Annotated in this window: 96 protein-coding genes, 12 pseudogenes and 1 riboswitch; of the genes and pseudogenes, 42 read left to right on the forward strand and 66 right to left on the reverse strand. The window is 69.7% G+C overall.

Annotation, left to right across the window (positions count from 1 at the left end):
• Positions 1-1,373, forward strand: a 1,373-nt coding sequence (locus tag ACGFSA_RS21240; protein WP_393306380.1) for a transposase, incomplete at its 5' end; no start/stop codon positions are given.
• 120 nt (positions 1,374-1,493) lie between these two features.
• Here ACGFSA_RS21240 and ACGFSA_RS21245 read toward each other — a convergent pair.
• A complete protein-coding gene (locus ACGFSA_RS21245) occupies positions 1,494-1,979 on the reverse strand; it encodes a transposase family protein (protein WP_393306382.1) in 486 nt (161 codons plus the stop codon).
• Between the two features lie 891 nt (positions 1,980-2,870).
• Here ACGFSA_RS21245 and dhaK point away from each other — a divergent pair.
• The 4 genes from dhaK to ACGFSA_RS21265 all read left to right on the forward strand — a co-directional run bounded on the left by dhaK (position 2,871) and on the right by ACGFSA_RS21265 (position 5,577).
• Entirely contained in the window at positions 2,871-3,863 is a 993-nt protein-coding gene (dhaK, locus tag ACGFSA_RS21250; protein ID WP_393306385.1) for a dihydroxyacetone kinase subunit DhaK, read from the forward strand.
• 48 nt (positions 3,864-3,911) lie between these two features.
• Positions 3,912-4,526, forward strand: a complete 615-nt coding sequence (gene dhaL / locus ACGFSA_RS21255) for a dihydroxyacetone kinase subunit DhaL (RefSeq protein WP_393306387.1) — start codon at positions 3,912-3,914, stop codon at positions 4,524-4,526.
• Positions 4,523-4,933, forward strand: a complete 411-nt coding sequence (locus tag ACGFSA_RS21260; protein ID WP_393306389.1) for a PTS-dependent dihydroxyacetone kinase phosphotransferase subunit DhaM — start codon at positions 4,523-4,525, stop codon at positions 4,931-4,933. Before dhaL ends, ACGFSA_RS21260 begins: the two co-directional genes overlap by 4 nt.
• A gap of 146 nt (positions 4,934-5,079) precedes the next feature.
• Positions 5,080-5,577, forward strand: coding sequence for an NUDIX domain-containing protein (locus ACGFSA_RS21265; RefSeq protein ID WP_393306391.1), 498 nt, complete (start codon positions 5,080-5,082; stop codon positions 5,575-5,577).
• Between the two features lie 263 nt (positions 5,578-5,840).
• Here the strand turns inward: ACGFSA_RS21265 and ACGFSA_RS21270 are convergent, their stop codons facing one another.
• Together ACGFSA_RS21270 and ACGFSA_RS21275 are read right to left on the reverse strand one after the other, a co-directional pair.
• Positions 5,841-6,782 (reverse strand): M56 family metallopeptidase, encoded by a 942-nt coding sequence (locus tag ACGFSA_RS21270; RefSeq protein WP_393306393.1) that lies wholly within the window; start codon positions 6,780-6,782, stop codon positions 5,841-5,843.
• On the reverse strand, positions 6,779-7,168 hold the full coding sequence (locus tag ACGFSA_RS21275; RefSeq protein WP_393306564.1) for a BlaI/MecI/CopY family transcriptional regulator: 390 nt from the start codon (positions 7,166-7,168) through the stop codon (positions 6,779-6,781). The genes ACGFSA_RS21270 and ACGFSA_RS21275 overlap by 4 nt, the downstream gene beginning before the upstream one ends.
• Before the next feature lie 239 nt (positions 7,169-7,407).
• Here ACGFSA_RS21275 and ACGFSA_RS21280 point away from each other — a divergent pair, with 239 nt between their 5' ends.
• From ACGFSA_RS21280 to ACGFSA_RS21295, 4 genes are all read left to right on the forward strand, one after another.
• Positions 7,408-8,052 (forward strand): DedA family protein, encoded by a 645-nt coding sequence (locus ACGFSA_RS21280; RefSeq protein WP_393306566.1) that lies wholly within the window; start codon positions 7,408-7,410, stop codon positions 8,050-8,052.
• Entirely contained in the window at positions 8,052-8,654 is a 603-nt protein-coding gene (locus tag ACGFSA_RS21285; RefSeq protein ID WP_393306395.1) for a phosphatase PAP2 family protein, read from the forward strand. The genes ACGFSA_RS21280 and ACGFSA_RS21285 overlap by 1 nt, the downstream gene beginning before the upstream one ends.
• Positions 8,651-9,343: a phosphatase PAP2 family protein gene (locus ACGFSA_RS21290; RefSeq protein WP_393306397.1), complete on the forward strand. Its 693-nt coding sequence runs from the start codon at positions 8,651-8,653 to the stop codon at positions 9,341-9,343. Before ACGFSA_RS21285 ends, ACGFSA_RS21290 begins: the two co-directional genes overlap by 4 nt.
• A gap of 107 nt (positions 9,344-9,450) precedes the next feature.
• Positions 9,451-10,488, forward strand: coding sequence for a bile acid:sodium symporter family protein (locus tag ACGFSA_RS21295; RefSeq protein WP_393306399.1), 1,038 nt, complete (start codon positions 9,451-9,453; stop codon positions 10,486-10,488).
• A 33-nt stretch (positions 10,489-10,521) separates the two neighbouring features.
• On the opposite strand, the gene ACGFSA_RS21300 is transcribed toward ACGFSA_RS21295, so the two are convergent.
• From ACGFSA_RS21300 to ACGFSA_RS21345, 10 genes and pseudogenes are all read right to left on the reverse strand, one after another.
• On the reverse strand, positions 10,522-11,136 hold the full coding sequence (locus ACGFSA_RS21300; RefSeq protein WP_393306401.1) for a DUF664 domain-containing protein: 615 nt from the start codon (positions 11,134-11,136) through the stop codon (positions 10,522-10,524).
• On the reverse strand, positions 11,133-11,336 hold the full coding sequence (locus tag ACGFSA_RS21305; RefSeq protein WP_393306568.1) for a VOC family protein: 204 nt from the start codon (positions 11,334-11,336) through the stop codon (positions 11,133-11,135). Before ACGFSA_RS21305 ends, ACGFSA_RS21300 begins: the two co-directional genes overlap by 4 nt.
• 183 nt (positions 11,337-11,519) lie before the next feature.
• The gene (locus ACGFSA_RS21310; protein WP_393306403.1) at positions 11,520-11,861 is read right to left on the reverse strand and encodes a DUF6191 domain-containing protein; all 342 of its coding nucleotides are present in this window, start codon (positions 11,859-11,861) and stop codon (positions 11,520-11,522) included.
• 109 nt (positions 11,862-11,970) lie between these two features.
• A pseudogene (locus ACGFSA_RS21315) lies at positions 11,971-12,129 on the reverse strand (NAD(P)-dependent alcohol dehydrogenase); the annotation flags it as partial.
• A gap of 55 nt (positions 12,130-12,184) precedes the next feature.
• On the reverse strand, positions 12,185-12,958 hold the full coding sequence (locus ACGFSA_RS21320) for an SDR family NAD(P)-dependent oxidoreductase (protein WP_393306405.1): 774 nt from the start codon (positions 12,956-12,958) through the stop codon (positions 12,185-12,187).
• Entirely contained in the window at positions 12,955-13,626 is a 672-nt protein-coding gene (locus ACGFSA_RS21325; RefSeq protein ID WP_393306410.1) for a TetR family transcriptional regulator, read from the reverse strand. Before ACGFSA_RS21325 ends, ACGFSA_RS21320 begins: the two co-directional genes overlap by 4 nt.
• Before the next feature lie 80 nt (positions 13,627-13,706).
• On the reverse strand, positions 13,707-14,927 hold the full coding sequence (locus ACGFSA_RS21330) for a PP2C family protein-serine/threonine phosphatase (RefSeq protein WP_393306412.1): 1,221 nt from the start codon (positions 14,925-14,927) through the stop codon (positions 13,707-13,709).
• A gap of 224 nt (positions 14,928-15,151) precedes the next feature.
• Positions 15,152-15,916, reverse strand: a complete 765-nt coding sequence (locus tag ACGFSA_RS21335) for a GNAT family N-acetyltransferase (protein ID WP_393306414.1) — start codon at positions 15,914-15,916, stop codon at positions 15,152-15,154.
• Positions 15,916-16,347: pseudogene (locus ACGFSA_RS21340) on the reverse strand (alcohol dehydrogenase catalytic domain-containing protein); the annotation flags it as partial. The gene ACGFSA_RS21335 and the pseudogene ACGFSA_RS21340, both read right to left, overlap by 1 nt.
• Positions 16,348-16,518: 171 nt before the next feature.
• Positions 16,519-16,644: a hypothetical protein gene (locus ACGFSA_RS21345; protein WP_393306416.1), complete on the reverse strand. Its 126-nt coding sequence runs from the start codon at positions 16,642-16,644 to the stop codon at positions 16,519-16,521.
• A gap of 93 nt (positions 16,645-16,737) precedes the next feature.
• On the opposite strand from ACGFSA_RS21345, the pseudogene ACGFSA_RS21350 reads away from it, so the two are divergent.
• Positions 16,738-16,932 (forward strand): annotated as a pseudogene (locus ACGFSA_RS21350) (MerR family transcriptional regulator); the annotation flags it as partial.
• A 315-nt stretch (positions 16,933-17,247) separates the two neighbouring features.
• On the opposite strand, the gene ACGFSA_RS21355 reads toward ACGFSA_RS21350, so the two are convergent.
• Positions 17,248-17,895, reverse strand: a complete 648-nt coding sequence (locus tag ACGFSA_RS21355; RefSeq protein WP_393306418.1) for a class I SAM-dependent methyltransferase — start codon at positions 17,893-17,895, stop codon at positions 17,248-17,250.
• 532 nt (positions 17,896-18,427) lie between these two features.
• Here ACGFSA_RS21355 and ACGFSA_RS21360 point away from each other — a divergent pair.
• Positions 18,428-18,903 (forward strand): annotated as a pseudogene (locus tag ACGFSA_RS21360) (sigma-70 family RNA polymerase sigma factor); the annotation flags it as partial.
• Between the two features lie 194 nt (positions 18,904-19,097).
• Here the strand turns inward: ACGFSA_RS21360 and ACGFSA_RS21365 are convergent.
• Both ACGFSA_RS21365 and ACGFSA_RS21370 read right to left on the reverse strand, forming a co-directional pair.
• Entirely contained in the window at positions 19,098-20,006 is a 909-nt protein-coding gene (locus ACGFSA_RS21365) for an NAD(P)-dependent oxidoreductase (RefSeq protein WP_393306420.1), read from the reverse strand.
• A 41-nt stretch (positions 20,007-20,047) separates the two neighbouring features.
• Positions 20,048-20,773, reverse strand: a complete 726-nt coding sequence (locus tag ACGFSA_RS21370; RefSeq protein ID WP_393306422.1) for an adenosylcobinamide amidohydrolase — start codon at positions 20,771-20,773, stop codon at positions 20,048-20,050.
• Positions 20,774-21,263: 490 nt separating this feature from the next.
• Here ACGFSA_RS21370 and ACGFSA_RS21375 point away from each other — a divergent pair.
• A pseudogene (locus tag ACGFSA_RS21375) lies at positions 21,264-21,581 on the forward strand (PRC-barrel domain-containing protein); the annotation flags it as partial.
• A gap of 114 nt (positions 21,582-21,695) precedes the next feature.
• Here ACGFSA_RS21375 and ACGFSA_RS21380 read toward each other — a convergent pair.
• From ACGFSA_RS21380 to ACGFSA_RS21410, 7 genes and pseudogenes are all read right to left on the reverse strand, one after another.
• Positions 21,696-22,490: an ABC transporter ATP-binding protein gene (locus tag ACGFSA_RS21380; RefSeq protein ID WP_393306424.1), complete on the reverse strand. Its 795-nt coding sequence runs from the start codon at positions 22,488-22,490 to the stop codon at positions 21,696-21,698.
• Positions 22,487-23,581 carry a FecCD family ABC transporter permease gene (locus ACGFSA_RS21385; protein ID WP_393306426.1) on the reverse strand — a complete coding sequence of 365 codons (1,095 nt, stop codon included), beginning with the start codon at positions 23,579-23,581 and terminating at the stop codon, positions 22,487-22,489. Before ACGFSA_RS21385 ends, ACGFSA_RS21380 begins: the two co-directional genes overlap by 4 nt.
• Positions 23,578-24,618, reverse strand: a complete 1,041-nt coding sequence (locus tag ACGFSA_RS21390; protein WP_393306428.1) for an ABC transporter substrate-binding protein — start codon at positions 24,616-24,618, stop codon at positions 23,578-23,580. The genes ACGFSA_RS21385 and ACGFSA_RS21390 overlap by 4 nt, the downstream gene beginning before the upstream one ends.
• A 62-nt stretch (positions 24,619-24,680) precedes the next feature.
• A riboswitch (cobalamin riboswitch) is annotated at positions 24,681-24,869 on the reverse strand.
• Between the two features lie 82 nt (positions 24,870-24,951).
• Positions 24,952-26,175 carry a beta-ketoacyl-[acyl-carrier-protein] synthase family protein gene (locus tag ACGFSA_RS21395; RefSeq protein WP_393306430.1) on the reverse strand — a complete coding sequence of 408 codons (1,224 nt, stop codon included), beginning with the start codon at positions 26,173-26,175 and terminating at the stop codon, positions 24,952-24,954.
• A complete protein-coding gene (locus ACGFSA_RS21400) occupies positions 26,172-26,432 on the reverse strand; it encodes an acyl carrier protein (protein WP_393306432.1) in 261 nt (86 codons plus the stop codon). The genes ACGFSA_RS21395 and ACGFSA_RS21400 overlap by 4 nt, the downstream gene beginning before the upstream one ends.
• 115 nt (positions 26,433-26,547) lie before the next feature.
• Positions 26,548-28,583 (reverse strand): annotated as a pseudogene (locus tag ACGFSA_RS21405) (acyl-CoA dehydrogenase).
• Positions 28,584-28,658: 75 nt separating this feature from the next.
• Complete coding sequence (locus ACGFSA_RS21410; protein ID WP_393306434.1) at positions 28,659-29,888, reverse strand: beta-ketoacyl-[acyl-carrier-protein] synthase family protein; 1,230 nt, start codon at positions 29,886-29,888, stop codon at positions 28,659-28,661.
• 367 nt (positions 29,889-30,255) lie between these two features.
• Here ACGFSA_RS21410 and ACGFSA_RS21415 point away from each other — a divergent pair, with 367 nt between their 5' ends.
• On the forward strand, positions 30,256-31,557 hold the full coding sequence (locus ACGFSA_RS21415; protein ID WP_393306436.1) for a hypothetical protein: 1,302 nt from the start codon (positions 30,256-30,258) through the stop codon (positions 31,555-31,557).
• 68 nt (positions 31,558-31,625) lie between these two features.
• On the opposite strand, the gene ACGFSA_RS21420 is transcribed toward ACGFSA_RS21415, so the two are convergent.
• The gene (locus tag ACGFSA_RS21420; protein ID WP_393306438.1) at positions 31,626-32,588 is read right to left on the reverse strand and encodes a carbohydrate kinase; all 963 of its coding nucleotides are present in this window, start codon (positions 32,586-32,588) and stop codon (positions 31,626-31,628) included.
• A gap of 61 nt (positions 32,589-32,649) precedes the next feature.
• On the reverse strand, positions 32,650-33,288 hold the full coding sequence (locus ACGFSA_RS21425; RefSeq protein WP_393306440.1) for a hypothetical protein: 639 nt from the start codon (positions 33,286-33,288) through the stop codon (positions 32,650-32,652).
• Between the two features lie 366 nt (positions 33,289-33,654).
• On the opposite strand from ACGFSA_RS21425, the gene ACGFSA_RS21430 reads away from it, so the two are divergent.
• On the forward strand, positions 33,655-33,813 hold the full coding sequence (locus ACGFSA_RS21430) for a hypothetical protein (RefSeq protein ID WP_393306442.1): 159 nt from the start codon (positions 33,655-33,657) through the stop codon (positions 33,811-33,813).
• Positions 33,814-33,942: 129 nt separating this feature from the next.
• Here the strand turns inward: ACGFSA_RS21430 and ACGFSA_RS21435 are convergent, their stop codons facing one another.
• The 11 genes and pseudogenes from ACGFSA_RS21435 to ACGFSA_RS21485 form a co-directional block, all read right to left on the reverse strand.
• Positions 33,943-35,316, reverse strand: a complete 1,374-nt coding sequence (locus ACGFSA_RS21435) for a tryptophanase (protein WP_393306444.1) — start codon at positions 35,314-35,316, stop codon at positions 33,943-33,945.
• Positions 35,317-35,376: 60 nt separating this feature from the next.
• The gene (locus tag ACGFSA_RS21440; protein ID WP_393306447.1) at positions 35,377-36,576 is read right to left on the reverse strand and encodes a tryptophan dimethylallyltransferase family protein; all 1,200 of its coding nucleotides are present in this window, start codon (positions 36,574-36,576) and stop codon (positions 35,377-35,379) included.
• 316 nt (positions 36,577-36,892) lie between these two features.
• The gene (locus ACGFSA_RS21445; RefSeq protein ID WP_393306449.1) at positions 36,893-38,230 is read right to left on the reverse strand and encodes a cytochrome P450; all 1,338 of its coding nucleotides are present in this window, start codon (positions 38,228-38,230) and stop codon (positions 36,893-36,895) included.
• Entirely contained in the window at positions 38,227-38,832 is a 606-nt protein-coding gene (locus tag ACGFSA_RS21450; protein WP_393306451.1) for an ATP/GTP-binding protein, read from the reverse strand. The genes ACGFSA_RS21445 and ACGFSA_RS21450 overlap by 4 nt, the downstream gene beginning before the upstream one ends.
• Entirely contained in the window at positions 38,807-39,190 is a 384-nt protein-coding gene (locus ACGFSA_RS21455) for a DUF742 domain-containing protein (protein ID WP_393306453.1), read from the reverse strand. Before ACGFSA_RS21455 ends, ACGFSA_RS21450 begins: the two co-directional genes overlap by 26 nt.
• Positions 39,183-39,587: a roadblock/LC7 domain-containing protein gene (locus ACGFSA_RS21460; protein ID WP_393306455.1), complete on the reverse strand. Its 405-nt coding sequence runs from the start codon at positions 39,585-39,587 to the stop codon at positions 39,183-39,185. Before ACGFSA_RS21460 ends, ACGFSA_RS21455 begins: the two co-directional genes overlap by 8 nt.
• Positions 39,584-40,783 (reverse strand): ATP-binding protein, encoded by a 1,200-nt coding sequence (locus ACGFSA_RS21465; RefSeq protein ID WP_393306457.1) that lies wholly within the window; start codon positions 40,781-40,783, stop codon positions 39,584-39,586. The genes ACGFSA_RS21460 and ACGFSA_RS21465 overlap by 4 nt, the downstream gene beginning before the upstream one ends.
• Before the next feature lie 168 nt (positions 40,784-40,951).
• A pseudogene (locus ACGFSA_RS21470) lies at positions 40,952-41,227 on the reverse strand (hypothetical protein); the annotation flags it as partial.
• Between the two features lie 72 nt (positions 41,228-41,299).
• Positions 41,300-42,181 carry a hypothetical protein gene (locus tag ACGFSA_RS21475; protein ID WP_393306459.1) on the reverse strand — a complete coding sequence of 294 codons (882 nt, stop codon included), beginning with the start codon at positions 42,179-42,181 and terminating at the stop codon, positions 41,300-41,302.
• Between the two features lie 77 nt (positions 42,182-42,258).
• Complete coding sequence (locus ACGFSA_RS21480) at positions 42,259-43,143, reverse strand: ABC transporter substrate-binding protein (protein ID WP_393306461.1); 885 nt, start codon at positions 43,141-43,143, stop codon at positions 42,259-42,261.
• A 432-nt stretch (positions 43,144-43,575) separates the two neighbouring features.
• A complete protein-coding gene (locus tag ACGFSA_RS21485) occupies positions 43,576-44,472 on the reverse strand; it encodes a LysR family transcriptional regulator (protein ID WP_393306463.1) in 897 nt (298 codons plus the stop codon).
• A gap of 80 nt (positions 44,473-44,552) precedes the next feature.
• Between ACGFSA_RS21485 and ACGFSA_RS21490 the strand changes: the two genes are divergently transcribed.
• Positions 44,553-45,785, forward strand: a complete 1,233-nt coding sequence (locus ACGFSA_RS21490; RefSeq protein ID WP_393306466.1) for an MFS transporter — start codon at positions 44,553-44,555, stop codon at positions 45,783-45,785.
• Between the two features lie 2 nt (positions 45,786-45,787).
• On the opposite strand, the gene ACGFSA_RS21495 is transcribed toward ACGFSA_RS21490, so the two are convergent.
• On the reverse strand, positions 45,788-46,105 hold the full coding sequence (locus ACGFSA_RS21495) for a cupin (protein WP_366695324.1): 318 nt from the start codon (positions 46,103-46,105) through the stop codon (positions 45,788-45,790).
• Between the two features lie 440 nt (positions 46,106-46,545).
• Positions 46,546-47,271 carry a S8 family serine peptidase gene (locus tag ACGFSA_RS21500; RefSeq protein WP_393306469.1) on the reverse strand — a complete coding sequence of 242 codons (726 nt, stop codon included), beginning with the start codon at positions 47,269-47,271 and terminating at the stop codon, positions 46,546-46,548.
• 367 nt (positions 47,272-47,638) lie between these two features.
• Between ACGFSA_RS21500 and ACGFSA_RS21505 the strand changes: the two genes are divergently transcribed.
• The 4 genes from ACGFSA_RS21505 (at position 47,639) to ACGFSA_RS21520 (ending at position 53,719) form a co-directional block, all read left to right on the forward strand.
• The gene (locus tag ACGFSA_RS21505) at positions 47,639-48,373 is read left to right on the forward strand and encodes a 4'-phosphopantetheinyl transferase family protein (RefSeq protein ID WP_393306471.1); all 735 of its coding nucleotides are present in this window, start codon (positions 47,639-47,641) and stop codon (positions 48,371-48,373) included.
• Between the two features lie 47 nt (positions 48,374-48,420).
• Positions 48,421-50,061 (forward strand): phosphoglucomutase (alpha-D-glucose-1,6-bisphosphate-dependent), encoded by a 1,641-nt coding sequence (gene pgm, locus ACGFSA_RS21510; protein WP_393306474.1) that lies wholly within the window; start codon positions 48,421-48,423, stop codon positions 50,059-50,061.
• Between the two features lie 598 nt (positions 50,062-50,659).
• Positions 50,660-53,014, forward strand: coding sequence for an FHA domain-containing protein (locus ACGFSA_RS21515; RefSeq protein ID WP_393306476.1), 2,355 nt, complete (start codon positions 50,660-50,662; stop codon positions 53,012-53,014).
• A 15-nt stretch (positions 53,015-53,029) separates the two neighbouring features.
• Positions 53,030-53,719 carry a hypothetical protein gene (locus tag ACGFSA_RS21520; protein WP_393306479.1) on the forward strand — a complete coding sequence of 230 codons (690 nt, stop codon included), beginning with the start codon at positions 53,030-53,032 and terminating at the stop codon, positions 53,717-53,719.
• A 165-nt stretch (positions 53,720-53,884) separates the two neighbouring features.
• Here the strand turns inward: ACGFSA_RS21520 and ACGFSA_RS21525 are convergent, their stop codons facing one another.
• Positions 53,885-55,165, reverse strand: a complete 1,281-nt coding sequence (locus tag ACGFSA_RS21525; protein WP_393306482.1) for a streptophobe family protein — start codon at positions 55,163-55,165, stop codon at positions 53,885-53,887.
• A gap of 333 nt (positions 55,166-55,498) precedes the next feature.
• Positions 55,499-56,311, reverse strand: coding sequence for a lamin tail domain-containing protein (locus ACGFSA_RS21530; protein ID WP_393306484.1), 813 nt, complete (start codon positions 56,309-56,311; stop codon positions 55,499-55,501).
• A 474-nt stretch (positions 56,312-56,785) separates the two neighbouring features.
• Between ACGFSA_RS21530 and ACGFSA_RS21535 the strand changes: the two are divergent.
• Both ACGFSA_RS21535 and ACGFSA_RS21540 read left to right on the forward strand, forming a co-directional pair.
• Positions 56,786-57,160: pseudogene (locus tag ACGFSA_RS21535) on the forward strand (DNA alkylation response protein); the annotation flags it as partial.
• A gap of 18 nt (positions 57,161-57,178) precedes the next feature.
• Positions 57,179-58,333 carry an acyl-CoA dehydrogenase family protein gene (locus tag ACGFSA_RS21540; protein WP_393306570.1) on the forward strand — a complete coding sequence of 385 codons (1,155 nt, stop codon included), beginning with the start codon at positions 57,179-57,181 and terminating at the stop codon, positions 58,331-58,333.
• A 253-nt stretch (positions 58,334-58,586) separates the two neighbouring features.
• Here ACGFSA_RS21540 and ACGFSA_RS21545 read toward each other — a convergent pair whose 3' ends face one another.
• The 4 genes from ACGFSA_RS21545 to ACGFSA_RS21560 all read right to left on the reverse strand — a co-directional run bounded on the left by ACGFSA_RS21545 (position 58,587) and on the right by ACGFSA_RS21560 (position 61,523).
• Complete coding sequence (locus ACGFSA_RS21545) at positions 58,587-59,315, reverse strand: SRPBCC family protein (RefSeq protein WP_393306486.1); 729 nt, start codon at positions 59,313-59,315, stop codon at positions 58,587-58,589.
• Between the two features lie 10 nt (positions 59,316-59,325).
• Positions 59,326-60,438 (reverse strand): XdhC family protein, encoded by a 1,113-nt coding sequence (locus tag ACGFSA_RS21550; RefSeq protein WP_393306488.1) that lies wholly within the window; start codon positions 60,436-60,438, stop codon positions 59,326-59,328.
• Positions 60,431-60,865, reverse strand: a complete 435-nt coding sequence (locus ACGFSA_RS21555; protein WP_393306490.1) for a hypothetical protein — start codon at positions 60,863-60,865, stop codon at positions 60,431-60,433. Before ACGFSA_RS21555 ends, ACGFSA_RS21550 begins: the two co-directional genes overlap by 8 nt.
• A 358-nt stretch (positions 60,866-61,223) precedes the next feature.
• Positions 61,224-61,523 (reverse strand): DUF1876 domain-containing protein, encoded by a 300-nt coding sequence (locus tag ACGFSA_RS21560; protein WP_393306492.1) that lies wholly within the window; start codon positions 61,521-61,523, stop codon positions 61,224-61,226.
• 267 nt (positions 61,524-61,790) lie between these two features.
• On the opposite strand from ACGFSA_RS21560, the gene ACGFSA_RS21565 reads away from it, so the two are divergent.
• A complete protein-coding gene (locus ACGFSA_RS21565; protein WP_393306494.1) occupies positions 61,791-62,732 on the forward strand; it encodes a PP2C family protein-serine/threonine phosphatase in 942 nt (313 codons plus the stop codon).
• On the forward strand, positions 62,719-63,714 hold the full coding sequence (locus tag ACGFSA_RS21570; RefSeq protein ID WP_393306572.1) for an MASE1 domain-containing protein: 996 nt from the start codon (positions 62,719-62,721) through the stop codon (positions 63,712-63,714). Before ACGFSA_RS21565 ends, ACGFSA_RS21570 begins: the two co-directional genes overlap by 14 nt.
• Here the strand turns inward: ACGFSA_RS21570 and ACGFSA_RS21575 are convergent.
• A complete protein-coding gene (locus ACGFSA_RS21575; RefSeq protein WP_393306496.1) occupies positions 63,687-64,133 on the reverse strand; it encodes an FAD-binding protein in 447 nt (148 codons plus the stop codon). The genes ACGFSA_RS21570 and ACGFSA_RS21575 overlap by 28 nt on opposite strands.
• A 236-nt stretch (positions 64,134-64,369) precedes the next feature.
• Here ACGFSA_RS21575 and ACGFSA_RS21580 point away from each other — a divergent pair, with 236 nt between their 5' ends.
• Positions 64,370-65,920 (forward strand): sugar transferase, encoded by a 1,551-nt coding sequence (locus ACGFSA_RS21580; RefSeq protein ID WP_393306574.1) that lies wholly within the window; start codon positions 64,370-64,372, stop codon positions 65,918-65,920.
• A gap of 109 nt (positions 65,921-66,029) precedes the next feature.
• Here the strand turns inward: ACGFSA_RS21580 and ACGFSA_RS21585 are convergent, their stop codons facing one another.
• A complete protein-coding gene (locus ACGFSA_RS21585) occupies positions 66,030-67,013 on the reverse strand; it encodes a GDP-L-fucose synthase family protein (RefSeq protein ID WP_393306498.1) in 984 nt (327 codons plus the stop codon).
• A 113-nt stretch (positions 67,014-67,126) separates the two neighbouring features.
• Here ACGFSA_RS21585 and gmd point away from each other — a divergent pair, with 113 nt between their 5' ends.
• The 3 genes and pseudogenes from gmd (at position 67,127) to ACGFSA_RS21600 (ending at position 69,566) form a co-directional block, all read left to right on the forward strand.
• Positions 67,127-68,140 carry a GDP-mannose 4,6-dehydratase gene (gene gmd, locus ACGFSA_RS21590; RefSeq protein WP_393306500.1) on the forward strand — a complete coding sequence of 338 codons (1,014 nt, stop codon included), beginning with the start codon at positions 67,127-67,129 and terminating at the stop codon, positions 68,138-68,140.
• Positions 68,141-68,261: 121 nt separating this feature from the next.
• Positions 68,262-68,555, forward strand: a pseudogene (locus ACGFSA_RS21595) (LamG domain-containing protein); the annotation flags it as partial.
• Between the two features lie 561 nt (positions 68,556-69,116).
• Positions 69,117-69,566: an adenylyltransferase/cytidyltransferase family protein gene (locus tag ACGFSA_RS21600; protein ID WP_266989053.1), complete on the forward strand. Its 450-nt coding sequence runs from the start codon at positions 69,117-69,119 to the stop codon at positions 69,564-69,566.
• Here ACGFSA_RS21600 and ACGFSA_RS21605 read toward each other — a convergent pair.
• Positions 69,532-70,074 (reverse strand): annotated as a pseudogene (locus tag ACGFSA_RS21605) (CDP-alcohol phosphatidyltransferase). The gene ACGFSA_RS21600 and the pseudogene ACGFSA_RS21605 sit on opposite strands and share 35 nt — an antisense overlap.
• Before the next feature lie 131 nt (positions 70,075-70,205).
• A complete protein-coding gene (locus ACGFSA_RS21610; RefSeq protein WP_393306503.1) occupies positions 70,206-70,901 on the reverse strand; it encodes a ribonuclease H in 696 nt (231 codons plus the stop codon).
• 148 nt (positions 70,902-71,049) lie between these two features.
• Between ACGFSA_RS21610 and ACGFSA_RS21615 the strand changes: the two genes are divergently transcribed.
• Positions 71,050-71,241 (forward strand): DUF6381 family protein, encoded by a 192-nt coding sequence (locus ACGFSA_RS21615; protein ID WP_358862302.1) that lies wholly within the window; start codon positions 71,050-71,052, stop codon positions 71,239-71,241.
• Between the two features lie 88 nt (positions 71,242-71,329).
• Here the strand turns inward: ACGFSA_RS21615 and ACGFSA_RS21620 are convergent, their stop codons facing one another.
• A complete protein-coding gene (locus tag ACGFSA_RS21620; RefSeq protein WP_393306505.1) occupies positions 71,330-71,533 on the reverse strand; it encodes a hypothetical protein in 204 nt (67 codons plus the stop codon).
• A 124-nt stretch (positions 71,534-71,657) separates the two neighbouring features.
• Between ACGFSA_RS21620 and ACGFSA_RS21625 the strand changes: the two genes are divergently transcribed.
• Positions 71,658-71,900 (forward strand): hypothetical protein, encoded by a 243-nt coding sequence (locus ACGFSA_RS21625; protein ID WP_393306507.1) that lies wholly within the window; start codon positions 71,658-71,660, stop codon positions 71,898-71,900.
• A 361-nt stretch (positions 71,901-72,261) separates the two neighbouring features.
• Here ACGFSA_RS21625 and ACGFSA_RS21630 read toward each other — a convergent pair whose 3' ends face one another.
• The 6 genes from ACGFSA_RS21630 to ACGFSA_RS21655 form a co-directional block, all read right to left on the reverse strand.
• The gene (locus ACGFSA_RS21630) at positions 72,262-72,501 is read right to left on the reverse strand and encodes a DUF6296 family protein (protein ID WP_393306509.1); all 240 of its coding nucleotides are present in this window, start codon (positions 72,499-72,501) and stop codon (positions 72,262-72,264) included.
• Positions 72,502-72,890: 389 nt separating this feature from the next.
• Positions 72,891-73,400, reverse strand: a complete 510-nt coding sequence (locus ACGFSA_RS21635) for a DUF664 domain-containing protein (protein WP_393306511.1) — start codon at positions 73,398-73,400, stop codon at positions 72,891-72,893.
• An 84-nt stretch (positions 73,401-73,484) separates the two neighbouring features.
• Complete coding sequence (locus tag ACGFSA_RS21640) at positions 73,485-73,949, reverse strand: hypothetical protein (RefSeq protein ID WP_393306513.1); 465 nt, start codon at positions 73,947-73,949, stop codon at positions 73,485-73,487.
• A gap of 353 nt (positions 73,950-74,302) precedes the next feature.
• Positions 74,303-75,340: an ABC transporter substrate-binding protein gene (locus tag ACGFSA_RS21645; protein WP_393306515.1), complete on the reverse strand. Its 1,038-nt coding sequence runs from the start codon at positions 75,338-75,340 to the stop codon at positions 74,303-74,305.
• A gap of 45 nt (positions 75,341-75,385) precedes the next feature.
• Entirely contained in the window at positions 75,386-76,249 is an 864-nt protein-coding gene (locus ACGFSA_RS21650) for an ABC transporter permease (protein ID WP_393306517.1), read from the reverse strand.
• Positions 76,239-77,054: an ABC transporter ATP-binding protein gene (locus ACGFSA_RS21655; RefSeq protein WP_037693453.1), complete on the reverse strand. Its 816-nt coding sequence runs from the start codon at positions 77,052-77,054 to the stop codon at positions 76,239-76,241. Before ACGFSA_RS21655 ends, ACGFSA_RS21650 begins: the two co-directional genes overlap by 11 nt.
• A gap of 218 nt (positions 77,055-77,272) precedes the next feature.
• Between ACGFSA_RS21655 and ACGFSA_RS21660 the strand changes: the two genes are divergently transcribed.
• Positions 77,273-78,871 (forward strand): ATP-binding protein, encoded by a 1,599-nt coding sequence (locus ACGFSA_RS21660; protein ID WP_393306520.1) that lies wholly within the window; start codon positions 77,273-77,275, stop codon positions 78,869-78,871.
• Positions 78,868-79,566, forward strand: coding sequence for a response regulator (locus ACGFSA_RS21665; RefSeq protein WP_393306522.1), 699 nt, complete (start codon positions 78,868-78,870; stop codon positions 79,564-79,566). Before ACGFSA_RS21660 ends, ACGFSA_RS21665 begins: the two co-directional genes overlap by 4 nt.
• A gap of 129 nt (positions 79,567-79,695) precedes the next feature.
• On the opposite strand, the gene ACGFSA_RS21670 is transcribed toward ACGFSA_RS21665, so the two are convergent.
• The 6 genes from ACGFSA_RS21670 to ACGFSA_RS21695 are packed head-to-tail and all read right to left on the reverse strand — an operon-like array spanning position 79,696 to position 85,345.
• Positions 79,696-80,460, reverse strand: coding sequence for an ABC transporter ATP-binding protein (locus ACGFSA_RS21670; protein WP_393306524.1), 765 nt, complete (start codon positions 80,458-80,460; stop codon positions 79,696-79,698).
• Positions 80,460-81,257 (reverse strand): ATP-binding cassette domain-containing protein, encoded by a 798-nt coding sequence (locus tag ACGFSA_RS21675; RefSeq protein WP_393306526.1) that lies wholly within the window; start codon positions 81,255-81,257, stop codon positions 80,460-80,462. The genes ACGFSA_RS21670 and ACGFSA_RS21675 overlap by 1 nt, the downstream gene beginning before the upstream one ends.
• On the reverse strand, positions 81,254-82,081 hold the full coding sequence (locus ACGFSA_RS21680; protein ID WP_393306528.1) for an ABC transporter permease: 828 nt from the start codon (positions 82,079-82,081) through the stop codon (positions 81,254-81,256). Before ACGFSA_RS21680 ends, ACGFSA_RS21675 begins: the two co-directional genes overlap by 4 nt.
• Positions 82,078-83,043 carry an ABC transporter permease gene (locus ACGFSA_RS21685; RefSeq protein WP_393306530.1) on the reverse strand — a complete coding sequence of 322 codons (966 nt, stop codon included), beginning with the start codon at positions 83,041-83,043 and terminating at the stop codon, positions 82,078-82,080. Before ACGFSA_RS21685 ends, ACGFSA_RS21680 begins: the two co-directional genes overlap by 4 nt.
• Positions 83,043-84,560 carry an ABC transporter substrate-binding protein gene (locus ACGFSA_RS21690; RefSeq protein WP_393306532.1) on the reverse strand — a complete coding sequence of 506 codons (1,518 nt, stop codon included), beginning with the start codon at positions 84,558-84,560 and terminating at the stop codon, positions 83,043-83,045. Before ACGFSA_RS21690 ends, ACGFSA_RS21685 begins: the two co-directional genes overlap by 1 nt.
• 47 nt (positions 84,561-84,607) lie before the next feature.
• Positions 84,608-85,345, reverse strand: a complete 738-nt coding sequence (locus ACGFSA_RS21695) for a DUF1684 domain-containing protein (RefSeq protein ID WP_393306534.1) — start codon at positions 85,343-85,345, stop codon at positions 84,608-84,610.
• Between the two features lie 729 nt (positions 85,346-86,074).
• Here ACGFSA_RS21695 and ACGFSA_RS21700 point away from each other — a divergent pair.
• Positions 86,075-86,374, forward strand: coding sequence for a hypothetical protein (locus tag ACGFSA_RS21700; RefSeq protein WP_393306536.1), 300 nt, complete (start codon positions 86,075-86,077; stop codon positions 86,372-86,374).
• A 213-nt stretch (positions 86,375-86,587) separates the two neighbouring features.
• Positions 86,588-87,022, forward strand: coding sequence for a CBS domain-containing protein (locus tag ACGFSA_RS21705; protein ID WP_393306538.1), 435 nt, complete (start codon positions 86,588-86,590; stop codon positions 87,020-87,022).
• 26 nt (positions 87,023-87,048) lie between these two features.
• Here ACGFSA_RS21705 and ACGFSA_RS21710 read toward each other — a convergent pair whose 3' ends face one another.
• Both ACGFSA_RS21710 and ACGFSA_RS21715 read right to left on the reverse strand, forming a co-directional pair.
• Positions 87,049-87,534, reverse strand: a complete 486-nt coding sequence (locus ACGFSA_RS21710; RefSeq protein ID WP_393306540.1) for a hypothetical protein — start codon at positions 87,532-87,534, stop codon at positions 87,049-87,051.
• 209 nt (positions 87,535-87,743) lie between these two features.
• Complete coding sequence (locus ACGFSA_RS21715; protein WP_393306542.1) at positions 87,744-88,205, reverse strand: RNA polymerase sigma factor; 462 nt, start codon at positions 88,203-88,205, stop codon at positions 87,744-87,746.
• Positions 88,206-88,416: 211 nt separating this feature from the next.
• On the opposite strand from ACGFSA_RS21715, the gene ACGFSA_RS21720 reads away from it, so the two are divergent.
• The 3 genes and pseudogenes from ACGFSA_RS21720 to ACGFSA_RS21730 all read left to right on the forward strand — a co-directional run.
• Entirely contained in the window at positions 88,417-88,860 is a 444-nt protein-coding gene (locus tag ACGFSA_RS21720; RefSeq protein WP_393306544.1) for a hypothetical protein, read from the forward strand.
• Positions 88,861-89,244: 384 nt separating this feature from the next.
• Complete coding sequence (locus ACGFSA_RS21725; protein WP_393306546.1) at positions 89,245-89,577, forward strand: hypothetical protein; 333 nt, start codon at positions 89,245-89,247, stop codon at positions 89,575-89,577.
• Between the two features lie 94 nt (positions 89,578-89,671).
• Positions 89,672-89,851 (forward strand): annotated as a pseudogene (locus ACGFSA_RS21730) (arginine-ornithine antiporter); the annotation flags it as partial.
• Between the two features lie 125 nt (positions 89,852-89,976).
• Here the strand turns inward: ACGFSA_RS21730 and ACGFSA_RS21735 are convergent.
• Both ACGFSA_RS21735 and ACGFSA_RS21740 read right to left on the reverse strand, forming a co-directional pair.
• Entirely contained in the window at positions 89,977-90,222 is a 246-nt protein-coding gene (locus ACGFSA_RS21735) for a hypothetical protein (RefSeq protein ID WP_393306548.1), read from the reverse strand.
• Positions 90,206-90,457, reverse strand: coding sequence for a DUF6400 family protein (locus ACGFSA_RS21740; RefSeq protein ID WP_393306550.1), 252 nt, complete (start codon positions 90,455-90,457; stop codon positions 90,206-90,208). Before ACGFSA_RS21740 ends, ACGFSA_RS21735 begins: the two co-directional genes overlap by 17 nt.
• A gap of 549 nt (positions 90,458-91,006) precedes the next feature.
• Between ACGFSA_RS21740 and ACGFSA_RS21745 the strand changes: the two genes are divergently transcribed.
• Together ACGFSA_RS21745 and ACGFSA_RS21750 are read left to right on the forward strand one after the other, a co-directional pair.
• Complete coding sequence (locus ACGFSA_RS21745) at positions 91,007-91,402, forward strand: molybdopterin-binding protein (protein ID WP_393306552.1); 396 nt, start codon at positions 91,007-91,009, stop codon at positions 91,400-91,402.
• Between the two features lie 147 nt (positions 91,403-91,549).
• Positions 91,550-91,810, forward strand: a pseudogene (locus ACGFSA_RS21750) (hypothetical protein); the annotation flags it as partial.
• On the opposite strand, the gene ACGFSA_RS21755 reads toward ACGFSA_RS21750, so the two are convergent.
• Positions 91,767-92,237 carry a molybdopterin-dependent oxidoreductase gene (locus ACGFSA_RS21755; protein ID WP_393306554.1) on the reverse strand — a complete coding sequence of 157 codons (471 nt, stop codon included), beginning with the start codon at positions 92,235-92,237 and terminating at the stop codon, positions 91,767-91,769. The pseudogene ACGFSA_RS21750 and the gene ACGFSA_RS21755 overlap by 44 nt on opposite strands.
• Positions 92,238-92,808: 571 nt before the next feature.
• Here ACGFSA_RS21755 and modA point away from each other — a divergent pair.
• The 4 genes from modA to ACGFSA_RS21775 all read left to right on the forward strand — a co-directional run bounded on the left by modA (position 92,809) and on the right by ACGFSA_RS21775 (position 96,552).
• On the forward strand, positions 92,809-93,633 hold the full coding sequence (modA, locus tag ACGFSA_RS21760; RefSeq protein ID WP_393306556.1) for a molybdate ABC transporter substrate-binding protein: 825 nt from the start codon (positions 92,809-92,811) through the stop codon (positions 93,631-93,633).
• Positions 93,630-94,508, forward strand: a complete 879-nt coding sequence (gene modB / locus ACGFSA_RS21765; RefSeq protein WP_393306558.1) for a molybdate ABC transporter permease subunit — start codon at positions 93,630-93,632, stop codon at positions 94,506-94,508. Before modA ends, modB begins: the two co-directional genes overlap by 4 nt.
• 109 nt (positions 94,509-94,617) lie before the next feature.
• Positions 94,618-95,709 carry an ABC transporter ATP-binding protein gene (locus tag ACGFSA_RS21770; protein ID WP_393306560.1) on the forward strand — a complete coding sequence of 364 codons (1,092 nt, stop codon included), beginning with the start codon at positions 94,618-94,620 and terminating at the stop codon, positions 95,707-95,709.
• Between the two features lie 423 nt (positions 95,710-96,132).
• Positions 96,133-96,552 (forward strand): molybdopterin-binding protein, encoded by a 420-nt coding sequence (locus ACGFSA_RS21775; RefSeq protein ID WP_393306562.1) that lies wholly within the window; start codon positions 96,133-96,135, stop codon positions 96,550-96,552.
• Positions 96,553-96,763 lie beyond the last annotated feature (211 nt).

Raw genomic sequence — 96,763 nt, forward strand, 5'->3', positions numbered from 1 at the left:
TGACCGCCGGCCTGTCGGGGATGCCTGTCGTCTGCCCGAGCACGAAAGCGCTACGTGACCTGCGCCGCAGACTCGGCAGCGCGCCGGTGCGGGCGTTGTTCGAGGTACTGGCCGGACCGTTGGCCCGGCCGACTACGCCCGGCGTGCGGTTCGGCCCGTATCGGACGGTGTCGTTCGACGGCTGCAGCTCGATCAAGGTGCCGGACAGCGAGCGCAACCGGGGCTGGCTGGGACGGTGTCCGCACGGCGGCTATCCCCAGGTCGAGCTGATGACGCTGGTCGAGACCGGCACCCGGGCCGTGATCGCAGCCGTCTTCGGCCCCACCCGGGAGGGCGAAACCTCCTATGCCACCCGGCTGTTGCACCATCTGGGCCCCGACATGCTGGTGCTGTGGGACCGTGGCTTCGACGGCAACGACTTCCTCGCCGCCGTGCACGCCACCGGCGCACGAGTCCTGGGCCGCATCAACCAGCGCCGCCGCCCACCGGTCCTCAAGCCACTCGCCGACTCCTCCTACCTCTCGGTCATCGGCGGCGTCGCGGTGCGCGTCATCGAAGCCCGGGTGAACGTCACCTGCACGGACGGCAGCACCTTCGAGGGCTCCTACCGTCTGGCCACCACGCTCCTGGACGCCCGCCACCACCCGGCCGACCGCCTCGTGCGTCTCTATCACGAGCGGTGGGAGCACGAGAGCGCCTACTACGTCTTGCGCCATACCATCCTGCACGGACGTGTCCTGCGCTCGCACGACCCGGTCGGCGTCGAGCAGGAGATGTGGGCCCTGCTCACCCTCTACCAGCTCCTGCGCCGCACCATGGTCGAGGCCGCGGAGTCCCAGCCCGGCACGGATCCCGACCGCTGCAGCTTCACCATCGCCCTCCAAACCGCTCGCGACCTGCTGGTCTGCGCGGAAGGAATCTTCGAGCAGGGCATCGGGGCAATCGGCCGCCGCGTCCTGTCTGCGCTGTTGCCCGCCCGGCGGTCCCGCGTCAGCACCCGCAAGGTGAAGTCGCCCATCTCGCGCTACGCGGAACGGAAACTGGACGGCCGTCCTGACAGCAGCCGGGTCGTGACGTCGACGACGATCACTCTCCTGCCGCCGCCGACCCCGCAGCCCGAACTCCCCACAACGACCGTCCCCCAGTACGCCGGTCCCGGAAGGACCAGCAGCCGCCCGGCCCGCGTCCTGGCCATCCTGCAGGCAGAGCCCGAACGGCTGTGGCGCGCAAGGGAGATCGCCGAGCTGCTCGGTGACGTCACTCTCGTCGCCACCTACCGACAACTCGCCCGCTGGACCGAGAAAGGAATGATCAAGAGAGTCCGCACAGGCCGCTACACAGCTGTCGCCCAGGACAACAGATCCCTTGCGTGACCTGCGGAAACGCTAACTACCCGGCCTTGGGGGAACTTCACAGCGACCTACCACACTCACGTAGTCAGCAGATCGCCTGACCAGCGGCACAGAGCTCCTGACAACCCATCAGTACGGGCGTCAAATGAGCGTCACGAGCGTCATTTCCCCAGCGGCGCGGCAGAATCTGGAAGCCTTCGGCGTCGTCGCTGCGCTTGACAGCTGGGTGACGATCTGGCCGGTGCCCGTGAGGGCGGCGAGCAGGTGTGCGGCCGGCCTGTCGCCGCGGCGCGAGCCCCAGGCCCTCTTGCCTTCGATGGCCACGGTGTCGGCGCCATGCGGGTCGCATCCCAGCAGGTCGGCCAGGCCGCCGGGGCACACCGACGTGGTCACGCGGCGGACGGTGGCGGAACTCGGCGCGATCCTGACCGCGAACGCAGTGGCGCACCGGGCGCCGAGTCTGGCCAGGGTGTGCTGCGGGGCCTCGGCGGCCCACTGGCCGATCGTCGCGTACGAGCGCGCACGGGCCAGTACCGCACAGGCGGCGATCTGCAGCACGCTCACGAACGGGTGACGCACCCCGCGCCGACGGCGCGGGTCAGGCAGCCTGACCAGCCGCTCGGCCACCGACAGCCCCGACACCCCTCGAGAACAGGAAACTTCACGAGACAGGGCATGGCAGACTGGCGGCACATCGAAGCTCCGTAGGACGCAAGCGACTTGGGAAGGTCACTTGCTCCAACGGCACTTCGTTGCGTTGGACACGCAGCCCACGGCCAGGACTCCGACCAGCGCACTCACAAGATCACGTGACTTTGCAACAGCCCTGTCCGTGAGGTGGCTGCTGCTGCGGTAGGTGAAGTGCCTCAACACCGGGATGTCATCGCCGCAGATCATTTCTGCCAGGTCCCGGACGGTACGCCGGCTGAGCTCCAACTTGGCCTCCTGGGTACTCCGCACCGATTCACTCGCTGTAGCGGGCGGCGCTGACAAACCGTGCCGAGATATCGTCCTCCATTCGCCCCACCTTCGAGTCAAGACGTTCCCTGCGCCGGTCGGCCAATATCTGCCCTGGTCGGCCGCCCGGAGACCGCACCTGATGGCGTAGCCGGGCACCATGCCCGGAGCGCGTCTGGGTCTCCTCCACCACAGTCCGGCAGCGGTGAGCAACCGTCAGCCTGGCGACGGGTACGCCGCCCCCTATGGGTCCGTGGTTGCAACTCGCATGGGCAGCCGCCCTGACCTCGATCACCCCTACCGTCGCCCCAGGGCGACGGTAGGGTGACCTTCGCTGCCGCAAGGTCGATACTGCCGTCAACAGGATGTGCAGTCGTCCCACAACCGATCACCGCAGGACTTGACGGGCCATCACCGAAGTCGGCATCAGGTCAGCATCAGCACCGCCAGGACCCGCCCCGGACCGTCACGGACCGCCAAGATCGACAACTGGCCCTACGTGCTCTGACCTCGGCAAACGCAGGTACAGGGCTCGCCTGCTAATCTCTTCAGGAGGTACCCATGAGGATGCTGATCAACGTCCCCGAGACCGTCGTCGCGGACGCCCTGCGCGGCATCGCCGCCGCCCATCCCGAGCTGACTGTGGATGTGGACAACCGTGTCGTCGTACGGCGTGACGCGCCCGTCGCCGGAAAGGTGGGGCTCGTCTCCGGGGGCGGGTCCGGGCATGAGCCGTTGCATGCCGGGTTCGTCGGGCCCGGAATGCTGTCCGCCGCCTGTCCCGGGGAAGTGTTCACGTCGCCGGTTCCGGACCAGATGGTGCGCGCCGCCGCCGCCGTCGACAGTGGCGCGGGGGTGCTGTTCGTTGTCAAGAACTACACCGGCGATGTGCTGAACTTCGAAATGGCCGCCGAGCTCGCCGAGGACGAGGGCGTGCAGATCGCGAAGGTGCTCGTCAACGACGACGTGGCCGTGACGGACAGTCTGTTCACGGCGGGACGGCGGGGCACGGGGGCGACGCTGTTCGTCGAGAAGATCGCCGGGGCGGCGGCCGAGGAGGGTGCGCCGCTGGAGCGGGTGGAGGCCATCGGCCGGCAGGTGAACGAGGCGTCACGGAGTTTCGGGGTGGCGCTGAGCTCCGTCACCACCCCGGCCAAGGGCTCTCCCACTTTCGATCTGCCGCCGGGCGAGCTCGAACTGGGCATCGGCATCCACGGCGAGCCGGGGCGGGAACGGCGTCCGATGATGACGTCGGGGGAGATCGCGGACTTCGCAGTGGACGCGATTCTGGAGGATCTGCGGCCGGACAATCCGGTGCTCTTGCTGGTCAACGGGATGGGGGCGACGCCGCTGCTGGAGCTGTACGGGTTCAATGCCGAGGTGCAGCGGGTGCTGTCCGAGCGGCATGTCGTCGTGGCTCGTACGCTCGTGGGGAACTATGTGACCTCGCTCGACATGGCGGGCTGTTCGGTGACGCTCTGCCAGGTGGACGAGGAGTTGCTGCGGCTCTGGGACGCGCCGGTCGAGACGCCCGCGCTCCGCTGGGGCCGTTGAGGAGCGGCCGTACGCCCATGACGTTGTTCCAGGGACAAGGAGATCCATGTGCTCGACGTTGACTTCTTCCGCCGGTGGATGACCACAACCGCAGCCGCTGTGGACCGTGAGGCAGATCGCCTCACCGAACTCGACTCGGCGATCGGGGACGCCGATCACGGCAGCAATATGCAGCGCGGATTCGCCGCGGTGACCGCGGTACTGGAGAAGGATGACCCGCAGACGCCGGGGGCCGTACTGACGCTTGCGGGGCGGCAGTTGATCTCGACGGTCGGCGGGGCGTCGGGGCCGTTGTACGGGACGCTGCTGCGACGTACGGGCAAGGCGCTGGGCTATGCGCCCGTCGTGACGAATGAGCAATTGGCCGAGGCGTTCGCCGCAGGTGTCGCCGCCGTGGGACTGCTGGGCGGTGCGCAGGCCGGGGACAAGACCATGCTCGACGCGCTGCTGCCGGGCGTGGAAGCGCTCGGTACGTCGTACGCCGCTGCCCGGGACGCGGCCGAGGCGGGTGCGACCGCGACCGTGCCGATGCAGGCGCGCAAGGGCCGGGCCAGCTATCTGGGTGAGCGCAGCATCGGGCATCAGGATCCGGGTGCGACGTCGTCCGCGCTGCTGATCGCCGCGCTGGCGGAGTCGTACGAGCGCGGTGGAGGCAGCTCGTGAGCGAAGAGAAGCAGGTAGGAATCGTGCTTGTGTCGCACAGCGGGCCGGTGGCCGAGGCAGTGGCCGAGCTGGCCAAGGGGCTGGCAGCCGGTGGTGCGACAGCGCCCGTGGCCGCGGCCGGCGGCACGCCGTCGGGTGCGCTCGGAACCAGTGCGGAGCTCATCGCCGAGGCGGCCCGGAAGGTCGACGGCGGCGTGGGCATCGCGGTGCTGGTCGACCTGGGCAGTGCGGTGCTCACGGTCAAAGCGATGCTGGCCGAGGGAGACGAACTGCCGGACGGGGCGCGGCTGGTGGATGCGCCGTTCGTGGAGGGCGCGGTCGCCGCACTCGTCACGGCGTCGGCAGGCGGCGATCTTGCCGCGGTGGAGGCCGCGGCGACGGAGGCTTACGGCTACCGCAAGCTGTGAATGGCGACGGTTGCGCGGGCAGTAAGCGCTGTCGACGGACAGCATGACCGCGCGTACCGCCACGTATCAGGGGGCCTCGGGAACCTCAGGGGAAACAGGGTGCGGCGAGTCGATGACACCCGCGGCCATGGGGAAGACTTGACGGCATGTCATCTCGGAAGCGCAGTGCGGGTCTTCTCCTGTTCCGGTCGGCGGACGGGGGCGCTGGGTTCGAGGTGTTCCTCGGGCACATGGGTGGCCCCTTCTGGGCGGGCCGCGAGGCTGCCTCGTGGTCCGTCCCCAAGGGTGAGTACGGGCCCGGAGAGGAACCCGAGGCCGCTGCCCGCCGTGAGTTCGAGGAGGAGTTCGGCCATCCGGCGCCGGACGGGGAGTGGGTGCCGCTCGGTGAGTCCCGCCAGGCCGGCGGCAAGACGGTGGTGGTGTGGGCTCTGGAGGGTGATGCCGATCCGGCCCGGGCCGAGCCGGAGACGTTCACCATGGAGTGGCCTCGGGGGTCGGGCGTGCAGCGGGAGTTCCCGGAGATCGACCGGTTCGCCTGGTGCACACCGGAGGAGGCGGCGGAGCGTCTCGTCGCGGGCCAACGGGTCTTCGTCGACCGGCTGCGGGACCATGTGCGGGGTGGGCAGGCGCCGGACGTGCCCTGAGCCGCTACGCGCGGGCCGCCCGGTTGATCTCCGGGCTGTGCAGGATGTGTTCGCCGGAGCCCTGCCGGCCGACGACGGCGTTCATGGATCTGAGGACTGTTGCCGTCGTACGCATGGATCAGCCCTCTGTCTCGGCGAAGGTACGGGAACGCGCCCACGCGAGGGTCACCGAGCGGTTCCCAGGCGTCAAGGCTGTTGCAATGGTCAACTTCTGAGGCGGATGAGGAACCGTGCGCCACGCACGCCGCAGGCGCCTCGCGCGGTCAGTGCTGCGGGACCTCGCCCTGTGCGACCTCGATGCTGCTGTGCAGATCGTTCGTCGCTTCGAGCGCGGCGGACCCGGACAGGATCAGGCAGGCCAGCAGCGCGGCCGCCGCGGCGCGGCCGACGCCTGGCCGGTGGGTGACCCGGCCGAGCAGCGCCGCGACCCGGCGCGGAACCGGTCCCGCCGCCGCCGCGAGCGCCACACGGGGGCGCGCCCGCACCCCTTCCGCCGCCCGCGCGGCGAGCGCCGCGCGGCCGATCGCGCGCGCGGCGACCCGCCGGTCGCCGACAGCGACGGCCGCCGCCTCGTCGGCGCAGCGCTCCAGGGCGTAGCCCATGGGCGCGCGCAGCGAGCGCAGAGCGGGATGGCAGAGGGCGGCGAGCTCGGTAGCAGCGAGGTAGAGGTGGTGGCGGCCCGCGAGATGGGCACGCTCGTGCGCGAGCAGGGCGTCCCGTTCGGCGGGGTTCAGGGCGCGCAGCATGCCGGTGGTGACGACGATCCGGCCGGGGCTGCCCGGGAGTGCGGGCAGCGCATAGGCGTCGGGGCGGCTGTCGCGCAGGACGGCCAGTTCACCGCTTGAGCATTCGGCCGACTGCCTGGCGCGCTGCAGCTCCACCCAGTGGCGGCGGGCGGTACGGACCACCGCGGCGGTGCAGCCGGCCAGCAGGGCCAAGGCGGCAAGGGCGAGCGGGACGGCCACGGCGGCGGGCGCGTCGGCGAGCGGCTTGACGAGTTCACCGACCGCGGCGACCGCGGACAGCTGGGTCGCGCCGGGCACCACCAGCAGCACCAGGGCGAGCGTGCTGCACAGGGCGAGACCCACGGCCGTCGAGGCGAGCAGCCGAACGGCACGCAGGGGCGCCAGGGCGTCCGCCAGACGGCGGGCGGCGGGAACCGCGACGAACGGCATGAGCAGTGGAACCCATACGGCGTACATCATGGGGCGTCTCCGTCGAGCAGCTCCCGGAGCAGCTGCTCGTCCTCGTCGGTGAGCTGCGAGACGAATCGGGCCAGCACGGTGCTGCGGTCCTCTTCCTTCTGCAGTTCGCTGTGCATCCGGCGGGCGGTGAGGCCGGGCGCATCCTCGGTGGGGGTGTAGGCGAAGCCGCGCCCGGCGCGGGTACGGGCGACCGTGCCCTTCTCGTACAGCCGGGTCAGGATCGTGGTGACGGTGGTGCGGGCGAGGGGCGCGCCGAGGGCGCCCTGCACCTGACCAGGGGTGAGCGGGGTGTCAGCCGTCCACAGAGCCGCGAGAACGGTGGATTCCAGCTCGCCGGCCGGTCGCCGTTCCGGCGCCGAGGAGGGCCCCGGTACCTGCCCGGGCACCGAAGCGGAAGCCTGGGCCGACTCGCTGCCTGGACCGGAGGTCGGCTTGCCGTCCGCGCGAGGGTTCGGATCCTCGCTGGATATCCCCTGCACGTGGGACATGGGAACCCTCCTCCTGCTCCGAGCGTCTACAGTGACGTAGACCGTCTACAGCACTGTAGTCAGTCGGGCGTCCCGTCGGTGCGCCCAGTCACCATTATGGGAGGCCTTCCGCCGTGTCCGTATCCTCACTGGCAGCGATGCCGCAGGCGGTGAACCTGTTGGACGCAGGATCACTGCTCGCCACGTTCGGCGCGCTCGGCATCGCGGTCGTGCTGTTCGCGGAGACGGGGCTGCTCGTCGGATTCTTCCTCCCCGGCGACTCCCTGCTCTTCACGGCGGGGCTGCTGAGCGTGCCCGGTAACCACGGCGCGGTCCACCTCTCCTTGTCACAGGTGCTCATCGCTGCAGTGGTCGGCGCACTCCTCGGCGCCCAGACCGGGTACTGGATCGGGCGCCGCGGCGGCCGCGCCCTGCTGGCCCGGAGCCGGGCCAAGCAGCTGCATGCGGGAGCCGCCCGCGCCGAGGAACTTCTCGAAAAGTACGGACACGCGCGCGCGATCGTGCTGGCGCGCTTCGTCCCTGTGGTGCGCACGGTACTCAACCCGCTGGCCGGGGCGCTCAACGTACCGGCCCGGCTCTTCACGATCTGGCAGATCGTCGGCGGACTGGTGTGGACCGTCGCACTGGTGCTCGCCGGCTACGGGCTGGGGTCGTCGGTACCCAATGTCGACCGCTATCTGCTGCCGATCGTCGCCGTCGTGGTCGTTGTTTCCCTGATCCCGCTCGCCACCGAGCTGATGCGCTCGCGCGGCCGCCGCACCGCTGAAGGAGACCACAGCTGATGCTGCTCGCCTCTGCCGCCACCTCCCTCGACGGTGGCCTCTACACCTGGATCACCGAGCTCGCCCAGCGCTCCCCCGCCGCTCTGGACTCCACGATCCGGCTCTGGTCCGACTTCGGTCTCGCGCTCTTCGCCCTGCTGATGCTCGCGGCCTGGTGGCGGGCCCGCTCCGACACCCCGGCCCGCCTGGCGATGGCACTCTGTGCGCCCCTGGTCGTGGTGGCCGCCTATGTGGCAAACGACCTGCTGAAGATGGCCGTCCATGAACAACGGCCCTGCCAGACCCTGCATGCGGTCACGGTGGAAGCGTGCCCTCCGCTCGGCGACTGGTCCTTCCCCAGTAATCACGCCGCCATCGCCGCAGCCGCGGCGGTCGCGATCCTGCTGACCGACCGCCGGCTCGGCGCCATCGCCGTCCCCGCGGCGCTGCTGATGGCCGCGTCCCGGGTCTGGATCGGTGTGCACTATCCGCACGACGTGCTCATCGGGCTGGTCACCGGCGCGCTCGTGGCCTGGCCGCTGACCGTCGCCGCCCGGCGCTGCGCCCCGATCGTGGTGCGGCTGCGCGAGACCAGGCTGCGCCCATTGGTGGCGGCGCGGTGATCAAGGCCGCGGAGGCCGGGCGCCGGTCCGTCGCGGGCCCGATCGACCCCTGTATCCGTACGGCGCTCGGGGCCGTACTGGTCGGGTTCGTCGGTCTCCTCGGCCTGACGGTGGTGGTCCTCACGGCCCGGCACGGGGCCGTACTGCCCGTCGATCGGAGTGCGCACGCATGGTCCCTGCACCATCGGCCCTCCGCCTTGGTCACGGCGGCCAGGGTGGTCACCGCGACGGGTACGGGCGTGTTCCCGTACGCCGCCGCGGTGGCCGCCGGACTGATCGCGGGCCGGAACCTGCGGCACCGTCTGGGGTACGCGGCGGGCGCCCTGGCCTTCCTGCTGCTGGGGCAGGCACTGCGCTACGGGCTGATGGAAGCGATCAGCCGGCCCCGCCCGCCGGTGGGCGACTGGGCGACGCACGCCTCCGGGTTCGCCTTCCCGTCCGGGCACGCGACGTCCGCGCTCATGGCGGGACTCCTCGTGGCGGCGATCGGCCACCGGGCGTATGGGAGCAGGGCCGGCCGCTTCGCCGCCGTCCTGATCTGCTGCTGGGCCGCGGCCGTCGGGCTGAGCCGGGTTCTGCTCGGGGTGCACTGGGTGACTGATGTGGTGGCCGGATGGCTGTTCGCCGCGTTCTGGCTGGGGCTCGGGGCCGCGCTGATACGGACGGCACTGCCCGCACACCGCAGGTGACCTTCCGGTCCCGGCCCCCTCTGCAGAGGTCCAGTGCGATGCCCCGTCCGCCGGTCGTGCCCCTCGTCCGAACCAACCACGTCACGCGTCCACCCGCTGTCACGCGTGTGCTCGCGCTCCTTCAGCATCGGCTGACCTGGGCGATAGTGGCCGCCTACGCCGCCGCGGCCCTGTTACCGCAGGCCGGCCTCGCCATGCGGCAGCTGGATCTCGGCGCGGTGTCCGCACCCGGCGGGGCCCGTACGCCGCTCACGCTGCCGTCGCTCCTCCTCGCCTGGCTGCTCTTCACCGCGGCACTACGGGTGCCCGCCCGGGACCTGCCGCGACTCCTGCGCCGACCGCTGCCGCTGCTGGTCGGAACCTTCGCCAACACGCTGATCCCGCTCGCACTGCTGCCGTGCATGGCGGTGGCGCTCGGGCGGCTCCCCGACACGGACGGCTGCAGCGGGCTCCTCACGGGACTGGCCCTGGTGGGCGCCATGCCGGTTGCGGGCGGCGCCACGGTCTGGGGAAGCCGGGCGGGCGGCAACCAGTCGCTGATCGTCGGTATCGTCCTGACCTCCACGCTCCTGAGCCCGTTCACCATCCCGCTGACACTCTCGGCCGCCTCGATGGTGACGGTCGGCCACTACGCGCAGGACCTGTCGAGGCTGGCCGCGGTGAACGGCGGGGCGTTCGCGGTGATCAGCGTGATCGCGCCGTGTGTCGCCGGGCTCCTCGTCCAGCAGGTGCTGCCCGCCGGGGCGCTCGCCCGTCATCTGCCGTGGATCGGGCTGCTCGGGCTGGTCGACGCACTGCTGCTCACCTACAGCAATGCGTCGGGCGCACTGGGCGGGTTCCTGCTGAACCCACGGCCCGCGCTGCTGGTGGCGTCGGTGGTCGTGGCGGCTGTGCTGTGTGCGGCGTCGTTCGCGATCGGCTGGTGCCTTGCCCGTACGGTACGGGCCGACCCGGCCGACACCGTGGTGATCACGCTCACCTGCGGGATGAACAACAGCAGCGCCGGTGCGGTGCTGGCGGCGACGAACCTGTCCGGCAGCCCTCACGTGCTGCTGCCGGTCCTCGCGTACAGCCTGCTCCAGAAATGCGGTGCCGGTCTGGCCGACTCGATGCTGCGCCGCAGGGCCGCCACGTCCGAAGCGTAAGGGCTGTCCCGTCATCCCGTGCGCCCGTCAGGATTACGGGACAACCCTTGGAGGCTGTCCCGTAGGTTTCCCTACGCCTCTCGGGTCTCGTGAGGTCCCGAGCGGCGAGGGGTGGCCGACTTTTGTGTCAAGCCCTTCCACCTTTGTCAGGACCATCCAACGTCGTCCGTCGATGAGCTCTCGTGCCGCGTCGAGGTGGCCGGCATGGCAGGCGGTCTCGGTGATGGCGTGGAGCAGGACGTCTCGAAGGGTGTGCAGGTGCGGTTCGCCGAAGAGGTGGTGGGGCCACCAGGCCAACGGGGCGTCCGCCGTCGCGGCTGTGACAACGGCGTCTGCGAGTTCTGTCTCCGTGCGGTACTGATGGAGGATGTCGGCGGCCGGAGTGTCGGACGCCACCTGCCAGGCGTCCTCCATATCGTTCAGAGTGTCGATGACGTTCTCGTCGCCGACGAAGACGGCTCGGAACCAGAACCGCTCAACATCGAGTGCCAGGTGCTGGACAAGTCCCAGGCAGCTCCACCCGGACGGCAGCACGGGCTTGTTCAGCGCATCGGCGTCAAGCCCGTCGAGGATCCCCAGCACATGGCGGCGCTGTCCGTTCAGGAAGGCCAGGAGTGTCCGGATCTCCGTATCCGGCGCCGCGGTCACTGGGCGATCTCCCATATGTGACCGCCGGGGTCACGAAAGCTCGCAGTGCGTATTCCCCACGGTGGGTCCATCGGGCCGTTCAGCAGTGTCACGCCGCGGGCGGACAACTCCTTGCACATCGCGTCCACGTCGTCCACGGACAGGGTGAGCTGCAGACGGGATCCGGTGTCGGGGTGGGCGACGCGTGCCGGTGCGATCAGCTCGTGTGCCGCTTTGTGGCATCGCCGGCGTAGGGCCCGGACCGGCTGGGCAACCCACTAGTTGAACGTCGAGATCGCCAACCGAGGTGCCAGGTGGTCCACTCCACGTCGGATCATCCGCTGAGATCACCCGCGCCCGTCCCCAATCGCCGCCCCAACGGTCACACCCTCACGGGACAGCCTTCAGAGCGTTCCGGGGCCCCGCGAGGGGGTGGCCGCTGCGAGACGGATGACGGCGCGGCCCCCGTCGAGGTCGACGGTGGAGCGGTTCGGCGGGGCTCCGTCCTCCTCGTCGTCACGGAGTAGCAGGGCGCTCTGGCGCTCCTTGAGTTCGCTCTGCTTGCCCGGCGAGAAGGTCGCGTGCAGCTGCTCGAATCCGGTCGCCGACACCTGGCCCTGGCGCGCGCCGTTGCGCCACGGCAGCACCCCCGCCCGCCCGGCGCGCAGCATCAGCTGGTCGACGAACGCGACCAGAGTCAGCCCGATCACCAGTCCGGGCAGCGTCATCAGTGCGACGAATTCCATCGGGCCAGTATCGCCGAAGCACCTGGCGTACGCATCGCTCCGGAGCACGCGAGTGCGGGCCGTCGCCCATCGGCGACAGCCCGCGCTCCCTCCTGTACCGCTGGAGGGGTCAGCCGTTGGGGAGGTTGACCGCGCGGCCGTTGATCCTCCCGTCGTGCAGCCTCTCGTACACCAGCGGCGCCTCGTCCAGCGTGTACGTCTCGACGTGGACCTCGACCGATCCGGCGCGGGCCAGGCCGAGGACCTCGGCGAGCTCGGAGCGCGATCCCCGCTACGGGGAGGTCACCGTCGTCCCTTCCGGTTCTCGGTCCCCTGTCCGCCACTCAGGACGCGGAGTAGCCGCCGTCCACCAGGTGGTAGCTGCCGTGGATGAAGGAGGCGCGGTCGGAGAGCAGGAAGGCGGCGAGTTCGGCGACCTCCTCCGCGGTGCCGAGGCGTCCGGCCGGGTGCAGCGAGATGAGGTGGTCGCGGGCCGGGCCTTCGGTGTTGCGCAGCAGGGGCGTGTCGATGAAGCTGGGGCCGACGGCGTTGATCCGGACGTTCTGTGCGGCGTGTTCGAGGGCCGCCGTCTTGGTGAGACCGACGGCGCCGTGCTTGGCGGCGACATAGGCGGGGGATCCGGCGAAGCCGTTGGTGCCGAGGATCGACGACATGTTGACGACGGCGCCGCCGCCCGCGGCGACGATGGCGGGGAGTTCGTACCGCAGAGAGTAGAACACTCCGCTGAGGTTGGTGGCGACGACCCGGTTCCAGTCCTCGACGGCGTACTCGCCGGTCGGGGCGCTCGGGCCGCCGATGCCCGCGTTGGTGACGGCGAGGTGCAGGGCCCCGAACGCGTCGACGGCGAATTGCACGCCCGCTTCCACGGAGGCGGGGTCGGTCACGTCCATGGCGACGGCGGCTGCCTTCGCGCCGGCGCTTTCGAGCTCCGCGACGGCCTTGCGGGCGTTCTCCTCGTCGTAGTCGGCGACGACGACGGCCGCGCCGCCCGCCGCCAGACGGTGGGCCAGCGCCAGTCCGATTCCGGAGGCGCCGCCGGTGATGAGGGCGGTCCGGCCGGCGAACTCCTGGTCGGCGGGGGCGGGAGCGGGGCTCATGATGGTTCGTTTCCTTCCGTCGTGCTGTGCGGCGCCGGCCCGGCGGGAAGCTGCGCGAGCAGTTCTCCGCAGAGGGCGTCGAAGGCCTGCCCGACCAGTCGGGGCAGGGCGTCCGGTTGTCCGCCGCGAACCCAGGCGGCCTGGGCTGCGAGGAGTGCACCTGCGCCTGCGGCGACCGTGACGGCGGGACGGATGTCCAGCCGTGGGTCGACGCCGAGCCGCTCCGCGACAATGGCGACCGAGTCCTCTTGGGCATCCACCCGGATGTGGTGGAACGCCGCGTAGAGGGTCGGCTCCTCCTCGGCGACGACCAGCAGGTCGAAGATCCGGGGGCGTCGGTGCCAGGCCTGTGCCTCGTGGTCTTCGAGCCAGTCGAGGACGGCGCGGCGGTAAGCGGTCAGCGGGGGCTCGTCGGCGGGGCGGGCGCGCAGGGCGTCATTGATCCGGTCGCCGTCGCCCCGGAGCGGGTCCAGGACTGCGGCTTCCTTGCTCGTGAAGTACCGGCTGAAGGTGCGCCGGTCGACGTCCGCGTGTTCCGCGATCTCCTCGACCGTCACGTTCCTCAGACCCCGGTCGAGTACGAGTTCGAACGCGGCCTGCGCCAGTGAGTCCCTGGTGCGACGGGCCTTGCGGCTCCGCCTCTCCGGGGTCTTCCGTTCCGGATTCATAGCTGTACCGCACACCTACAAATGTCCCGGCGCGACATACGTCTCGCCGGGACATTTGGGGATCGGGTCTCGCCTCTCAGTCACCACTCGCCGAAGGTCTGCGCGGCCCTCCGGGCGCCCCGACCGGGCATCGCCCGTGGCTGTCGGCGACGGTTGCCGGCCGATGCCTTGCACAGGGCGAGCATCGCGATGTCATCGCGCCGTACGCCGCCGGAGAAGGCGTCCAGGTCCGCATGCACCGCGTCCAGCAGTTCACGCGGTTCACACCCGGCCCAACGGCCGAGCCGGGCGTCCAGCGGGTAGAAGGCGCCGGAGGCATCGCGGGCCTCGGTCACTCCGTCGGTGAATGCCAGAAGCGTCGCACTGGCCGGGAAGTCGAACCGCTCCGCGCCGCGTGCCTCGCTGCTGAGCTCCGCCATGCCCAGCGCTACGGAGGTGAGGCGGAGCGGGACAGCGGCTGCCGCGCCGTCGTGCAGCAGGTGGGGCGGCAGATGACCGCAATTGACGGCCTCCACCCGATCCTCTCCCTCGAAGCCGAGGACCAGGGCCGTGACAAAGCGTTCGATCTCGCCGGTCTGGGCGGAGAAGGCGTTGTGGCGGGCGACCGCGTCCTCCAGAGCGTCCACCACTCCGGCCAGGGTGGGCTCGCGGATGGCCGCTTCCCGGAACGCGCCGAGCGCGGCGAACCCCGCACCGATCGCGGCGATCCCCTTGCCCTGCACATCGCCGATGATCACCCTGGTTCCGTACGGTGATTCGACGACCTCGTAGATGTCGCCGCCGACCAGTCGGTCCTCCTCGATCGGCGCATAGACCCCGTGGGCGACGACCTGGTCGGTCAGGATGGGCAGTGGGCGCAGGATCTGCCGCTGAAGTGCGACGGCCGCGGAGCGCAGCCGGGCGATCTCGATGGCATGGCGGATCCGCAGCGAACAGGCGCCGACTCCCAGGACACAGGCCAGGACCGTGAAGCCGATGCCGACGAAGAGGTCCCAGAACGTTCCTCCGGACACCAGCCGGGAGGTGACGACGACCGCCATGATCCAGGCGGCGGTGTACACCGTCTGCCGCATGGTGCCGAAGACCGAGACGAGGGCGGGCACGACGACGAGCAGCGGCACGACCTGCAGATCCTCACCGGTACGCACGTCGAGGGTCAGGATCACGGCGGTCAGCAGAAACAGCCCGCCGAACAGCACGCCGTCCCCGACCCGGGGGGCGAAGACCGCAGCCTCCCCCGCATCGGCGCCCGGCACCGCCGCCCTCCGCTCGGCCGCCGCGCGCTCGTGCCCGATCGTCACGGCACTGCCTCCTCGTGTCGGTGCCGGCCCGTTCCCGGCATTCCCATCCAGTGCACCCGGGATCGGAAGGCCGGGACACGGGGCTAACGGCCTCAGGGGCCGGGCCGAAAATCCTCGGTCGGCGCCTGCCGGTGGTGTCCGGTCCGGAAGTCCCGGGCCGAAGGTCCCGTGACACCGGCCGCAGGACCTCCGTCACCCGGCAGGGAGGAGAGACGGCTCACACGTCAGTACAAGGCTGCCACCTGCGCGCCACCGGTATCACCGGTGCGCCCGGACTCCGGCAGCTGCCGCGGTACGACGGCAGAGAGGAACGACGTCCGGCGGCGGAGCCGCAAGCCCAGGGACTCGTAGAGCCTGATCGCGTTCGTGTTGGTCGCGGAGGCATGCAGGAACGGGATGTCGCCCCGCTCCCTGATCTCGTGCGCGACGGCGAGCACGAGCCGGCCGGCGAATCCCTGGCCTCGTGCGGACTCGTCGGTGCAGACACCGCTGATCTCGCTGTAGCCGGTCGGATGCAGGCGCTCCCCGGCCATCGCGACGAGTGCCCCTTCGCGCCGGATGCCGAGGTAGGTGCCGAGCTCGACGGTGCGCGGCAGGAACGGTCCGGGGCGGGTGCGTTCGACCAGGGCGAGCATCTCCGGCACATCTGCCGGCCCCAGGCGGACGGACTCCGGATCCGGGGCAGCTGCCAGTCCGGCGTCGACCAACTGGACGCCCTCTGCGTGAAAGGTGATCTCCCAGTCGCCGGGCGGCGGTTCGCGCAGGGCGGTGAGGGTGAGGGATGCGCCGGGCCCGGCGAGGGCGGCGGCGTCGGCCCAGTCGTCGGCGTCCGGGATGTCCGGAAGCGCGAACCAGGGCGCCACATCGGTGGGGTAGCGCAGGACGCGGCCCCGGCGTTCGGCGAAGCGGGCGTGCGGTCCGGCCAGCGAGGCGCGGGCCGGGTTGTCCAGCGGGTGCCCGGACCGAGTGGTGGGGTGCGGGGCGCTCATGCGCCGGCCACCTCGATCACGATCTTGCCGCGGGTGTGTCCGCTCTCCACTGCGCGCAGCGCCGCGGCCGCCTCGGTGAACGGCAAGCTGTCGGGCTTGTGCGCGGTTACCGCGACGGGCAGCAGTGCGCACTCGGCGTACCCACCCCTCAGCGGGTTGCCGAAGACGGCGTCTCCGACTTCGAACCCCTCGACACCGGGGCCGACCCGCTCGACGGTCCCGGCCACCTCGCTGCCGAACACGGCGGGGAAATCCGGCGCCGTGCTGCCGGGCCGGGTGTACCCGTTGCGGAGCTTCCAGTCGACGGGGTTCACTCCGGCCGCCCGGACCGCGACCAGGAGCTCCCCGGGCCCGGGGGTCGGTGCCTCCTGCTCGACGAAGGCTTCCACCTCAGGTCCGCCGTTGCGGGTGAATACGTACGCCTTGGGCATGAGCTCCCTCGCTCCGGTTCATGGCATCGGCTGTCGGCACCGCCACCGTGGGCTACAGCAGCGAAAAGTCCATTCGGCATGCACGTATTCCCGGGGTGCCGGGGTGTTCACAGGGCCGCACTGAACCGCCGACGTCCCGCAGACACGGAGCTGAGGGGCGGCCCCGGCGGGTCACTCAGACGTGGGGGCCTGGGCCTCCCCGGCGCGGCGTACGAAGCAGTCCGGCGCGTGCGAGACGGCCCTGCCCCACTCGTTCTCCCAGAACAGCCACAGCGGCTGCGAGGCCGGCACGGTCACAGCGGGCGGATGGTCGCAGCACGGGTGAGGTTGTGGTTCCCACCACGCGGCACGCGTGAGCAGGTTTCCTTCCCGGGCCGGGACACTGCTGCGCGCCGACCGGGGGCGTACCTGGAGGATCACGTGCGCCGTGCGATGTCGGTGTGGACGAGGGTCGGGCCGGAGGCCGAGCAGCGGGCGGTGCGAAGCCTCAGTGACGACCTCGACTCCGGCCGGTGGGCCGAGCGCAACAGCGACCTCGCCGACCTCGACGCGGCAGATCTCGGCCTCCGCCTGCTCATAGCTTGAACCGCGTCGCAGCGTCAGCGTCATGACGGCTCCTGGACAGCCCGCCGGTCGTGTGCGGCGCTGAGCGGGCATGGCGCTGTCGATCGCAAGGCGGCCGGAAGTCCTTGGATGGGGTCTCCCCTGCTCGAACGAAGCTGAGAGCTTGAGGAAGGAGCTACCAGGGCTTGTGGCCAACGCGGCGAGCCAGCGTGCTGGGCGGCGCGACGGGGCAAAGATTGCCGGGAGGGGCACTAGAAGAAATCCGACCGAGTCCCACCGTTAGCTGTACAGAACCCAAGTTGGATGCTGTCGTGCGTTCGGCCAGACAGCCCCTACCTAAGCTTTGCGGGCGAGCAGTTGAATCTCCTGGAACTGCCGTCGGTCGGTGGGCTGAGGCTCGCGAACCATCCGGGCTACCTCGGCCAACCCGGACTTACGCAGCATCGCGGCGAGGTGATCAGGCGACCACCGATAGGCCGGCGCGACTGTGTGATCGAAGACCTGCGTCGGGTGAGACGGATCATCGCTGGCCGAAAAGCCGACCAGAAGATGGCCGCCAGGTGCCAGCACCCGGTGGAACTCCGACAAGATGACGGGGAGTTCTTGCGGCGGAGTGTGGATGATGGACCAACGTGAGAGTACGCCGCCCAGCACGCCGTCAGCGATGTTCAACGAGGCCATCGAGCCCACGTCGAACCGCAGACCCGGATAGGCTTGTCGAGCCAACTTGATCATCGCAGGAGAGGCGTCAACGCCAAACGCCGCCAGCCCCAACTCGTCCAGATATGCGGTGATATAGCCAGGACCACACCCCAGGTCCGCGACCTGACCATCCCCACTCACACTTACAACCTCGGCGAAGGCACTCAAGATCGCGCGGTCCAGCGGCCTGTCACGCAGTGTGTCGCGGAACTGCTGGGCATAGGCGGGGGCAGCAGCGTCGTAGGCTTCGCGGGTGGCACTGAGGGCATCGTGTTCGACCATGCTCGCGACAGTAGTTCCTGGCGCTGAGGCGAGCCGCTAGAATCACGATCTTCCGTCCCGCCGGTTCGCCCAGGCTATCGCTGGTTCAACGCCTTCCCGGCGGACAACTGCATGACCGCGGGCACGGTCTCCTCCTTGCCACAGATAACGGAGCCGCGTCGCGCACGGCCCGCGAGCGTCGCCGCAGGTCGTGATCAGCGATGTTCACAATGACGGCTATTCATGAGGGGTGACTGCACGACGCAGGACTCCCCCGCCGCCGTCACCCACACCGCCGTGGGACACCCGCGCGACCGGCCCGCCCCGCTGCCTGGTCCGGAATCGATTTCGACTCAACAGCACATCGGCACGGACCGGTCACGCCACATTCGGCCGACTCGTGTGGCAGTCTGATAGTGACCGTCCCACCGGGCTCCCCCGTACCGGTGGGGCGGTTCTGTCCTCTCCCGCTCCTCTCACCTGCACGGTTGTGACGCCGGATCACGAATATTCCCGGCCATTCACGCCGATTGGCCGGATCGACTCGCTCTGAGCGGTCCATGTGCCGTGCCGGATGCAGGAGTTGCGGGTAGACATCGCCAAGGCCAAGGAGTCACTGGCCGCGGAGTTCGACCGCGACCCCACCGTGCCGGAGCTCGCCGAGCAGCTCGGGATCGGCGAGGACGAGGTCACCGAAGGCGTCGACGGCGCCAACGGGTACACCGCAGGATCGCTGGACATGCCGTCCGATCCGGTGGTCGCGGGACGGCCCAACCCGCCGGGGCGCACGCTCGTCGACGCCCTCGGCTCCCCGGACCCCGGCATGGAGCCGGTCGAGAATCTGCACACCCTCGCCCCGCTGCTGGGTCACCTCGACGCGCGCGAGCGTCGCATCATCGACATACGCTTCGGTCAGGAGATGACGCAGTCGCAGATAGGCGCGGAGCTCAGCATCTCCCAGATGCAGGTGTCGCGGCTGCTCAGCCGGATCCTGCAAAGTTCCGCAGCGGCATGTTCGTCGAGGAGTGAGCGACGACGAGTGAGCGACGACGAGTGAGGGGCGAGGATCTGCCGTTGCCCTGCCTGCCCGCCGATGTGGGGCACTACGAGGACACATTCCGCAAGGTCGACGGGGTCTGGGCTGATCGCCCCGCGCACCATGGGCCGGCGGCCGCCGGGGCCACGGAGCGCGGAGCCAGGGCGCCCGTCTCGACCGGGGACGGTCAGTCGTCGTCCTTCTCCGCGGGGCGGCCCGCGTAGTAGGTGGCGATCATGTCCTCACCGCCGTGTCCCGCCTCCTCCGCACGCGTGAACCGGTTCGCCGACGCGGCGACGAGATCCAGCGTCACCCCGGCCTGTTCGGCGGCCGCAAGGATGAGGCGGGTGTCCTTGAGCGCGGTGGACAGGGTGAAGCTCGGGGTGAGGTCGCCGGAGAGGACCGCGGCGGACTTGCCCTGGAGATACGCGGAATCCAGCGGGCCGCCCTTCATCACGTCGAGGAACGACTGCGGGTCGATTCCCAGCCCCTCCGCGAGGTTCAGGCACTCGGCGATGCTGCTCACCATGTTGATCACCCAGGTGTTGACCACGAGCTTCAGCCGCGAGGCGGCGCCCGGTGTTTCACCGACCCAGACCGTGCGCTGTCCGATCGCGTTCAGCACAGGGTTCACCGACGGGCGGACGGCGGACGGACCAGATACGAAGACCGTCAACGCACCCTGTTCCGCGGGCTGCTTGGTACCCGCAACCGGGGAGTCGAGATAGACGAGCCCCAAGTCCGCCGCCCTCTGGGCGAGTTCGGTGGTGGCGTCGATCCCGACGGTGGAGCTCTGCAGCAGGACCTGGCCGCGTTGCACTCCGGACGCCGCGGCGGTGAGCGCGGCGGCCACGGAGGGTCCGTCGTTCAGCATCGTCAGGATGACGTCGGCGCCGCGTACGGCTTCCTCCGCCGTTTCGGTGACCGTGGCGCCTTCGGCGGCGAGGGGGGCAGCCTTGGCCTGCGTACGGTTCCAGGCGCGGACGTCGAGTCCGGCGCGGAGCAGGCTCCGGGCCATCCCGGATCCCATGATCCCGGTGCCGAGGACGGCCACGGTCGGCCACTCGGGGATGGAGTTGGCAGGGGTGGACGTCATGAGAGCAAGGGTCCCTTCGTCGGCGCGTGGGCGGTTCGAGGTCAAGGGTGCCGCAGTGCGCCCTCCCGTACGGCGGTGTGCACGGCTCGGGCGAGTCGTGATCCCCACGTCGAGCGCGGGCCCGCGAACGGTTCCCCGGCCGCGCCGGGTGCAGGCTCCGGTGAGGCGATGCACACCGCGTCGGTGGGGGTGCCGGAGCAGTCGAGGCCGGCGTCCAGGAGCGCCTGGACCTTCGCCTCGGTGGCGGTCCCGACGGCATTGACCAGAGCGGCGTCGGACAGGGCCACGGGGACGGTCACGACGATATTCACCGTGCCCGGCGGCAGCGGCCCGGCGTGTCCCGCGGCAGGGTCGGCGGCCCAGCCCCGTACACCCAGACCGCTGGTGGCGGTGGCGGTCACGCCCTCGTCGTCGGCGACGGTGTACGCGGTGACATCGGCCGCGGTCATCAGTCCGGCACCGGGACCGGTGAGCGCTTCGGCGGCGGCGATCTCGGCGAGGTGCCGGTCGGGGTCGAGGCGCGGATAGCCGCCGGGCACCTGGGCGTTGAGGATCCACTCGCGCATCCCGATGCCGCCGCCGAGTACGGCACTGCTGCACACCCGCCAGCCGGGTCCGAGCCGCCAGACGAGGTGGTGCAGGGCGAGACCGTCCTCCTGCCGGGTCAGCAGCTCGCCCCGTTGTCCGGGTGGGCGGACGCGTACGGAACGGATGGTGCACCCCCGATGGCACGGCAGGACGACGGTCGGAAACGGTCTGTCGATCATATGCGGCAGGGGCGGCACCGCTCCGTGCGGATGAGACTCAGCGGGATGCGGCCGATGAGCACCGCCACGAGCGCGCCGACCACGGACGTGTTGAAAGAGTTGACGCGCCGCCGACCTCCTGGCCGGCCGAGTGACGTCGAAGCAGTCGACGTCCGGGCAAAACGGGCGCGTTCGCTCATGCTTGCAGAGGCGGCGGCGTGCCCGTGGCACGGAGACCGGTGCGGCCGGCGCGCCATTCGGCCGGACCACCCGGGGTGCCCGTCCGCAATCCCACGTACGCCTCCTCACCGTCACGACCTCACTCGAATGGCCCAACGCCGGGCTGTTCCCCCACCCCCGGCATCGCACGTCGCCGCCCCGGATGCGAGGGGCCATCGTTCCGGGCCGGGAAGTTGCATCGCCCATCCGGGTGAGGCGCGATGGAAGCCGGACGTGCCTGCCTTGGTGGAGCTGCCCACATGACGCGCGCCCGGGCGAGGAGGAACCGGTCATGGCAGCCGCTGACGGTTTCACGGATGCCAAGGAACTCGACGGCCTGACGGTGTACGACCCCAGAGGCGAGAAGGTCGGCACCGTGGGGCGGGTGTATCTCGACGACGCCACCGGCAGACCGGACTGGATCACGGTGAAGACCGGCCTGTTCGGCATGAAGGAGAATTTCGTGCCCCTGGACGGCGCTCGCCGAGTGGGCTCCGATCTGCACATTCCCCATCCGAAGGACCGAGTGAAAGGCGCCCCGAGGGTGGACGCGGATGCGCATCTCTCCGTCTCCGAGGAGGAGGAGCTCTACCGTCACTACGGCCTCACCGGGTGAGTTCCACGGCAGGTCCCGGCGAGCGGGCAGGCACGGCTCCCGGGAGCGGACAGGCCAGGGGCGGGCCCGCACCGTGCCGGGTTCCGCCTCCTGCTTTCGTATGTACGGCTACTCCGCCCGTCCGGGCAGAAACCGCACCGAGGGCCGCCCGTCCGGGCCGTCCTGGGTGACCACCGAGCGTACCCGGTACACATCCGCGATGAGTTCCTCGGTGATCACCTCCGCCGGGGTACCCGCAGCCACCACCCGCCCCTCCTTCATGACGACGATCCGGTCGCAGAACATCGCGGCCAGATTGAGGTCGTGCAGGGCGATGACGCCGGTGACGGGCAGCGAGGTGACCAGGGACAACAGCTCCAGCTGGTGCTGGATGTCGAGATGGTTCGTCGGCTCGTCCAGCAGCAGTTCGCGCGGCTGCTGCGCCAGTGCGCGGGCGATCTGGACACGCTGGCGCTCGCCCCCGGAGAGCGTGTGCCAGGACTGGTCGCTGCGTTCGGCGAGGCCGGTGCGTTCCAGTGCCTCGCGTATCGCGTCTTCGTCCGCGCGGCTGGACGCCGACCAGGCACGGCGGTGCGGAATGCGGCCGAGCCCGACGACGTCCCGGACTCGCAGCTCGACCTGGGTGTCGGCATGCTGGTCGACCACGGCGACCCGCTGCGCGACGGTGCGCCGGCTGATCGCGGCGAGCAGTTCGCCGTCGAGCGTCACCACGCCCGCCGCCGGCGCGAGGACCCCCGCGAGTACCCGCAGCAGAGTGGACTTGCCTGACCCGTTGGGGCCGAGGAGTCCGACGGTCGCGCCGGGCGGCGGGACGAGGGAGACCCCGTCGAGGACGAGACGGCCGCCCGCCTCCCGGGACACCCGCTGGGCGCGCAGACCTGCGGCGGTGCCGATGGATGTCATGTGGTCCTCCGGGTGCGGTACAGGACCAGAACGAACGCGGGTACGCCGATGAGAGCGGTGACGACGCCCACCGGAACCTCCTGCGGATCGAGGACGGTCCGGGCGAGCGTGTCGACCCAGACCAGGAACACCGCCCCGGCCAGCGCGGTGACCGGTAGCAGCCGCCGGTGCCCGGAGCCGGTGAGCGCCCGGGCGGCATGGGGCAGCACCAGCCCGACGAAGCCGATGGCACCCGCCGAGCTGACGAGCGCGGCGGTCAGCAGCGCGGTCGTGCAGAGCAGCACGATCCGGGTGCGGCCGACATCGACTCCCAGGGCGGCGGCCGCGTCCTGACCGAAGGCGAAGGCGTCGAGCGTACGGGCGTGGCCCAGAGAGATCAGCAGGGTCACGACGAGCACGGTGAAGCAGACCCACACATCGGTCCAGCCGACCCCGCTGAGCGAGCCGAGCAACCAGAACAGCACGCCTCGGGTCTGCTCGGCGTCGGCCGAGGTCATCACCACGAAGGAGGTCAGCGCGGAGAACAGCTGCATGGCCGCGACGCCGGAGAGGACGACCCGGTCCGTCGTACCGCCGAGGGTATGACTGAGCAGCAGTACCAGGGCGAACGAGCAGAGCGCCCCGATGAACGCCCCGGTCGAGATCGACACCGCTCCCCCGCCCACCCCGAGTACGACGACCACGACCGCGCCCGTCGACGCCCCGGAGGAGACGCCGAGGACGAACGGGTCGGCGAGCGGGTTGCGGAGCAGGGACTGCATGACCGTGCCGCACACCGCGAGTCCGGCGCCGCACACGGCGGCGAGCAGAGTACGGGGCATGCGCAGGTTCCAGATGATGCCGTCCCGGATCGGGGTGAGCCGCGAGTCGCCCACCCCGAGATGGGCGGCCACCGCGGACCAGACGTCGGCGACGGAGATCCGGGCGGGGCCGATGGTGATGGCGACGGCGACGGACAGCGCGAGCAGGGCGACGCCCGCGGCCCACAGCACACCGTCGCGCAGCCCCCGTGCGCCACCGGCCCTGCGCTGCGTATCGGTTCCGGGTGCCTGCTCCGTACGTACCGCTGCGGCCCGTTCGGTGTCCGTCACCCGGCGAGCCCGAACGTCCGCAGGCCGGCGGCGACTTGTTCCAGACCCTCGACCGTCCGGATGGACGGGTTCATGGCCTGGCCGCTGAGCAGCACGTACCGCTTGTGCTCGACGGCGTCCATGTTCTTCGTCGCGGGATTGGACTCCAGGAACTCGATCTTCTTCGCGGCGCTCTCGGCGGTCTGTGCCCTGCGCGTCAGATCGCCGATGACCAGGACATCGGGGTTGCGGTCGGCGACGGTCTCCCAGCTGATCTGCGGCCATTCCTCATGGGTGTCGTCGAAGACGTTCTTCGCTCCGAGCTCCCTGGTGATGACGCCGGGTGCGCCGCAGCAGCCCGCCAGGTACGGGGCCTTGGAGTCGGAGAACCAGTAGAGGAGAGTGGCGTCGGAGGCGTCGATGCCGTCGGTGGCCTTCCTCACCCGCTCCCGCAGCCGGGCGACGAGCTCGTCGCCGCGCTGCTGGACGCCGAACACCTTGGCCAGGTCGCGCACTTCGCCGTAGACGCTGTCCATGGTCAGTGCTTCGGTACGCGCTCCGTCGCCGCCGCCGCTGTTGTCCTTGCCGGTGCAGTCGGCGGGCGACACGTAGGTGGGGACACCGAGCTCCTCGAACTGTTCGCGGGGGGCGACGCCGCCCTTGGCGAGGGTCGATTCGAACGAGGCGCTGACGAAGTCGGGTTCCTGGTCGAGGACCTTCTCCGACGACGGCCGGTTCTCCGAGAGGCGTGGCACCTTCGCGTTGGCCTTCTCCAGCCCCTTCATCACCGGGTCGGTCCAGGTGGCCGTGGCCGCCAGCCGGTCGGCGAGGCCGAGGGAGAGCAGGATCTCCGTCGATCCCTGGTCGACGGAGACGGCGTGGTGCGGTGCGGCTTCGACGGTGACGGTGCGGCCGCAGTTCCTGAGCGTCACCGGATAGCCTTCGCCACCGGCTGACTTGGGTGTGGAGTCGTCGGTCCCTCCGCCGCACGCGGTCAGCAGGAGGAGTGCCGCCGAGAGCAGGGCGGCGGCGCGGGCAGGGCTGGCTATGGACGGCACGGAGTCCCTCTGCGTCTCAGGGCCCATGCGCGGAGCCCGCTGTACGGAGTGCTGCCGCCCGGTACCGGGCGGCAGATGCCAGCAGGTCTTCGGACTCGGGTTCCTTCGGACGGGACGCCTTCCCAGGACACCCGTGGATGTCCCAGTGGCCGTGGCCCCGCCCGTCCCCCTCACCGCTGCGCGTCAGCTCCGGATTCGCACCGGATTCCCTGACCCCTACGTGGAGTTTGACTGGCTTCGGCAAGCTATCACGCTGCGCCGCGCGGCCCGTCGGCGGTGCGGTGGGGCCAAAGGCACCCCGGCCGTACCGCCCCGGCATGCTCCGCCCCCTGCCTACGGACGCTGGAGGGCGACCACGGCGTTGTGGCCGCCGAACCCGAAGGAGTGGCTCACGGCGCGCCGGACGGGCCGGTGGAGGGGCTGTCCGGTGACGCAGTCGATGTCGAACTCGGGCGCCGAGGCGTCCAGGTTGGCGATCGGCGGTACGATCCCGCGCTGCAGCGTGAGGATCGTCAGCCCCGCCTCGATGGCTCCGGCAGCCCCCATGCAGTGGCCCAGTACCCCCTTGGGGGCGGTGACGGGTGGCCGGTGCGGGTAGGCCCGGCCGATGAGAGCGGCTTCGGTGGCGTCGCCCAGCGGTGTCGACGTGCCATGCGCGTTGACGTGTTCGACGTCCTCGGCCGCCCAGCCCGCGTCGCGCAGCGCGGCCTCGACCGCGGCCCGGGCGACGGCGCCGGACGGGTGCGGAGTGGTGGGATGGTGGGCGTCGGTGGTGGCGCCTGTCCCGGCGAGCAGCGCCCGCGGGACCGCTGCCCGGGCCCGTGCGTCGTCCGCCCGTTCCAGCACCATGACGGCGGCGCCCTCGCCCATGACCAGACCGGCGCGGTCGGCCGCGAACGGCCGGCAGAGGCGGGCCGGGTCGCCGTCCCTCGTGGCGGCGGCACCGGACCGGGCGAATCCGGTCATGGCGACCGGGAAGACAATCGACTCGGTGGCTCCGGCGATCGCGAGGTCGCACTGGCCGGTGACCAGCAGGTCCCGGGCGACGGAGAGCGCGGTGACCCCGGACGAACAGGCGGTGCACGGCGCCAGGCTGGGACCGGTCGCCCCCATCCGGATGGCGATCTCCGCCGCGGGCATGTTCGGAATGGTGAGGAGGATCCCCGTCGGCGAGGTGGCCCCCGGTCCTCGCCGGTCGAGGACGACGGCCTGTTCGGTCAGGCCCGCGGAGCCTCCGCTGCTGGTGCCGACGACCACGGCGACCCGGCTGCCGTCCCAGTCGGCCGGGTCCAGTCCGGCGTCCGCGACCGCTTCCCGCGCGGCAAGGACGGCGAACTTGACGTACCTCCCCATCCGGAAGGCCGCACGGCCGCCGACCGCTTCGTCCAGATCGATGCCCGAGACCGTGCACGCGAAGTCGATCGCGCAGCCTTCGAGTTCGGGGACGGTGCGGGCCGGTGAGATCCCGGCGCACACCCCGTCCCAGGTGGTGTCGGTGTCGTTGCCGACCGGGGTGATCATCCCCAGGCCGGTGACGGCGACGGCAGGCCTGTTCATCGGGCGCTGCTCATCGCGGGGTCGCCGCTCACCGCGGCACCGATGAACGTCGTGATGTCGGCGAGGGTGGCGTCCTTGTAGAGCTTGTCGGAGTCGGCCTCGACCCCCAGCGTCTCCTTGATGATGACGGCGAACTCGGCGACGGCGAGGGAGTCCATCTCCAGGCTGTCCATCGTGGAACCCGGAAGGATCTCTGCGGCGGGCACCTTGAAAGTGTTCGTGAGAACGTCGGTGATCTGGGGGTGAATCGCGCTCATGATCTTCCTCTTCGTTAGGTCGTGCAGGTCGCGCAGTTCATGCAGGTTCTGCCGATGCCCGGGCCGGCGGAACGCACGGTCCCGACGCCGAAGTAACTGACTCCCGATCTGCCGGTTACGCCTTGCGGCGAACCGATTCGCCAACGATCACCCGCGGCTTCGTACAGCACCGGGAGAGGACGGATGCGGTGCCCCAGTACGCCAGCAGAACGGCCCGGACTCCGAGGGCCCCGACCGCATCACGTACCCGGCACAGCTGCCCGGCGGTGCGCTCGTCCGAAGTCTTCACCGCTCTCCCTGCGCCCCGGTGGTGGTGTGCCAGGACGCCTCCGGATCGTCGTACGCATCGACGTAGTCGGCGCCCGCGATGGGCCAGTCCGCGAAGACCTCGTCCGGCAGCGCGAAGGACTCGATCAGGGTGGGCAGATACCCGGCGACGGCGGCGATGAGCTGCTCGACGGCGTCCGGCAGGGCGTTGACCTGATCAGTGGTCAGATGACCGGCGGCAAGCAGATCGCCGCTGTTGCGGGCCACCCACCGGAGAGCGAACAGCCGCTCCAGTTCGGCCAGCCTCTCGCGGCCAGGACCTTCGGGCAGTTCTGCGACCGCCTCCGCGTACGCCTCGGCCGCCTGTCGGCGGGCGTGCGCCTCGACGCCCCGCAGGGCGGGCCCGGACGCCGCGTTCCACCGCGCCAGCGGATCACCGTGCGCTGCGCTGCTCATCCGCTCCCTGGCGCGGGCGAACCAGATGACCTCCACCTGCGCATGCAGCCACCCCAGGAACCGGGGGTCGGTGAGCTCTCCGGTCGCCCGGTCCGAGGTGCCGCCGTCCGCGGCCGGTGAAGCGGCGAAGACCATTTCCGCGGCGGCCTTGGCGTGGATGGCCAGGTTGTCGCCCTCGGCGGTGATCACCGCCTCCACGCCGGTGATCAGATCGGTCATGCCGTTGTTCTCCAACAGCGCCTGTGCTCCGCACCGTTCGCGGCACTCGACGACAACTGCGCGGGCCTGCCAGGTGATCCACCCCTTCGCGACGGCGACCAGCCGCTCCGCCTCGGCCCGTCCCGTCTCCGTGCCGGTCCCGAGCTGTTCCTCCCAGCGGTCGAGGGCCCTGCGGTGCAGCAGGCTCATCGCGAACACCGTGGCCATGGCCTCGGCGAGCGGGCCGTGATGGCTGCGATGGGCGATCACCCGCACCCGTTCCGTGGTGCGCGGCCCGGAGATCTGCCGATGGCCCCCGTAGCGCACGGCGACGGCGAGCGTCGCGCGCGCGGAGCCGACCGCGCAGGCGCTCATGGAGATCTTGCCGACCGTGACGCGTGCGATCGAGGTGAGGAAGCGACGCCTGCGGTTGGGCAGAACGCTGCTGAACTCCCCGTCGTCGCCGATCCGTCCGTGCTCACCACCGAGCAGTGCGTCACGCCCCACGAAGACGCGGTCGAAGGAGGTCAGACAGTGGTCGACGGGGCTGCCCAGGCGCGCCGGCAGCCTGCGGACGCGTACCCCCGGGAGAGCGTGGGTGTCGTCGGTGAGCGGCACCAGAAAGAGAAAGACGCCGTGGTCGGCGCCGTCGGCGAGCAGGCGCGCCGCGACCAGTCCGGTCTTGGGGCCGCCGGCCGGACTGGTGTTGGGCATGAACTTCTGCGCCCCGGCGTGCGGGGTGTGCAGCACGAACCCGTCACGTGCGCGGTCGTACGTCGCCGTGGTCTCCATGGCCACCGCGTCATTGCCGTGCGCCACCTCCGTACAGAGGAAGGTGCCGATGCGCCGCAACCGGAGGAAGTCCGACAGGTCACGCCGGCTGTCGCCGGCGTGGTCGAGGAGACTGCCGAGGAAGAGGTTGTAGTGGATGCCCGCAACGGTGGTGAGCGCGGGATCGACCGGGCCGAGCCACTCGTGCAGGGCGGCGAGGGCGCGTGGGTCGGCGGCGGGCCCTGCTGCGCTGTCGAGCGCGCTGTTGAGGATCCTCAGCCGTTCGTACGTCAGGGCGAGACGCTCGTCGGGACTGCGGCCGGCCGGGCGGCGGAATGGTTCCGTAGAGATCAGCCGACGCCAAGAGCCGTGCTCCTGAGGGAAGTTGACGCCGAAGAGGACGCCTCTCAACAGATCGGCGGTGCCGTGGACGGTGGTGCTCTCGATCGTTGCGGTCATGAACAGGAGAACGATGAAGGAACGGCGAGGACACACCTCGCGGTTCCCACCGGTACCTGCGGGCGGTCCGAACGGTCAGACGCGCTGGAAGGCGAGAGCGACGTTGTGTCCGCCGAAGCCGAAGGAGTGGCTGACGGCGCGCTCGACGGACTGCCGGCGCGGCTCCTTGGTCACGCAGTCGAGCGCGAACCCGTCCGGCAACGCATCCAGGTTGGCGATCGGCGGCACGACGCCCTGCTCCAGGGTCAGTACGGTCGCCACCGCCTCGATCGCCCCGGAGGCGCCGAGGGTGTGTCCGACCACGCCCTTCGGTGCGGTGACCGAGGGCCGGTGCGGGAAGAGCCGGGAGATGAGCGCGGTCTCCATCGCGTCGTTCAACGGAGTGGACGTGCCGTGCGCGTTGATGTGGTCGACCTCGCGGGGCGCCCAGCCCGCCTCGTGCAGCGCCGCCTCCACCGCCCGCTGCGCACCGCGCCCGTCGGGTGTCGGGGCAGTGGGGTGGTGGGCATCTGTGCTGGAACCCACGCCGGTCAGCAGCGCACGCGGATGTCCGCCGCGCGCGCACGCGTCAGCGGTCCGCTCCAGCACGAGCACGGCGGCACCCTCCCCGATGACGAATCCGTCCCGGTCCGTGGCGAACGGTCGCGACGCGCCCGCCGGATCGCCGGTACGGGTGGAGAGCGCCCCCATCTTCGCGAAGGCCGCCACCACGAGCGGGGTCAGCGCGGACTCCGAACCTCCCGCCACGACCACATCGCATCGGCCCCTCGTCAGCAGGTCACGGGCGACGGCGATCGCGGTCGCCCCGGACGCGCAGGCGGTGGCGGGCGCCAGGCTGGGCCCCTGGGCGCGCAGCGCAATGGCGAGCTCCCCGGCCGCCGCGTTCGGGATCATCATCGGCACCAGCAGCGGAGAGACGGCCTCAGGTCCTGCGTCGTCGAGCTTGCGAAGGTTGTCGACGAGGACGGAGACACCGCCCACACCGACGCCGAGCACCACGCCGACCCGGCTCCCGTCCCAGTCGGCCGGGGAGAGTCCGGCGTCCGCGACGGCCTGCCGGGCGGCGATCAGGGCCAGCTTCACAAACCGTGCCATCCGCCACGCCGAGCGCCCGCCCACCGCCGCGTCCAGGTCGAGTCCGTCGACCGGGCAGGCGAAGTCGACCGACAGGCCAGCCAGCGCGTCACAGCGCCGCGCCACGGAGTGTCCCGCGCACAGCCCCGCCCAGAAGGCGTGTTCATCGGCGCCCGCGGGGGTCACCAGCCCCACTCCCGTCACCGCGACCCCGGTGTCAGCCTGCGTCATGTGCCCTTCCTTCCGTCGCGCACTGTGCGTGGTCCGTGCGGGCTCCTGGTCGGCGAAGTACGGCGGAAGCCCAGGCCGGACCGCGCCCGAAGGCGGTGACTCCGCTGCCCCGTACCCGCCCCCGTATCCGGTTGCGCGCCGCCGTCGAGTACGTATCCCCTCGGCACTCGCTGCGCCGATCCCCGCAACCGATCAGACCCACCGGCTGGCGAACGGCCGTCACCCCGGTGAGGATGCGCTCACTGGGCCGAACGGGGGCGCGCGGAACCCGCGAGCACGAACGGCTCACGCCCGGCACGCGCCCCCGGCTCACCCGTCCGGAGCAACTCGCCGTGCTGCCCGGATGCGCAGGGCATCCCCTTGGGTCATGGCATCAGCGGACCACGACGAGTCACAGCCTCTCTCGGCCCACGACGAACTGGACTCGCTGCGCGCACGGGTGACGCAGCTGGAGGCGCGCACGCCACTGCGGTCCCGACCCCGGATCCGCTCGGTCTTCGCCGTGCTGCTGATCCTCGTCGCGGCCGTCCTCACGCCGCTGAGCGCCGTCGCCGTCTGGGCCAAGAACGATGTCGGCGACACCGACCGCTATGTGGCGATGATGAAGCCGCTGGCGTCGGACCCCGACGTGCAGGCGGCGCTGACGAACCGGGTCACCGATGCCGTGATGACACATCTGGATGTCCATGCGCTGCTCGCCGAGGTGGCCCCGGCGGACCGGCCGGTCCTCGACAAGGCGCTGGGACGGCTGAGCGCCCCGATCACCACGGGCCTCACGAACTTCGTGCATGGGACCGTGGAGAAGTTCGTGACCTCGGACGCCTTCGAGAGGGTGTGGGTCGACCTCAACCGCGCCGCCCACGCGGCGGCCGTCAAGGCGCTGACCGGCAGCGGGGGCGGGGCCGTGAAGCTCACGAACGACACGGTTGTCATCGATCTCGCCCCGGTGATCGACCGGGTGAAGCAGCTCCTGGTCGAGCACGGGCTGACGATCGCCGCGAAGATTCCCGAGATCCACACCGACTTCACCGTGCTGACGTCCGACGCGATCGGCAAGGCCAAGAAGGGGTTCCGGCTGCTGCAACTGGCCGGGTTCTGGCTACCGGTGGTGACCCTGGTGCTCGCCGCGGGCGGGGTGCTGCTCGCGGTGCGCCGACGCCGTGCGCTGGTCACGGCAGCCCTCGCGATCGCGGTGGGCGGTGCGGTGCTGGGCCTGGCGCTGTGGGTGTTCCGCGCGTTCTATCTGGACAGTCTTCCGGACTCGGTGTCGCAGCCGGCGGCCGGTTCCGTCTTCGACGCCCTGGTCGTCCAGCTGCGCGCCGTGGTCCGGCTCGTGGTCACGCTGGGCACGGTGGTGGCGCTCGCCGCCTGGCTCTCCGGCGAGGGCCACGCCGCCACCCGGGTCAAGGCCATGTGGAACGGCGGCATCGGCGCCGTGCGCGACGCGGCCGGGATCACCGGCGGACCGGTCGGCGCCTGGGTGCACCGGGCGAAGCAGTGGCTCAACTGGACGGTCGTCGTGGTCGCCGCGGCGGTCCTGCTCGTGTGGGACCGGCCGACGGGGCTCGTCACGGTGTGGATCGCCCTGGCGGCGCTGTTCGCCCTGGCGGTCGTGGAGTTCCTCGACGACGACAGCACACCGCACATGCTCCCGTCACCGCACGCGTGACCGCAGGCCCCGCTGTGCCACCGGCCGCTCGACGGAGCTTCGTCGAGCGGCCGGTGGCACAGCCGTGCTCAGGCGCGGGTCAGCGCGGCACGCAGCTCGGGTTCGTCGGGCGGGTTGGCACCGGCGCGTGCGACGGTGAGCGCCGCGGAGACAGCCGCGTGGCGCAGCACATCGGTGACGGTCTCCGGGTCGATGGCACGCAGTCCGTCCCGTCCTGCGGCGCCGAGCAGCCCGTGCGCGGCGAGGGCGTGCAGCGTGCCCGACATGAACGCGTCGCCCGCCCCCACCGTGTCCACGACCTTGGTACGGGGCGCGTCGACCGTGGTCCGCGCGCCCGGAGTGAAAGCGAGCGCGCCGTCCGCCCCCCGGGTGACCAGGACGAGGGCGGGGCCGCCCGTGCCGAGCCAGCGCGCGGCGACGGACTCCGGGGACTGCCCCGGGTACAGCCATGCCAGGTCCTCGTCGCTGGCCTTGACCACATCGCTCAGTGCGACACAGCGCTCCACCCGGCGGACGGCTGCGTCGTGGTCGCCCATCAGGGCCGCCCGCACATTGGGGTCGTAGCTGACGGTCGCCGTGGTACGCAGTGACTCGACGGCTGCGAGGACGGTGGCAGCGCCGGGCTCCATGACCGTCGCGATCGAGCCGGTGTGCACATGGTGCGGCGGCCGCTCCGGTTCCACCGGGGAGAGCGTCCACGTGATGGCGAAGGTGTACGCGGCCCGGCCGGCATCGTCCAGCGCCACCGAGGCGGACGGGGTGGGCCCGGTGGAGCCGTCGGTACGCACCACGACTCCGGCGGACGCCAGATGTTCCGCGATCAGCCTGCCCCCGGCGTCCGGGCCGAGCTGGGTGAGCAGGATGCTGGACCGGCCGAGTCTGGCGAGTCCGTACGCGACGTTGGCCGGGCTGCCGCCGGGGTGGACGCGGTCGTCCTCGCCCGGCAACCGGACGATGTCGGCGACGCATTCGCCGATGACCAGAAACTCTGGCAAGCCGGGCGAGCCGAGGGTGTCGACCGTTTCGGGCATGGGTGGGATCTCTCCTACGAGTGCGCGTACGTACGTGTCCTGGTAAGCGCGTCCACCGACATCAGAAAACCCGCGGGCCTGCGGCTGTGACCCGCACCGCGGTGGCGGCGCCGACCGGGTCTTTGCCCTTGAAGACGACCTCGCAGGAGTACTTCGACTTCGCGTTCAGGGGCACCAGCACGGCCTTGGGAATGCCATTGCAGAGCGCATAGTCCATGGTGTCGCCACTGTTGCCGTAGAGCAGGCGCGCGACACCGTCGCGGGTAAGGATGCCCTGGCGCGGGACCGCCTCGAACTCCACCATGTTGTCCGACCAGCCGGGCTTGTCGCCGACCGTCACGTCCCACTCCACCTCGAGACCCTCATAGGTGGTCGTGCAGGTCACCTTGGAACCGCCCTTTGGCTCCAGGCCCTTGGGACACGTGGAGGTGACCTTGCCCGCCGCCCGGGCCATGTTCAGAGTCTTACGGCGCAACTCGTATGCCAGATTCTCCCCGAACGTAGCATCGTCGGCCTGAGACGGCTGCAGCTCATCTTCCGGTAGTGCGGGCGGCTCCGTCAGCTTCTGCGGCAGCACGGCACCCACGGGTGCCGGCTTGGCGCCAGCATCGCCGGAACCCGAACCTTCGCCCCCGCACCCCGTGGCCAGCAGGCCCACCGCAGTAGTAGCTACGACCACTGAAATGATCTTCATTCGCATGCCGGTCAACTTTACCGGGCCCCGACAGCCAGACCGGGGGCGATCGAATGCTCGGGCGTCACGCACGGCGGTCTGCAAACCCAGAAAGCTCCTGATTGATTCCCTCATGCCGGACGTCGTCGGCTGTCCAAGACCAACGCGTACGGCAAGACGGTCGACACGATTCGGATCGCGGCGCAGGACGACGACACCCGCCCAGTTGCCACGTCGATCGAAGCGGGCAGCGGCCTGAGACGTTCGGTCAGATCGTCTGCGGACCGCCGCTCCGTTCGGTGAGCAGGGTCTCAAACTGGGCGAGAGCCGAGCCCGTGCAGTGGACCGGAGTCGGGCCGCCGGTACGCGGTCGGGGACATCGCCGTCAGCCGCATGAGGGGCAACCTCGCCCGCTTCCGGGCCCGCGGCCTGCGGTGCGCGGCCGAACTCGACGAACCCGCCCGCAGCTTTCTCGCGGCGGGTGAAGTCCGCTCCTGGCGGCTGGAAGAGGTCGTGGGCTTGGGGGCGCAACGCGACAGGCCCGCCCCTTGAGGGGCGAGCCTGCGGTCGAGTCGGCCTGGAGCGCGGTGCCGGTGTTGCCACCGGTCCGTTTCTCCAGGCCGACTCAACCGGAGTCACAGGGTGATCGGCGGATCGTCGTGGCAGGCGTACGACGGCCGTTCAGCCCTCGGACTTCACCGGTTCCACCTCGATGCTGAAATGGCGAAGGATGGGTGATTGGCGCGCGATGCGGTAGCCCTGCACCGAGCCGGGGTCCTGGGCTATCTCTGCCAGGGTCTGGGCGACATGGTCGTAGTGGCTGCGGGTGTAGACCCGGCGCGGGAGTGCCAGCCTCACCAGCTCGTACGGCGCGCTCTTGATGGGGTTTCCTTCTGCGTCCTCCTCGCCGAGGTAGAGGGATCCCAGCTCTGCCGAGCGGATTCCCCCGCGCCGGTACAGCTCGACGACCAGTGCGGTGCCGGGGTACTGGTGGGGCGGTATGTGGGGCAGGAGGCGGCCCGCGTTGAGGTAGAGGGCGTGCAGGCCGGCAGGCTCAACGATGTCGACGCCTGCGGCGCGGATGCGCCCGGCGAGGTAGTCGGCTATCTCGGCACGCTCCGCCAGATAGGACGGCTCGGTGACCTCCGTGAGTCCTTGAGCCATCATGTCTAGATCACGTCCGGCCAGGCCGCCGTAGGTGGAGAAGCCTTCAGTAGCGATGAGTAGCCCGTTACACCTCTCGGCGAGTTCAGGGTCCTTCAGGCCGATGAAACCGCCGATGTGGACGATGCCGTCCTTCTTGGCGCTCATGATGCACCCGTCCGCCAGTCGGAAAGCTTCTTCGGCGACCTGGCGGGGGGTGCGGTCCTGGTAGCCGGGCTCGCGGCGGGTCACCAGCCAGGCGTTCTCCGCGAAGCGCGCGGCGTCCAGGATCATGGGGACGTTGTAACGGCGGCACAGTGCGGCCGTCTCCTTCAGGTTGTCCATGGAGACCGGTTGCCCGCCGCCGCCGTTGTTGGTGATGGTCATCAACACGGCTGCCACCGGGGACTCGTGTGCGCTCTCAAGGGCCTGCTGGAGAGCGGACAAGTCGATATTGCCTTTGAAGGGGTAGTCGCTGTCGAGGTCTTTGGCCTCGGCGCAGGGAAGGTCACGTGCCTGAGCGCCGGACAGTTCCACGTTGGCCCTGGTCGTGTCGAAATGCGTGTTCGACAGGACGGTGCTGCCAGGCTTGAGGAGCGAGGCGAACAAAACGCGTTCCGCTGCCCGTCCTTGGTGGGTGGGCAGGATGTGCGGGTAGCCGGTGAGCTCGGTGACGACCTCATGCCAGCGGTAGAACGAGCGGGACCCGGCGTAGGCCTCGTCGCCATTCATACCGGCGGCCAGTTGTGCTGCGGAGAGCGCGCCGGTTCCCGAGTCACTCAGCAGGTCGATGGTGACCTCGTCGGAACGCAGGTCGAAAGGGTTGTAGGCGACCCGCCTTAGGGCTTCCTCGCGTTGCGCCCGGGTGGTGATGGCGATGGGCTCAACGACCTTGATGCGGTACGGCTCCACGTGGGTTCTTCCTTCTGCATTTCGTGATCACTGCGTAACTTGTGGTGCTGCGGCGCCGCTTCAGGACACGCTGACTCTGTCCTGCAGGGGCAGAGACAGTGGCGGGCGGACCGCGTATGCCTCGGAGCTGATGTAGGCGGTGACGCGGGGCTGCCGATTCTGCTCGTACACGAGAGCCAGATAAGCGATCAGTCCGACGCCCGAGGTGAGTTCCCGCGACGTGAGAGCGGCCAGAGCGCGGCTGAGAACCGAGGCATCCATGCCGAATTGGTTCAGCAGGGCCGTCGCTCGGGTGAGGGCTTCCTCGTCATCGCGGACGTAGTCCCGTACAGGGATGTGCAGCGTGAAACCACTAGGTGCGCCGGCTTCCCTGTCGGTGAACGCGTGGCAGGTGAGCGCGGGCCGCCGCAGCAGCCGCGGACCTTCTTCGGCCCCCGGCCCGGGCGGCAGGAGCGATCCTGCGGCCGTATGGAAGAAGGTCTTGATCTGTTCTTCTGCCAGGATGGATCCCGTACGGCTCAGTGCACAGGCGTCGCCTGCGGACAGGCGTGGATGCCTCAGGTATACCTTGACGCGAGGCGTCGTCCGGGTACTCAGGTCGAGCGCGACGAACGGATAGCCCGCGGCATCGGGAAGCGCGGTGAATGCGTTCCGGTGGCCGAGTCGGCGCAGCGCTTCCTGCACGGTTCGGGTGGCGTACTCGGGCCCGTTGGCGGACGGATTCAGATAGACCTTGACTCCGGGGACGCCTCCGGGACGCAGCTCCAGCGCGTACCAGAGCGCCATTGGCCCCTCGGCCGCGGTCGGGAAGAAGAGGTCCTCCAGTGCGTCGAGCTGCGCGGTGGAGAAAGCCCAGCGGCTGGCCATCTCACGGATGTCCGCGAGGCCGACGCGTGCGCTGTCGGCCATGTCGCCAGAAGCACAACCGGGTTCCACCAGCATCCGCAGAACGGGGGCGGTGCCCGGTGTGAAGGCAAGGGAGAACTCGACCGGGGTGTGGTCATCAGAGATGAAGCTGGGCGAGGCCGGCGGCAGAGATAGCGGCCGCCGCGCTGTATCCGCCAGAGAATTCAGGAGGACCTGGCCGTACAGGGACGTATCCGCATCGTTCAGTCCCACGACGGCGCCCAGGCGCAGCAGTTGGCCGAGCACGTGATCGCCGAGTATCACCTCGCTGGGTCCTGCAGCGGGTGCGTCGGACACCACTGGTATCACGCTCACTGCGCCCCCTGCAGCGCTCGGCGCTGGGAGCAGTCGCACGCCGGCGACATACCCGCACGCGGCGTGCCTGCGGGCGAGGCGGAAAAAAGAGACCCGCCGGGAGAGGCGGGTGTACAGCCATAAGGTCCATCGGGTTCGGCGCCTGTGCGCCGCGCGATCGTCCGCCTCAAGAGCGGGTGCCGCTGGGGCGGCCAGGCTGCGGAACGATGCGCCGGTATATCAGTGGGCTCCACTGCCCCTCCTTCACCTTGCGAAGATCCAGAAACTCCGTGCAGTCCTACCCCAGCGGTTGAACGGTCATGCAAACAGCGGCAACTGACTATGTTGCCTGCATCACATTGCGTTTTCTGGGTTCCTATCCCTTCAACCAGGTAAGGAAGGCGCTCCACCCGCTGCGTCCGGTCTTGCTCTGACTGGTGCTGGGCGCCGAAGGCTGAAGCACCGTCGGCTGCTGGGGCGCTTCCGGCTGCTGGGGCTGTACGGCGGCACGCGGTTTTACGGCGCCGAAGCGGACAGGCAGGTGCGCCAGAGCTCGGTTGAAGGGCCCCGGCCGCCAGGCCAGGCTCTCTTCAGGGACTGCGAGTTCGACATCGGGCAGTTCGTTGAGCAGGTGCTCGATGGCTGCCAGGGTGATGAGCCGAGCGGGCTCCTTGGAGGGGCATGCGTGCGGGCCCGCACTCCAGGCCAGGTGGGCATGGCTGTTGCCCGCCTGGTCCGCCAGAGCTGCGTTGGCGGCAGCGAAACTCACCAGAACCAGCTCGCCGGCGCTGACCTTATGGCCAGCCACATCCGTATCCACGGCCGGGTAGTGAGGGGCATAGTTGGCCATGGGCGGATTACGCCACAGGGTGTCATCGAGTGCTTCCTCCAGCAGTCCGCTGCGCGCATAGCGCTCAACGGTCAAGACACGGTGGAAGGTGTTACCGATGAGGCCGCGCAGCGGTTCCGCTCCGGCACCGAGAAGAAGCACGAGCTGCTGGATCATCTCCTCATCGCTCAGCTGAGCCGGGTGCTGCATCAGCCAGGTGGTGACGTCATCGCCTGGCTGAGCCCGCTTCAGCGCAACCAGCTCGTTGACGGCCTGAACGAGCACCTGGTTGGCCTGCTCGGCGTTGATGCCGTCGAACATGCCGGAGATGCCGAACATCACTCGGTCGCCGATGCCTGCGGGACAGCCGAAGAGTTCGTTGAAGACGAACAAAGGCAGCTGCTTGGCATAGTCGTTGAGCAGATCGGCCGAGCCGCGGGCGCTGAACCGGGAGATGAGGAAGCGGGCAGCCCGCTCGACGATGAGGCTCAGACGGTGACCACTGACGCGGGCGAAGGACTCGGTGATGGCCTGGCGCAGCCGCAAGTGAGCGGCGCCATCGGTGAACATGCAGTTGGGCCGGTAGGCCAGCAGGGGAAGGACAGGACTGTCGGGGCTGATCCGTCCTTCGGCGAGGGCCCGCCACCGGCGTGAGTCCTTGCGGAAGTCGATTGAGTTCTGCAGCAGATCGAGCGCCGCGTTGTAGTCCGTCACGAGGGTCGCTTCCACGCCGGGAGCGAGTTCGACCGGCGAGGCGGGGCCGTGCTGGCGCATGTACTGGTGGTAAGCGTGCGGGTCGGCGGCGTAATCCGCCGTGTGCAGGGGTATCGGCTGGCCGCTGCCATGCGCGGGGCAACCGGGCGGCGGAACAGGGGTCGTGGTCATGCGTGCTCCAGAGCGGCGCGGTCCTGTAGGTAGCGAACGAGGGTGATCAATGCGTCCGCTGATGATCTCTCATCTCGTGCGTCGACGGTGACGACAGGGGTCTCAGGGAGCAGGTCGAGTGCTTCACGCACCGCTTCTGCCGTACGCGTCGGGGTGCCGTCGAAGCGGTTGATGGCGATGGCGTAGTCGAGTCCGTGCTCCTCGATCAGATCCATGATGGGGAAGGAGTCCGCCAGCCGCTCGGGATCCACCAGGACCAGGGCTCCCAGCGCTCCGCGGGCCATGTCCTCCCAAAGGCTGACGAACCTCTCTTGCCCCGGAGTGCCGAACAGGTAGAGCACCACCCGGTCGCTGATCGTCAGCCGTCCGAAGTCCAGGGCGACGGTGGTGGTGGTCTTGCCCCGTACGCCTTTGAGGTCGTCCACGGTTTCAGCGACGCGCGTCATGCTCTCTTCGGTGGACAACGGGGTGATCTCGGAGAGAGTGCCGATGAAGGTGGTCTTGCCGACGGCAAAATGTCCGACGACCAGAATCTTCACCGGGGTCTGCTCCGCGCCGCGCCGCACGTAGGCGTCCTCATCCAAAGTGGGTCCGGAGACCATCCAGCACCTCCTGGAGAAGATCTGCGCCGGCGGAGCGAGCCTGGGGCACCGGCGCACGGGTGAGCAGGTAGCCCCCCTCGGATAGAGAGCTGAGGAGAACCTTGAGGACGCCCAGGGGGAGCTTGGCGTGCCCGGCAATCTCAGCAACAGACAGATAGCCGCCGGCACACATCGCCAGAAGCTGCTGCTCCTCGGGAGAGAGCCGATGGGGACGCTGCCGCTGGTCGCTGGCCGTCGTGACGAGGGTGATCAGCGAGAACTCATCTTCGGCAGGCAGGTCACGCCCGCCGGTGATCACGTAGGGCCGGACTAAGCCGGCGGCTTCGGGCTCGAACTCAGGGAGATCATTGTCAGTCATGGGCGATGGCCGATGTCTCGCGGCGTGATGCCTTCAGCTCCTTGCCCAGCTGGCCGACGAGCTGCTGCATACGAAAAGTGATGGCGCCCATATCGACCTCAGGTGACGCGGCAACCGCAAGATAAGCGCTCTCGCCCGCGGAGATCAGAAAGATCCAGCCACCGTCGAACTCAACCAGAGTCTGGCGCCACCGCTGGCTGGTGTCACCGCAGAAAAACCCGAGTGACCGGCTGAGGGACTGCACCCCGCTCATCGCAGCGGCCACCTTGTCGGCCGAGTCCCGGTCGAGCTCCTTCGTGCGGAACATCGGCAGGCCATCGGCAGAGACCAGGACTGCGTGCAGGGCCCCGGGAATCTCCAGAGCGCCGTCGAGCATCCAGGACAGATCATTACTCACAGGTCATCCGATTCTTTACGTGCGTCGACGGGGCTTGACCGGTACTCCACGTCCGGCGACGTAACCCGGCCCGCTGCCGTGCCGCGCTGAAAGGCACCCAAAATTGATGCCGTCTCCACGTCCGAACGGCCTGTCGAGGGTGAGGGGGAGGAGCCTCCGTCCCGCACAACAGCCATGGGCCGCCTGCGCTTGCGCTTGGGCAGTCCATCGGCCGTGGTTTCCGCAGCACCTGGCTCGCGCCCATGCGCGTCCGAATCCGCCGCCATTGCAGCGGCGGGCTTCTTCGGCTCCGGCATGCTGGTGAGCAGGTCCTGCGGAACAAGCACTACCGCGCGGACACCCCCATAGGGCGACGTGGTGTCGATCGTCACCGTGAAACCGTAGCGAGCGCACAAGGCGCCGATCACCGCGAAGCCGAACTGAGGAGGGTTGCCGAGCGACGAGACACTGGCTGCACGTGCACCCGACAGGAAAGCCGAGGCGTTGGTCTTCTCCTCCTCACTCATCCCGACACCCGCGTCGTCGATCACGATGCAGATACCCTTCGGCACAGTCCGCACGTTGATCTCGACCATGGTTTCCGGCGCCGAATAACTCGTGGCGTTATCGAGTAGTTCGGCAACCGCCAGCGCAACCGGCTCGACCGCGCGGCCGGTCACAGCGAATTCCACCTGTGAAAGGACGTCGACTCGCTGGAAGTTCCGGATTCTTCCCTGGGCGCCACGGATTACGTCGTACACCGAGGCTGCATCCCGCTGCCGACCGAGCCAGCCCTGGCACAGCACGGAGATAGACTGCGCGCGCCGGTTGAACTGGTTGTTCATGTGGTCGACGTCCAGCAGATCCCGCAGGATGGCCGACTCGCCGTATTTGTTCTGCAAATCGGAGATGACCCGCTGCTGCTCCGCCGCGAGGCCTTGGAGCGTCTGCATGGCGGACTTCAGTACGGTCTTTGTGGCGCTCTCTGCCTCTTGCTCGGCCTGCTCAATGGCCTTTTCGTAGTCGCTCTGCAGTCTGGCGAGAGAGGTTTCGCTGCCGGTGCAGCGGGTCTGCAGCTCAGTGTTGAAGCTTTCCAGTTCCAGATTGCCCTGACGTAACGTTGTGATCGTTCTACGCTGGCGGATGATGGCCGTGGCCGCAGTGGGGACGCCGACAGCTAGCGCCCAGACCGCCGGATCCTGCAAGTAGTTCGTCATATGACTCTCTTTGTGCGACTGGAGTCCAGTAACTGGAACCTGTCCGTGCGGACCCTCGACGAACGGCTGCACTCGCCGCTCGGATGATCCCCTGCTGCAGGCGTCACTCGGGGAAAACATGCGCCCGGCAAGTGCCCCGATCATACCACTGGGAAATATGACGAATTGTCAACTTAGCACTGAACAGGCAGTTTGGCAGATGTCCAGGTGACCTTTGGTGGAGAGAACGTGATCGTCGGGTGCCTCCTGGCCGACTGTGAAGACGGGGCGTCCGGCCATGAACCGCCCCGGGTTCGGGTGGCTCTCGGCGGAGATCTCCACGTCGATGACGGGACAGGTCTCCCCGTCGTCCCACTGGATGGTCTGCTCGCTGGACGCGGTGGACCGGGTCAGGAAGGCGTAGCCCGCGGAGCGGTCGCGGAAGACGACGGTGCCTGGCCCCGGTGCCGGGCCGGTCCATCCGGCGCTTGAGGACGGACCCTCGAACCCGTCAAGGGGCCTGGCACGCCGGACACGTCACCGGCATCCCATGTGCTGCTTCATGACGGGCCACGCCTCCACCCCGTGCGGGGTGCGGACATAGACCCTGGACAGGTCGTCCGTCAGCCACAGTTCCCAGTCATCCAGGTGATAGCCCGTGGACCGCGCACCGGCGGGCATCGTCACGTCCCCGTCGTACGCCGAGGTGAGCATGCCGGACGGAAGTACGCCCTTCGGGTCACGCGCATAGACCTTCCGGTCGGCCGAGCCCTCCCCCGAACCCGCGTCCCATTCAAGGAAGTCCGCCTCCTGCCAGTCGCAGTGCGCCTCGCCCGCCGAGCTGTTCAGCTCGGACACCGGCACCCGGTGGCCGTCCTTGTCGGTCCAGACCCGGTACGGCCGCTTGTCCGTATAGCTCGACGGCAGCTCCGCCGGGTCGCACGAGGCGGCGGTCTCCGGACCCCAGCCCGGACGCCCCTTTTGGTCCTTGGCGACGACGACGGCGATCTTCGTCCTGCGGTCCACGTCGAACGAGTACAGGACCCGGTCCGCCTCCTCGCGTTCCACGCGATAGCCGTACTGCGGCAGATCGGGCTGCTCGATCTCGAAGTACAGCTTCAGCCCTTCCTCGGGCGTCGCCCCGCCGTCGCCCTTGCTCCAGGTTTCACTGCCGCTGCCGGAGTAGATGTCCCCCGCGCACTCCAGAGCGCGGCCGGCGGCCCCCGATTTCGTCTTCATCGCCTGTGGGCTGTCGGCTTCGACGTTCGGATGCGGTACGTCGAGCGGGCCGCTGTAGGGCGCGGCCGGGGGGCTCCCCTCGGTCACGAGATCCTCGGAGGCACCCCCGCCGCACGCCACCGCCGACAGCGCGGTCACCAGGATCACCGCGACCGTTCCGCCCACCCTGCCTCTGTTCATGCCCCACCCCTGTCCACCCTCGGTCCTTGCTGCTTACCCGTCGGACGTGCCTGGCGGTGCGACGGTTGCGGCGCGCGCTACCGGCCCTGCGCCTCCTCCACCGCGTCGGCCACCAGCGTCAGGAACCGCGCATGGGCCTGGGGGCTGCAGACCGGTTCCGGATTCCACGGCACCACCGCGGCCGCCCGCTCCAGCGCCGTCCAGTCAGCGTTCGACCGGAGCCGGTCCAGGGGTGCCGCATTGGACCGGATGTCGGTGAGCAGGATCCTCGGACGGAGGGCCGCCGCCTCCGCCCAGCCGACCGTGGACCAGTTGGCACCGGGCCCGGCGGCCGGTTCGAGGACGTCGACGCCCAGCTCCGCCAGCACGCGCAGCTCCGGCCACATGCGGGGACGCGCGAGATGCGCCCGGTCCTGCCCCGCCGGTGACAGGGCGAGGACCCGGGGCCGGGACGGACCGGCGGCGAGACTACGCAGCCGCTCCCGGGCTGCTTCCAGGTCCTGCGTCGCCGGCGCCCCTCCCTCTTCGGCCCCGAGCGAGCGGGCCAGCTCGGCGAACCGGTCACCGATGTCGGCGAGGGTGCGTGCCTGGCCCACGTCGATCACGACGACCGGAACGTGCTCCTCCAGGTGCTTGGCAGTCTCCGGGGCCAGTCCGTAGACATGCCCTCCCCCGTAGCTGACGGCCACCACGAGGTCCGGCTCGCCCCGCAGGAGGGTGTCCACGTCCAGGACGCTGCCCGCACCGAGATAGTCGACCTCGGTGAGCGGCAGCGCCCCGGTCTTGGCCCGGTCGGGCGACTCCCCGTCGTGATCCGATCCGAAGATCCCGCTCGGACGTATCCCGTGGTCCCACAGCGTCGCTCCGGCCTGCACATAGGCGAGCACACGCCACGGGCGCCGCCCGGCACTCGACAGTTGTCCACGGTCGTCGGAGAACTGCCACTCGGTCCGCTCGCTCACATCGCACACCCTTCTGCACCCGACTGCCCGGCCCCGGTCCAGCTCGTACACGAGTACCTGCCCAGGTCCTTGCCGGGGCATCCCTCGGCGAGGTGCCGGTCCCGTACCCGCTGCCGGCCGATCGCAAGGCGGCCGGACGTCCTTGGATGGGGCCTCCCCTGCTCGAACGAAGCTGAGAGCTTGAGGAAGGAGCTGCCAGGGCTTTTGGCCAACGCGGCGAGCGGGCGTGCTGGGCGGTGCGACGGGGCAGGGCTTTTACAGGTCCGGCGTGGTGCTCCGTCCCCGAGTTCCTTCGCCGTCGGCGCGGGGCTCCGCCGGCGGGCTGAATAAGACCGACCGGCAAATGGGGGGCGGCCGCTTCTCCCCGTGCGGGACCTCGTCGCGCGGGATCCGGTGGACACGAACCCACGAGGCGTGGTCGAAAGGCTCTCCTCAGAGAGTCTTGGGACAGAGCTCCTCGTCCCCGATGTCCAGACCCGCCAGGAATGCCGCAGCCGCCGGTGTGGGGCGGAACCGGCTCCACACCAGCCGTTCCGTCCGTGCGGGCGCATTGCGCACCGGAAGCACGGTGAGCCCCGTCAGCTCCGCCGCGAACGCGGCGGGCAGGAGAGCGACGACCAGTCCGCTGCGTACCAACCGGACGATGAAATCGGTTCCGCTGACCTCGAACGCCACTTCACGGGTGAGTCCGGACGCCTCGAAGGCCTCCTCCGACTGGGCGCGGGCCGCGGTCCCGGCGGGGTAGTCGACGAACGTCTCCCGCGCCAACCGCTCCAGGTCCACCTGGGACTCATCGGCCAGCGGGTGGCCGGGCGCCACCACAGCGGCGAGTTCCCCGCGACCCAGTTCGCGGTCGCGCACCCCCTTCGGCCGGTAGCTCGGCAGTACACCGAGAAACGCCACGTCGAGCGTCCCGTCCCGCACTTCCTGGACGAGGTCCTTGCTCGCCCCTTCTCTCAGGTCGATACGGACCTTCGGGTGGCGGAGATGGAACTCCCGCAGTGCGGCCGGAATGTCGACCGCGGAGAGCGTCGGGATCGCCCCGATCCCGAGACGCCCGCTGACCTCCCCCGCCGCTGCCGTCACCTCGGCGCGGGCCCGCTCGGCCGCGTCCAGCGCCTGCCGGGCCGCCGGCAGGAACGCCTCGCCGGCGGCAGTGAGCCGGACCTGACGGCTCGTGCGATCGAACAGCCGGGCGCCGAGCTCCTTCTCCAGACGGGCGATCTGATGACTCAGGGCCGACTGGACGACCAGGCATTTCTTCGCAGCGCGCGTGAAGTTTTCCAGCTCCGCCACCGCCACCACGTACCGCATCTGCTGAAGCTCCATACATCTATCGTGAATCACGATCGATCGAATGAAAAACATGTGTTGGACTCATGGATGCCCGGTCCCCGAGGCTGAGGGGCATGGCTCACTCCACACAGGCGCTACGGCGCAGCACGGCTCTGCCGATCCCGCCCGAGGCGTCGCCCGTCCTCGGCCGCGGGCTCGTTCTCCTGATGGCCGTCGCGGCCGGACTCTCGGCCGCGGGCAACTACTTCGCGCAGCCGCTCCTCGACGTGATCGAGGCGAATCTGCACATCGGTGTCACGGCGGCGGGGCTGATCGTGACCGCCGCCCAAGGCGGCTACGCGCTCGGCCTGATCCTGCTGGTTCCGCTCGGGGACACCATGGAGCGCCGAAAGCTGGCGGTGGGCCTGTTCGCGCTGACGGCGCTCTTCCTGCTGCTGACCGCCGGTGCCCCCACCGGCCCCCTGCTGATCGCCGGGACGGCGCTCACGGCGCTCACCTCCGTCGGCGCCCAGGTCGTGGTGCCGTTCGCGGCGACTCTCGCGGCTCCGGCCGAACGCGGCAGGATCGTCGGCCTCGTCATGTCGGGCGTCCTGCTGGGCGGCCTGGTCGGGCGTCTGGCCTCCGGCGCGCTGTCGGAGCTCGGCGGCTGGCGGACCGCGTACTGGGTGAACGCCCTGCTCATGGCGGCCATGGCCGTGCTCCTGCACCGCCATCTGCCACGGCTGCCCCGGTCGGACGACACCGCCCCGATGGGTTACGCCGGGCTGCTGCGCTCCACTCTCTCCCTGCTGCGCACGGAGCCCCTGCTGCGCTGGCGGTCCGCCGTCGCCGCCTTCTCCATGGCCTCGTACAGCGTGCAGCTGACCGCGCTGACCTTCCTGCTGACCCGGGCGCCCTACAACTGGAACGCGGCCGCGATCGGACTCTTCGGACTCGTGGGCGTCATCGGTGTGGTGGGCATGAACTTCGCGGCCCGGCTGAGCGACCGCGGCCGTGTGCAGGCGGTCTCCGGGGCCTCGGCCGCCCTGCTCGCCCTCTCCTGGCTGCTGCTTCTCGCCGGCGAGTCCTCGCTGCCGTGGCTCGCGCTCGGCGTGATCTCGCTGAACGTGGCCCAGCAGGCGGCACTCAACAGCAGTCAGAACGTGGTCTACGCGCTCCGCCCGGAGGCCCGCAACCGGATCAACTCCGGGTTCATGACCCTCTTCTTCCTGGGCGGGGCCGTGGGAGCGGCACTCGCCTCGGTGGTCTGGTCGCGCGCGGGCTGGACCGGCATCTGCGTCCTGGGCGGTTCGCTGGCCGCGGGCAGCTTCGTGCTCTGGGTGCTGGAGCGGGTCCGGGCGCGGTGAGTTCAGTCGTTGACCGCGGTCAGCAGCACCACCGCGTCCTGCAGCGCCAGCAGTCCGTGCCGCTCGTGCGGGATGGGCTGCAGCCCTCCGGCGGTCACTTCCACGTCGCCGGAGGCCGCGGTGAGGCGGACGGACCCCCTCAGGACCTGGAGCGAGGCGGCGGGCGGCGCGTTGTGCTCGTCGAGGGCCGAGCCCGCGGTGAGCGCGATGACCGTCTGCCGCAGGGGCTCCTGCCGCAACAGCAGGTGGGCGCTGCGGCCGTGCGGGGACGTACGGGCGGCGGCCAGATGCTCGTCGGCGAGGGCGTTGAGATCATCCATACGACCACTGTGCCGCAGCCCCGGAGCCGCCGCGATCCGCCCGCGCCGCCGTCAGCCCCGCAGCCGGGTCGCGGTGTGATCCACGGCTCGCCCTTGCGGGTGGTGACGTTGACCCCGCCCGCGCTGCCGTCGGCGAGCGCGGCTGACAGCCGGTCCAGGCCGTCCGTCATCCGCTGCCTCAGGCTCGTGATGTACAGCCCGGAGCGCCGCCCTCTCCACCGCACGGCGCCCCTAGCCCGTCGGCGGAGGCGCCTGCAGCCACAGCATCCGGGGGGACTCCGCCCCTCGCCCGGCGCCGGAGCGCGCCATGCCGACCGGCAGATGGCGTCGCACATGGCGCAATGGAAGCGCGGGAGAGCGAAGGGACTGTGCACCGCACAGCAGCAAGCGGGGCCCGCGGATGCGGACCCCGCCGGTCGGACGGGTTCAGCGGCTCGGGATCAGAGCCCCGCGGTGTAGAGGAGCCGGTTCGGCGAACCCGCGCCCAGGGACGACAGGACGTTCTTGGTCGACTGGTCGACGAGCCAGCGAGTGAGGTCGTTCGGCGTGGCGGCCGGCTTCCACTGCTTGTAGAGGGCGGCGCCCCCGGCAACATGGGGGCTGGCCATGGAGGTTCCGCTCATGGCCACGGAACCACCGCCGAGCTTGGCCGATACGATCGCCGAGCCGGGGGCGTACATCTCCACGCAGGGGCCGTAGTTGCTGAAGCTGGTCTGCCGGTCCTGAGCGTCGCTGGCCGCGACCGTGACCACGTGTGCCGCGCGGGCCGGGGAAATGGTGCAGGCGTCCAACGAACTGTTCCCCGCCGCGACGACGGGCAGGGTCCCCCGGGCCGCAATGGCGTCGACGGCGTCGTCGACCGCCACGGACCCCGGGCCGCCGAGGGAGGCGTTCAGGACCGCGGGCTGCTTGGCATGCCCGGCCACCCAGTCGAATCCGGCCAGCATCCCGGCCGCGGTCCCATTCCCCACGCCGAGCTGCTCCATGGCGGAGGACGCCGAGTACTCGGGCTCGAGGGTGACGATGTACTGCCCCGGAACGGCCCGCGCGGAACGTTCCACCACGACGCCGCCGTCACCCGGCACGGCAGCGACGGCGTGTGCGCTGCTGATCAGCGGTACGAGCAGCAGCAGGGCGGCCGACGCCCATCGTGTACGCAAACGCATGCATGACTCCTGGAATGCCTGGATCGAGCGCGAACAAGAGCGGACACCTGTCCTTCGTCCGGGACCCACTGCCGCCTTGAGCGTGATCATCCGGACAGCGCAACAGGTCGCGTCCACACCCGTCGGAGCCGGTGCGTGCGGGACGTGACCGGCGTGCCGGTCGGTCAGCCCCGCGCGACCCACCGGTACATGACGTCGGGTTCCTTCTCCTCGTTGCAGGCTCGTTTCTCCCTGGCGCGGTGACCTGCTCACATCGTGGAGGAATCCATGCCGCGTCCGGTCGGGGTCTCCATAGAATTGGCGCTGCTCCCCGCGCCGATGACACTCCCTCACGGCGTTCGCCAGATGATTGGAGATGATCCGACCGGTGCATCAGCCCATCGAGTTCGACCCGGTGGACGGCACCCGGGGCGTGCTGCTCTCCTGGCCTGCCGCGATACCTGCCCTGTGGATCGTGGACGCGGTGCGGCACGGTGATGCGGCCGAGCGGCTCGCGCCCGGAATTCTCGACGCCGGGGAACAGCGGCGTGCCGGGAGATTCGTCGCTCCGGCCGACCGGCGCTGCTATGTCACGGCCCATGTGGCGCTGCGGATGCTGCTCGGCGCCCGGCTGGGTGTCGAACCGCGCGAGGTGCGGCTGGTCCGTGAGCCGTGCCCGTCCTGCGGTGGTCCGCACGGCCGTCCGGCGACCGACGGCGGGTTGCATTTCTCCCTGTCGCACAGCCGGGACCTGTCGCTGCTGGCGTTCGCCGCCGCGCCGGTCGGGGTGGACGTGGAGGCGGTGCCGAACGGCACGGCCGCTGCGAGCGTCGGGGCGATGCTGCATCCGGCGGAGGTAAAGGAGCTGGCAGAACTCCGCGCGGAGGACCGGCCCGTCGCCTTCGCCCGGGCGTGGACCCGCAAAGAGGCATATCTGAAGGGCGAGGGGATCGGGCTCGCACGCGAGCTCTCGCTGGACCATCTGGGCACCGGGCCCGTGCCGGAGCCCGGCCCCCCGGGCTGGACCGTCACCGATGTGCTGGTCCCCGCCGGGTACGCCGCCGCCGTGGCGGTGCGTACTGCCGGGCAGCCACCGGTCCGCGTCGGCCATCGGGGAAACTGATCCGGCGGGGAGATCGCAACGACCGACCGATACGGAGGAGTGGGCAGATGCCGCACGAACGAGCCGGACAGCAGGCACGTCCGGAGGACCTGACCGATGTGGCCAGGCTGGTGACGGCGTATTACACGTTGCACCCCGATCCGGCCGAGCCGGACCAGCGGGTGGCGTTCGGCACCTCGGGTCACCGCGGGACGTCGACGGCCACGGCGTTCAACGAGGACCACATCGCCGCGACCAGTCAGGCCATCAGCGAGTACCGGGCGCAGCAGGGCACGGACGGTCCGCTGTTCCTCGGATCCGACACCCATGCGCTGTCCGAGCCCGCACGGGTCACCGCGATCGAGGTGTTCGCCGCCAATGACGTGACTGTGCTGATCGACTCCGCCGACGGCTACACCCCCACCCCGGCGGTGTCGCACGCCATCCTCGCCCACAACCGGGGCCGTACCTCGGGTCTCGCCGACGGCGTGGTGGTCACTCCGTCGCACAACCCGCCGGGCGACGGCGGATTCAAGTACAACCCGCCGAACGGCGGCCCCGCCGGGTCCGAGGCGACCGGCTGGATCCAGGGGCGGGCCAACGAGATCATCGCGGCCGGCATGAAGGACGTACGAAGGCTGCCGTACGTCCGCGCGCTGTCGGCGCCGACCACCTCCACGTACGACTTCCTCGGCACCTATGTCGCGGACCTGCCGTCCGTGCTCGACCTCGACGCGATCCGCGCGGCCGGGGTCCGGATCGGCGCGGACCCGCTGGGCGGCGCGTCGGTCGCGTACTGGGGCCGTATCGCCGAGCAGCACCGGCTCGATCTGACCGTCGTCAATCCGCTGACCGACCCCACCTGGCGGTTCATGACGCTGGACTGGGACGGCAAGATCCGGATGGACTGCTCCTCGCCGTACGCGATGGCGTCGCTGATCGGTCAACGGGACCGGTATCGGATCGCGACGGGGAACGACGCCGATGCGGACCGGCACGGCATCGTGACCCCGGACGGCGGGCTGATGAACCCGAACCACTATCTTGCCGTCGCCATCAACTACCTGTACGCGCACCGTGATCAGTGGCCGGACACGGCGGGCGTCGGCAAGACCCTGGTGTCGTCAGGGATGATCGACCGGGTCGCCGACGATCTCGGACGGCAGCTGGTCGAAGTGCCGGTCGGCTTCAAGTGGTTCGTGGACGGGCTGGTCGGCGGGTCGCTCGGATTCGGAGGCGAGGAGTCGGCCGGCGCGTCGTTCCTGCGCCGTGACGGATCGGTGTGGACGACCGACAAGGACGGCATCATTCTGGCGCTGCTCGCCTCGGAGATCCTCGCCGTGACGGGGAAGTCGCCGTCCGAGCACTACGCCGGGCTCACCGCCCGCTTCGGAGAGCCCGCGTACGCCCGCATCGATGCCCCCGCGAACCGTGAGCAGAAGGCGGTACTCGCCAAGCTCTCGCCGGAGCAGATCACGGCCGACACGCTGGCCGGCGAACCGGTCACGGCGGTGCTCACGTCGGCTCCCGGCAACGGCGCACCGATCGGCGGCATCAAGGTGACCACGGAGAACGCCTGGTTCGCCGCCCGCCCCTCGGGCACCGAAGACGTCTACAAGATCTACGCGGAGTCGTTCCTCGGGTCCGATCACCTCGGCCGGGTGCAGGACGAGGCCAAGGCCGTGGTCTCGGCGGCACTGGGCGCCTGAGAGCCTGTCGGGTGACCTCTGATCGGGCGGCCACGCCCTGGCACGCACGCTTCCCGCGTTGCCGAAATGCCCTAGTAGCTCCGCTACGAGGACCTTCCAGCGCCTTGGAATCGCACGCACCAGACCGCGTCCGCTTTCCGATCGAAGGTCACCCGACAGGCTCTGAGCGATCGGAAGGCCGCGTCCCGTGCGACGCCCGGCCGACGCGCGGGAGGCGGCTCCTTGGTCAGCGGACGACGCGCCCGTTCGGGCACGGGGCGGTACATGCGGGGAGTTCTCCTTCGCCATGGACAGCACCGGGCAGGAGCCCCAGGGCCGTCCTGGGCAGGGTTGCCTGCTTCCGGAACCCGGCGGTGAACCCGGACCCACGGACCGGGGTCGCCGCATTGCCCGTCGGTCGGCGGCTTGTCCGTGCCGGCTCTCGAAGCGAGAGCGCGCGCCCGCAGCGTGGCCGCTGGGCATCGCGCCACGACAGCCGGGAGATCGGGTCCGGTGAGGCCTGGGGAAATGCGCCGGCCCCCGTGAGCCCACCATGTTCCGACCGAGCGGCCCGGGGCGCACATGAGCAGATATCCCCACCGATAGATAGAATTCGACCATGTCAGAGAGGCCTGTCGCATCGACTGCGCCCGAGCTCATTCTCGAAACCGACGCAGGACCCACGGTGATAAGTCCGAGCCGGGACTACCACGTCGGCCGCGACCCGCTGAGCGACATCGTCATCGACGATGTCCGGGTCTCGTGGCACCATGCGGTGCTCCGGCCCGTGGCCGACCACTGGTCCCTGGAGGACGAGAACAGCACGAACGGTACGTACACCGGGGGCAGGCGCATCCATGAATCGGGCGTAGGACCCGGCAGCGTCATCCGGTTCGGTCATCCCGCGGACGGGCCGTGCGCTGTTCTGGTCGGTCAGGAACCCCCGGCCCCCGCGCTGCATCCGGCGGACCGCCCGTCCACCGTCTCCATGCCGGCCGCCACCAGTACGTTCCGGCAGCCGACCATCGTGCGACCGCGGCCCGTCCACACCGTACGCATCGGCCGCAGCGCCGACAACGACCTCGTCGTCGACGACCTGACCGTCTCGCACCGGCACGCCGAACTGCGGGCGCATCCGGACGGCACATACGAAATCGTCGACCTCGGCTCGCACAACGGGACGTATCTCAACGGCCAGCTCGTCGGCCGCGCCCCGGTCGCCGCCGGTGACATCGTCGGTATCGGTCACTCCGAGTTCTCTCTGGTAGGCGACGTTCTGCAGGAGTTCGTCGACACCGGTGAGGTCTCACTCGATGTGCAGGACCTGGCGGTCACCGTGGACGGGGGCCGCAAGACGTTGCTCGACCAGATCTCCTTCCCGGTGGGCGAGAAGTGCCTGCTCGGCGTGGTGGGTCCGAGCGGCTCAGGTAAGTCCACCCTGCTCAACGCACTGACCGGCCTCCGCCCGGCCGACGAGGGCAGCGTCCTCTACGACGGCCGCGACCTTTACCACGACTACGCCGAGCTGCGCCACCGCATCGGGCTTGTCCCGCAGGACGACATCCTGCACTCCCAGCTGACCGTGCGCCGCGCCCTCGGGTACGCCGCCGAGCTCCGCTTCCCGCACGACACGGCCCCGGAGGAACGCCGGGCCAGGGTCACCGAAGTGATCCGTGAGCTGGGTCTGGAAAAGCGGACGGAACAGTCGATCCACAGCCTCTCCGGCGGCCAGCGCAAGCGCGTCAGCGTCGCGCTGGAATTGCTGACGAGGCCGTCGCTGCTCTTCCTCGACGAGCCGACCTCGGGGCTCGACCCCGGTATGGACCGCTCGGTCATGCATATGCTCCGCAAGCTCGCCGACGACGGGCGTACGGTCATCGTCGTCACGCACAGTGTGCTCAGCCTCGATGTCTGCCACAGGCTGCTGGTCCTGGCCCCCGGCGGGAAGACCGCCTTCTACGGGCCGCCGGACGAGGCGCTCGCCTTCTTCGGGTTCGAGCAGTGGCCGGAGGCGTTCGAGGCGTTCGAGAACGACCGGGACCGGAATTGGTCGGCGGAGTACCGCGCCTCCCCGTTCCACCGGAAGTACATCGCGAACTCCAGCGCGCAGCCCCGGCTGCCGCACGCCGTGGCCGCCCCGATCACGCCGCCGCCGAAGACCCGGAGCAGGGAGGCTCAGCTGTGGACGCTGGTCCGCCGGTACGCCGCCGCGCTGAGCGCCGACCGGACCTTCCTGGCCATCATGATCGCTCTGCCGTTCGTGATGGGCGCGATGACCCGGGCCCTGGCCGGTAGCCGGCTGACCCAGGACACGGCGATCAACGCGCTGCTGATCCTCTGCGTGGGCAGCGTGCTGACCGGCGCCGCCAATGCCGTACGGGAACTGGTCAAGGAGCGGGCGATCTATCAGCGGGAGCGGGCCGTCGGACTGTCCAGACAGGCGTATGTGATGTCCAAAGTGGTTGTCCTGGGCACCATCACGGTACTGCAGGCGGTGGTTCTGACCCTGGTCGGTCTGGTGGGCGTCGATCTGAACGCCCCGGGCGGCAAAGGCGTTCTCCTGCCACCACTGGTCGAAATCACGCTGGCCGTGGCCCTGTTGTCGTTCACGGCGATGATGCTCGGTCTGGTCGTCTCCGCGCTGGTGCGCAAGGAGGAGGTCACCATGCCGCTGCTGGTGCTCCTCGCCATCGTCCAGGTCGTGTTCTGCGGTGCGCTGCTGAAACTGCACGGGGTGCCCGGGTTGGAGCAGCTGGCGTGGCTGGTGCCGTCCCGGTGGGCGCTCGCGGCGATGGGCGGGACCATCGGGCTCGCCAGGATCGTGCCGGGAAAGGTGAGCTCGGATCCGCTGTTCGATCACTCCGCGGCGGCGTGGCTGCTGAACATGGGGATGCTGGTGGTGCTGTCGGTCGTCTTCGGACTGGTGGTGGCGCGGCTGCTCCGCCGGCACGAGCCCGTCATCATGCGGAAGTAGCGGAGGCGGGAGCCCATGGCGACACCGGAGTTCCGCCCCACACACGTGGTCCCCCCGGACGGGATGTCCGCCTGGGAAGCGCCCGACGTGACCCGCCCCACCGAGCCGCTCGACCCGCTGCTTCCCGTCCAGTTGCTCAACCGGCGGGGCGACTGGGGACAAATCCTCTGCGCCAACGGCTGGTCGGCATGGGTTGACGGCCGGATGCTCGTCTCCGTCCCCCACGGCCCGCCGGAGTCCGGACAGCCGCTCGCGCGCACCGCGGACCCCCTGCCGCTCATGGCGCGGGTCCAGGAGTCGCTGAGCCAGTACCGGCGCGCCGCGGAGGAGCTGGCCGAGGGCCGGATCGACGGGGAGACCTTCCGCCGCCGGACCCGGGGGCTACGGGTGGGCGTGGTCGCCGACGGCGAGGCGATGTGGCTGTACGACGCCGAGCACGAGCGCTGGGTGTACTGCGACGGCACCCAGCTGAGTACGTACGCGGCCTCGGGCGGTCCCGGCCGGCCGAGCAGTGCCCCCACGGACCGCGGAGCGGGCGGGGCGCACGCACCGGAGCCCGGGCCGACGCAGATCGTCGACCCCGCACGGGTGGCCCCGTACCGCCCTGAGGATCCCGCCGATGCCGAGCCGACACAGCTCCTGCGGCCCGTCGACCGGTCCGGGGCGGACACCACACATCCACCCACCCGGACGGGTGACGCGTGATGTCCCCCGCACCCGCGCCGGGCCCCCCGCGCTCCCCCGACCCCCGGCAGGACACGGCGCTGCCCGTGGGCCGCCCGTCCGATCCGCTCGGCAGACCCGCCGCCACCACTGACCGGCAGGCGCCCCGATCTCCCCGCCACCGTCGAGGCGAAGTCCGTATCCGCCTCAGCCGTCCGCCGGGACTTCTCCCCGCCGGTGGATCCTTGAGGCGAGCAGGCTGCCGAGGAAGCCGGTGACCAGCCCCCACGCGACGGCGACGACGAGCGCGGATCCCAGTCGCGGGCGCAGCGTCACCTCGCCGCCGAGACCGCCGCCGAGGTCCCCGATGCCCAGCAGTGACAGGCCGTAGTGCGCCGAGACCCTGGCGACGAGACAGATGGTCAGCACGGTGAGGAGGAGCGCCACCGCCATGTGTACGGCGTGCTGCCACGGCCGCATCCGGCCGGGCGAGCGGACCGCCATGAGAAAGGCGGCGGTCAGGGTCAGCACGGCGGCGACGACGACCAGCAACCAGGCCCGACCGTCGTGGTCGGCGAGCGTGGAGACGCTGACGACGGAGAGGTCCGGCGTGCGCAGAACCGAGTCCAGCACCTGCGGCATGGGCAGCCCGAACGGCCCGTCCACCCTCCCCTCCCAGGTTGCCCCGAGCCCGAGCGTGTACGCGAGCCAGACGAGGTTCGGCAGCCCCAGGAGGATCACGGCGACCGTCTCGGCCGGGTGGCCCCGGGTCACCATGACGACGAGTCCGACGATCACGCCGAGGGCGACGTACGCGAGCAGCAGCGCCACCATCGCGTACGCGGCCGGGCGCACCGACTCCTGGAAGCGCAGCAGGCGGGCCGGGAGCGGGGCGCTGCGCGACACGGCGAGAGCCAGGAAGAGGACGCCCACCAGCCAGAACAGACCGAGGAGCAGGGTGAGCGGGACGTCGGTCCTGAATCCGACCTTCGGCGAGGCGCCCAGCAGGTCACCGATGACATCCCCGGTCGAATTCCGGACAGGGACGTCGAAACTCTGACGGGCCAGGAGCGACAGGCCGATCAGGACCAGCGCCCACAGCACCGCCACCCGGGCGGCCCAGCCGGCCAGTTCCCGTGCGCCCGCGACCGCCCGGTGGCGCAGGGGCCGCAGAAAGCCGACGGCGATGACCAGGGCCCCGGCCAGAGTCACGGACAGCGGAAGCACCGAGAATTCCGCATGGGTCCTGACCAGTTCCCCGGCGTTTCCCGAGAGGGAGACGGAGCCGCCCGCCGCCATCACCACGACGGCCGCGACGACACGCGCGAACGCGCCCCCGGGGAGACTGCTCGCACCTGCCGCCCAGAGGCCGAGGGCCGAGGTGGCTGCCATGACCACGAGTCCGGCGAGCACTGCCAGAAGAGCTTCACCCCAGCCGTGCGCGGCGCGGGGCGCTCCGCTGCGGTCGATGGATCCTTGGTGGCTCACGCTGCCACGCTAGGCAGGAGCGCAGCCATCCGCCCCTTGGGAGGGCCCGACGGCGTCAGCTTGCGGGCCGCGCGAGTACCCGGCACACCATGGGCGGGTAACGGAAGAAACTGGGAGGCACTACCGGCCCGAGGCGTTCCATGACGAGGCGGGCAGGTGCTGTGAACTCACGCCGCGGCCGGTATCCGGCGCAGGGGCCCATGGACCGCTGTACCTGACTCGGGCGGCGCACCGCGGCCGGGGGCCGGGGTGCGCCGCGGGCGGATGGGGCGGGGCCCCGCTCCCGGGTCAGGGAGCGGGGGTCAGAGGGTCAGGACAGGTGGGTGCAGGGGGTCAACGACGACCGTCGTGGTCGCGGTCCTTGTGGTCGCGGTCCTTGTGGTCGCGGTCCTTGTGGTCGCGGTCCTTATGGTCGCGGTCCCTGTGGTCACGGTCCTTGTGGTCACGGTCCCTGTGGTCACGGTCCTTGTGGCCCCAGCCATCGTGGTCGCGGTCCTTGCGGTCGCGGTCCCTGTGGTCACGGTCCTTGCGGTCGCGGTCCCTGTGGTCACGGTCCTTGCGGTCGCGGTCCTTGCGGTCGCGGTCCTTGTGGTCACGGTCCCTGTGGCCCCAACCATCGTGATCGCGGTCCTCGTGACGGCGGTCCTCGTGACGGCGGTGGTCGTGACGGCGGTGGTCGTCGTCACGTCCGTGGCCCCAGGACTTCGAGTCGACCCTGTAGCCGTCCTCGTTGCGCAGGGTCGCCGTGTCGCTGTCGTCCCAGACGTAGTGGCGGAGGTCCTGGTAGACGTCGTGACGGTTGTCACGGCCGTAGCCGGTGTGGACCCGCACCGAGGAGCGGCCGGCCAGACTCATGTCGAACCGGTAGGTACGGCGGCTCTCGTCGCTGAGGGTCCAGCCACTGAGGTCGACCGTGCGGTAGCTGGTGTTGGTGACGGTGACCCACTCGCCGTTGAGGCTGCGGTTGGTGCCGTAGTCGGTTCCGGGGCTCTCGTACTGGATCTCGCCCAGGACGACGCCGGAATTCGAGTTCGACCGGCCATAGCCGCGGTCGTTGTCGTCGGCGGCGGCCGGGAGAGCGGCGGCGCCCACCAGCGCGCCGGCAGCAATAACGGCAGCAGAGAACCGCCGTGCGGAACGGGACATGAAAACCCCTCAGGTGCAGGCCCGGAGCGTGTGGCCCGAGCGTTGATCGATCCCGGCGTGATGCCGAGAGCGCACACTTTGGCCCGATCGCCCGATTTGCGTCAGACGCCTCGATACGTGTTACGAAATGCAGACATTTCCGTCACACACACATGCACTTGGCACGCATTCGACTACCCGGGTACCTGTCAATCACTGAGCGCTGCACCCACCCGTTCGGGACCGGCGCATCCGGCACAGTGCGCGCCTCGTCAACCCGCGCGCACCACGGCTCACTCCTGCGTGACCGACACAGAATTCTGTAACAGCCGCCGCTCACCCGGCCTCGAACGGACTTTCCGCTAGCCCGGAAAAAGAGAAAGGGGGTTCTACCTCTCTGCCGCCACCGACGGCCGACGACAGTCGCCGATCATTGCGCGGCGGACACAACGGTGGTTCAGTGGGAGCTGAAGTTATGAACGGACATTCGGCGCGGCCTGGCACGAGCCGGAGCTCCATGAGATCGGCAGCCTGGTCGGCTCGGAACCGTTCCAGAACAATGCGGAGCTCGCGCACACGTCACCACCCGCGCTCCGCACCCACGACCGGTACGGCAACCGCGTCGACGAAGTCGAGTTCCATCCCGCGTACCACGAGGTCATCGGCGCGGCGGTGGGCTACGGCACGCACACCGCGGCCTGGGCCGATCCGAAGCCGGGTGCCGCGGTCGCGCGGGCGGCGTCGTTCATGCTGTTCGCCCAGATCGAGCCGGGCCACGCCTGCCCGATGTCGATGTCGCACGCCGTGGTCCCCGTACTGCAGCGCGACGGCGAGGTGGGCCGTGACTGGCTCCCGGGCCTGCTGAGCCGCTCGTACGACCCGCGACTGATCGCCCCGGGCAGCAAGGCGGGGCTGACGTTCGGCATGGGCATGGCGGAGAAGCAGGGGGGTTCCGACGTTCGCGCCAACACCACCCGCGCGGTTCCGGTGCCCTCCGGCCCCGACGGCCGGACCCACCTGCTGACCGGCCACAAGTGGTTCTTCTCGGCCCCGCAGTCGGACGCCTTCCTCGTTCTGGCCCAGGCCCCGGCCGGGCTGACCTGCTTCCTCGTACCGCGTGTGCTGGCCGACGGCACCCGTAACACCGTCCGTATCCAGCGGCTGAAGAACAAGCTCGGCAACAAGTCGAACGCGTCCTCCGAGGTGGAGTTCGACGGAACCTGGGCGGTGCGGGTCGGCGAGCCCGGCCGCGGCGTTCCCACCATCATCGAAATGGTCAACCACACCCGTCTGGACTGTGTCCTCGGCACCACCGCGGGCATGCGCCAGTCGGTGTCCGAAGCGATCTGGCACGCGCGACACCGCAGCACCTTCGGTGCCACGCTGGTCGACCAGCCCGCCATGACAGCGGTCCTCGCCGACCTGGCCCTGGAGACGGAGGCCGCGACCTGGACCTCGCTACGCCTCGCCCGGGCGTACGAGACCGGTAGCAGCGAGTCCGAGGCGATGTTCCGCCGACTGGCCACCGCTGTGTCCAAGTACTGGATCTGCAAGCGCGGTCCGCACCACGCGTACGAGGCCCTGGAGTGTCTGGGCGGCAATGGCTACACCGAGGACTGGCCACTCGCCCGGCGCTACCGCGAGCAGCCGGTGATGGCCGTGTGGGAGGGCTCCGACAATGTGATCGCGCTCGATGTGCTGCGTGGTATCGCCAGAACCCCGCAGTCCCTGGATGCCTTCTGGGCCGAGCTGGAGACCACGGCCGGGGCCAGTGCTGTGCTGGACGCGCATGTGCGTCGGGTGCGTCAGGAGCTGGTCGCGGATCTGCGCGATCCGCTCGCCGCGGAGCTCCGTGCGCGGGCGACGGTCGAGGGCATGGCGCTCGCCCTGCAGTCCTCGCTGATGCTGCGGCACGCTCCGGCGCCCCTGGCCGAGGCGTTCGTCGCCGCACGCCTCGGCGCGGACCGCGGTCACCAGTACGGCATCCTGCCGCGCGGCACCGACACCACGGCGATCGTGGAGCGGCACTTCGGCGCGCGTTAGCTCGGTGTCCATGGAGTCGAGATCCCGCACCCTGTGGCTGCGTACCGAACCGTTCCTCACCAGTGTGCGAAAGTGAGTCCTGGACTCACTGCTGCGTACTGGGCGGATCCCGAACGGTTGTGGACGCACTGGGTTCCCGCTTTCGCTTCCCGCTCGGCGACGGCCGTCCAGGGGGCCGGTCCGTCGCGGGCGGGCGGCTTCCCTCACGCCCCCGGGCGTCCGGCCCGCCCCGGCACCGGGGTCTGCCGGCCCCTCACCGGCCCCGGCCGTGGCCGGCCCGCCAGCGGCAGATCCCGCGCAGAAGAACCACGGCCAGCGCGGCAAGGGCGGCCACGCCGAGGACCGCCGCCGCGCGTTCGGCCACCGGCGCACTCGCCGTGCGCAGCCGATCGACCGGTTCCGCCTCGTAGGCACCTGTGCCGCCGCCCCCGAGCGGTGCCGCGGGTCCGGGTTCCGCGGCACCGGTCCGCGAGACGGGCCCGCGCGCAGCCGGTCCCGCGGCGCCGTTCTGCGCTGCGGGTCCACGCGCAGCCACTGCTGCCTCCGACAGCTGCGCGGAGAGGCAGCCGGCGAACTGCCCGATGAGCCTGTCGCTGACGTCGCTCATCACCCCGCGGCCGAACTGGGCCGGCCGTCCGGTGATCGTCAAGTCGGTGTCGACCGTGACGGTCGTGCCGCCGCCGCGCTCGGCGAGCGTCCCGGTGACGGCGGCCGCGGCCATGCCCTGGCCCCGCACCTCCTTGCCCTTGGCGGCCAGCACGATCAGGTGCTCCGGTTCGTCCTTCTCCAGGAAGGTCGCCGTGCCGCGATATGTCACGGTGACCGGACCCACCTTCACCTTGGCGAAGCCCTTGATGGTCTCGCCGTCGAAGTCCTCCACGGTGGCGCCGGGCATGCAGCGCGAGACCCGCTCGATGTCGAGCAGCGCCCGCCACGCCTCGTCGACCGGTACCGGAACGGTGAATGAGTGGTGCAGCTGCATGGTCTCCTCCTCACACGGACTTCGGTCGCGGCCGGTGGATCGCCCCGGCCGTGTCCGCCAGGGGGGCGCCGGTACCGCCCCAGCGCAGCGCGACGATCTCCGCGGCGATCGAGACGGCCACCTCCTCGGGGGTGCGGGCGCCGAGGTCGAGGCCGATGGGCGAGCGCAGTCTCGCGAGCTCCGCCTCGCCGAGTCCGGTCTCGCGCAGCCGGGCCAGGCGTTCCTCATGGGTGCGGCGGCTCCCCATCACGCCGATGTACGCGGCTGGGGAGCGCAGGGCCACCTCCAGCAGTGGGACATCGAATTTCGGATCGTGGGTGAGTACGCACATCACGGTCCGCTCGTCGGTGCCGGTGCCGCGCAGGTAGCGGTGCGGCCAGTCGACGACCACCTCCGCCCCGGCCGGGAAGCGGCGGGGATCGGCGAAGGCCGGGCGGGCGTCGCACACCGTGACCCGATAGCCGAGGAACACGCCGATGCGTGCGACGGCGGCGGCGAAGTCGATCGCACCGAAGACCAGCATGCGCGGCGGCGGCGCGAACGACTGCAGGAACACCGTGACGTCGTCCTCGCGGCGTTCGCCGAGCGGTCCGTAGTGGCGCAGGCCCGTTGCTCCTTGGGCCAGTTCGCCCCGGGCGTCAGCGGTGACGGCGACATCGAGGCCGCTGGTACCCAGGGAGCCGGACACCGTGTCCGGCCATACGGCGAGCGCGGCGCCGCGCGGAGCGGGGCCGTCGGTCACGGTGGCGACCACCACCGGACGGTGTGCGGCGACCGACGCGGCGACCTCGCCGAACGCGGGATCGGTGACGGCCGACACGGGGCGCACGAGGAGGGTGATCTCGCCTCCGCAGGTGAGCCCGACGGCGAAGGCGTCCTCGTCGCTGTAGCCGAAGGTGTGGAGCTGTGCCTGTCCGGTCTCCACGACCTCCTTGGCCAGGTCGAAGACGGCGCCTTCGACGCAGCCGCCGGAGACGCTGCCCACGACTTCATCGCCGGGGCCCACCGCCATCGCCGCCCCGGGGCCGCGGGGCGTGCTGCGGGTGACCGCGACGACCGTCGCAAGTCCGAACGGTTCACCGGAGGCGTACCAGCGGCTCAGCGCCGGAAGGATCTCACGCATCGCACTCACCGCCTGCCGGTGCGGCTCCGCCGACGGCGACCGCCAACTGCTCCAGGGCCTGCAGGCTGTATCCCTCGACGAACGCGTCCACGCGGGGCAGCACCGCAGCCATGCCAGCGGCCCGTGGTTCGTAACCCGCCCCGGCCGGGCGCGGGTTGGACGGCACCACCCGGTGTGCCGGCCGGTGCAGCCGCCGCATCCGATCCGCGAGCAGCACGGAGACCGCGCTGCCGGCCGTCGGAGAGCACGACGACCACGGTTCCACGTGCGGTGGCGTGCCGCCCCCCTGTGCCGAGGAAGGCACCCGGCCTCCGGCCGAGCCGGATGCCGCCGCTCCGGTCGTGGACGGCCGCCGCAACGGCGGCCGGTGCGTGTCCACATCGCGGTGCGTCATCTCGCGGGTCAGCCGGGTGCCGATCGTGAACACTTCAATGAGATACGGGTCATACGTCCTCCGTCGGGAGACAGGAACAGCCCTGAAGGCATGGCGAACAGCCCTCCCGTTGTCTCCCCCCTCTGCCCTGCAGCCGCGCGCACCACGACGACACCGGCCACTCGACGACGGGCCGACCGGTCACGGCACTAGTGCCGTGACCGGCAATGTTTGCCCCGTGAGGAGCGTCGTCCAGTGCGTGCGATCGCAAGGCGGCCGGAAGTCCTTGGATGGGGTCTCCCCTGCTCGAACGGAGTTGAGAGCTTGGGGAAGGAGCTACCAGGGCTTGTGGCCAACGCGGCGAGCGGGCGTGCTGGACGGCGCGACGGGGCAAAACTTGCCGGGAGGGGCACTAGCTCGACACGTCGGTCCAGGCGTACGGCTTGCCGAGGGGACCCTTCGGGGGGCCGGCACCCACTGACTCCATTTCGCGGTCCGCCTCTCTCATCAGCTGGCCGGCGACATCCTTCATCGCGCGGCTTGCCGCGAGTTCGTCACCGATGCTGGGGATATCCACGTCTGTCGGGTTGCAGCGCGCCACCCCGTGGCCGGTGAGCTTCTCCGAACCGGTGTCCAGCACGGCTTCGGCCTTGGTCGTGCCTCCCTCCTCGGACAGATCGAGGCGGAGCTTCCATTCCAGCGTGCGTGTCATTGCGCACCTCCTCGCCCGCGTCCGGCCACGGTGAGCCGCCACGACGCGTTCTCTCTTCAGCATCTCTCCACCCGAGTCCGTTCGCGCGCTCCCGGCCCGGCCCCTTCGGGTCGGCACGACGCGATCCCCTGACGGCGGCTCGCACTGCAGAGTGTTCAACGTCGAAATACGATGCAGGGGGCAGCCGGAAAAGGGGCCTGAAGGTTCCGTACCGCCACGTCAGGCCCTGTGTTGCGGCTCGCGAACGAATGCACTGCGGAGCGGCCCATGAACCGGCGTCGTCCTCCCACTTCGGTGAGTGCGGAGGAGCTGCTCACCACGTTGCAGCGGCTTACCGCCCGGGCGCGGCAGGAGGTGCAGCTGCACCAGGCGCGCGTGGAACTGGCCGAGGCGCTGCAGCGCGAGATGCTGCCGGCCACCCTGCCCACCCGCCCCGGTCTGCAGACGGCGGCCCGTTACGCGCCGGCCCGCAGTGGCCTGGACATCGGCGGCGACTGGTATGACGGCTTTCCGCTGCCGGACGGCACGCTCGCCTTCACCATCGGGGACGTACAGGGCCATGACGTCGAAGCCGCCGCGTTCATGGGGCAGATCCGCATCGGGATGCGGGCGATCGCCGCCACGGCTTCGGATCCGGGCGAGATACTGAGCCGCACCAATGATCTGTTGCTGTCCGTCGACAGCACGCTCTTCGCGACCTGCACGTTCGTCCGCCTCGACCCGCGCACGTGGGTGCTCGACACCGCGCGCGCCGGACATGTGGCCGGTGTGTGGGCGACGGTCGACGGACGCTCCGGCATCGCCGAGGACGCGGGGGATCTGCCGCTGGGCATTCAGGCCGGTCCGCAGTATCCGGTCACGCGGCACCGCCTGACGACCCCGGGGGCGTTCGTGCTGCTCACCGACGGGGTGGTCGAGGGGCCGTCGTTCCCGATCGAGGAGGGCCTGGACACGGTGGTGCGGCTGGTGGCCTCACGCGCCGCTGCCGCGGCCGACGAGCTGGCCGACGCGGTGCTGCAGGCGGCGGAACGCACCGGGCACGAGGACGACGCCGCCGTACTCGTCCTGCGCCACGACGCGTCCCGGGGGTCGCACAGCGTGACGACCGGTGACGCCGTGCAGTGCACCGTGAGCATTCCCGGGCCGAGCGTGTCACACAGTCGCCGCCCCGGGCGCGCGGTGTCTCATGAGAGCTGTGATCCGCAGTGAGGGAACCAGAGGTACGGCGGTGACCGCCCTCAGCATCCTGGCAGTCGCCGCCGCCTATTACGGGGTGGGACAGATCGGTCTGCTCAGGCAGGTGACCATCCACGGAGCCAGAGTCACCCCCCTCTGGCCGGCGACGGGCATCGCGGTGAGCTCTCTGCTCTATCTCGGCCTGCGTATCTGGCCCGGTATCACTCTTGGGTCCTTCCTCGTCGTCGCCACCGTCACCGGCCCGGTCGACCTCGCCACCCCCGGCATCGTCGCAGGCAACACCATCGCGCCGGTCTGCGCGTATCTCATGCTGCGCCGGACCGGGTTCCGGAAGGAACTGGACCGGCTGCGCGACGGGGTGATCCTGGTCTTCCTCGGCGCGATGGCCGGGATGCTGATCAGCGCCACCATGGGCACGGGCATGCTGGCACTCACCGGCAGGCTGCCGCTCAGCCATTTCTGGCCGGTCTGGGCGGCCTGGTGGGCGGGGGACGCCATGGGTGTACTCATCGTCACCCCCCTGCTCCTCGTGTTGCGCAAGGCGCGGCGGCCGCGGAGGACCGACCGGTGGGCGGAGGCGATCGCGCTGGCGGTCTTCTGCGTCGTGATCGGCGTGGTGGCCACCAGAAGCTCGCTTTCGATGCTCTACCTGACGTTCCCGGTGCTCATCTGGGCAGCGCTGCGCTTCCAGCTGGCGGGCAGCGCGCCATGTGCCCTTGTGCTGTCCGTGCTGGCGATCACCGCGGGCAGTGAGAAAGTAGGACCGTTCGCCGGTCACACGATCCTTGAGATCATGCTCAATCTGGCGATCCTCAACGGCTCCATCGCCCTCACCGCACTGCTGCTGGCGTCGATCGTCAGCGAGGACATGAATATCCGGCGCAGGATCGAGCAGGCCTGCGAGGAGCTCGCCGAGGTGGTGGACCATCTCGCACCGGGAAGATCGGCGAGCGCGTGGCCGCCCCGCTACCGGAACGAGCGCGACGGCCGCTGACCTCCACGCTGTGAGCCCAGGTCGCGCAGGGCGTAGCCGTTCTCGTGGAGGACATCGGCGAACTCCCCGAAGCGCAGCCCCGCGCCGACGGTGACCGATCCGGCCGCCCGGTCGATCTCGACGACGCGGTCCAGTCCGGCCAGCGACACAAGGTCTCCGGCCGTGTCCGCGACGGTACTGAAGGAGTGCCGGGTGCCCAGTGCCCGTACCGTGGTGCCGGCCGTGGTGCCGGAGGCCACGATCTCCTGGATCTCGGCCACCGAGCGGGGGGCATGGAGACGCCGCGCCCCGAAGGCGATGTTTCCGGCCCGGTTCTTCTCCGTGGGAGTCGCCGCACGCCTGCTTTCCCTCGTCGCCGGCGCTCGCCGCCTCGGGTGCATACTCCCAGACGTGGGTGCGGCATGGCGAGGACGTGACATGTCCGTACATAGTCCCACGGCGGAACCCTCCAAATGCCAACAGCCGACCGCAGACCTGCTGCATCCAGCGCGGAACGGGACGAGATCCGGGCCATCGTTTATGTCTGAACTTCACGAGAACTCCAGCAAAATGGCACGTACGTGGATATCGTGCAGCGAGCGAGGGCGCATCCGTCGGTCCACGGGATCGGCGAATGCGTCCCGTTTGTGGAGATGCAACTGTGACTGGGGGGTTCATGGGGCATGTCGAGCTACCCGAATCCGACATACCTGGATCCGTGGGACTGGCGGGGGCGCCACGACCACGGGCCACTTCGAATCGGCCTCGCAGCAGGGAACTTGAACAGCTGTGGAGCGCCCCGACCGTACAGTGCGAGCGTTCTGACCAGACGCCCGCACCGAAGAGAAGACCGGGCCGGTACCTGCCGCTCGCCGTCGGGGCCGATCTTCTCGGGCTGGGGATACCGGCCTGGCTCATCCTTCGCACGGGCGGGCTCCCGCTGGCCCAACTGACGGCGGTCGTCGCCACGTTGGCGTGGTGCGGAGTCCGGCTGGCGCGTGGCCGTTACACGACCAAGCAGCCGGAGGGCCTCCGGGGCGCACTGACCGTACCCGGGGACTGGCTGCTGCTCATCGGCGCACTGGCCGTCCTCAGCACGGTGTTCGGCGAGCCGGCACGGCCGGTGACCGCGGTCGTGGCGCTCCTGCCCGGCCTGCTGGTGACCGTGGCCGCTTCGCTCGCGCGCCAACTCCCTTGGCCAGGAGCGCGGCAGCGCGCCGAGCACCGCGTGCTGGTGGTCGGTGAGGCTTCGGGCGTGGACCGAGCGGTGCGGCTGCTCGGTTCGCGAACGGACCACGCGTACAACGTCGTTGCGGCCATACCCGTCGGAGAGACATCACTCGGCTGCGAGGCTCCGGTCCCGGGGCACCTCGCACCGGCTCCCGCCGACGACGACGTGTCGACGGTGCTGGGCGGAGCCTTCGCCCACGAGGCGGACCTGGCGCTGGTGATACCCGGACCACAGCTTTCCGGGGAGCGGCTGCGGCAACTGTCCTGGGGCCTGCACGACGGAGGGCTGCAGCTGTCCGTGCTGTCGGACCTCTCGGAGATCGCGGCAGACCGGGTCCGGCCCGCCTCGGCGGCCGGGCTGACGCTGCTGCACATCGTGCCGCCGCTCCGCCAGGGGCCGCAGATGGCCCTGAAGGGTGTGGTGGACCGCACGGGTGCGGCTCTCGGACTGGTGCTGCTGGCACCGTTGTTGCTCCTGATCGGAACAGCAATACGACTCACCTCCGAGGGCCCGGTGTTCCACCGCCAGATCCGCCAGGGCCGGCACAACCGGCCGTTCACCATGTGGAAGTTCCGCACCATGGTCGAGGACGCCGAAACGCACAAGGCGGAGCTCGTCGCAGCGAACGAGAACGACGGTGCGATGTTCAAGATCCGCCGCGACCCCCGGGTGACGCGGATCGGCCGGCTGCTGCGCCGGAGTTCGCTCGACGAGCTGCCGCAGCTGCTCAATGTCGTCCGTGGCGAGATGTCCCTGGTGGGTCCTCGTCCGCCTCTTCCGGAGGAGGTGTCCCGCTACGACGAGCGCGAGCTCCGGCGGCTCGCGGTCCGGCCCGGGCTGACCGGGCTGTGGCAGGTCAGCGGGCGTTCCGACCTCTCCTGGCAGGAGACGGTTTCGCTCGATCTGTGGTACGTCGACAACTGGTCGGTGGCCACGGATCTGGGGCTCATGGTCCGTACGCTGCGCGCCGTCACCGACGGCCGCGGGGCGTACTGAGAGCGGCGGGGACCGGATGCGGAAGATGAACCTGGACCGGCCGTTCGGGGCCGGCCGTGCGGGCCGCCGCCGCTCTGCGGCGGGCCGCCCGGCCCGGCCCTGGGCGCCGTCAGTCCTGTGCGCCCTGGTGGTCCAGCCACCAGGCGTAGGTCCGGGCGATGCCGTCGCGCAGCGGAATCTGCGGCTTGAAGCCGAGGGAGGAGAGGCGGGAGACGTCGAGAAGCTTGCGCGGGGTGCCGTCGGGCTTCGTCGTGTCCCACGAGACGCGGCCTTGGTAGCTCGTCACATCCTGGATGGTGGAGGCGAGTTCGCGGATCGTCAGATCCTCGCCGCAGCCGACATTGACGGGTTCGTCACCGTCGTAACGTTCCAGGAGCAGGAGGCATGCGGCGGCCAGGTCGTCGACGTGCAGGAACTCACGCCGAGGGCTGCCGGAGCCCCAGAGGGTGACCTCCGGTGCGCCGTCCCGTCCCGCCTCGTGGAAGCGGCGGATCAGGGCGGGCAGGACGTGCGAGGACTCCAGGTCGAAGTTGTCGCCGGGCCCGTAGAGATTGGTGGGCATGGCGCTGATGTACGAGGCGCCGTACTGCCGCCGGTACGACTGGGTCTGCACGATCCCGGCGATCTTGGCAAGCGCGTAAGCCTCGTTGGTCGGCTCCAGCGGGCCGGTGAGCAGGGCGTCCTCGCGGATCGGCTGGGGAGCTCGCTTGGGGTAGATGCAGGACGAGCCGAGGAAGAGCAACCGCTCGACCCCGGCGGCGTGCGCACCGGCGATCACGCTCAGCTGAATGCGCAGGTTGTCCTCGAGAAACTGCACCGGATACGTGCTGTTGGCCATGATCCCGCCGACCTTGGCGGCGGCCAGCACCACGGCGTCCGGGCGGATGTCACGCAGAACGGCCTCGGTCGGTGCGGCCTCGCGCAGATCGAGCCGGTCACGGCCGCGGGTGATCACCTCGTGGCCTCCGGCGGTGAGGCGGCGCACCACCGCCGAGCCGACGAGACCTCGGTGTCCCGCGACGAATATGCGGGAGCCGGGGCGTAGCAGGGGGTGGACGGATTCCTGGGGAGGGCCGGGTAGATCAGTCGTCATGGTTCGGATTGTGCCAGTAACTGTATGTCGCGGTGACGTTTTACCGCGGATCGCTCACATCACGATATTTCGGTGCACCAACAGCAACACAGACGACCACAGAAGGGGGAGTCGTGGCGAAGACCGCGCTCATCACCGGCGTGACCGGGCAGGACGGCTCGTACCTGGCCGAGCTGCTGCTCGACAAGGGGTACACGGTCCACGGCCTCATACGCCGCTCGTCGAGCTTCAACACCGAGCGGATCGACCACATCTACCAGGGCCCGGAGGAGGGGAACCGGTCCTTCGTCCTGCATCACGCGGATCTCGCCGACGGAGTCGCGCTGGTGAACCTGCTGCGCGACATCCAGCCCGACGAGGTCTACAACCTGGGTGCGCAGTCGCATGTGCGGGTCTCGTTCGACGCGCCGCTGTACACCGGCGACATCACCGGGCTCGGCACCATCCGGCTGCTGGAGGCGGTCCGCGCCAGCGGCATCGACACCCGGATCTACCAGGCGTCGTCGTCCGAGATGTTCGGCGCCACTCCACCTCCGCAGAACGAGACGACCCCGTTCCATCCGCGCAGCCCGTACAGCGTCGCCAAGGTCTACTCGTACTGGGCGACCGTCAACTACCGTGAGGCGTACGGCATGTTCGCGGTCAACGGGATCCTCTTCAACCACGAGTCCCCGCGCCGCGGCGAGACCTTCGTGACCCGCAAGATCACCCGCGGCGTGGCACGGATCTCTGCAGGGCTCCAGCAACACCTCCACCTCGGCAATCTCGATGCCGTACGGGACTGGGGTTACGCCCCCGAGTACGTCGACGCGATGTGGCGGATGCTGCAGTGCGAATCCCCGGACGACTACGTGGTGGCCACCGGTGAGGGGGTCAGCGTCCGGCAGTTCCTGGAGTTCGCCTTCGAGCATGCGGGGCTGGACTGGCGTGACCATGTCCGGTACGACGCGAAGTACGAGCGTCCCAGCGAGGTCGACTCCCTGATCGGCGACGCCACCAAGGCCGAGGAACTGCTCGGCTGGAAGCCCGTCGTGAAGGCGCAGGAGCTGGCCAGGATCATGGTCGAGGCGGACATCCGGCAACTCTCCGACCAGCTCACCGGGGCAGCCGTGCGGGTGGACCGATGAGACGCCAGGACGTCTCGGACGCTGTGGCGTGTACGCCGCCGTCCTCGCGCTCGCCGCGGGCGCACTCGCCGCCTCGGCGGCCACCGCTCCCCCGGCCGTGGCTCTGACTCCGCCGGTCGGCTTCCCCAACCAGGTCCGCAAGCACCTCACCGCGCAGTCCGTCGACGATCCGGCGATGCTCGGCTGACTCCCGGACACCAATGACGGGATCGGTGAGCCGGTCGGGCCGCGCGCCCTGACCGTGTCTTCCCGCGACGGCCGCGATTTCCTCTGGGTGGGCGGGGAGTTCACCACGGTCAACGGGGTCGCCCAGCAGTCCCTGACCTGGTTCGCCAACACGCCGGACACCGGCGCGCCGTCCGTGCTCGCCGTCAGTGTGTCCGCTCCCCGGGCCGGTGAGGTGGAGGTCAGCTGGTGATCCGGTCTGGATCTGGACGACAGTGAAGCGGGCGAAGTCGGCGACGGTGGAGAGCCGGGCGGCCGCCACCAGCACCAGGATGTTGGTGAGGGCCGCCACCCCTTGGTCCGCGACGGAGCTGGCGACCGCAGTGCGTTCTCTCACCTGTGCCCTGCGGAGGTGTCGAAAATGCGCAGCCCGAGGGTTTCGGTGGGGTCGCCGGTGTGTTGAGAGCCCTCAGGTCCACTGCGGCCGTCCTGGCCGTCCGGCCCCGGCCAGCCCCCGCTGATGCGGCGCCTGTCGGACTTCCGGTGCGGTGCGCTGGAAGTGACCGCGCCGGTGCACCAACACCCCGGTGCGGCTCTCGGCAGTCCGCCAGACCCCCCGGTACAGCCTCTGTGCCCCCGAGGGAAAAACCCCAAAAGTGAGCTTATCCGTTCACGTGATGCGCAAGTGGTCTTCACAGTAAGGTCATTGCACTATCAGCACGGATACCGATATCCCGCAGGACCGGAGGCCATGTCCGGACACCTGCGACCGGAATACGGACATCATGTTCACCGTGGGGGGAGAGAACGGATGGTGCACAGGGTCGGCTACGCGCCGGGGGTCTACGACCTGTTCCACGTAGGGCACCTGAACATCCTGCGGCATGCCCGCAGCCAGTGCGACTACCTCGTGGCGGGGGTCGTCTCGGACGAGATGGCCGCGCTCGCCAAGGGCCACAGGCCGGTGATCCCGCTGCCGGAGCGGCTGGAGATCGTCCGCAGTGTGCGCTATGTGGACGCGGCGTTCGTCGAGACCGTTCCCGACAAGGTCGAGACGTGGCAGCAGGTCAGGTTCGACGTCATTTTCAAGGGGGACGACTGGCGGGGCACGGAAAAAGGGGAACGGCTCGAGCGCGACTTCGCCGAGGTCGGTGTGGAGGTGGTCTACTTCCCGTACACCGTGCACACGTCCAGCACCCAGCTGCGCCGGGCGCTGGACACCCTCGTCAGTCCTCAGCCCGGAGCACTTTCAGCTCCCTGAACCACTTGACGAGGAACGCCACGAGGAACAGCGCGTGCACGACGGCGAGTGCGGCACAGCCGATACGGAACGCGGTCTCGTCGCCGTACAGCAGGAACACCAGGCAGAACAGTCCGTAGTCGGCGGGGAGCAGTGCCACGGCCCGCACCCGGGACACCGGGACCGGGGCCGTGGCACGGCCGGCCGGTGCGGGGCGGGCGGCCGCCGCGTCCGGTCAGCCGGGCGAGCTGCCCGTCGGCCGAGTCGAAGGCGAAGCCGACGGCCAGCCCCGCGTACACGGCGAAAGCGAGCCCCCAGGAGGGCCGGACGCGGCGGCCGAGGCAACTGCGGTGAAAGTGAAGACCGCGCTGATCAAGGTGACTTGATTGGGCGTGAGCCCGATCCGGTAGGCGCCCGCGGCGAGCACACGCCCGGCCGGGCGGTTGACATACCGCGAGTAGAGCGACACATCTTTTGCGGTCTTCTGCGCGCCGCGCCATTCGCGCAGCACCGTGCCCGTGGATCCCACCGCCCCCAGCGTCCAGCCGTTCCCGCAGCGCCGGCGGAACACCGAAAGCGCTGCGGTCGGAGCCGCATCATGGCACGGAGAACCTCTGTCAGGTGAGCACTCCCCCGGTCCTGGCCCGGCGGGCTGTCGGCTCAGGCGGGCGCGGACCTGCATTCCGGGTGGCCCCATCCGTGCGGATTCTTCGCGATCACGTCCTTCGCCGCGTATGGCTTTCCGCAGTGGCAACGCCCGGCGAACTTGGCCCGGATGGTGCCTCCGGTGCGCGCGGGGCGTGCCGCGCCCGCCGTCTTCCTCTTCGCCGCCGCGCCGCTGCTTCGGCTCTCGGACGTCCTGGCCGGTGCGGGCGTCGGCGGCGGGGAGCCGTGCACCGTGCCAGCCGCCTGCTGCGTCACGGCGGCCTCGCCGGCCGCTTGGTCGGCAAGGGCGTTGAGCGGATCCCCGTCCACCTGATGGGCCGGCACATAGACGAAGCGGACGGTCCGGCCGCTCAACAGATCGTCGATGCGGACCACCAGCTCCTGGTTGGCCACGGGCTTGCCGGCCGAGGTCTTCCAGCCGTTGCGCTTCCACCCCGGCAGCCACTTCGTCACCGCGTTCATCGCGTACTGCGAGTCCATCCTGACCTCGGTCTCCACGGCCGGATCCGTGGCCTCCAGCAGCGACTGGAGTGCGGTGAGCTCGGCGACGTTGTTGGTCGCGGTGCCCAGCGGCCCCGCCTCCCAACGCTGCGGAGTCCCCTGCGCATCGGCCACGACCCATGCCCAGGCCGCAGGCCCCGGATTCCCCTTCGATGCCCCGTCACACGCGGCGATGATGCGCTCGTTCATACCCTTGATCATGCCAGCGCCGATCCGGTCCACGGACCCACGGACCCACGGACGGCCGGTAACGCAGCGTAACGGTTCGGAATGCGGTGAATGCCGGACGCTGGTTCCCTGAATGAGCCCGCTCTTCCCTACCGTCCTAGGAGTGACGATGAGCGTTGCAGGCGAAACCAGTGGCCGCGCCCAGGAGATGCGCGACAAGGCCCGGCATCTGACCGAGGCCGCGGAGCGCGCGACCGACCCGGAGCAGCGTCAGCGGCTCCAGGAGAAGGCGCGGAAGCTGCAGGAGCAGAGCGAGCAGCTCGGCAACCTGGGCTCCGGCGACACGCGCCGGCCCAAGTAAGCAGCCCCACCACGTGAACGGTCGATGGTCTGCCGCTCTTCCATGAGTGAGTGGCAGGCCATCGGCCTAGCTTCCGTTCGGCCACGATTCAGACCCCGACACGTGCCGTGGCTGCGCGTTGCTTCACGTACTCCGGGTAGCACCGGGTGAAGCGGACCGCCGGAACCAGCAGGGCGACGGGGATGATCCAGTTGAGCCGGTCCGTCCCGGACGCCATAGGGGCCGCGATCGGTCCGAGGGTCGCGCAGACCGCGAACACCAGGCCCCGGGCAAGGCATTCTGGCTCCGGCACACGGTGAACGCCTACGACACCGGCAGTCCGGTGCCGGCGGTCATCGATCCGTCCGGCGGCACGATGCACCGTACGCAACTGGATGACTCGCACATCGAACTCCCCTGGACCGACGGGTATCTGATTGATCCTCAGCAACGTCTTTCGCCGTCGCCCCGGAACCGACGAGGTCGACCTGCTGCCCGGTGAATACGACGCGATCCGCTGTTGGTACGACACCGAGGACGGCACCGGAACCTCGGTGCTGCGGCGGGCCGGCGACCTGTCGGTCGGCGAACCGGTCTTCGCCCCCGCCGTGGGGCACGGATCCGACGGGGACGGCTACCGGATGGCCTACGCCACCGACCTTACGGAGGCGCACAGTTGACTGCTCGTCACTCACGCCGACAACCCGGGATCGGGTCCGGCCGCCCGGGTCCGCATCCTCGTACGCGTGCCGCTGGGCCTGCACGGCAACCAGCTCCCCACCGAGGAGCGGACGCTCAGTCCATGACCGGCAGCGTGCAGCGGATCTTCTCCTTGGCCCGGCCCCCGAGACGGTCCCGCCCACCCGCGACGGACCGGCCCCCTGGAGAGCCGTCACCGAACGGGACGCGAAAGCGGGAACCCAGCGCATCCAACACCGTTCGGGATGCGCCCAGTACACAGCAGTGGGTCCAGGACTCACTCATGCGCACTGGACAGGAACGGTGTGAGGTCCACGGGCCAGTCGAGGCCGCGCGGTCTCCTCAGGGCTCGGTGTGCTCGGTGACCGCGCGGACCTGCGGTGTTCCAAACACCTGGTGTCCACCGCTGGCCAGCATCCGTACCTCACCGAGCTCGCTGATCTCCGCGCGGACGATTCCCGTCTCGTCCTCGTAGATGGGGTAGCCGCCGGCCCCCTCTTTCGCGGTGCGCCGAACGATCACGGCGTCGTCCTCGACGGCGGACGCCTGAAATACCAGCTCATAACATTCCGGGTAATCCATGGGTGGCTCCGGACCAGAATCGGCGGCTGCGAGTGTCCTGTCTGCGTCTTCCATTGTCGCCCACAGCAGGGCAACGTGCCTCAGGGCGGTTCCGTCGTGGCCGAGGAGTCGGCCTGCCGCGGAGTCCTGGAGTGCCTCACCGCCGGTGAAGGACCCGGACCGCTGATCAGGAGCGGAACGTTGTCCAGGCTGTTCCTGCGGTGAAAGACGACTGGTCAGCGCCGACCGACGCCAGTCACCGCATGGATGCCGGCGAAGGGGCGGCTTCACAGGCGGCCGGCACCGCGGCCGACGGCTGCGCGTGGGTCCACACCGCACCCGTCACCATGACGGTCGGCCGAGCGCACGGTCGCAGGACACCTGGGCAGCCGGCCCGTAGGTGTCCGGTTCTACCGACGCTCGAGCGAGCCCCGGACGAATGCGGCCTGGCCGACATGCTGCAGGTCGTCCGCGATGACGCTGATCAGCCGGACGCCGAGGGTGACCGGCGGCGACCAGGCCTCGTCCACGATGCGGTCCAGGGACCTGGCGTCGAGCCCACGGATGAATTCGACGCTCCGCTCGTGGACCGCGTCGTGGTAGCCGAGCAGCAGTTCGGGCGAACCCACCTGCACGGACGCGACCTGTTCACTGCTGTGCCCGTACCCGGTGGCTCCCTTCTCGAAAGGCAGGTCGAATCGGGCGGCCCAGTCCTGGGAGAACCAGACCTGCTCCACATCGAACGCGTCCGAGACATGGTCGTCCTGAATCCGGGTGAGGTGCCACACCAGCCATGCGATCGAGTTGGCGCCCTCGTCGAGCCGCACGTGCAGGTCGTCGACGGAAAGACCCTCGACCGCCGAGTGCACCGATTCCTGGACTCGTGTGAACGCATCCGCCAAAAGGTCCGCGCTTTTCATGCGACCACCATCGCCGCTCCCGCACCCGGGTCCTGCCATCGACACGCGGCGATGAGCACCGCCGGTCCGGCGTCGGCCGTCCCGTCAGTGCCGTCCGCACCGGCGCCGCCGGCGCCGGGTCGTGCACCCGCCTCCCCAGCGTGAAGCCGCGCCCAGGAAGCCGATCCCCATCCCCAGCATCCAGGAGTCCTTGGCCAGCGGGATGCCGATCTGCGTAGGTCGCAGACTGCCGGGTTCCCGCATTCCGGGGATCTGGATGTACAGGCCGACCAGCCCGCCGGAGAACCCAGTCAAAGCAAGCCCGGCCAGTGGGGTCGGAACGAAGGGAGCAAGCAGTGTTCCGCCGACCGCGATCTCCGACCAGGCGAGCAGCCGGGTGAAGCGCTGTGCGTCCAACTTCTTCAGGAACGGATAGGCCACGCAGGCCGTGCCGTGCACGCCCGCGGCCGTCTCCTCGTCCGCTTTCAGTTTGCTCAACCCTGAGTTCAGGATGAACGCGCCAGTGGCAAGGCGCGGGGCCACATCGCGTGTTTCCACTTTCATGATCATGGGTGCCTCCGTCGATCAGCTACTCGGCCCCTCGTCGACCTTAGCCAGAAGGCGGCAAAGGCGCCTCGCGGAGAGGTCCTGCCTCTCGGTGCTGGATCACGCACGCCGCCTCTGCCCGGGCGCGCGTCGGTGTCGCTTCGGCCGCGAGTCGCGCGTTCCGCCGTTCGCGGGAAAGCGGAGCCCCCGGGGGAACGACGTGTCCGCCGAGGCGGGTCGTTCGAGTTCGGGAGCTCCGCCGACCAATGGGTACGTCATTCAGGTCGCCGCATGAGCCGGAGGCGCCTGCGCACCGGGACTTACCGGCGAGCCGGCCCGCCGGCCCGCCGGTGCGCAGGCGCGATCGACGCGTGTGGTCAGCCCGCGTTCTTGACGAACTCGGTGGTGTAGGTCTTGTCGAGGTCGACCTTGGCGTCCTTCAGGTTCGGGTTGAAGGACTTCAAGACACGCTCGACGGTGGCGGGTCCGTCCGGGGGCATGACGCCGTCCGTGGTGAACATGGGCAGCGTGCTCTTGATGGCCTGCGCGTAGAGAGCCGTGCCGCCGCCCTGCGCGTAGTCGGCGGGCATCTTGGCCGCGATTTCGTCGGCGCTGTGCGTAGACATCCACTTCAGCGTCTTGACGAAGGCGTTGGCCAGCTTCTGGACGGTCTCCTTGTGGCTGTTCACCCACTCGGTCTGCATGTAGAGGCTGGAGGAGGGGTAGAGCCCGCCGAGCGCCTGCTTGGAACCTTCCGGGGTGCGCATGTCGATGAGAATCTTGCCGAGCTTCTTGTCCAGGATGGTGGCGACGGTCGGGTCGGTGGTCATACCGCCCTGGATGGAGCCTTGCTGGAGGGCGGATATGAAGGTCTGCCCCGCTCCCACCGCGACGGGTGTGAACTGGCTGGTCTCTACACCGCTGTTGACGGCGAGGTACTTCGTCAGGAAGTCGGTCGAGGAGCCGATGCCCGTCACTCCGAGCTTCTTGCCCTTGAAGTCCTTCGCCGACTTGATGTCGCCCGCTGCCTGGTTGGAGACGATCTCGACTTCGCCGGGAGCCTGTGAGAACTGGACGACCGACTCGACCTGCTTGCCCTTCACCTGAAGGTCGAGGGTGTGGTCGTAGAAGCCGACGGTGCCCTGCACATCACCGGAGACCAGGGCCGTCTCGGCCTGGACGCCCGCGGGCTCGGTCAGAAGCTGGACCGAGACCCCTTCGTCCTTGAAGTAGCCCAGGCGCTCGGTGAGCATCGCGGGCAGGTAGATGACCTTGTCGAGGCCTCCCACCATGATCTTGACCTTGACGTTCTTGTCGCCGGAGGCGGAAGTGGAGTCTCCGCCGCATGCGGTCAGAGTGGTCAGGGCGAGTGCGCCTGCGACGGCGGCGGCCGAGATCCGGGTGTATCTACGCATCAGTTTCACGTCCTTGTGAAGAAGCAATGGGGATGGCGGGCGGTGTCAGCGTGCGGTGTCGGCGTCAGCGGGTTTCCAGCGGAAGAGCCGCTTCTCAAGGAAGGTCAACAACCCTTCGGCCAGCAGCGCGACGATCGCCAGGATGACCATGGCGGCATAGACACCGGCGGCGTTGAAGGTGCCCTGGGAAGCGGCGACCAGCAGCCCGAGACCCTTGGTGGCGCCGATGTACTCGCCGACGATGGCGCCGATGAGTGCGAAGCCGAAGCTCACGTGCAGGCTGGTGAAGATCCATGACGTGGCCGAGGGGATGACCACCTGGAAGGTGACCTGGCGGTTACTGGCCCCCAGGATGCGGGAATTGGCGACGAGGTTGCGGTCCACCTCCCTGGCGCCCTGGAAGGCGTTGAAGAAGACGGGGAAGAACACGAGGACGACCGCGGAGGCCACCTTCGAGGCGGGGCCGAGGCCGAACCAGATCAGAAAGATCGGGGCGAGCACAATGCGCGGCAGGGCGTTGAGCACCTTGATGTACGGGCCCAGGACATCGGCGGCGAAGCGGATCCGGCCCAGCGCGATACCGAGCAGCACACCGGCGATCACACCGATGATCCAGCCGAGCAGCGCTTCGTAGAGCGTGTACCAGATCTGCTCCCACAGGGAGCCCTGAGCGGTGCCGTCGACGACCCAGGTGCGGATCTGGTCCCAGATCTTCGACGGCATGGAGAAGTTGAACGGGTCGATGACCGCGGTCCGGGCCAGCCACTCCCACAACCCGATGACCGCGAAGAGCAGTGCGATCCGGCTGCCGAGCACCAGGAACTTGCGGTTGCGGCTGGCCCGCGCTCTGGCCTGGGTCCGCTCGGTCTTGGTCACGACGGCGCTCGCGGTGATGGATTCAGGCGACATGGAGAGCACCCCTCTCGCGGGTGATGCGAACCTCTTCGCCGAGCGAGGACCAGATCTCCCGGTAGATCTCGAGGAACCGGGGCTCCAGACGCACCTGTTCGACCTTGCGCGGGCGGGGCAGGTCGATCTCGAAGACCTCCTTGACGGTGGCCGGACCCGCGGTCATGACCACGACTTTGTCGGCCAGCGCTATGGACTCCTCCAGGTCATGGGTGACGAAGACGACGGAGGCGCCGGTCCCGGCCCACAACTCCAGCAGTTCGTCCGACATCAGGGCCCGGGTCTGCACATCAAGTGCGGAGAAGGGCTCGTCCATGAGCAGGATCTCGGGATCGTTGACAAAGGTGGCCGCGAGCGCGACACGCTTGCGCTGCCCCCCGGACAACTGGTGGGGATAGCGGTCCTCGAAGGAGGACAGGCCGACTCGGGCGAGCCACTCCCGGGCGCGCTCCTTCGCCTCGGGCTTCGGCACGCCCCGGAAGCGGGGACCTGCCATCACGTTGGAGAGCACGGTGCGCCAGGGGAAGACCGCATCCTGCTGGAAGACGAAGCCGACCTTGTCGCCGATGCCGCGCACCGGCTCGCCGGCCACCAGCACCTCGCCCTCGGTGGGCTCCTCCAGGCCGCTGACCAGGGTCAGCGTGGTCGATTTGCCGCATCCGGTAGGTCCCACGACGGCGACGAACTCACCGCGTCCGATCGTGAGGTCCAGATCTCGTACGGCGGTATGGAGCGCCCCCGACGGAGTCCGGAACGCTTTGCTCGCCCCCCGCAGCTCGATGGCGGGGCTTGTTTCGCTGTTCATGGGGCGGGACGCTAGGCGTGTCCCGGGCACGGCGGCACCCTTGCGCTCACAACTCCGGCTTCTGCCTATAACCCGCGGTTCTGCTCGTTCTGCTCACGCTCGCAGAACGAAAGCGCTACGAGGGCTAGTCAGAGGCGGCAGCGGCGTTTACGTTGCGTTCACACAAGGTAAAACGGAGCTTCCGGTTCCAGGCTGACGGAAGGGCAGAGGGCGAACGCATGCGGATACACTGGCCCCGCCGTGTCTTCGCGCAGGTCCTGCTCACACAGGTGGCGATCACAACCGGGGTGGTCATGCTCGTCACCGGGCTCTTCCTTGCCCCGCTCAGCCATCAGCTGGACGACCAGGCGATGCATCAGGCCCTGTCCATCGCCCAGACCACTGCCGCCGAACCCGGACTGGTGCACCACCTGACGAGCACCGACCCCAGCCCCAGCGGTCCGGTACAGGCCGAGGCAGAGCGGATCCGGCAGGCCACCGATGCGCTCTACATCGTGGTCATGGACACCCGCGGGGTCCGCTGGTCGCACACCGACACCCGACAGATCGGCAAGCACGTCTCCACCGATCCCAGCACGGCCCTGGCCGGCCGGGAAATCATGCAGATCGACAACGGAACCCTGGGCCGCTCCGCGCGCGCGAAGGTCCCCCTCCGCGACAGTCGCGGGACCATCGTCGGTGCCGTCTCGGTGGGCATGGCCTACGACAGCGTCCGCGAGCGGCTGCTCGGAACCATTCCCGGACTTCTGCTCTACGCGGGGGCCGCGCTCGCCGCAGGTGTGCTGGCTGCCCTGGCCGTCTCGCGACGCCTGCAGCGCAGCACGCACGGACTGGCCTTCGCCGACATCTCGGCGCTGCTGGACGAGCGCGAGGCCATGCTGCACAGCATCCGCGAAGCAGTTCTCGCCCTCGATGCCCGGGGCCGGATCCGTCTGCTGAACGACGAGGCGCAGCGTCTGCTGGAGCTGACCCAGGACGCCGTCGGACGTGCGCTGGGCGAGGTGCTGCCCCCAGGCCGTGCGGCAGAGGTGCTGGCAGGGCAGGTCGACGGCGCGGACCTGCTCACCGTCTGCAGGGGACGTGTGCTGATCGCCAACCGCATGCCGACCGGTGACGGCGGGGCCGTGGTCACCCTGCGCGACCGCACCGAACTGGAACTGCTCGGCCGTGAACTGGACTCCACGCACGGCCTTCTCGACGCGCTCCGCGCCCAGGACCACGAGCATGCGAACCGGCTCCACACCCTGCTCGGGCTGCTGGAACTCGGGAGGCACGACGCGGCGATGGAGTTCGTCGCGGAGGTGGCCCATGGTCAGCGGGCGTCGGCGGAGCAGGTCGCGGAGCGCGTCAATGACCCCCTGCTGTCCGCTCTGCTGGTGGGCAAGTCGGCCATCGCGGCGGAGCGGGGCACGTCGTTGCGCATCTCCCCGGGCACGCTGATCCCCGACGTGGTGGTGGACCCGCGCGATCTGGTGACCGTCCTGGGCAATCTGATCGACAACGCACTGGACGTCGCTTCCGTCATCGAAGTCGAGCTCTTCGCGGAGGGCACCACAGCGGTCCTGCGGGTCAGCGACAACGGCCCTGGCGTAGCGCCCGATCTGCGCGAACAGATTTTCACCGAGGGCTGGTCCACCAAGGAGTCCCCCGCGCATCGGGGCCGTGGGCTCGGCCTGGCACTGGTACGCCGTCTCGCGGAGCGTTACGGCGGCGTGGCCCGCGTCAGTGCCAGGGCCGGCGGTGGCGCGGTCTTCACCGTCGTCCTGCCCGAGACACTCGCCGTCCGGCAGCTGACCGAAGTGGGAGAGTTTCAATGATCGACGTCCTCGTGGTGGACGACGACTTCCGTGTGGCCGAGATCAACGCGGCGTACGTGGCCAAGGTGCCCGGCTTCCGGGTCGTCTCTCGCGCGCACACCGCCGCGCAGGCACTGTCCGTGCTGGAGCGCGAACATGTCGACCTCATCCTGCTCGATCACTATCTTCCGGACGAGACGGGACTGACGCTCGTACGGCGGCTTCGCCAACGCGGCCACACGGCAGACGTGATCATGGTTACGGCCGCTCGGGATGTCACGACTGTGCAGACCGCCATGCGCTACGGCGCCCTGCAGTACCTGGTCAAGCCCTTCAGCTTCGGCGGTCTGAAGTCCAAGCTGGAGAGCTACGCCTCCCTGCGCCGCACTCTCGAAGGCGTGGGCAGCGGCCGGGGCGAGGCCGGGCAGGAGCAGGTCGACCAGATCTTCGGGGCGCTTCGCACTCCGCAGGCCGTTGCCGCAGCCGGCCTGCCCAAGGGGCACTCCGCGCCCACCGCCGACGTCATCCGCCACGTCCTGTCGGCAGCCGACGAACCGCTGTCGGCACACGAGGTCGCTGTCCGCGCCGGATTGAGCCGCTCCACGGCCCAGCGATACCTCAAGTATCTGGAGGGTGCGGGTCGCATCAGACTCAGTCTCAAGTACGGCGACACCGGCCGACCGGAACACCGCTACGCGTGGGCCAGGGTGAGCTGAGGACCGTGCGGCGCCGAGGCATACGGCACCACCAGCAGCAGTCGGGGTGGTTGCGGTGCCCACGAAGATCGGCAGGACAGGACCTGGTCAGCGGAGGCGATACCGGAACCTCGTGATCGGGCCCACCGGTCATGCGGGCAGGCGCGGCACGCTGTCGACCAGGCGACGTGTGTACGGGTGCGAGGGAGCACCCAGCACCTGTCCGGTTTCGCCCTGTTCAACAATGCGGCCGCGCTCCAGGACGGCGGTGCGTTCGCACAGCGAGGCCACTACCGACAGGTCGTGGGAGACCATGACGAGAGTCAGGCCCTGCTCCTGCTTCAACTCGTTCAGCAGGTCGACGACTTTGACCCGGGTCGTGACGTCGAGTGCGCTGACGGGTTCGTCGGCGAGCAGCACCCGTGGGTCGCACACGGTCGCGCGGGCGATCGCGATGCGCTGGCGCTGGCCGCCGGAGAACTCGTGCGGATAGCGCTCGGCGGCGTCGGCCGGGAGTCCTACCCGTTCCAGGGCTTCGGCCACCTTGGGCGCGGCCGTGCTTCGGCTGTCGATACCGAGGGAACGCAGTGGTTCGGACACGATGCTGCCGACGCGCCGACGCGGGTCCAGCGACGAGTACGGATCCTGGAAGACACACTGCACACTGCGCCGGAAACGCCGCATCTGCTCGCGATCGCGCGGTTTCAGCTCGTCGCCGTCGAACCGGACGGTGCCGGAGGTCGCCCGGGCGAGCCCGAGCAGCAGCCGCAGCAGAGTCGTCTTGCCCGCTCCCGATTCGCCGACGAGGGCAAGGCTGTGCCCGCTCTCAACGGCGAAGGAGATGTCCTCGACGACGGGCGCGGTGTGTCCCCGGTAGGCGAAGGAGGCTCCGTTCAGCTCCAGTACGGGCGTCATCACGCGTTCCTCAGGTCAAGAGCCGATTCCAGCTGCCGCGCGCTCGCCACCAGCGCCTTGGTGTACTCCTCACGCGGCTCCCGCACGATCGTGCGGACGTCGCCCTCCTCCACGGCGCGGCCGTCCTTCATCACCAGGACGCGATCGGTGACCTTGGAGACGACCGCGAGGTCGTGACTGACGAAGAGGACGGCCATGTCCCGTTCCCGGACGAGGCTGTCGAGCAGGTCGAGCATGTCGGACTGCACGGTGACGTCGAGCGCGGTCGTCGGCTCGTCCGCGATGAGCAGCTTCGGGTCGCAGGCCAGGGCCATGGCGAGCGCGACGCGCTGCCGCTGCCCGCCGGAGATCTCGTGCGGGAAGGCGCGGGCGATGCGGTCGGGCTCGGGCAGCCGCACTTGCTCCAGGGCTTCCACGACGGCCCGCTTCAGCCCGGCGCCCCTGAGCCCTCGCCCTCTGCCCAGCGGTTCGGCGATCTGCCTGCCGACGCGCATCAGGGGGTCGAGTGCGGTGAGCGGCTCCTGGAAGACGATGGCGGCGTCCCGGCCGCGTACGCCCGTGAGCTGCTTCTCGCTCGCGCCCACGATCTGGGTGCCGGCGAGTTCGGCGCTGCCGGTGGCCGTCATGCCGTCGGGCAGCAGGCCAAGCACGGCGAGGGTGGTCAGCGACTTCCCGGATCCCGACTCTCCGATGAGGCCGAGTCGTTCGCCGGGAGCGATGGTCAGCGAAAGGCCATCGACGAGGATGCGCCCGTCGGCCGTACGGATCGCGAGGTCGCGTACGTCGAGGATGTTCATGCGCTCCTCCGTCGGGCCGCCGGGTCGAGGGTGTCGCGCAGTCCGTCGGCGATGAGGTTCACGCCGATGACGAGCAGGACGAGCAGGATGCCGGGTGCCAGTGCGCCCGCCGGGGCCGTGGTGAAGGTGGCCTGCGCCTCCTGGAGCATGCGGCCCCACGAGGCGTTGGGCGGGGGCGCCCCCAGGCCCAGGTAGGACAGGCCGGCCTCGGCCAGCACCGCGAGTCCGAACTGAAGGGCCAGGTTCACCACGAGCGTCGGCCAGATGTTGGGCAGCACATGCCCGGCCACGATCCGCGGCCACGACGTGCCGGACGTGCGCGCGGCCGTGATGTAGTCCTGCGCCAGCACCCGCTTGACCAGAATCCGCACGAGCCGTCCCACGACCGCGCTCTGCGCGAGGCCGATCGCCAGCACGGCCGACCCCAGTGTGGCCGAGTGGGCGGCGACGATGAGCATCGCCAGCAGCAGCGTCGGGAAGGCGATCAGGATGTCGAGGAACGCGGAGAGCGTGTCATCCAGCCAGCCCTGGGCGAACGCGGCCAGCACCCCCAGCGTGACGCCGACCGCGGCCGCGATGAGAACCGAGCCCAGGCCCGCCTCGAAGGCGACCCGGGAGCCGGTCATCAGCTGGGTGAACAGATCGCGGCCGAGCTTGTCGGTGCCCAGCAGATGTCCCGCGCCGGGGCCCGTGAGCCGTCCGCCGGACGTGTCGTCGGCGGCGTACGGGACCCAGAAGGCCGAGACCAGCGCAAGCAGAGCGATCAGGCCGGCCAGTACGCATCCGACGCTCAAGGTGTACGAGCGCTTCGTCGACTGCTTCATCGGGTACCTCCCGAGAGCCTGCCCCGCAGCCGCGGATCGATGATCCGCTGCACGAAGTCGGCCGCGAAGCCGATGATCAGCACCGCGAGCGTGGAGACGAACAGCACGCCCTGGATCACCGGATAGTCGTGCTGTGCGATGCCGGTCGCGAGCAGGGAGCCGAGCCCGGGAAGCGCGTACACCGACTCCACGACCACCGCGCCCAGCAGTGTGGACGCCAGCTCGATGCCGAGGATCGAGATCACCGGTACCGAGGCGTTGCGCAGCCCGTGCCGCCACATGGCCTGCCCGAACGACGAGCCCAGGGCTCGCGCGGTGCGCAGATAGTCGCTGTCCAGTACGTCGAGCGTGGCCGACCTGACGTAGCGGATCAGTGAGGCGCTCATCACGAGTGCGATGGTGATGACGGGCAGGGCGAGTGAGCGGATCGCCTCGGCCGGCTGCGACCAGCCGTCCTGCGGGAAACCGCCTGCGGGAAGCCAGCCGGCGTTCAGGGCGAACACGTCGATGAGGATCATCCCGAGCCAGAACACGGGCACGGCGATGCCCAGTTGGGAGACACCACCGAGCAGCGCGCCGTACCAGGTCCCACGCCGGTGCGCAGCCACGAAGCCGACCGGGACGGCGATGAGGACGGCCAGGACGAACGCGGTGAGCGTGAGCGGGATGGTGACGTTCAGCCGCGAGCCGACCTCGGGCGCGACCGGCAGCGAGCTGACGAACGACGTACCGAGGTCACCGCTCGCCAACTGCCCGATCCAGTGGACGAACTGTTCGGGCAGCGGCTTGTCGGAGCCGATGGAGTGCCGCGCCGCCGCTATCTGCTCGGGGCTGGCGCCCACCGAGGTGAGCGCGTTGGCGGGGTCGCCCGGCAGCATCCGCAGCAGCACGAACAGGACCACGCTCGCGAGCGCCAGCGACACCAGCAGGAAGGCGAGACGGCGCAGGAGATACCGTGCCATCAGCCCTTCTCGATGCCGTAGGCGAAGAACTGCGAGTTGAGACCATTGACCGGGTACCCCGAGAGCTTGCTGTTCGCCACGACGATCTGCGGGTACAGGTACAGCCAGTCGCTGGCCGCGTCCTCGGCGGTCCGGCGGTTGACCTTCTTCAGCAGCTCGGTCTGCTCAGCCGTGCCGGAGGCCTGCTCGGCCTGTTCGACCCACTTCGTGACCTGCTTGTTGTCGTAGCCCCAGTAGAAGTCGGGGTTGCCGTACCAGACCAGGTCGCGGTCGTTGACGTGTTCCTGGAGCGTGGCCGTGAAGTCGTGGTTCTTGTAGACCTTCGTGTACCACTCGTCCGGCGTGATCGTGTTGATCTTGACAGTGATGCCGACCTTGGCGAGCTGCGACTTGATGAAGGTCGCCGCGGTCGGGTGCGGGTCGTAGTTCGGGGTGTCGAGGGTGAAGGTGAAGCCGTTCTGGTATCCGGCCTCGGCGAGCAGCTTCTTGGCGCGCGCGGTGTCGTAGCCGTTGACCTTGGTGAGGTCCTCGTACCAGGGGTCGGTGGGCGGCACCATCGAGCCGATGAGCTTGCCGTAGCCGCCCCAGACCGACTCCAGGAGCTTCTTGTCGTCGATGGCGGCGGAGACGGCCTGGCGGACCTTGACGTCCGTGAACGGCTTGGCCTTGTCGTTGAAGGCGAGGAGCAGCTTGGTCGTCGAATTGCCGTCGTTGACCTTGTAGTTCTGGTTGCTCTTGAACTGGTCGAGGGCGTCGGGCGACTGCTCGCTCGTGACGACGTCCACGGCGTTGGTCAGGAGCGCGTTGTTCAGAGCGGTCGCGTCCTTGTAGTAGTGGAAGACGACCTGCTTGTTCTTGGCAGCTTCGCCCCAGTAGCCGGCGAACCGGTCGAGGCTGAGAGCGGAGCCGTGGGTCCACTTGTCCAGCCGGTACGGGCCGGTGCCGTCCTCGCTCGTCTTGAGGCTCTTCGCGTCGGAGTTGATGATCCACACGTAGGAGAGGTTGTAGACGAAGGAGATGGACTTCTTCGACAACTGGACCTTCACCGTGCGCGCGTCCGGTGTCTCGAAGGACTTGATGACCTCGAGATTGCTCTTGCGCGCGGACTGCGAGTCCTTGGCGATCACCTTCTCCAGGCTGTACTTGACGTCCTGGCTGGTGAGCTTCTTGCCGCTGTGGAACTTCACCCCGTCGCGGAGGGTGAAGGTGTACGTGAGTCCGTCGTCGCTGACTTTGTAGTCCTGGGCGAGCAGGTTCTCGACCTTGCCGTCGTCGGTGAGCTTGAACAGCCCTTCGTACACATTGCCGTTGAGTGCCTCGGTGACGCCCTGGCCGCCGCCCGCCGTGTTGTCGAGATTCTGCGGCTCATAGAGCGAACCGATGTTGACCGTGGCGTTCTTGTCGTACGCCCCTGCGGCCGCGCCGCCCCCGCCCGAGCCCCCGCCGCAGGCGGTGAGGGTCAGGGCGAGGGCAGCGGCGGTGGCGCCGCCGTACAGGGAGGTCTTCTTGATGCTCATCAGGAGTACGCGCTTTCGTGCTGCGAGGCGGGAGTGCGAGGGGGTGATCAGTGCTGCGCGAGGAAGCCGTCGCGGAAGACGGGGCGCTTCTCGCCGGCCTCGACGGGCAGGTGGAAACGGTTCTGCCGCGGCGGCATCGGACAGTTGTACTGGTCGGAGAATCCGCAGGGCGGCACGAAGGCGCGGTTGAAGTCGAGAAGGACACGGCCTTCGCCGACGTGGGTGACGAAGAGGAAGCGCCCGGCGCCGTAGGTGGTGTCGCCGTTGGTGGGGTCACCGAAGACGAGCAGCAGGGTGCCGTCGTCGTCGAAGGCGCTCAGCGTGTAGTCCCGGCCGTCCAGGGTGAGCACGATGTCTCCGGGCACGGCGAGGTCACGGGTGCCACCGTTGTCCCGGATGTGCTCGAACCCGACCCGCCGGGCACCGGGCACCGGGGTGTACGAGGCCTCCAGCACCCAGGCCGGGTCGTACGGGAAGACATCGGTGCGATCGAAGTTCTGGATCGCGGGCGACTGCGCGTCCCAGAAGCGCAGACCGTGCTCGGGGTCGCCGGTGACGAAGTCGGTGCGCTCGACTGTGGTGACCGTCACCGTCTCCGGCTGTCCGGCACGTGCCGCATCGAGGTCGGGGCGCTCACCGGCGGGGGCCCAGCGGGTCTCGACGAGAGCGAGGTTCCCCGCGGGCGACGTGACCGAGCGGCGCCGCTCGGCGCGCCATGCCTCCCAGTCCGCGGCGGGGTCGGTCGGCTGATCCGGGACGGCGGCGTGGGACACGGCTTTACTCATTCACGTAGACGATCGCTGACTGCCACACGTCAAATGTCACACTGCGTGAAGCTCAGCCCAAAGGACCTTCTTTATCTTCCATAAGGCGAGCTAATGTCAAGTTGGACTGCATAGTGAGACCGGGGCGGGAGCCGCAGGTCAGCCCGGCCATCAGCAGGCAGGTATCAAATCCGAACCGCTGCCGATGTCGCAGTCGGCCTCCCGGCCGACCGAATCGACAGCGCGCACACCGAGGGTGACCGGAGCCCCACCCTCGTCGAGGCCGAACATGCCGGCCGCCCGCCGTCGTCTCCGCGTCCACCCCGACCGGGGTCCCGCTATCCCCTGCGGCCCAGCCGGGTGCGACGTCACTCCGTCCGGCGTTCCTGCCGATGCGGATCGCACCACCACCTGACGCACCATCAAGAAGCTTGCTGCGGAACTCCTTGGAGGCAGGAGAGCCGTTCGGTGCGTGCGGCTCTCGTGCGGGCCGGGAACGCAGGCAAAGGGTTACGAGCGTAACGAGAGGCAGTCCCCCGCCCGGGAGACACGCCTTTCGAGGGGCGTCAGGCATGCCGTCACCACCGGTTCGCAGCCGGGCGCACATCTCGCACCGTACGAAGCGCCCCGCCGAGTCGGTGGACACATGGGAGCGTTGCTCGGCATGCGGCGTGCGGCCTGCCGGAGCACGCTGGTCCTGAGGCTGCTTGTCCCCTCGACCGGCAGCCGGGCAGGAAAGGGGTGGCAGCCATGTTCGCGAGGCTGAGCACCTATCAGGGTTCACCGGTTCCCGCGGAGGGAAACCTGACCGCGAACTGGGAAGCGATTCTCAAGCAGATCCGGGAAGTTTCCGGCTTCCGGGGCATGTACTACCTCGTCGACCGAGCCTCCGGGAAGGCCACGTCCCTGACCCTGTGGCATGACGAGCAGGCCATGCGGGCCAGCGAGGACCGGGCCACCCGACTCCGCGAGGAAATCGCCCACAGGGAAGGCCAACGGATTGTCTCGGTCGAGCACTTCGAGGTGGGATTCGGCCACGTGGAGCCATAGCGGTCAGCGGTCCGGATGTCGACCGCGCCGCACAGTCGCCGGGCCGGCAGTCACGGGCGACGGCACACGACGGGTTGCCCGAGCGCCCGGATCCGTGCCCCGTCGCGGCCGATTCGGGATCCGCTGCTTCACCGACGCATCCGGGGAGCGACACCGAGCCATTCGTGTTGTGATCGACGGAGGGGAAAGGCTGTGGAGGACGGAGGAAAAATCATGGCTGCCAAGCTGCGAGCGCGAGACATCATGTCCAGTGGCGTACAGTGCGTCGGTGCGCACCAGTCGCTGCTCGATGTGGCGAAGATGATGCGCGATCTCAACGTCGGCTGTCTGCCCATCTGCGGCGACAACAACAGGCTCACCGGCTTGATCACCGACCGTGACATCGTCATCACGTGCTGCGCCGAGGGCGTCGACCCAGCGACCGTGCAGGCCGGGTCCCTCAGTGCCAAGGTCCACTGGATCGATGCCGAAGCGGATGCCTCTGAGGTCCTGACGACCATGGAGGAACATCAGATCAAGCGGCTGCCGGTGATCGATGTCCAGAGCGGCCACCGCCTGGTCGGCATGATCACGGAGGCCAATCTCGCGAAGAACCTGAGCGACGCACAGATCGCCGAGTTCGCGAGCCGCGTGTACGCGACCGCTTAGAGCCTGTCGGGCTCTTGGACGTGCGGTCAGTGGGACTGTCCGAAGGTGGCGGCGGCGAGCACCGAGCCGTCAGCGGTGAGCAGACGGACGCCGGTGACCGGCGCCGTTCCGGCGGGGTAGGGCGCGCCCCAAGCGCCGTAACCCTCCTTGCTGAGGGCGAAGGAACCGACCCGGACGGTGGAGCCGTCGGCCCGGTGCAGCTCGCACCGGACGGTGCCGGAGTGCCCTTCGGCGTCCACCGCCATGTACAGCCAGGGCGAGGCTCCGGTGTAGAGGTAAGCCTGTCCGCGTGACTCGCTCCCGTGGGCGAGTCGGGCGGTGAGCAGCTGCGGCGCAGCCGGAGTGACGATCGGCGCGACCGGGGCCGGACGGCCGACGGATGCGCCGAGCACCCAACCACCGCCACCGAGGGCAAGGCCCGCCGCGGCTGCCGCCGCGGCGAGGGCGAAGCGCCGCCACCGTACGCGCCGGGGCGGCCGCCGCCCGGAGGGCAGTCCCAGCCGGTCGATCACCCTGTCCTCGAAGCCGACCGGCGGTTCGCTTCCCGGGACAAAGATCCAGCAGTGCGTCCGCCGCGGCCACCAGCTCGTGGACGTATTCGCGGCAATCGGGACAGTGCTCCAGGTGGTCCATTGCCCCGGCCCGCTCCTTGGCCGCCAGAACGCCGAGCGCCAGCTCCGCACCGATCTCCCGGAGCTGCTCACAACTGAATCCACGGGTCTCAGTCATCATGGTCCGCCTGCCTGCTCGCGAGGGACGCGCGGAGCTTGCCCATGGCTGCCCTGATCCGGGTCTTGGCGGTACCGAGCGGGATCTTCTCGAAATCGGCGACCTGCTGAGCCGTCATCCCGTAGATGCCGGCCATCACCAGAGCACGTGCCTGATCGCGCGGCAGCGCGGCAACCGCTCGACGCAGCTCCGCTGCGGCTTCGGCGGAGAGCGCCTGCCGCTCCGGCGTGCTGGTGACGGTCTCCATCATGTTCTCCAGGTCTGCGGGGTCGACTGGAGTGGCCTTGCGGGCGCATACGGCGTCAATCGCAAGGTCATGCGCGATGGCCGCCAGCCAGGTGGGCACCGACCCCCGGCGCGGGTCGTAGACCTGAGCGTGCCGGCAGGCGCGCTCAAAGGTCTGCTGAGCGATGTCCTCGGCGAGCTGGACGTCTCCGACCACAGCGACGGCCACGTCGACCTACCCGAACCCGGACCGGGCCGATCATGAACCCTTGACCCGGCAGCACCGTAGGTAACACAGGCACGTTCTTACGAACGACAGTGGCCGACCGGTTCCAGGACCGGAAGGCTTGGCGGGCACCGGAAGCGCCCCGGCGTGGCCCGGTCCGCAGCCCCCGTGAGAAGCACGGCGGCGTCGGCCGCCTCGGACCCCTGGAGTCGTGATGACGTCTCGCACGATCCACTTCGCACTGCGCGGGACCGCGGCGTTCTGCGCCCTGGCCAATGCGGTGATCCATCTCTCGCTGGTCCCCTCCCACCTGGCGGAGATGCCCTACATCGGCATCCTGTTCCTGGTCGGCAGCGTGGTGATGCTCTGCGTCGCCTCGGGGCTCGTCCTTCAGAGGCAACCGGTCGGCGTCTGGCTGATCGGGGCAGCTGCCAGCATCGGCATGATCATCGGATTCCTGCTGTCCCGCACCGTCGGGTTGCCGGACTATCGCGAAGCCGGCTGGGAGCCGCCGTACGGCGTCCTGTCCCTGGTGGTGGAAGGCATCTTCGTTCTCACCTTTCTGGCCTGGCTCAAGGAGGGCGGCGCCGGGCGGGTTGCGGATCTGCGGCTCCGAGAAGCTCCCCGCATGAAGGCTCCACCGGCGCGGTTGCCGTAATCGGGGACACAGCCCCCGTTTCGTCACCTCCGACGCCTTCACAGACTCCGCTCGCACACGTGCAGATGTGCATAATTCTGCTGCTTTGCGAAGTTGTTACCTGTGTGGGTGGTGCGCCCCTGAACGCGGTCGTAGCGTCGATACCGGAACAACCGTTGAGAAGGGGCCGGCAGCCCCGTGCGGTGTCTGCTCAGGATTCGCGGATCGCGCCCCGGGGCGGACCAGGCGGTACAGGTAAGGCCAGATGGGCTCGGAGAGAGACGGCTGGGAGCGGACATGCAGAGACACAAGCTGAAGGCAGCGGTATTGATCTGTGCCGCGGCATCGCTCGCAACGGTGGTCGCCCCGGCATCCGCTTCCACAAGGACACGGTCACCCGCCGACGTGGTGATCGTCGACTGCTTCTCGCATCCTCAGGTACGCCCGAACGAGTTCTTGATCGCCTGCGGGGATGGCAACAGCATCCTCACCGCACTCCGGTGGTCGGATTGGAAACCGAATTTCGCCGCGGGCCGCGGGCTCAACGTAGTGAACGACTGCCGGCCGTTCTGCGCCGCCGGCACGTTCCACTCCTACCCCGTGACCGTCAGGCTCGACCGCTCGGAGCCGCTGAAGAAGCATCCTCACCAACAGCACTACACCCAGCTCCGCCTCGTCTTCACCGACAGCAGGCCGTCGGAGATGCCCAGAGTAGTGACGTACCGGCTCTGGACCTGACGGTTCTCCCATCCCCTGACCGGCCATCCGCCATGGCGCCTCTCGGACACGCCCCGAGGGGCGCCTTCCCCTTTCATCGGCATGCCCCCTCTGCGCCGGCGCGCTGATCTCAGGGGCGATCGCAGGTGCCGGCGTGCCGACCGCGTCCTTCGTGTTCCAGTCCCTCGCGGTCCGCAGGCCCGACCTCGACGCGTGCGTCTACGCCTACGCCAAGGCCGGCTTCGGTGAATACCTCGGCTTCTTCCCGGCGTTCGGGGTGCGGCCCGGGCCTTGCGCCGCTCGGCCACACTGCGGCGATCTCCCCAAGCGGCTGTCTGCCGTGTCAGTCGATCCTCCCCCCAGCCGCCGCCGTTCGAAGAACCCGAGCGAGCTGCGACTTTTCGCTCGGCGCGCCGTCGGTCAGAAGCCGGGGGCGCTGTCGTCGCGGCAGGTGACGCCAGGCCGCGTGTTCACCGACCACATGTGCGTGCACTGCGGACACTGAAGGTGAACGACCGGCCCCTTGGTGGATATCAAATAGCGCCAGTGATCAGCACAGTTACGGCGGTCGGCGCAGGTCCCACAATGGCGGGCGTCGTCGCAGACGGGGCAGGCCATCCAGGCGCGGCGGGCGACGTCCGCCTGCGGGTCAATGGGAAGCTTCACGGCCCGGCTCCCTACCTGGCAGGACACCGGCCGCCACCAGCAGGTCGTAGGTGCGCTGCTGCTCGGCGTCCAGGCCCGAGTAGAGGAGTGTGTACGCCTCGTCCTCGCCTTGGAGAACGCTGACCGGGTCCCAGTCGGGCCCGAGGGCGGCCACGACCTCGGCCCGTCGCCGGGCCTCATCGAAGGTCAGATCGATCGTGAAGGGTATGAGATCGGTGGGATCTTCCTTGTTCATGGCGAAACTTCCGATGCGCTGGTGGAATCCCACATGTACCAGGCGACCACAGCAACGGGGAAGGGTGACCTAAGTTGCCCTGGGGCAACGCGGCACCCGGCCCATCGGCGAGGAATCCTCGGATCGGCTGACAGGGGTGGGGTGTTGCCGGCGCCAAACCCCGACGGCAGACACGGTCCGGGCACGGCACTGTGACGTACTTCATGGCCTGCCTCACGGAATGGACCGCGCCCGGCCCTGGAGAGGCGGGCCCGACGGGCCGGGTCCGCCGGGGTGCTGTCGCATCGCGGCCCGGCGGTCAAGGCCCTCGGTACGGCGCCCGGCCGCGCACCGAGTGCGGAGCCCGGGGCCGGCGCCTGCCCACCTGCCGACACCCCTCCCCGAGGCAGCCCCGCGTACGACGCCACCAGGCATGGCCCTACTAGACTTTCACGACCGCACCCCCGCCGGGGCTGGACGCCGCAGCCCACTCAAATGGTGCGGCACATGCCAACTCCACCTCGGGCAAGAGCTTGCATATGCAAGGAATATGTATCTATCTTGACGCGTATGCAATCCTACACAATCGGGCAGGCAGCCCGCCTGTTGGGCGTGAGCCCGGATACCGCGCGGCGGTGGGCGGACGCCGGCCGGGTGGCCACGCATCGCGACAAGGGCGGACGCCGGCTCATCGACGGCAAGGACCTGGCCGCCTTCTCGATCGAGGTCGCCAGGACCGGTGGTGGCGAGGAGGACGCCTCATACACCTCCGTCCGCAACTCGTTTCCGGGCATCGTCACCGCCGTCAAGCTCGGCGATGTCGCGGCCCAGGTGGAGATCCAGGCCGGGCCGCACCGGCTGGTCTCGCTGCTGACCCGGGAGGCCGTGGAGGAGCTGGGCCTGGAGGTCGGCGTGGAGGCCACCGCCCGTGTGAAGTCGACGAACGTGCACATCGACCGCACCTGAGCGAACACGTACGGGCGGCGGCCGTGGGTCACACCTTCACCGAGCAGGAGTGCACCCCGCACCGACAAATGCCCCGCCGTCGCCGTACGGCACGGAGAGCACCATGGTCATGTCGCGCCTCCTCAACTCCGTTGCAGGGCGCGGTGGTCGAAGTCGATGAGCGAGAGCCTGTTCGACCCCGTCGCCCCGGCCTTCGCGAACGCCCTGCGGGACGTCACCGGCGTGCGCTTCACGGAGTTTCCGCCGACCCGCGACCGGGTGTGGCCGACCCTGGATGCGGCGGGCGTGGCGGCTGCGCATCCGCCGAGAACGAGCAGCCCCTCATGGAACTGCCGAAGCCCCCACCGGATTCGTCTCGCCGGTGTCACGTCCACGCCGTGTAGCCGCCGTCCACGCGTATCGCGCTGATGCCGCTGATGTGCCGGGCGCCGCAGCGGTCCCGCGGCAGCACGAGCTGGGGGCCGGCCCCGTCGAGCGGGGTGTCGTCGATGCTGGCCGCAAGCAGGACGGACGCACGGCCGAAGTCGGGGTCGATCTCCGCCCAGGACAGGACGGCATGGTGGCCGTCCGCGCCCGTCACGGCGATCAGGAAGCGCAGGCGGTCCTTGCGCCGGGCGGGGTCGAAGGCGGGGCCGGCCTCGGACAGGACATCGTGCAGCAACGGTCCTGCGAAGCGATGGTGCTGGACGCCGCTGGTGGCGCACTCAAAGCTCACCTGCACCCGGTGCTGGGGCCAGGCGAGCAGGTCGGGCACCGTCAGCCGGGCCGGCCGCGCGAGGTCGCCGGTCAGGGCGACCTCGGCCACCGGATCGGCGGCCGGAAGGGAATGACTCACGGGCTACCACCTCCCGGATGTCGATACCCGAGCAGCGATCCCGTATAAACGCACATGCCCACCATCACTCATAGACAGTCCAGCTCATGCGATGCCACGGGGGGCTTCCACCTCGTATCTGCGGCAGTATGATCTGCAGATGCACACCTACCGGATCGGGGAAGCAGCCGCCTTGATGTCAGCGCCGACACACTGCGGCGCCGGGTCGGGGCCGGGACACTGCAGGCCGAACGTGACGAGCTGGGCCGGCGGATGATCCGCGGGCCTGAACCGGCTTTCTTCGCCCGGGAGTTGCGCCGCGCCGAGCGGACGCCCATCGGATCCTCGGCGCACAACCGCCTCCCCGGGACCGTCACCGACGTGATCCCGGAGAGGTGTCGGCGCGGGTGGAGATCCAGGCCGGGCCGTTCCGGGCGGTGTCCATCGTCAGCCGGGACTCGGCTGAGGAACTGACGTCGGAACCCGGCGTTCCGGCGCTTGCCGTGATCAAGTCGACCAACGTGGTCGTCGAGAGACCGTGGAAGAGTCCGACGGACTCTTCCGGAAGAAACCAGAGGGAGTAGACCCCGTGATGACCCGTTCCGCACGCCGGACCCGCCGGACCCTGCAGGTGGCCGGCGCAGGCGCCGCTGCGCTGCTGGCACTGAGCGCCTGCTCCTCGGCCGACAACTCCTCGGCCAAGCCGGACTCCTCGGCGTCCACGGGCTCGTCGAAGAAGCTCTCCGGCACGGTGACCGTCTTCGCCGCCGCCTCGCTCAAGGAGAGCTTCACGAGCCTGGGCAAGGAGTTCGAGAAGGCCCACCCTGGTACGAAGGTCACCTTCAACTTCGGCGGCAGCGACACCCTCGCCGCCAGCATCACCGGTGGCGCCCCGGCCGACGTCTTCGCCGCCGCCAGCCCGAAGACGATGGGGATCGTCACCGACGCGAAGGGCTCGGTCGGCACGCCGTCCACCTTCGTGCGCAACCAGCTGGAGATCGTGACCCTGCCGGGCAACCCCGACAAGGTCTCCTCCCTCAAGGACCTCACCAAGTCCGGCCTGAAGGTCGTGCTGTGCGACAAGACGGTGCCGTGCGGGGCGGCCGCACAGAAGGCGCTGGAGGCCAGCAAGCTCAAGCTCACCCCGGTCTCGTACGAGCAGGACGTCAAGAGCGCCCTGACCAAGGTGGAGCTGAAGGAGGCCGACGCCGCCGTGGTCTACAAGACCGATGTGAAGGCGGCGGGGGACAAGGTGGAGGGCGTGGAGTTCCCCGAATCCGCCGAGGCCATCAACGACTACCCGATCACGCTGCTCAAGGACGCGCCCAACGCCGACGCGGCGAAGGCGTTCATCGCGCTGGTGCAGTCCGCCGAGGGCCAGAAGGTCCTGACGGCGGCCGGGTTCCTCAAGCCGTGACCGAGCTGGACAAGTCCGGCGCCGCGGACGAGCTCCTCATGGGTGGCGACGCCCGCGAGGGCCGGCTGCGGCGCCGGCGCGTCCGCGCGGACGCCCGGGGCAGGGCGCCTCTGCCTCTACTGCTGCCCGCCCTCGTCGGCCTGGCGTTTCTGTCGCTGCCACTGATCGCCCTTCTCGTACGAGCTCCCTGGCGCAGCCTGCCGGACCAGCTGACCAGCACGGAGGTGTGGCAAGCCCTTCAGCTGTCCCTGGTGTGCGCGACCGCGGCGACCGCGGTGAGCCTGGTGCTGGGCGTGCCGCTGGCCTGGCTTCTCGCGCGCACGGACTTCCCGGGGCGGGGTTTCGTACGGGCCCTGGTGACGCTGCCGCTCGTCCTGCCGCCGGTGGTGGGTGGTGTGGCACTGCTGCTGGCGCTGGGGCGAAACGGTGTCGTGGGGCAGTGGCTGGACTCGGTCTTCGGGATCACGCTGCCGTTCACGACGACGGGGGTGGTGGTCGCGGAGGCGTTCGTGGCGATGCCGTTCCTCGTCATCAGCGTGGAGGGCACGCTACGGGCGGCCGATCCCCGGTACGAGGAGGCCGCCACCACGCTGGGCGCCTCCCGCTTCACCGCGTTCCGCCGGGTCACCCTGCCGCTGATCGCGCCGGGCATCGCAGCGGGTTCCGTGCTGGCGTGGGCCCGCGCGCTCGGCGAGTTCGGCGCGACGATCACCTTCGCGGGCAACTTTCCCGGCCGTACGCAGACCATGCCGCTGGCCGTCTACCTCGCCCTGCAGAACGACCCGGCCGCCGCCATCGCGCTGAGCCTGGTCCTGCTCGCCGTATCGATCGCGGTCCTGGCCGGACTGCGGGACCGTTGGATGACGGCTTCATGACCCGAACCGCCCGTGAGCCACTCGTAGTCCGCCCCGGATCGCCGAGGCGCCGAGGCGCCGGCGCGTCCTTTCCTGTTCCCTCACCGCGCAACCGCTGGACGAACCCCTCATGACGGACATCGACGACGCCACGGGCGGCCTCCCCGCCACGGACGCATCCGCTGCGGGCCTGGACGCCCATCTGGTCGTCAACCACGGCCTCTTCCATCTCGACGTGGCGCTGACGGCCGCGCCCGGCGACGTCGTGGCGCTCCTCGGGCCCAACGGCGCGGGCAAGACCACCGCCCTGCGCGCGCTCGCAGGCCTCACCCCGCTCACCGGCGGTCATCTGCGCCTCGACGGCGTCGCGCTGGACCGTACGCCGCCCGAGTCCCGTCCGGTCGGCGTCGTCTTCCAGGACTACCTGCTCTTTCCGCACCTCTCCGCCCTCGACAACATCGCGTTCGGCCCCCGCTGCCAGGGCGTGTCCAAGGCCGAGGCACGCGCACAGGCCGCCGAGTGGCTGGACCGCATGGGCCTCGCCGACCACGCCGGCGCCAAACCCCGTCGACTCTCCGGCGGGCAGGCCCAGCGCGTCGCCCTCGCCCGCGCCCTGGCCACCCACCCCCGGCTGCTGCTGCTCGACGAACCGCTGGCCGCGCTCGACGCCCGCACCCGCCTCGACGTACGCGCCCAACTTCGCCGCCACCTCGCCGACTTCGAGGCGGTCGCCGTGCTGGTCACGCACGATCCGCTGGACGCCATGGTGCTGGCTGACCGGCTGGTCGTCATCGAGCACGGCCGGGTCGTCCAGGAGGGCACCCCTTCCGGCATCGCCCGCCATCCGCGTACCGACTACATCGCCCAACTGGTCGGCCTGAACCTCTACAAGGGGCTGGCCGAGGGGCACACCGTACGGCTCGGTTCCGGCCCGGCGATCACCACCACCGAGGATCTCACCGGCCCCGCCTTCGTCGCGTTCCCGCCCGGCGCGGTCACCCTCCACCGCGACCGGCCCACCGGCTCCAGCGCCCGCAACCTGTGGCACTGCGAGGTCACCGGACTCGAAACGCACGGCGACCAGATCCGCGCGGACCTCACCGGCGAGCTCCCCCTCGCCGCCGACCTGACCAGGGTCGCCGCAGCCGAACTCGACCTCCATCCGGGAGCCCCGGTCTGGGCCACGGTCAAGGCCGCACAGACGCACGCATACCCAGCCTGACGCAGCGCTCGCCCCGGCCGGGGCCGGAAGCCCCGAATGCCGGGGATAAGAGGAGCTCACAAAATGGGAGTCCGATCAGCTCACGGCGTCTGGTGCGTGCGATCGCAAGGCGCTGGAAGGTCCTCGGATGGGGTCTCCCCTGCTCGAACGAAGCTGAGAGCTTGGGGAAGGAGCTACTAGGGCCTTTCGGTAACGCAGCGAGCGTGCGTGCCAGACGCCGCGAGCCGGGCGCCCGTTTTGTGAGCTCCTCTAAAGCCCGGCACATCCGTGACTTTCGGGCAGCCCCGACCTGCCAGGCACTCCCACTCCACCACCTGGCGGATGCGACGGGCCGCAATACGGCCACCGCCCCACACGACTACGGTGAGGCCCACCACAGGCTCAAACCCTGACATTCCACACCTTTCCTGCGAGGCGTCCATCATGACCCTGAGTATCCGCAACCAGCTTCCCGGCAATGTCACCGCCATCACTCCGGGCGAGGTCATGGCGACCGTCAAGGTCCGCCTGGACGGCGGCCAGGACATCATCGCGGCGATCACACGGGAGGCCGTCAAGGAACTCGGCCTCGCCGAGGGCTCCGCCGTACGCGCCCTGGTCAAGTCCACCGAGGTCTCCCTCGCCACCGCCGCGGTCGAGGGACTGTCCATCCGCAACCAACTCCCAGGCACGGTCGGCGACGTCGCCACCGGCGGTGCCATGGCCTCCGTCAAGGTCACCGTCCCGGGTGGCGAACTCACCGCCGCGATCACCAAGGACGCCGTCACCGACCTGGACCTGACCCGCGGCTCCTCCGTCGTCGCCCTGATCAAGTCGACCGAGATCTCCCTCGCCGCCGTGTGATTCACCCGTACGCAGTCGATCCGCCGGCACACAATTCGACCCCGCACCGATTCCGGTACGTGGTCCGACGCCTTTCCCCGATCAGGGCCGGCGGATCCGGCTCACTTCAGGCATTCACCTCGATTCGTCTGCGACCTGATGGGTCCCGCTGGTCCGGCGTCTTGCCCTGATTTGTCCGTCCGGCCGGTGCAGGGGCCTTCGCATGCGCTGC

Origin of the sequence: Streptomyces sp. NPDC048496 (assembly GCF_043200055.1) — a bacterium.
Taxonomy (GTDB): Bacteria; Actinomycetota; Actinomycetes; order Streptomycetales; family Streptomycetaceae; genus Streptomyces.

What these genes read in the sequence shown, in the direction of transcription:
- dhaK (WP_393306385.1), top strand. Translation starts at nt 2,871, where the DNA reads ATGAGGATGCTGATCAACGTCCCCGAGACCGTCGTCGCGGACGCCCTG.
- ACGFSA_RS21265 (WP_393306391.1), top strand. Translation starts at nt 5,080, where the DNA reads ATGTCATCTCGGAAGCGCAGTGCGGGTCTTCTCCTGTTCCGGTCGGCG.
- ACGFSA_RS21270 (WP_393306393.1), bottom strand. Translation starts at nt 6,782, where the DNA reads ATGATGTACGCCGTATGGGTTCCACTGCTCATGCCGTTCGTCGCGGTT.
- ACGFSA_RS21280 (WP_393306566.1), top strand. Translation starts at nt 7,408, where the DNA reads ATGCCGCAGGCGGTGAACCTGTTGGACGCAGGATCACTGCTCGCCACG.
- ACGFSA_RS21285 (WP_393306395.1), top strand. Translation starts at nt 8,052, where the DNA reads ATGCTGCTCGCCTCTGCCGCCACCTCCCTCGACGGTGGCCTCTACACC.
- ACGFSA_RS21310 (WP_393306403.1), bottom strand. Translation starts at nt 11,861, where the DNA reads ATGGAATTCGTCGCACTGATGACGCTGCCCGGACTGGTGATCGGGCTG.
- ACGFSA_RS21320 (WP_393306405.1), bottom strand. Translation starts at nt 12,958, where the DNA reads ATGAGCCCCGCTCCCGCCCCCGCCGACCAGGAGTTCGCCGGCCGGACC.
- ACGFSA_RS21325 (WP_393306410.1), bottom strand. Translation starts at nt 13,626, where the DNA reads ATGAATCCGGAACGGAAGACCCCGGAGAGGCGGAGCCGCAAGGCCCGT.
- ACGFSA_RS21335 (WP_393306414.1), bottom strand. Translation starts at nt 15,916, where the DNA reads ATGAGCGCCCCGCACCCCACCACTCGGTCCGGGCACCCGCTGGACAAC.
- ACGFSA_RS21355 (WP_393306418.1), bottom strand. Translation starts at nt 17,895, where the DNA reads ATGGTCGAACACGATGCCCTCAGTGCCACCCGCGAAGCCTACGACGCT.
- ACGFSA_RS21365 (WP_393306420.1), bottom strand. Translation starts at nt 20,006, where the DNA reads ATGACGTCCACCCCTGCCAACTCCATCCCCGAGTGGCCGACCGTGGCC.
- ACGFSA_RS21370 (WP_393306422.1), bottom strand. Translation starts at nt 20,773, where the DNA reads ATGATCGACAGACCGTTTCCGACCGTCGTCCTGCCGTGCCATCGGGGG.
- ACGFSA_RS21380 (WP_393306424.1), bottom strand. Translation starts at nt 22,490, where the DNA reads ATGACATCCATCGGCACCGCCGCAGGTCTGCGCGCCCAGCGGGTGTCC.
- ACGFSA_RS21395 (WP_393306430.1), bottom strand. Translation starts at nt 26,175, where the DNA reads ATGAACAGGCCTGCCGTCGCCGTCACCGGCCTGGGGATGATCACCCCG.
- ACGFSA_RS21400 (WP_393306432.1), bottom strand. Translation starts at nt 26,432, where the DNA reads ATGAGCGCGATTCACCCCCAGATCACCGACGTTCTCACGAACACTTTC.
- ACGFSA_RS21410 (WP_393306434.1), bottom strand. Translation starts at nt 29,888, where the DNA reads ATGACGCAGGCTGACACCGGGGTCGCGGTGACGGGAGTGGGGCTGGTG.
- ACGFSA_RS21415 (WP_393306436.1), top strand. Translation starts at nt 30,256, where the DNA reads ATGGCATCAGCGGACCACGACGAGTCACAGCCTCTCTCGGCCCACGAC.
- ACGFSA_RS21420 (WP_393306438.1), bottom strand. Translation starts at nt 32,588, where the DNA reads ATGCCCGAAACGGTCGACACCCTCGGCTCGCCCGGCTTGCCAGAGTTT.
- ACGFSA_RS21425 (WP_393306440.1), bottom strand. Translation starts at nt 33,288, where the DNA reads ATGCGAATGAAGATCATTTCAGTGGTCGTAGCTACTACTGCGGTGGGC.
- ACGFSA_RS21430 (WP_393306442.1), top strand. Translation starts at nt 33,655, where the DNA reads ATGAGGGGCAACCTCGCCCGCTTCCGGGCCCGCGGCCTGCGGTGCGCG.
- ACGFSA_RS21445 (WP_393306449.1), bottom strand. Translation starts at nt 38,230, where the DNA reads ATGACCACGACCCCTGTTCCGCCGCCCGGTTGCCCCGCGCATGGCAGC.
- ACGFSA_RS21450 (WP_393306451.1), bottom strand. Translation starts at nt 38,832, where the DNA reads ATGGTCTCCGGACCCACTTTGGATGAGGACGCCTACGTGCGGCGCGGC.
- ACGFSA_RS21455 (WP_393306453.1), bottom strand. Translation starts at nt 39,190, where the DNA reads ATGACTGACAATGATCTCCCTGAGTTCGAGCCCGAAGCCGCCGGCTTA.
- ACGFSA_RS21465 (WP_393306457.1), bottom strand. Translation starts at nt 40,783, where the DNA reads ATGACGAACTACTTGCAGGATCCGGCGGTCTGGGCGCTAGCTGTCGGC.
- ACGFSA_RS21475 (WP_393306459.1), bottom strand. Translation starts at nt 42,181, where the DNA reads ATGAACAGAGGCAGGGTGGGCGGAACGGTCGCGGTGATCCTGGTGACC.
- ACGFSA_RS21485 (WP_393306463.1), bottom strand. Translation starts at nt 44,472, where the DNA reads ATGGAGCTTCAGCAGATGCGGTACGTGGTGGCGGTGGCGGAGCTGGAA.
- ACGFSA_RS21490 (WP_393306466.1), top strand. Translation starts at nt 44,553, where the DNA reads ATGGCTCACTCCACACAGGCGCTACGGCGCAGCACGGCTCTGCCGATC.
- ACGFSA_RS21495 (WP_366695324.1), bottom strand. Translation starts at nt 46,105, where the DNA reads ATGGATGATCTCAACGCCCTCGCCGACGAGCATCTGGCCGCCGCCCGT.
- ACGFSA_RS21500 (WP_393306469.1), bottom strand. Translation starts at nt 47,271, where the DNA reads ATGCGTTTGCGTACACGATGGGCGTCGGCCGCCCTGCTGCTGCTCGTA.
- pgm (WP_393306474.1), top strand. Translation starts at nt 48,421, where the DNA reads ATGCCGCACGAACGAGCCGGACAGCAGGCACGTCCGGAGGACCTGACC.
- ACGFSA_RS21515 (WP_393306476.1), top strand. Translation starts at nt 50,660, where the DNA reads ATGTCAGAGAGGCCTGTCGCATCGACTGCGCCCGAGCTCATTCTCGAA.
- ACGFSA_RS21520 (WP_393306479.1), top strand. Translation starts at nt 53,030, where the DNA reads ATGGCGACACCGGAGTTCCGCCCCACACACGTGGTCCCCCCGGACGGG.
- ACGFSA_RS21530 (WP_393306484.1), bottom strand. Translation starts at nt 56,311, where the DNA reads ATGTCCCGTTCCGCACGGCGGTTCTCTGCTGCCGTTATTGCTGCCGGC.
- ACGFSA_RS21545 (WP_393306486.1), bottom strand. Translation starts at nt 59,315, where the DNA reads ATGCAGCTGCACCACTCATTCACCGTTCCGGTACCGGTCGACGAGGCG.
- ACGFSA_RS21550 (WP_393306488.1), bottom strand. Translation starts at nt 60,438, where the DNA reads ATGCGTGAGATCCTTCCGGCGCTGAGCCGCTGGTACGCCTCCGGTGAA.
- ACGFSA_RS21560 (WP_393306492.1), bottom strand. Translation starts at nt 61,523, where the DNA reads ATGACACGCACGCTGGAATGGAAGCTCCGCCTCGATCTGTCCGAGGAG.
- ACGFSA_RS21565 (WP_393306494.1), top strand. Translation starts at nt 61,791, where the DNA reads ATGAACCGGCGTCGTCCTCCCACTTCGGTGAGTGCGGAGGAGCTGCTC.
- ACGFSA_RS21575 (WP_393306496.1), bottom strand. Translation starts at nt 64,133, where the DNA reads ATGTCACGTCCTCGCCATGCCGCACCCACGTCTGGGAGTATGCACCCG.
- ACGFSA_RS21580 (WP_393306574.1), top strand. Translation starts at nt 64,370, where the DNA reads ATGGGGCATGTCGAGCTACCCGAATCCGACATACCTGGATCCGTGGGA.
- ACGFSA_RS21585 (WP_393306498.1), bottom strand. Translation starts at nt 67,013, where the DNA reads ATGACGACTGATCTACCCGGCCCTCCCCAGGAATCCGTCCACCCCCTG.
- ACGFSA_RS21600 (WP_266989053.1), top strand. Translation starts at nt 69,117, where the DNA reads ATGGTGCACAGGGTCGGCTACGCGCCGGGGGTCTACGACCTGTTCCAC.
- ACGFSA_RS21610 (WP_393306503.1), bottom strand. Translation starts at nt 70,901, where the DNA reads ATGAACGAGCGCATCATCGCCGCGTGTGACGGGGCATCGAAGGGGAAT.
- ACGFSA_RS21615 (WP_358862302.1), top strand. Translation starts at nt 71,050, where the DNA reads ATGAGCGTTGCAGGCGAAACCAGTGGCCGCGCCCAGGAGATGCGCGAC.
- ACGFSA_RS21630 (WP_393306509.1), bottom strand. Translation starts at nt 72,501, where the DNA reads ATGGATTACCCGGAATGTTATGAGCTGGTATTTCAGGCGTCCGCCGTC.
- ACGFSA_RS21635 (WP_393306511.1), bottom strand. Translation starts at nt 73,400, where the DNA reads ATGAAAAGCGCGGACCTTTTGGCGGATGCGTTCACACGAGTCCAGGAA.
- ACGFSA_RS21640 (WP_393306513.1), bottom strand. Translation starts at nt 73,949, where the DNA reads ATGATCATGAAAGTGGAAACACGCGATGTGGCCCCGCGCCTTGCCACT.
- ACGFSA_RS21645 (WP_393306515.1), bottom strand. Translation starts at nt 75,340, where the DNA reads ATGCGTAGATACACCCGGATCTCGGCCGCCGCCGTCGCAGGCGCACTC.
- ACGFSA_RS21650 (WP_393306517.1), bottom strand. Translation starts at nt 76,249, where the DNA reads ATGTCGCCTGAATCCATCACCGCGAGCGCCGTCGTGACCAAGACCGAG.
- ACGFSA_RS21655 (WP_037693453.1), bottom strand. Translation starts at nt 77,054, where the DNA reads ATGAACAGCGAAACAAGCCCCGCCATCGAGCTGCGGGGGGCGAGCAAA.
- ACGFSA_RS21660 (WP_393306520.1), top strand. Translation starts at nt 77,273, where the DNA reads ATGCGGATACACTGGCCCCGCCGTGTCTTCGCGCAGGTCCTGCTCACA.
- ACGFSA_RS21665 (WP_393306522.1), top strand. Translation starts at nt 78,868, where the DNA reads ATGATCGACGTCCTCGTGGTGGACGACGACTTCCGTGTGGCCGAGATC.
- ACGFSA_RS21670 (WP_393306524.1), bottom strand. Translation starts at nt 80,460, where the DNA reads ATGACGCCCGTACTGGAGCTGAACGGAGCCTCCTTCGCCTACCGGGGA.
- ACGFSA_RS21675 (WP_393306526.1), bottom strand. Translation starts at nt 81,257, where the DNA reads ATGAACATCCTCGACGTACGCGACCTCGCGATCCGTACGGCCGACGGG.
- ACGFSA_RS21680 (WP_393306528.1), bottom strand. Translation starts at nt 82,081, where the DNA reads ATGAAGCAGTCGACGAAGCGCTCGTACACCTTGAGCGTCGGATGCGTA.
- ACGFSA_RS21685 (WP_393306530.1), bottom strand. Translation starts at nt 83,043, where the DNA reads ATGGCACGGTATCTCCTGCGCCGTCTCGCCTTCCTGCTGGTGTCGCTG.
- ACGFSA_RS21690 (WP_393306532.1), bottom strand. Translation starts at nt 84,560, where the DNA reads ATGAGCATCAAGAAGACCTCCCTGTACGGCGGCGCCACCGCCGCTGCC.
- ACGFSA_RS21695 (WP_393306534.1), bottom strand. Translation starts at nt 85,345, where the DNA reads ATGAGTAAAGCCGTGTCCCACGCCGCCGTCCCGGATCAGCCGACCGAC.
- ACGFSA_RS21700 (WP_393306536.1), top strand. Translation starts at nt 86,075, where the DNA reads ATGTTCGCGAGGCTGAGCACCTATCAGGGTTCACCGGTTCCCGCGGAG.
- ACGFSA_RS21705 (WP_393306538.1), top strand. Translation starts at nt 86,588, where the DNA reads ATGGCTGCCAAGCTGCGAGCGCGAGACATCATGTCCAGTGGCGTACAG.
- ACGFSA_RS21720 (WP_393306544.1), top strand. Translation starts at nt 88,417, where the DNA reads ATGACGTCTCGCACGATCCACTTCGCACTGCGCGGGACCGCGGCGTTC.
- ACGFSA_RS21740 (WP_393306550.1), bottom strand. Translation starts at nt 90,457, where the DNA reads ATGAACAAGGAAGATCCCACCGATCTCATACCCTTCACGATCGATCTG.
- ACGFSA_RS21745 (WP_393306552.1), top strand. Translation starts at nt 91,007, where the DNA reads ATGCAATCCTACACAATCGGGCAGGCAGCCCGCCTGTTGGGCGTGAGC.
- modA (WP_393306556.1), top strand. Translation starts at nt 92,809, where the DNA reads ATGACCCGTTCCGCACGCCGGACCCGCCGGACCCTGCAGGTGGCCGGC.
- ACGFSA_RS21770 (WP_393306560.1), top strand. Translation starts at nt 94,618, where the DNA reads ATGACGGACATCGACGACGCCACGGGCGGCCTCCCCGCCACGGACGCA.
- ACGFSA_RS21775 (WP_393306562.1), top strand. Translation starts at nt 96,133, where the DNA reads ATGACCCTGAGTATCCGCAACCAGCTTCCCGGCAATGTCACCGCCATC.